This is a genomic window from Streptomyces wuyuanensis, from assembly GCF_900103455.1.
GTDB classification, from domain to species: domain Bacteria; phylum Actinomycetota; class Actinomycetes; order Streptomycetales; family Streptomycetaceae; genus Streptomyces; species Streptomyces wuyuanensis.
The window spans coordinates 56582-153612 of sequence record NZ_FNHI01000023.1 but is presented as its reverse complement, the minus strand read 5'-3'; the positions used below and the strand labels follow the sequence as shown (position 1 = coordinate 153612).

The following is a 97031-nucleotide window of genomic DNA, read 5'->3' as shown; positions in this document are numbered from 1 at the left end:
GAGGGCACGCGGGAGCACCAGTACGTCCGCAACACCCTCATCGAGATGAACCTCTCCCTGGTCAGGTTCGTGGCCAACCGGTTCCGCAACCGCGGCGGCGGGGAGATGGAGGACATCGTCCAGGTCGGGACCGTCGGGCTGATCAAGGCCATCGACCGGTTCGACCTCAGCCGCGAGGTCGCCTTCACCTCCTTCGCCATCCCGTACGTCCAGGGCGAGATCATGAGGCACTTCCGCGACACCTCCTGGGCCGTGCACGTGCCGCGCCGCCTCCAGGAGCTGCGCGTCGAACTCGCCAGGGCACGGGAGCACCTCGTCTCGGTACTCGACCGCGACCCCAGCGTCGAGGACCTCGCCGAACACCTCGGGCGCACGAAGGACGAGGTCGACGAGGGCATGGTCGCCGCCGCCGGATACCGGGCAGGCTCGCTGGACACCCCGAACGCCGACAGCGACACCGACCACGCCGCCCTCTCCAGCGGACGCACTCACCCCGCGCAGATCGGTACCGACGACCACGACATGCAGCTCATGGAGGACATCCGAGCCCTGGTGCCCCACATGGCCGAGCTCGACGACCGCGAACGCACCATCCTGGAACTGCGTTTCGGCCAGGAGCTGACCCAGGCACGCATCGGCGCCGAACTCGGCATCTCCCAGATGCACGTCTCCCGCATCCTGACCCGCACGCTGACCAAGCTGCGCACGCACCTGCTCGCGGAGGACTGACCCCGACCGGGCCCGGCCGTGCTCCCGAGCCGTCCGCACCGCGAAGAGCGCGGCGGCGAATCGGGCGGTGTTCCGTCCGTTGCGCCGGGTAGGCGTAGCGTCGTACGACGAAGGCCCTCCGGGGTCGGTGGGCACGGGACGGCGGCCGGGAGCGCTGATGGACACGCTGTGCTTCGACAGCACGGACCTGGAGGAGACGGAGGCGTTCCTGTCATCGGCGTACACACCGATGACGATCGGCGGGCTGCCGCAGACCTCGCGCGCCAGCATCGTGCGCCACTCCGCCGGCGGTCTGACGGTGGACCGGCTGGCCTTCGACTACACCATGGCGTACGACGCCGGCTGCCTGAACCGGGTGTGCCTGGTCACCGTGCACCAGGGGCACTTCGCGGACACCACCGGCGGGGACGAAGAACTGTTCGGTCCCCAGGAGACGTTCCTGCTCGCCCCGCACGACCGTCCGTACAGGGGCGAGGTCCGCTCGGCCCGCTACACCCTCACCCTCTTCGATCCCTCGCTGCTGGGCGAAGTGGCCGGAACCGGAGACCGCTCCGGCGGAGCGGTGGAGCTGACCGGGCAGCGGGCGATCAGTCCGGCCGCGAACCGGCAGCTCGGCGCCACCGTCGCCTACCTGCGCGACCACGTCCTGGGCAGACCCGGGGCCGGTGCCGGCCCGCTGGCCGCGGCCACCGCGGCCCGCCACATGGCCGCGGTCGCCCTCGCAACCCTGCCCAACACCACCCTGGGTGACGAACCCGCCCCGGTGGACGGCCGCGACGCCACCAGCGACACCCTGCGCCGCGCTGTCTCCTTCATCGAGGCAAACGCCCACCGCGACATCGGCCTCGCCGACATCGCCGCGTCCGTGCCCGTCACACCGCGCGCCGTGCAGTACGCCTTCGCGCGACACGCCGAGACCACCCCGCTCTCCTTCCTCAAACGCGTCCGTCTCGTCCGCGCCCACGAGGACCTGCGCCGCGCCGATCCGCGCACCACCACCGTCACCGACATCGCCCTACGCTGGGGGTTCGCCCACCAGGGGCGCTTCGCCGCCGCCTACCGGGAGCTCTACGGCACCGCACCGTCGAAGACCCTGCGCAGGTGACACCCGCCCCTCCTTCGGAGCCGGTGCTCCGTGCACCGGATTCGTACCGCTCCGACCCGCCCGGACGCCGGGGGGAGAGCTGTCTCCCCCCGGCGGGCCGGTGTGCGTTGCCGTCGCCGCGTTTCAGTTCGCCGGGGCGCCGTACACACCGAACTCGTGGATCGAATAGCCCCAGGTCGTTCGGCGCTCGACCCCTTGCATCCGCACGAACCGCACCGGCTCACCCGGCGACGTGCGCACGACGTCGTTGCCGCACGACTCCGGGCGCTCGGTGGCGACGGTGGTCCAGGCCGTCCCGTCGGACGAGGTCTGGATCCGGTACTCGTTCGCGCAGGCGGCCTCCCAGGCGAGGGTCACCGCGGCCACCCGGGCCGGGGCCGCGAGTTCGATCTGCACCCACGCGTCGTCGCTGTACCCGGACGCCCAACGGGTCGCGGGATCACCGTCGTTGACCTTGCCGGCCGTGAACCGGTCGAGGTCCTGCTCGACGCTCGAGGCCGTGGCGGTGCCGGCCGGGGCGAGGTTGCGCGCGCCGTCGGCCACGTCCCACAGGTCGAGCCGCACGCCGGCTTCCACGAGGAAGGTGTCGAGGACGCCGTCGCCCACCTTCGGCCGCACCTCACCCCAGGTGTTGCGGGCAGGGGCGGTCCGCAGGGCCCCGGCCCTGTCCTGGAGGGCCCGTGACGCCGCGGCCAGGGTCTCGGCGCGGTCCTCGTCGCCCCGGTCCCGCGCGGCGAGTGCGTCGAGCATCGACACCGTCGCCCGTCCCCAGAGTCCGGTGGCGTCGACCCAGTCGTCGGCGTCCGTGACGAATCCCCGCTGCACCGCGCCGCCGCGGATGGCGGCCGGTGCGCGCTCGATGTCCCGTGCGTAGGCGCGCAGCGCCTTGACGGCCCGCCTGCGGTCGCCGTCGTCCCAGGCGTCCCAGAATGCGGCGACCCGGGCGGCGAGCCGAGGAGCCTGGCTCTGCCACGGGGTGGAACCGAACGTCGGGGCGAGGTGCTCCAGGTCGCCGAAGACGAGCAGGGCCTCGGTCGCCCGGCGGTCGCCGCCGGCGAGATACGACATGGCGCCGGTCCAGTTGGCGTCCGCCTGGTAGGCGCGGTCGTTCCAGGCGAACGAGGCGGCGCCGAAGACGGCGACCTTGCTCGCGTAGGGCTGGTTCATCGGGTTGGCGACGATCCCGCTGAGGTGGTCCGACAGCCCGGCCTCACGCTTGTCGTACGGGGCGAGCAGCAGCCGGCCGCTGGTGTTGCCGAAGTCGTTGACCGGATAGTTGTCCCACACGAAGACCTTGCGGCCGAAGAGCGCGGACGCGGCGTCCGCCTGTGCGTTGGTGATGCTGGGCGGTACGACGTCGGTGCCGGTCCACATCACCACGACCGCGGGATCGAGCGACGCGCGCATTTTCCGCTTGTACGCGGTGTCGGTGAGGTCGCCGTACTCGGTGGGCACCATCTGCAGGGGCCGCACGCCCTCGTGCGTGGCGACGAAGGTCCGCTGGACGTCGTTGAGCAGGTCGACCTGCGCCGCGGCGGCGGCCTCCCGTCCGGGTGCGCCGTAGGCGGCGTTGTCGCCCCCGCAGTTCCACCGGGTGTAGCTGATGTCGTCCAGCGGTATCGAGAAGGCGCGTGTGCCCAGGTCGTACATCGCCCGGAGCTTGGCCTTGAGCGCCGCCCGGTCGGCGGGGTCGGAGTAGCAGATGGACTCGCCGGGGGAGACGGCGAAGGTGAACCGGACGTGGTTGGCGGCGGCACGGCGGACGAGCTCGCCGAGTTCGTCCAGCTTGTCCGCGGGATAGGGCTCGCGCCACTTGCCCCGGTGGTACGGGTCGTCCTTGGGTGCGTAGATGTAGGTGTTGGCCTTGACGTCGCCGTGGAAGTCCATCTGGTCCAGGCGCTCCTGATGGGTCCACGGCTGTCCGTAGAAGCCCTCGATCGTGCCGCGCAGCGCCATCGACGGGTGGTCGTCGACCCGGACGCCGGAGATCCGCCAGCCGTCGTCGCCCGATTGGCGCAGCAGCCCGCGCAGGGTCTGGACGGCGTAGAACTGGCCGGCGGCGTCGTGGCCCGCCAGGGTCACCGCACCCGCTCCGTGCTCGCCGCGGGTGACGCGAATCGCATAGCCCTCGGCGTGTCCGGGCTCGGTGGTTCCGCGCAGCGCCGCGGCGATGTCCGGCCGGGACGCGTCGCCCAGCAGCACCGTCAGATCGCGTCCGGAGGACGCGTCCCGGTGCCCGGGGGCGGCGGTGTCGACACGCGTCGCGCCGTGCGCCGAGAGGACCTGTGCGATCCGGGTGGCCGCCGCGGGGTCCGTGTCCCGGTCCGTGACGAGGACGACCCGGCGGGTGACCGGTACGTCGTCACCGGCGCGGGTGAGGGACTGAGACGCGGGATGGACGACCGGCAGCGCCGCCGCGGCTCCCGGCGGAGACGGCACGCCGGCCGCGGACGGCGCCGGGATGCCCAGCACGAGAGCCGCCGCGGCGACTGCTGCGGCCATCGGGGCGTTCCGGTTGATCCAGCTTGATCTCACGGTGTCTCCAATGCACACGCTGAAGGTGGTCGCACGGTGAAACCGCACGAGTGGTCTAAACCACTTGTGGCTCCGTGAGTGTTACAGGCACTTGGGGGTGGTCAACGCCCCGGGCGGCCAATTCTGTGAAGAACCTTTCGTTACTGGGTGGTTGGGAGTGCGGCCGTGTGCGGTCGTGTGGGACGGCAAGGCGAGGTCAGGGTGGGCGCCGAGGCGCGGGACGGGGTGGGGCGGGGCGGTGCGGAACGGGGACTCGGGCACGGCGCGGAAAAGGACTGGCCCCGCGGACGGGCGGCACCTACCGTCCCGTTCGATGGACATCGTCTTCCGCAAGCTGCCGGACAACCGGCACGACATCCTCGTACGGGACCGGCGCGGCCCCGACGTCCGGCTGCCCGCCCAGCCGACCGGCCCCACCATGCCGCACGATCTGGTCCACGCCGCAGTCGAAGGCGCGCTCGGCATCACCGACGGCTTCTGGGGCGCGATGGCCGAAGGAGCCACGTTCCAGGGCTTCGAACCGCTCACCCCCGGCAGGCACCGCCGCTCGGGGCTGAAGGTGCTGCGTCGCAGGGGGGACCGGGTCATGGCGGCCGAACTGGCCGTCAACTGGGCCTACCGCGTCTGGACCGGCCTTCCCACCGAGGGCCGGGGCACCGGCCGTGCCCCTCTCGACGCCGACGCCCTCGCCCGCACCGGACCGGCCCTCGACGAGGCTTCCGCCCGCTGGCAGGCCGTCGCGGAGGGCGACAGCCTCGTCTGGCACTGGTGACCGGTTCGTCCCGCCGAGCCGCGTGGACGATCCTGGAAGGCGAGAGGCGAGAGGCGAGAGGCGAGAGGCGAGAGGCCAGATGCGGGTGCCGAAGGTACGGGGTGAGCCGGGTGGCGGACTCCGGCGGCCGTCCCCGGTCGGCGGACGGGCCGCGCGGCTGTGGCGCGCCCCGCACCTACTGGGAGCACCGCGGCCCGAGGACCTGGACCGAGGTCACCGTGCGCGTCCGCTACGGCGATGTGACGGGGGAACCGGCGCCCGCCTTCCCGCTCGTCCGCACCGCCCGGCGCGCCCCGCGGAACGTCCTGGTGGAACGTGCGGACGGCACCAGGGAGGTGAAGCCGGTCCGGCTGCTGCGACGGGAACACCCTCGCCCCGCGCGGTGACCGAGACCCTCGGCGGGGGTGCCCGGGCGGTCCGGCCGGGAGCGGACGTCCCGCGCCCTGCCGCTGAGCGCCGGGCGCGGCGATTCCCCCGGCCCACGCGGCTCCGAGGGCTTCCCCGTTCAGCCCAGGGCGATCAGCACGACCGCGACGCCCGTGCACAGCAGCCCGGCGATCTGGACGGCGGTGGGGCGTTCGTGGAGGAAGACGATGGCCAGGACCACCGGGACCGCGGGGTACAGCGAGGCCAGGACCGTCGCCAGCGCCAGCAACTGGTGGAGGGTGGCGGCCTGGTAGAGCACGAGGGCGACCGCACCCATCGAGCCGACCGCCAGCGACGGGAGGACGAGCCCGCGGGGCAGGCGGAGGGTCGCACCGGCCGCCCGGGCCATGACGGCGATCGTGAGCGTCGCCACGACCCGGGCGACGAGGATCGGCCATAGCCCCGCTGCGGGGTCGATACGGGAGATCGCCAGGAACTGCACCGCGAAGCCGACTCCGGCGAGCAGCCCGTACCGTGCCCCGGCCGCGGTCCCCGAGTCCTCGGGCCGGTCGCTGCGGGAGACCAGCCAGAGTGCGGGGAGCGCCGCCGCGACGCCGAGCCAGGCGAGCGGGCTCGGCCGCTCACCGAGGACCACGACTCCGGCGAGTACCGGCAACGCGACTCCGGCGACGTTGCTGAGCGGGGCGACCACGCTCATCTGACCGGCCGCCAGACCCCGGTACAGACAGGCCACACCGATGCCGGTGCCCACCCCCGAGACCGCACCCCACCCCAGGGCGCCGGCGGTGATGTGCGGGGCCGACAGGAGCGGCGCGTCCACACCAGCCGCCCACGTCACGACCACCACGGCGAGCATCAGCACGATCCCGCCGAGTTGCCCGAACGCCGCGACGGCGTAGCTGTCCGCCCGTCTGGCCAGCAGTCCGCTGAGGAAGTGCACGAGCCCGAACAAGAGGGCGGCGACCAGCGCGAACAGTTCCGGCATCCACGTCCTCCCGGCACCTGTCCGGCCCGCGCACCGGTTGCCGGCCGGGGAACGGCCGTTCCTGCCGCCCGCTCGCTCTGCCGCACCGTCGGGACCGGCTCCCGGCCCGGGCGGACACCGCACACCCTAGCGCCGGGCAGGCGTTCTCCCCCGGCGCCGGACCGCCGCCCGGCCCGGGGTGTCCGGGCGTCAGGGCGCCCGCCGCGTTCGTACTGCCGCCGTGTCCGCGTGCTCGTGGTGCTCGTGTGTCCGTGCACGCGCGCTCGCGCTCGTGCTCGCCTGCGTGCTCGGGAGCCCGGCGTGTCCGTGTGCCCATGACGCCCGAACCGTACGGGGGTTCGCGGGCCGCGGGGCCGGCCGCAGGCCGCGAACCTTCGCCGACCCGGCGGCCGCAGTCCCGGCGCGCCCCTGCTACCCCCGCCCGCTGGAGCGGCAGCCCCGCCGCTTCGGCGAGCACCTCCCTCATCTCCCTCATCGGCACGTCGCGCCGGCCCGGTTGGGGATGCCGTGCGACCACTTCGCCGGAGGGTCCACCCGGTGACCGGTGACCGGTGACCGGTGACCGGTGGCGGCGCCGAGCGCGAGGGCCGCGCTGCCGGCCCCATGGGCGTCCCGAAGTCCGGGCAACCGGCGCGCGAGGCCCGTCAGTACGGTCGCCGGGTCCGTCGCCCCGTGCGGCCGGCGGTCCTCGGCGACGACACGTCCGCGGTCCATCAACGACAACATCGAGTGCGCGACGGCCACATGGGCGCCCGCGACGAGATACCGGCCCGTGTCGATGTCCACGGGCACATGGGGCCGCCCGAGACCTCGCGGGCCCGCGGTCGCCCGTTCCTCCCGGATGAGTCCCCGGCCCAGCGGCGTGGCGGAGTGGCCGCTCACGGCGGCCGGCGGCAGACCGGTCAGCCGGGCGACGGTGCTGCGCGCACCGGTCCGTGGTCCAGGACGGCGCCCAGCAGGGTGCCCGGGCCGAGCGCATGATGCCGGCCACCGGCCGGCGACGAACTCTTCACACGGGCCTTCCCGATCCGGATCTGTGCGGCGGGTCGGCGCCCGGTCCCTCCAGCGCGGGTCGGAGGCCCGCCGTCCGAATCGCTCCGGGAAAACGCGCCCGTCCAGCTCTCGGGCAGTACGCGTGCTGGACAGTCTGTCCGGACTGGACGTACAGTCCAGACATCGGGATCGTGGAGACGGAGGCACCGGCAGTGGAGCGAACGGAACACCCGGATCGGCGCGTCCGGACGTGGTCGCCCGTGTGCCTGGCCGTCGCGAAGCTCCTCGGGCCCTATGCCGAGGTGGTCCTGCACGACCCGCGCACGGACAGCGTCCTGGCCGTCTGGAACCCCGTGAACGGCCGCAAGGCGGGGGACCCCTCGATGCTCGGGGAGCTGGAAGCCCTGGAGCCCGCCGGGCAGGACGTCTTCGGCCCGTACGAGAAGCTCCTCGCCGACGGCCGCCGGCTTTCCTCGGTCAGTGCCCTCCTGCGCGGCGACGACGGCGACGTCTCGGCCGTGCTGTGCGTCAATCTCGACCGCACGCCGCTGGAGCGTGCGGCCGCCCTGCTGGGCTCGTTCGGCGCTCCTCTCGTGGAGCGGCCCGAGCCGCTCTTCGAACGGGACTGGGCCGAACGCGTCCGGCACATCGTCGGCGCCTACGTACGGGAGTGCGGCCGGCCGGTCGAGCGCCTGACCCGGCAGGACCGCCTCGCGGTACTGGGACGTCTGGACGAGGCGAAGGTGTTCGGCGTCCGCCGCGCCGTCCCCGTCGTCGCCGAGGCGCTCCGCGTGTCGCGCTCCACCGTCTACGACCTCCTGGCCCAGCACCGGGCCCCCGGCACCAAGGACCCCGCATGACCCGGCTGCCCGACTTCCGACTCGAAACCTTCTTCTCCCGCTGGGAGTTCGCCGCCCGCCACCACCTCACCGCGTCCGACGCCCAGAGCATGGCGCTCGGCGAACTCCTCGCCCTCGCCGACGACGAGGACCGCGCCGCCTTCGAGAACCTGCATCTCGGCTACACCGAGACGTACGGCGACCCGGCGCTGCGCGAGGCCGTCGCCGGCACCTACGAACGTGCGGACGCGGCGGACGTGCTGTGCTTCGCCGGCGCCGAGGAGGCCCTGTACCTGGCCATGAACGTTCTGCTCGGGCCGGACGACCACGCCGTGGTGATCACCCCCGGCTACCAGGCCGCCGAGACGGTGCCGCTCGCGCTCTGCGAGGTCACCGGCGTGGCGCTGGACGCCGGCCGCGACTGGGCCCTGGACCTGGACGCCGTGGCGGCCGCCCTGCGCCCCGAGACCCGCGTCGTCTCGGTCAACTTCCCCAACAACCCCACCGGCAAGGTCGTCGACGCCGAGACCTTCACCGCCCTTGCGCGGCTGTGCGACGACCGCGGGATCCACCTGTTCAGCGACGAGGTCTACCGCGGTCTCGAACGCGACCCCGCCCGCACGCTTCCGCAAGCCGCGGACCTGTCCGAGCGCGCCCTGTCGCTCAACGTGACATCCAAGGCGCTCGGCCTGCCCGGCCTGCGGATCGGCTGGATCGCCTGCCGCGACCGCGCGCTGCTGTCCAGGCTGGAGCGGGCCAAGCACTACACCACGATCTGCAACTCCGCCCCCAGCGAGATCCTGGCCAGGATCGCCCTCAAGGCCAGGGAGACCGTCCTCGCCCGCAACCGGGCCCTGATCGAGCGGAACCTCCCCGCGTTCGACACCTTCTTCGCCGAGTTCCCCGACGACTTCGACTGGAAGGCACCCGACGGCGGCTGCGTCGCCTACCCCCGCTACCTCGGCCCCGAGGGTGTCGAGGAGTTCTGCGGCCGCCTTCTCGACGAGGCCGGCGTCCTCCTGCTGCCCGCGAGCATCTACCGCTCGGAGCTCACCGCCACACCCACCGACCGCTTCCGCATCGGAGTCGGCCGGCGTGGCGCGGAGGAAGCCCTGGACGCGTTCGCCGGCTGGATGAAGGCCCGTCGGCGACCGGTGCAGGGCTCCACGGCCCGCAGGTGACCCAATCCGCGGCCGGCTCCGCCGCGGGCCCCGGAGGCCGTCCGCGCGCCCACCCGGTGTGATCCCGCTCGCCGCCCTCACCGGCGCCGGTGCCGTCGAGCCGCGCCGGCCGCCGCGGCGGGGCACGCGGCGACCCCTCCGCCGACGGCCACCCTCCGCCGAAGCGGCGCGGCCCGGTGGCGAAGGGTGTTTCGAGGGTTGAAACTCGCACGAGGGGAACCCGCACCCGAGAGAGCCGGTACATCCCGACGCCGTGAGCGACCGTCGCCGAAGGAGCACGTCATGCCTGCCGGATCCAGCGCGAAGCGGGAGCGCCAGTACGAGCACATCAAGGAGAGCGCCGAGAAGCGCGGCGCCTCGCCCTCGCGTGCCGAGGAGATCGCGGCGCGTACCGTCAACAAGGAGCGAGCCCGCGCGGGGGAGTCCAAGACCGCGAGCAGGACCTCCACCCAGGACCCCAAGTCCGCGTCCCAGCGGGGTGGCGAGAGGTCCCACCGGGGAGCACAGGGGCCGACCAGGGACCAGCTCTACGCAGAGGCCAGGAAGAAGAACATCGAGGGCCGCTCGTCGATGAACAAGGACGAACTGCGTCGGGCGCTGGGCCGCTGACCTGCCCGGACTCCACCGGCCCGCAGATCACCACCCGCCCGCAGGCCGGGGTGGCGGCGACCGTCCGCACCCTCCGGATCCGCCCGCCCGCCGTACGCTCGGAAGTGTCCGGGCGAGGAGTGTGACGGCCCTCGTCCGGACCCGAACGGCGCAAGGTGCCGCGCGGCACGCCGCCCCCGCCCCGGGCGGTCGCCCAGGCCGGGCCGGATCACGCACCTCGGCGACGAAGACTTCCCCGCGGGGCACCGCGATCGCCCAGAACGCGGGAATTTCCCGAGTACGGAGGCGGAGAGCGGGCACCCGCACCGCCGGACGCCTCCGTGCCGGGGCGGACACATGTGCGGAGAAGTCGGGGACAACGAAGGGCTGGGGCGGAGTGCCGAAGGAGAGGCAACTGTCGGCGCGCGAGATCGCGATGCTGGACCAGATCGAAGCCGGGTTGCGCCCGAGAGGGCCCGCACGGGCCAGGGGGGCCACCGGCGTGCGGGAAGCGCTCCTCGTGGCGGCGGTGGCCACGGCGACGCTGGCAGGTGTGCTGTTCCTCTGGGCGGCCGCCACCCGGTCGTCGGAGATCGGCCTGGCCGCCGTGGCCGTGTGGGTGACCGCCGTGCTGCTGGTCTCCCGGCGCCTGGGCCACGGTCCCGACGCGGTCCGGCGCAGCGGCCTCTTCCTCTACCGGCCCTGGTGAGGGCGGGGTACGGGGCGCCCGTCCCGTACCCCGTCAGCCGTCGAGCGGCAGGACGTCCGGCACCTGGGTGCGCAGGAGCTGCCCGTCCGCGCGGACGTTGCACTCGTTTATCGTGCGGGAGACCTCCCGCACGATGCCGCTTCTGCCGTGCAGCCGCAGCGTCACCGTCACCTCGCCGAGTCCGCGGCGCGGCCCGTCGGCCTCCGTGAAGGAGCGGTACAGGGTGTTGGGCCAGCGGTCCGAGTCGTCGTCCTGCCAGATCCGTACGGCGGGGTCGCTGAACCGGCAGGGCTGGCCGCCGTGCGGTTCCTGCAGCAGGGAATGGCTCAGGGGCAGGGTGCCGAGGAGCGGAACGAGCCGGGCACGCAGATCGTGGTTCTCGATGAAGCGGTACTGCTGCCACTGCCGGCCGCTGGGGACGGTCATGCGCAGAGTGACGAGCAGGAAGGGGTGCCCGCCGGAGGACAACTCCGGGGAGTCCCGGCGCCATTGCGGCCACGAAGTCGACAAGGCCACCGTTGCCTTTCCCCCGCCTTCTCGGCCGTAGCGCCGCCCGTGCTCCGTCTCCACCGATCGGATTATGTCATCCCGTCATGTCGCCGAAGCCGGCCGATCCCCGTTCGCGGTCCGCCATTCCGGGGCGAGCACCGACCAGACCTCCATGTCGTGCCGCTTCCCCCGGTACGGGTAACTCTCGCGCAGGACGCCGTCCTTGGTCATTCCCAGCCGCCGGGCCACCGCGATACTGGGCGCGTTGTCCGAGGAGACCCACCATTCCACGCGGTGGATGCCCCGCTCCCCGACGGCCCAGTCGATGAGCACACGGACGGCCCGCGTGACGAGTCCCCGGCCCACGGCCGACGGCTCCAGCCAGCAGCCGGCCTCGGCGGTGCCCTCGGGGACGTCCATGGTCCGGAGGATGACCGCGCCGACCAGTTCGCCGTCCCGGCGGATGCCGCAGATCCGGCCCGCGTCCGCCGCGGTCTTCTCCGCGTACGCCCGCAGGAACGCCCGGCTCGACTCCAGGTCCGTGACGACGTCCGGCAGCCCGTTGAACCGGCCGATGTAGTCCCGCCCCCGGTCGATGTGGGCCAGGAACTCCTCGGCCTGCCAGGGCTCCAGCGGTCCCAGCTCCGCGCCGTCGTCACCCAGGGATATCGCGAACATCGTCACTTTCCACCGCCGGAACCGGCCACCGTGCCAGTGGATCTTCGCACGTGCGCAGGCGCGAGGGGAGTCTTCCGGGACGGGACGGCGAAGCGCGGCCCGCTGCGGGCGGTCGGGCAGTGTTTCGACGACCTGTGGATCGCGGGCACATCGTCCTCTTCTTCGGCGACGTGCTGAGTGAGCATTCTGACCCGGGTGCTGATGCCCCTGGTGAACCGGGCCTTCGCCTTCCGGCTGCTGCCGAGCCGGGCACGCACCCTGCGAACCCCTGTGGCCGGGGCCGTCATCGTCGCGGTGTGCTGTGTCGTGATGGTCCTGCTCTCCGGTCCGGCGACCTGCTCTCCGGTCCGGCGACCTGCTCTCCGGTCCGGCGACGCCGCGTTGACCCCCGCGACTCATGGCGACCCGGTCGGCCGAAGAGGGTCGGCCGAGGCGCATCGAGTCCGTCGCCGCGGCCGCCGGATCCCATGGGGCCGGAGTAAAGTGGAAGGGGATTCGCCGCTCGGGCGGATTTCCCTCCGGGCTCTCGGCCCACGCCGTTTCGGCGGTCCTCGCCTCGATCTCAGCTTCATCCGCAGCCGCACCCGGCGCAAGCCCTGGAGCCCGCGATGCGTGAACACAGGCAGGCCGGATCGGTCGAGGGGACGATCGTCCGGCGGGGCGACGACGGTTACGAGGAACTCCGGGCCGCCATGGTGTGGAACGGTCTGAAACCCGACCGCTTCCCCGAGGTCATCGTCCGCGCCGCGTCGGCGCGCGACGTCCCCGCCGCCGTCCGGCTCGCCCGGTCCCTCGGTCTGCGGATCGCCGTACGCTCCGCCGGCCACAGCTGGTGCGGATCGCCCGTGCGCTCCGACGGCATGCTGCTCGACCTCTCCGGGCTCCGCCGGTACGCGATCGATCCCGCGTCAGCGACCGCGTTCGTCGAGCCGGCCGTCACCGGCCGCGAACTGGCCCCGGCACTGGCCGAGGCGGGCCTCGCCTTTCCCACCGGCCACTGCGGGACGGTCGCCCTCGGCGGGTACCTCCTCGGCGGAGGACTCGGCTGGAACTCCGGCGCGCTCGGCCCGGCCTGCCACAGTGTCGAGGAGATCGAGGCCGTCACGGCGGACGGCGGGACCGTGCGGTGCAACGAGCGCGAGAACGCCGACCTGTTCTGGGCCGCCCGGGGTGCCGGCCCCGGGTTCTTCGCCGTGGTCACCGGCTTCCGCCTGCGGCTCCACCCGGCGCCCGGAGCCCTCGCGGCGACCATGTACGCGTTCCCCCTCGCGGACGTCGAGGCCGCCTGCCAGTGGGCCGGCGACGTCTCGCACGAACTCGAACCGACCGTGGAACTGGCCCTCACCCTCGCGACGGCCGCCCCGTTCGCCACCGATGCGACACCCCGACCGAAGGTCGTCACCGTCTCGGCGACCGCCTTCGCCGCCGACGAAGAGCACGCCGCCGAGGCCCTGCGCCCGCTCGGGAACTGCCCGTTCGCCGACGGCGCCCTCCAGCACCGGGCTCCGGGGCCGACGTCGGTCGCCGCCCTCGACGAGACGGCCGACGGCCTCTGGCCGCCCCGGCTGCGCTATGCCGCCGACACCCTGTGGTCCGATGCCGAGTTCACCGCCCTGCTCTCCCGGCTCGGCGACGCGATGCGGGAGGCACCCTCCGACCGGTCCCGCGTCCTCGCGCCGTTCGCCCCGGCGTCGCACGACGGGGACCTGCTGCGCGACATGGCCTTCTCGGTGCTCGGCGAGACGTACGCCGTCCCCTACGCCATCTGGGACGATCCTTCCGGGGACGAGGCCAACCTCCGATGGCTGCGCGAGGCGATGGCATCCGTGGAACCCCTGGGCACCGGGCACTACATCGCCGAGGCCGACCTCACCGCCGATCCGGCCAGGGCCGAGCGCTCGTTCAGGGCGAACGACTGGGACCGGCTGCAGGGCCTCAGGGCGCGGTACGACCCGGAGGGTGTGTTCCACACCTTTCTCGCGGCGTGAGCGGCCGGGCCGGCCCCGAGGGACGCCGGGGCACCGGCTCCCATGGCGCGGGGGACGGCCGGCCGGGCTACTCCCCGGCCGCCGGCCGGTAGACGCACACGTGCACACCGGCGCCACTGGTGACCGTGGAGACCAGCTCCAGGGTGTGCTTGCCGCCGCCGTCGGGGAAGATCGTCTTTCCGCCGCCGAGGAGCACCGGCATGATCATCAGCCGGAGTTCGTCGACCAGCCCCTCGGCGATGAGGGTGCGCGCCAGAGTCGGGCTGCCCATGACGACCAGGTCGCCGCCCGCGGTGTCGCGCAGTTCGCGGATCCGGTCGACGGCCTCGTCGCCGGGGATGCGCCTGGTGTTGTGCCACGTCAGCCTGTCCTCGCCCAGCGTCTGCGACACGACGTACTTCGGGAGCGCGTTCATCCTGTCGGCGAACGGGTCCCCGGCCCGCTCCGGCCACGCCCCCGCCATCGTCTGCCAGGTACGGCGCCCGAACAGCAGACCTTCCGCGTTCTTCAGCGCCTCGTCGAAGGCCCCGCCCACCGTCTCCGGGTCGAAGAACGGATGCGACCAGCCGCCGTGGGCGAAGCCGCCCTCGGTGTCCTCCTCCGGACCGCCCGGGGCCTGTACGACGCCGTCCAGGCTGATGAACTCGGTGATCACGATGCGCATGGCGGTGGCTCCTCTTTTTCGCTCCGACGGCTACGGCAAGGGAGACGGTGCGCAGCGCGAGAAGTCATCGCGCGCCCTCGGCCCCACAGGCGTGACGTGGAGCACACTAGACGCGGGGAGCGCGGCGGACCGGTGCTTTACGCCACCGGCGGAACGGCCCGGCCGAGCCGCACCGGGCAGGTCAGGCGTGGTCGGCGAGCTCCGCGACGCCCTTCTGGCGGGCGCAGTGCGCACAGCAGTAGAACTGCCCGTCGGCCTGCAGCCCGTGGCCGAGGATCCGGCACTGGCAGTTCTCGCAGATCGGTGCCATCCGCTGGGCGGCACACTCGATGCTGTCGAACGTGTGCACCGCTCCAGCGGCGTGCACCTCGAACGACATCTCGTAGTCGTTGCCGCAGACTTCGCACTTGGCCATGGCTGTGCCCTTCGAGCTCAGGGGTGTAGGTGCCTGGAACGTAGCGAGCGGGCCCCGCCGGACCCCGCCGACACGGACGAACGCACGGCCGACGGGCCTACACGCACCACCCGCCCGGCCCCACCGCGGCGAGGGCGCGTGTGCCCGGGAGCCGCGGGGCGAACGGCGGCCCCACCCTGCCGGGGCGTGGCACCGGGAGGCGGATCCCGCACGTGTCGTACCGGACCACGCGGGGGTGACTGGTATGCCTGTGACTGATTTCTGCAGATTTCGTACCGCCGGGAGGCGGTGGGGCGGGACCGTACGAGAGGGAAAGTGTCATGGGTGAAGCGAATCCGCCGGCCCGCGGCGCCGCAGGACGTACCGGTACGGTGCTCGCCGCCGCGCTGGCGGCGACGCTGGCCTGGACGCCCGGAGCCCACGCGGCCGATCCGTCCGGCGGCGGCCGCGGGACCGTGCCGTTCGCGCAGGCGTGGGGCGACAACGAGGACGGCCAGCTCGGCACCGGCGACAACGCCGACAGCGCCGTGCCCGTCCCCGTTCCGGAGCCGAACGGGATCAGCAGCCTCGCCGCCGGTTTCGAGCACAGCCTGGCGCTGCTGCGGGACGGCACCGTCTGGGCCTGGGGCGACAACGACAACGGCCAGTTGGGCAACGGCACGGAGACCGACAGCAGCGTCCCCGTCCGCGTCCTGGGCCTCACCGGTGTGAAGGCCGTCGCCGCGGGCGACGACTTCAGCCTCGCCCTGCTGCGGGACGGCACGGTCCGGGCGTGGGGCGACAACGACAACGGCCAGTTGGGCAACGGCACCCTCGCCGACAGCACCATCCCCGTCCAGGTGCAGATGCTCTCCGGGGTGAAGGCCCTCGCCGCCGGCGACAACCACGCCGTCGTGCTGCTGCGGGACGGCGCTGTCCGGGCGTGGGGCGACAACGACAACGGCCAGTTGGGCAACGGCACCCTCGCCGACAGCACCATCCCCGTCGAGGTGCAGGGCATCACCCGGGCCAGGGCGGTGGCCGCCGGCGGGGACCACAGCCTGGCGGTGGTGAGGGACGGCCGGGTCCGGTCCTGGGGCGACAACTTCTCCGGCCAGTTGGGCAACGGCACCAACATCGACAGCACGACCCCTGTGGAGGTGCAGGCACTCACCGGGGTCAGGGCCGTCGCCGCAGGTCTCGGCCACAGCCTCGCGCTGGGGGGCGACGGCACCGTGTGGTCCTGGGGCGACAACGCCTCGGGCCAACTCGGCAACGGCACCCTCGCCGACAGCACCATCCCCGTACAGGTTCAGGGCCTGCGCGCAGTGACGGCCATCTCCACCGCCGAGGAGCACAACCTCGCCCTGACGTCCTCCTGCGACTGCGGCGACGCCGGTCTGCCGAGCCGGCTGTCCTGCCACTGCGGTGGGCCCGTCGGTCCGGTCGGAACCGGTGAGGACGACCCCGGCGACGAGCCCGACGGAACCGGGAGCGTCGTCCACGCCTGGGGCGAGAACGGCGAGGGTCAACTCGGCAACGGTGCCACCGCCGACAGCAGCGTCCCCGTGGCGGTGACCACGGTGATCGGGAGGGCCGGCCTCATCGCGGCCGGCGGTGAGCACAGCCTGGCGGGCTGAGCACCCACCGGCCCGGGCGGGCGCTCCCCGAGAGCGCCCGCCGTGACCGTGCCGGTCTTCCACGGAAGGCCGGCACGGTCACGTTCTCCGCCGATGCCCGGGCCCAGGTCGGCGGCGACCGGTTCCGGAGGTAGCCTCCCTGACATGAGCAGCCGTCCCCGTCGTCGTGACCGGCCCCCGCAGGTCGAGGCACTCCCGCCTCCCGCCGATCCGGCGCACGACGGAGCGCTGCAGATCACCGAGACCGACTGCGAACGCTGCGGCACCCGTCTGTCCGGCCTCAACGGCCGCTACGCCTGCGGGGTGTGCGGATGGACCAACCCGTGGAACGACGGGCACCACGATCTGCCCAGCGCCGAGGAAGACCCCGACTACCCGCGCCGTCGGTAGACCGCGGGCGAGCGGCGGCCGACCCCTTCGCCGGCCCGCGCCGTTCCGCACCGCCCATGAGGATTCGGCCCACCCCGACCGGCCCGCCGCCCGGAGCCGCCCGTGCGCACACTCACGCCGCGGCCGGCGGCATGAGGGCCGGCCGCTCTCTTACCGGAACGCTCGGGCCGGCCCGCACGACGTGGCGTGCGGGTCAGCCCGTCGCGCCGGGCCGGGGAGCCGGGTCGAGCAGGACGCCCGGGTTGAGGATCCCCGCCGGGTCCAGCGCCTGCTTCGCGGCGCGCAGGGCGAGCGCGAACGGCTCGGGACGCTGGCGGTCGTAGCCGGGACGGTGGTCACGGCCCACGGCGTGGTGGTGCGTGACGGTCGCGCCGAGATCGCCGAGCACCTGTGTCGCGGCCGCCTTGACGTCGTCCCACATCGCGACCTCGCTGCCGCGCCGTGCCGCGGCGACGACGGTGAAGTACGGCGCGGCGCCGTCCGGGTAGACGTGCGTCAGACGGCAGTTGACCATGGCCTCGGATCCGGTCGTCTTCCTTACGGTGGCGGCCAGTTCGCGGCGTACCGTGTCGACGAGCAGCGGGAGGCGGTCCCAGGTGCAGGCGGTCTCGAAGGTCTCGCTGATCACGCTCATCCGCGCGAGCGCGTCGCGCAGATAGGGCATGCGCAGGAACGCGGACCGCCAGGTGCCCGCCGCCGTGTCCGAATCCTCCCTGCCGGCGGGAGCGGGTGCGCCTCCGTGGTCCCGGGCGAGCCCGACGAGTTCCGCGAGGCGTCCGTCCACGGGCCGGCCGGCCGACTCGACACCGAGGACGAGGGCGCTCCGGCCACCGACTGCCACCTGGGCGAGCGCCGCCTCCCCGGGGTCGAGCAGCCGGCAGTTGGCGGGATGCAGCCCGGACTGGGAGATGGCGCGCACCGCACGGAGCGCCGTGTCGAAGCCGTCGAAGAACACCGTGGCCGACGCCTTGTGACCCGGGCGGTCCTGCAGGCGCATCCACGCCTCGGTGATCACCCCCAGCGTGCCCTCGGACCCCAGGAAGAGCCGGTCCGGCGAGGGTCCGGCGCCCGAACCGGGCACCCTCAGCGACTCGTTCACGCCCGCGGGCGTCACCACCCGCATCGACTCGACCAGATCGTCGATGTGCGTGTGGAGCGTGGCGTAGTGCCCGCCCGCGCGGGTGGCCAGCCAGCCGCCGAGCGTGGAGAACTCGAAGCTCTGCGGGAAGTGGCGCAACGTCAGCCCGTGCGGGCGGAGTTGGTCCTCCAGGGCGGGGCCGAGGACACCGGCCTGGATCCGTGCCGCACGGCTCACCCGGTCGACCTCCAGCACCCGGTCCAGCCCGGTCAGGTCCATCGACACGACGCCCCGGTGCAGACCGGCGCGGTACTCGACACCGCCGACGACCGAACTCCCCGCCCCGTAGGGCACGACGGCCACGTCGGCCCCCGACGCCCAGTCCAGGACGTCGGTCACCTCCCGCTCGGTCCGGGGGCGGGCGACCAGATCGGGCGCCGGCCGCAGATCGCCGTACAGGGCACGGACGACATCGCGGTACGCCTTGCCGTACGTGTGGCCGGCCCGGTCCTCCGGCGCGTCCGACACGAGGTGTCCGAGGGAGGGCGGAGCCGTGACCCGGGACAGGGGCATGTCGAGGTCGGCGATGCCGGGTACCGGCAGCGGGGTGCCGGCCGCTCCGGGCACCAGCGCGCCGAGGTCCGCGCACTCGCCGTCCGGCAGGGCCCTGTCCTCGGTGCCCCAGCCCCACCAGGAGCGGCGGGGGAGGGGGCCGGCGGCCGAGGCGGAGGGGCTGCGACGATCCATCGATCTTGCCTCTCAGTAATTTACCGCAGGGTAATTTACCGCAACGTATAGTCCTCGCTATGGGTACTGCAAGAGGTCCGGCGGCCTCCCCTTCCGGTGCGGGACGCGACGAGCGCACTGCGGGTACGAAGGGCGTTCCGCGCGCCCGCCGGGAGCAACAGATCGTCGCGGCGGCGACGGAGGAGTTCGGCCGCCACGGTCACACGAGGGCGTCCATGGCCGCCATCGCCCGGCGCGTGGGCGTCACGAAGCCGATGCTCTACACCTACTTCGGCTCCAAGGACGGCCTCTACCTGGCGTGCCTGGAACGCGTCGCCGCGCGTCTGCTCACCGCGATCGGGGAAGCGATGACCGCCGGCGGCCCGCAGCCGGAGGCTGCGCTCGCCCACAGGGTCCTCACGGCGCTCTTCGCCGCGCTGGAGGACGAACGGCACGCATGGTTCGTGCTCTACGACCGGACGCTCCCGCCCGGCTCGGAACTCCGCTCGGCCGCGCAGCGGCACCGGGCGGCCGTGGACGAACTCGCCGCCGCGGGCACGGCGGCGCTGCTGAGGCACGGCGGCAACGCCGACCCGCTCGACGCGGACGCCCTCAAGCACGTCTGGACGGGCACGGTGAGCGCCCTGGTCGGCTGGTGGATCTCCCACCCGGAACAGTCCGCCGGGGAGATGAGCGACCGGTGCGCGCGCCTGCTCGCGGCGATCCGCGAGGGCGCCTCCTGAGTCCCGGAGTACCGGCGGGGCCCGAACGCGCCCGCCGGTGCGGTGCGTGCCCCCTCTCAGAACGCCTGCGGGTGACGAAACATCCGCCCCGGGTCGTACGCCTTCTTCACCCGGGTCAGGCGCTCGGCGTTGGCACCGAAGTAGGCCCGGCGCCAGTCGCGCAGTTTCGGGTCGGTGTAGTTCTGGTACGCCCGGCCGCTCGCCCACGGCCGCATCGTGGCGTGCGTGCCGTCGAGCCACGCCTGGTGGCGGGCCACCGCGGCCGCGGCCGCGGCGTCCGGCCAGGAAACGATGTACTGCGCAAGGAAGAGCGCGTCGCGGTGGACGAAGGCGGTGGCGGCGGGCTTGACACGGCCCACCGCCCCGCCCAGCGCGTCCAGGGCGATGCTGCCCGCGCCGCCCCCGGTGAGAGAGGCCAGCCGCTGCACCCGGTCGAGCAGCGCCCTGATGCCGTCCGCCGGGATGGGCTTCGTGTAGAAGTCCGAGCGTGCCGCGTACGATTCGCGCGCCACCCGGCCCTGCGGGTTGCTGCCGGGCAGCGTGCCCTTCTGGTGGGACTGGGCGATGGTGAAGCCGGAGACGCCGCCCATCACCTTCATGGCGTCCATGAAGGGCCGGGTGCGCACGGAGACCGACCGCGCGGGCGCCCCGACGGCGTCGGCGAGCCGGTCGAGACGGTTCTCCAGGTCCCCGCGGGTCGTGAGGGCCAGACCGCCGACCCGCACCGACCCGGGCCTGCCGCCCGCCGGGGCGGAGAGGTGCAGATTGGCCCAGATGCCGTCCGGTGCGGTAGGCGCCCACTTCTGCCACTCACGCACCACGGCGGCGGCCCGCGACCAGGGCCAGCTCAGGAAGAAGGTGGTGCACGGCGGTGCCGCGTGGGTGCGCATCCGCAGTTCGGTGACCACGCCGAACTGCGCGTTGCCGCCTCCGCGCAGGGCCCAGAACAGGTCCGGGTCGTGCGTGGCGTCCACGGTGCGTATCCGCCCGTCGGCGGTGACGATCCGGGCTCCGACGACACTGTCGCTGGTCAGGCCGTACGCACGGCTGACCACACCGATACCGCCGCCCAGGGCCAGCCCCGACACCCCTACGGTGGGACACGACCCCGCGGGGACGGTCCGCCCGCGCGCAGTCAACCGGTCGTACACGTCGATGAGTTTGGCCCCCGCGCCGATCGTCGCGGTCGCGCCCGACAGCGTGACGCCCGCCATCCGCTGGACGTCGACGACGATGCCCGGACCCGAGGACCAGCCCGCGTACGAGTGACCGCCGCTGCGCACCGCGACCGGCACCTGGTGCCGCTTCGCGAACTCGAGGCAGGTGCGGACGTCCTCCGGCCGGGCGCAGTACGCGACCGCTGACGGCCGCAGCCCGTCGAAGCGGGGGTTGAACAGCTTGCGCGCCGCGTCGTAGTCGCGGCTGCCGGGCCGTACGAGCGTCCCGTCGAGCCCACGGGCCAGGGCCGTCCAGTCCCCGGCGCGGGGCGCCCCGGCCGCCCGGGGAGCAGGGACCGCCGGCGGCGGCACGGCGGAGGCCCCGGCCGCCCAACTGCCCCCCGCCACACCCACTCCGGCGGCGAGCCCCGCCCCAAGGACACCGCGCCGGCTGAGCGACCGACCCTCGCCGCCGTCCGAGCCCGTCCGCTTCCCGCCGCTCCACCGCACCACGCCGCGCCCCTCGCCCTTGCCGTCGTTCGACATCCGGTGGGGAGGATGACGAGCGGGCCGCGGAGGTTCCGTCCGGCGGGATGTGTTCCGCACTCCGGACGGGGGACGCGGGACGGTCCCGGCGCGGCCGCCGCCCTGCCGGGTCCGTGCGGCCGCCGCGGGCTCGTGGTGCACCGGGCCGGCCGCGGGCAGGGGTGCCGCCGGCGGCCGGCCGTGGCGACAGCGGACGGAGGGGGCTCAGGCCGGGACCGGGACGGTCAACTCCCAGGTGTCCACCGCGAAGTCGAGGGTCATGCCGTGGCCCTCGTACAGGGCGAGGGCTCCACTGCTGTTGTCGGTGTCGACGCCGAGGCCGATCCGGTCCCGTCCCAGCCCCGCGTAGTGCCCGAAGGCATGGCGCAGCAGATGGCCCCCGAGGCCCCGGCCCCGGGCCTCCCGGAGGACGCCGAGGTTGCCGATCCAGCCCGAGGAGGCGCGGTTGTCGTGCGTGCGCATCGCTGCCGCGTCGCCGAGCCCGTCCACGTGCGCGATCCACACGAGCGACCAGTCGGCCCCGTCCCCGTCGATGTCGTCCAGCCACTGCTCGTACGTGCGCGGCTGGAAGTCGAAGTGGTCGGCGAACGACGACTGGAGCAGGGAGTGAGCGCGCCGGCGGTCCTCCTCGGCCGTGCAGGCGCGCAGTGTCACACCGGGCGGAGGCGCCGGCACCGGGTCGGCGGTGGTCGACAGCGGGCGGGTCAGCACGTTGTATCGGCGGACCGGGCGCCAGCCCCGTCCGCGCAGCGCGGCGACGTCCGTCGTGGGCTCGATGTTGAGGTGCATGTGCACCACCGCCCGCGAGGCCCCGTTGAGCGCGGCGCGCTCAACGGCCCGGGCCTCCATCAGGTCGAACAGATGCCGTGCGGACTGCTGTTGGTCGGGCAGCGTGTACTGGTCCATGTCGATCCGCTCGTGGCCCGAGTCGTCCCAGAGCAGCCCGTACCCGACCATCCGGTCGCCGTCGAACAGCAGCCACGAGTCGCGTTCCAGGTCCACCTCGGGATGCTTCAGATCGGCTTCGACCTCCGTCAACGAGGTGTCGGCACGGCCGATTTCCAGCAGGTCGATCTCGTTCAGGAGGGCGCACACCGCGTCCGCGTCGTCGAGCGTCGCCGGACGCACGGTGATACCGGGCGGCGGGGTGAGGAGCGTGGTCATGCGCCAACTGTCGGCCGCACGGGGCCGGCGTCGCAACGGAGTTTCCGGCGGCTCCGCGCCCCGGCGAAGTCACATCAGGGTCTGCTCGGTCCAGATGGTCTTGCTGGTCGGGGTGTGCCGGGTGCCCCAGCGCTGGGTGAGCTGGGCGATGAGATAGAGGCCGCGGCCGTTCTCGTCGTAGGTGTGGGCGTGCCGCAGGTGCGGACTCGTACTGCTGTAGTCCGTGACTTCGGTGGTGAGCGTGGTGTCGGTGTGGATCAGGCGCAGCTGGATCGGGGGCTTTCCGTAGCGGATGGCATTGGTGACCAATTCGCTGACGATCAGCTCCGTGATGAAGACGGCTTCGACGAGGCCCCAGCCGGTGAGCTGTTCCGTCGTGCGGTGTCGGGCCTCGGTGACCACGGCGGGGTCGTGCGGGAGCGTCCAGGTGGCGACGTGCTGGGGCTGGAGCGCCTTGGTACGGGCGATGAGGAGGGCGATGTCGTCGGTGGGCGGGTGGGTGAGCAGGGTCGTGAGAATGCGGTCGCACGTGGTCTCGAGGTCGGGCGTGGGGCGGGCGAGCGCCGTGAAGAGCGTGTCCAGGGTCTGGTCGATGTCCGTCTCCCGCGGGTTGAGCAGGCCGTTGGTGTAGAAGGCGAGCAGAGTGCCCTCGTCGAGCGTGGTGGTGGTCGTCTCGAACGGGAGGCCGCCCAGGCCGAGGGGCGGGCCCGCGGGGGTGTCGAGGAAGTAGACGTTGCCGTCCGGCGTGGCGGCGGCCGGTGGCGGGTGGCCGGCGCGGGCGTGCGTCAGCTCGCGGGAGATCGGGTCGTAGATCGCGTACAGGCAGGTGGTGCCGATCCCGGTCGTGACGTCGGTCGAGGTCGAGGACTCGTCGGTGGACAGATGGAGGACGAGGTCGTCGAGCCGGGTGAGCAGTTCGTCTGGCGGCAGGTCGACGTCGGCGAGGGTGCGGACCGCGGTGCGCAGCCGGCCCATGGTGGCGGAGGCACGGATGCCGTGACCGACGACGTCGCCGACGACGAGGGCGACCCGCGCGCCGGACAGGGGGATGACGTCGAACCAGTCGCCTCCGACGCCGGCTTCCGTACCGGCGGGCAGGTAGCGCGTGGCGATGTCGAGCGCGGGCTGGTCGGGCAGCGTGTGCGGGAGCAGACTGCGCTGCAGGGCCATCGTGGTGGTGCGCTCCCGGGTGTAGCGGCGCGCGTTGTGGATGCCGGTGGCGGCGCGGTGGGTCAGCTGTTCGGCCAGCTGCAGATCGTCGGGTGTGAACGGCTGCGGGTTGCGGTGGCGGGTGAACAGCGCGACTCCCAGCGTGGATCCCGCCGTGAGCATGGGCACGGCCATGAGCGTGTGCGTGCCGGCCTGGTCCAGCCGTGCGGCCTCGGGATCGGTAGCCCTCCACTGGCCGAGGGACGGGTCGTCCATCCGGTACACGGCGCTGCGCCCCGTCGTCAGGCACCGGGTCAGCGGGGAGTGGGCGGGGTGGGTTACGGGCTCCTCCCCGCCCGACGGCGGAGTGCCCGGGGGATGCGAGCGGTAGGCGGTACGGCGCAGGGGGAGGGGGCCGGTCGGACGGCTGTGGCGGGGGGTTTCGCACAGGTCCACAGCCGCCGCGTCCGCGAGCCGCGGCACGGCGGCGTCGGTGAGCTCCTGCGCGGTGCGCTCCAGGTCGAGGGTGGTGCCGATCCCGGCGCCCGGGTCCTCCCTCAGCATCCGCTGCCGGGTGAGATTGTGGTCGGGCTCCTCGTCAGGAGCGTGGACGGCCAGGCACACGGCCCGGATACCGCCGTCGTCGTCCGTGAGCGCGGTGACGGTGGCCGGGCGGCCCGCCTCGGAACTGTTGCCCGTCGGGCGCAGCGCGGTGGGCGTGTGCTGCGGCCTGCCGGACCGGAGCACCAGGCCCATGGTGCGCTCGGTCTCCTCGCTCACCGGGTCGGGACTGATGTCCGTGAGGCGCAGTCCGCGCATCCGGGCCTGCGGCAGGGACAGCGCGCGTTCCATGGCGGAGTTGGCCCGCAGCAGCCGCAGCTCGGTGTCGAAGACCGCGAGCAGGCACGGGGACTGGGCGAACGCCCATGCCCCGAGCGTCACGTCGGTGACGAGGCCGGGGAGCGGTGTCCCGCCGGCCGGGGTGCCGGGGCCCGGGGCCTCGACGACCGGCGTCCCGCCCTCCGCTGTCCGGGTGCCGGGCGCCCGGTCCTGCGGGGCCACGCCGGTGCCCGCGTCATCATCCGCCCCCGCCGTGCTGGTCACGAGCCATTCGGTGACGCCGCTGGTGGTGGTCCGGCGGGTGGCGTGCAACGGGAGGGTGAGGTCGTGGCCGTCGCGGTGCCGCAGGGCCAGGGTGCCGGCGAGGTCCGCGGGCCACGGAGCGGCGGGCGGTGCGACCGGATCCGCGTCGTGGGCCAGGAGACGGGCGGCGGGCCGTCCCATGATCTCGGCGGGCGCGTACCCGAGCAGCCGGCGGGCCCCTTCGCTCCAACCCGTCACGACGCCCTGTTCGCTGATGACCGCCGTGGCGGGGGACGGGAGCGGACGCGCGGGGGCGGACCCGGCCGCGTCAGGCCGGTCGCCGGGGATGGTGGGGGGCGGCTGGGTGAGGCCGGGCCGGTCGCCGGCCGGGGCGGGAGGTGGCTGCGCGGTGCCGGGATGCTCGCCCGGTGAGGTGGGAAGTCGTTCCATCGCCGCTCATCTCGCCCCTTTGCTAGTTGCCCGGCTCCCGCTGCTGCCAGGGGACCTCACGGCCAGGGCTCTCGTCACCAGCATGATCCTGGGCGGCGCGGAACACCAACGCGGACGCCCTGGGTCACCGCGTCCCCGCGCGGCCCCTCGGCGGAGTTCCCGTGGCTCTCGGCCCGGCCGCCGCCCCGGCGTGCGCGGAGCACGTCCCCGGGCCTCCGGCGCGGGCACGCCCCCGGGCCGCGGGCGCGGCCACCGCACCCGGCTCCCGCACCGCCTATGCCGCGGGAGTCGGCCCGCGGCTGTTGGGGCACCTCACGGCGAGGGCGGCGATGTCGTCGTCGAGCCGCCCGCCGCTGTAGCTGAGCAGGTCGTGGTGGAGGCGGTCGAGCAGGTCCCGCGGCGCCGCCGGGCCGTTCCGCCGCATCCATTCCGGGAGCGGGAAGAACTCGCCGGCCCGGTCCCGGGTCTCCGTCACGCCGTCGGTGTAGAGGAGCAGGTGGTCGCCCGGGTCGAAGGGGACGGTGTCCACGTAGTAGTGGTCCCCGATGAGGGCGGCGAGGTTCAGCGGCGGAGAGGGGGTGGACGGCTCCAGGACGCGGATCTCACCGCGGTGCACGAGCAGTGGCGGGGGATGGCCGCAGTTGAGGATCCGGATGGCGCCGCCGTCGTGCGGGATCTCGACGAGTATGGCGGTGGCGAAGCGTTCGGGCAGGTCCTGGGTGGGGAACGCGGCGCTGTAGCGGGTGATGCTGGTCTCCAGCCGTCGGGTGATGCCCCTCAGGTCGGGCTGGTCGTACGCGTTCTCCCGGAAGCAGCTGATCACCGCCGAGGCGGCGCCCACCGCCGACAGGCCCTTGCCCCGTACATCGCCGATGAGCAGTCGCACGCCGTACGGGGTGTCGGCCACCTCGTAGAAGTCGCCGCCGATGCGGGCCTGCTCCTGGGCCGCCAGGTACAGCGACTCGATCTCGACGTCGTTGATACGGCTCGGCAGCGGGCGCAGCAGGACCTTCTGGGCGGCGTCGGCGACGAGCCGTACCTGGAACAGGGCTTCCTCCCGCTGGATCCTGACATGGCTCGCGTACGCGGCCGCCAGGGTCACCAGGACGATCGCGGCGGCCGTGTAGGGCGTCCCCAGATCGGTGTAGAAGAAGCTGAGGCTGATCATGACCAGCAGGCAGAAGGCTCCCAGCAGGACCGTGGGCAGCACGGGCCACATGGCCGCGGCGAGGGCGGGTGCGGCGGGCAGGAGGCGGCTGAAGGCGATCTCCCTCGGCGTGGAGAACGCCAGGGCGGAGATCAGGACAGTGAGGATCGCCGGTGACAGCAGGACAGCCTTCCACCGGGCTCCGTAGAAACGACGAGGGCGCCGCAGCCGACCGGACATGATCACAAAATGCATCATATCCGGGCGAAAGTCTCACCGAGATTCGGTCGGTACGAGCCGATGGACCGACGAAGGCGACCGCACCCGGTCGCCCCGCGTCCGACCGGCGCGCCGGGTGCCGTCCCGGCAGTGGCATGCTCATGAATCCGTGCAGGTGCGGGTCAGCGAACGGCGCGCCGGCCCGCATGACATCCTGTGCTCACCTGCCGGCCGGGAGAGGGCGAGGAACCCACCGTGATGTCGAACCCGGGTCTCGACGTACGCCCCCTCACTCCCGGCGACCGGCAGGCCTGGGAGCCGCTGTGGCAGGCCTACCTGGACTTCTACGAGCACACCCTCGCGCCGGACGTCACCGATCTGACGTGGGCGCGGTTCGTCGACCCGGCCGAGCCGGTGCGGGGACTCGGGGCGTGGGCCGACGGCGGGTTGGTCGGAATCTGCCATTACGTGCTGCACCGCTCCACATGGGCCGCGGGCACGTACTGCTACCTGGAGGACCTGTTCACCGCACCCGCCGCGCGCGGCCGGGGCGTGGGCCGGGCGCTGATCGAGGCCGCGGCGGCCGCTGCGCGCGAAGCCGGTGCGGAGAAGCTCTACTGGCAGACCCACCGGGACAACGCCACCGCGCGCGCCCTCTACGACCGTGTGGCGCACCACGAGGGCTTCCTCGTCTACGAGCGCCCGCTCTACCGGCGGGACGAATCCGTCTGACCGGACGGCGACCGAGGACAGGGGCGGTCACACCGGCAGGGCGGTGCCGCTGACGGGCGGTGCGCCCCGGCTGGCCGCTGGATGCGGACCCGCGTCGGGCGGGCCGGGTCCGACTCGCCCGGCCGAGAGGTGAAAGCGTCTCCGGCTCTGCCGCGTCAGCCCCGCCGGGCCACGAGGCGGTACGCGTTGCACAGCCCGAGCCGTCCCGCGAAGGGTGCGACCGCCTGGTCCAGGAGCGCCGCCGCCACCAGCGCCGGGACGCCCGCGAGCAGCGCGGCGCCGCGCAGCGCGCGGTGCAGCGGACCGACGGGCGGAAGCCACGGAAGGTCGTCCCGCGGCGCGGCTCCCTCCAGGGCCAGCCACACCGCGGCCACCAGATCCACCGGCTCGTGCGCCGAACGGTGCTGCTCCGCGACCACCGTGAACCCCAGGTCCGACAGGGCGCCGCGGAGATTGCCCACCGGCATGAGATGGAGGTGCTGGGGCTGCAGCCAGGGCAGCCACCAGCGGCCCAGCAACCGGGCGTACCGGCTCCCCGGGTCCGGCACCTCGACCACGATATGGCCGCCCGGCCGCAGGCACGTGCGGGCCGCCTCCAGTTCCCGGAGCGGTTCCGTGCTGTGCTCCAGGTAGTGGAACAGGCTCACCGCGTCGTACTCGCCCGCGAGGTCCGGCGCCAGTTCGGTGAAGGGGCCGCGGAAGCCCCGCGCCACCCGCCCCCGCCGCTCGGCGAGCTCCACCCCCTCGGATCGGTCGAGCCCGTCGAACTCGACCTCCGGCAGGACCGCCCGGGCCACTTCGCAGAAGTGCCCGTGCCCGGTTCCGACGTCGAGCCACCGCTTGACCCCGCCGAGATGGGGCCGCACCGACTCCGCGCGGCGCCGGTAGGAGGTGGTGCGGCCGCCGAACATCCCGTCCAGCTGCTGCTCGCCGAGTCCGTCGTAGAAGTCGCGGTAGTAGAAGTCGAGCCCGCGGCCGTTCAGACGGGGGTTCTGGAACAGATGGCCGCAGGAGTGGCAGCGGTCGACCCGGAACCGGCCGGGCTTGTGCTGGAGCAGATCCGCCGTCAGCAGGTGCCCGCCGATCCGGCCCGAACCGCACCACGGGCAGTTGTGGCGCAGCGGTTCGAAGAACGCCTGGGGCCCGTCGGCGAGCTCGGCCGCGTACTCCGGGCGGAGTCCGCTCACCGTCTCCCGCCGGGCCCGGCGTCTGCGGGAGCGTTCCTCGCGGGACGTCATCCTTGCTCCTTGTCCTCAAGCAGGTGTTCGAGGTGGTCCGCCGCGGCCGCGGCTCCGCCGGCAGCGCGCAGCGCCGACCCGACGGCACGGGCGGCGGCCCGGTGACCGGGGTCGTACAGCACGGCGTCGACGGCGGGCCCGATCCGGTCCGCGGTGGCCCGGCCGAACCGGACGCGGACCCCGGCCCCCGCGTCGCACACCTGCGCGGCGACGACCGGCTGGTCGTCCCGGATCGGCGCGACGACGAGGGGGACGCCGTGCCACAGGGCCTCGACCACCGTGTTGTGACCGGCATGGCAGACGACGGCGTCCATGTGGCTCAGCAGCGGGAGCTGCGGTACGGCGGGGACGGCGAGCAGATCCCCGGCCGACATGTCGGCTCCCGTCCCCGTTCCCGTCCCGGGGAAGGTGCTGCCGGCTCCGGCGGCGCCGGAGCCGCCGCCGAGGACGCCCTCCGGGTCGACGACGACGGCCTGCAGCCGGTCCGCCCGCGCCCGCAGGGCCTGCGCACACGCGGAGAGGAAGCGTCCCCCGGCGTCGGCGTTCGCCGTGCCGAGCGTGACCAGGACCGTCGCCCGCCCGGGGTCCAGCCACTCCCAGGGGAAGTCGGCAGCGGCGGGACGGGCGGCCAGCGAAGGGCCCACCCAGCGGATCCGGTCTCCGCCCCGGGCGGGGCGCCCGGCCAGTTCCGGAACGGTGAAGGCCAGCACCAGATGCGGGGAGAACCGCGGATCCGCCGTGCCCTCCGGGTCTCCCACCCGCAGCCGCAGCTCCCGCAGCAACGCGTCGTTCCACGCGGCGACCTTCGGCATGGCGGCCAGTGCGTCCGTGAACTCGGCCGGCGTCGTCGCCGAGGTCGCCCACGGCACGCCGAGCCGTTCCGCCACCAGCGCCCCCGCCGGCGCCTGCTGGTCCGCCACGACCACATCCGGCCGGAACGCCAGCACCGCGTCCCGTACACCGTCGGCCATCGCGTCCGCCAGCGGCACCAGGAACCGCTCCCACAGGAACCGCAGGGCCTCGGGGCCCCGGATGTCCGGCGGTCTGACGGGGCGGTCCGCGTCGGCCCAGGCAGCGGGCGACGCGAAGACGTACGCGTCCGGCCCGGCCAGGCGGCGGACGATCTCGGGCACTCCCGCCCAGGCCACCCGATGGCCCCGGGACTCCAGTTCGGCGGCCACCCCCACCAGGGGATTGATGTGCCCCACCAGTGGCGGCACGACGAACAGGCAGCGGCTCACGGCACGTTCACCTCCACGGGCACGGCCGCCGCCCGGCGGCCGTCGCGGCCCGTGTCGCGGCCGTCTTCGTCGCCGCCGCCGGGGGAGGCGTTCTCAGCGATCCACCCCAGGACGAGGTCGCGCACCCGGCCGGGGGCCTCCACCAGCACCGAGTGCTCGTGGCCCGGCACCACGACCGTTCTGCACCGCGGCAGCAACGACCCCAGCCAGGGGGCCTGTTCGCACAGGTCGGAGTCGGCCCCGTACACGGCGAGCACCGGGCGGTCCAGGGAGCGGAGCGCGTCCTCGGTGACGAGATCGCAGTCGGTCACCTCCGCGGCGATCGCGGTGTCGCGCACCAGCCGGCCCGCCGCCCTGGCCAGCCGGGCCGTGTGGCCGCCGCGGTGGGTGGCGATCCAGTCGAGCGCCTCGGTCTCGTTGACGGTCATCTCGTGCCGCACCCGGTCCAGCAGCCCGGCGATCTTGCGCGCCCAGGAGGCCGTGGCCGGTTCGGACTCGACGACCGAGATGCTGGCGACCCGGTCCGGGCGGCGCAGGGCGTAGCCGAAGGACACGGTGCCGCCGAACGAGTTGCCGACCAGATGGACCGGACCGGGGATCTCCAGCCGGTCCAGCAGGGCGCCGAGATCGTCCACGAACCGCTCGAGACCGTAGCCGGTGGCCGGTCGGCCACTGCGGCCGTGACCCCTGTGGTCGTACATCACCACGTCGAGCCCGGCCGCCGCGAACGCGGGGGCGACGGTGAAGTAGTAGCTGGCCAGGCTGTCCGTGAGCAGCCCGTGCAGCAGCACCACGGTGTCCCCGCCGGGACGTCCGCCGCCGGGGCCGAGGCGCTGCACGTGCATGTGGACGCCGGCCACATCGATGATCGCCATCGGTCAGGCCGCTCCCGCGCTCTTCAGACACCGCGACACGTGCTCGACGAGCCGGCCGACGGTGAGCTCGATGATGTCGTCGAGCTCCATCGAGGCGACGAACTCGGCGAAGTTGACCTCGCGTCCGTACCGGACCTCCAGATGACCGGCCAGGGTGACCAGGTCGATGCTCTCGAACTCCAGGTCCCTGCTGAACCGGGTCTCCATCCCGACCTCGGTGTCGCCGAGGCCGTCGTCCTCGAGGACCAGCGCGATCATGGCCGTGATGTCGGCGAGTATCGCTTCCTCGTCCGCCCCCGACGGACCCGTCGGCTGAGTCGTGGTCACGTACCGTCCTCCTCCTCGTGCCTGTCCCCGTCCTGTTCCGGCCCTTCCGTCCACGCCACGACGTACGAACGCGCGGGAAGGCCCGGGGGATTGGCCACCTGTTCGCACCGGATCCGGTACGCACGGACCGGCCCGCCCGGCGTGCCGCGCACCTCGACCGTCAGCCGGTCCCCGGACGCCGCCACGACGGCGAAGTCCCTGGGGCGGCCGCCGAAGCCGGTTCCCTCCGCCTTGGCCGCCGCCTCCTTCGCCGCCCAGAACCGGGTGAACCAGAGTGCTTCGGAAGCGGCGGCACCAGTGCCGGCACCGGTCCGGCAGACCGTCAGCAGTTCGCGTTCACCGGGGGTCAGGGCAGCGTCCAGAGTGGCCCCGGACGGCTCGGCGACCTCCTCGATGTCGATGCCGGGGCCGGTGACCGGGCCACCGTCCGGCGCCTGCCCGCACGGCCGTACGATCGCCACCGCCGCCTCTGCCCGGTGGGCGAGGGAGACGGCCAGCGGCGGCAGGGCCCGGCCGTGCGACCCGGTCACCCGGGGGCGTCCCCGCTCGTCGTTGCCGACGCTCAGCTCGGCCGGGAAGACCGGGCCCTCGCCCTGCTGCCACAGCCACTGCCGTACGGCGTCCTTGACGGCGATCCGGCCCAGCAGCCACTGCCGGCGGCCGCGCGGCGAGTGCCGTTCGTAGGCGGTGCGTTCGGCGCTCCCCAGCATGTTGCGCATGATCAGATCGCGTGACGCCAGGTCCGGCCAGCGTTCGTGGAGCAGCGCCCAGCCGCCGGGGCGGTGCGCGGACAGTGTGTGGCGCTCAGGGAAGCGCTCGACCGGGCGGGTGTGCGGATCGTTGTCGAACCTGCGGTCCTGCCAGCCGGTGAGCTCCGCCCAGACCCGGCCGCCGGATGTCAGCAGGGCGTCCGCTTCGAGGAGTTCGCGGGTGAGCGAGGTGACGCGGATCAGGCATTCGACCTCGGTGCCGGGACGCGGGGCGGGACCGAAGAACCGCATGTGCCGCATCCGCACGGGGAACACGACCGTCCGTTCGGCGGCGGTGGCCATGATCCAGTAGCCGAGCACCTGTCCCACGTTGTCGAGCAGGGCTCCCGGCGCCGGGGGCGTGGCCAGCACCGCGCGGACGTGCCGCTCGCCGATGCCCCGCAGCGCGGTGACCCCCTGGTACGCGGGGCCGTGGAACATCCAGCGCTCGTCGTACAACTGGGCCGCCGAGTGGCCGGGCACGCGTTCGGCCCGGAAGGGCGCCGGATCCCAGGGAGGCGGGGGCGCCGGGTGGCAGGCGGCTACCTCGACCACCGCGCGCGCGTGCGGCCCGAACGACACGGCCACCCGCCCGGGCCCCGCGGGGGCGGCGGTGACCGTCACGTCCGCCGGCTCGGCGGCGGTGATCCAGCGGTCGAACCTGGCCTCGTGCACGGCGATCGCGCGCATACCGGGTGCGCTGCGCTCGGCCGCCTCCATCAGGTGGTGGACGATCGTCGTCGCCGGGACGACGGGCCATCGGTCGGCGACCTCGGGCCAGCCCGCCCGCTGCCGGAAGAAGCAGTGGTCCAGCAGGTGGGGCATCGCCTCGGTGCCCACCCGGACCGTGTACTCCGAGCGCGCGGGAGGCGTCGCGGCCGGCGCCGGACCCGTGCGGGGCACGCCTGTACTCGGCGTGCTTGTACGGGGCACCGCGGCACGGGATGCCGAAGGCGGCCGTTGGACGGTGCGCGCCGCGTGAACGGGGCGCGGTGAGGCGGGGACGTCCCGTGCCGCGCCGGCGGGCCGGCCCGGCGGCGACGCCCGGCGGCCGGCCGCCTCGACGAGCTCGGCGGCGGTGGCTGCCGTCTCCCGCATCAGCGCGTCGAGTTCGGCCAGCGCCGGGAAGCGGTCCGCCGGGCCTCCGCCTCCGGGCACGGCGTCCGGGCGCCATGGGCCACCGAGGCCGACGGGACGACCGGCGACGCCGCCGGCCACGGCCTGCTCCGCCGGCCGCACCGCACCGGCAGCCGCCGGGGCCTGCACGGCGGGCACCGCCGCCGCGGCCGTCACCGGGCCACCGTGCTCGGCCGGCAGCGGCGACAGCCGCAGCCCGGACAGTACGCCCGGATCCAGCGAGACCAGACCCCCGCTCAGGTCGAGACGCACCGGAGGCAGCGACCGGGCGGCGCCACCGCCCCCGGCCACGGTGGCAGCGGTCCGGGGCCTCGCGCCGGCATCGGCGCACGCCGGGGGAGTCCGGTGCTCCGGCGCGCCGGCCGGTGAGGTGCCGGGACGGTCGACCACGTCCGGTTCGACCGCCGCGCCCACGGCCCACAGCGCCACCGCCACGCGCCGCAGCTGAGCCAGGCCCGTGCGGTGCGGGGTGTTGGCGGCGACGACGAGATGGTCGCGCCCCGACAGAGTGTCGCCGATGAGCGACCCGAGCGCTCCCGTACCGACCTGGACGAAGGCCCGGAACCCCGCCGCGTACAGCGACTCGGTCAACTGACGGAACCGCACGGGCTCCAGCAGATGGCGGACGAACAGTTCCCGGATCGCGGCCTCGTCACGGGGGAAGGGGGCTGCGGTCGTCCCCGACCAGACCGGCACGGTCGGCGTGTGCAGCGCGAAACGCTCGGCCGCGGTGCGGAACGGCCCCAGGGCGGGCTCCAGCATGGGCGTGTGGAATCCCGAGCGGAACGGCAGCACCCGGCACAGCACTCCCTCCGCGCGGAAGGAGCGCGCGAACTCCTCGACCGCGTCCGGCGGTCCGCACACCATCGACTGGCTCGGCGCGTTGTCATGGGACAGGGTCACCGGCAGACCGAGGCCCTCGAGCCCCACCCGTACGCGATCCGCGGACGCCCCCACCGCGGCGAAGGCGAGGTCCGGAACGGTGACCGAGTCGGGGTCGAGCGAGGCCATGAAGTCGTCCACGGCGTGCTCGGCGTACAGGCCGGCGACCGCCATCGCCGTCCACTCGCCGACGCTGTGCCCGGCCACCGCCTCCGGCACGACGCCCATCCGCCGCAGCGCCGCGTCCAGCAGCCTGCCCACCGCGACCACGCCGAGCCCGTGCCGGCCGACGTCCCCGACCTCGGCCCCCGCGTCGCCGGACGGCCCCGGCAGGGACAGCCCGAAGCGGTCGGCGACATCGTCGACGCGCGGCTCGAACTCGCCTTCCAGCCCGGGAAAGACGAAGGCGATGCGGCCCGGTCGCTCGCCGCCGAGCAGCGGGTGAGGCGCGAACCACACATCGCCGCGGCCGTGCCACGCCCGGCCCTTGGCGGCGACTCGGCGGGCGAGCGCCAGCCGCTTCGGTGTCGGATCGACGATGCCGAGACGGGTCGGCCCCGCTCCCGGTCCCGCCGGGGCGGCGGGCCCCGAGGACAGCAGCGTCGAGTCGTCCGTGTCCAGTCGCGCCGCGAGGTCTTCCGGCGTACCGGCGGTGAGCAGCAGCGCACGCTCCCGCTCGACCACGGTGGTGACGGCGGCCGCCCGCCCGGAGCCGCCCGGACCCTCCCCGGCGGCAGCGGGGAGGGCGGCGGCCCGCCGGCGCGTTCCGGTCGTCGACGCCACCGTGTCCGGGGCCTGTTCGAGGACGACGTGGGCGTTGACCCCGCCGAACCCGAAGGCGTTCACGGCCGCCCGGCGCGGGGTGCCCGCGGGGCCGGATTCCCAGGGCGCCGCCTCCGCCAGCGGACGGAAACGCGTGCCGGCGAGCGCGGGATGGGGATCGTCGCAGTGGAGGGTCGGCAGCAGCGTCGCGTGGTGCACGGCGAGAGCCGCCTTGACCAGGCCTGCGACCCCCGCCGCCGGCATCGCGTGGCCGATCATGGACTTCACCGACCCGATCACCGCCGAACCGCCGTCCCCTCCGACGGCGTCACGACCGGTCGGAGGCCCGAACACCTCCGCCAGTGTGCGGAGTTCGGCCGCGTCGCCGGCGGGAGTGGCGGTGCCGTGCGCCTCCAGCAGACCGATCGACCCGGTCTCGGCCGGGTCGAGGCCGGCCGCTTCCCACGCCCGCCGCACGGCGCGGATCTGGCCGCCCGGATCGGGGCTGACCAGTCCGGCCGTACGCCCGTCGCTGCCGACAGCCGTGCCCCGGACGACCGCGTAGACCCGGTCCCCGTCCCGCTGGGCGTCCGCCAGCCGCTTCAGCACCACCACGCCGGTGCCCTCGCCGATGAGGATGCCGTCCGCGTCCCGGTGGAACGGGCGGATGCGCTGGCTGGGGGACAGGGCGCGAAGCTGGGAGAAGACGCTCCACAACGTGATGTCGTGGCAGTGGTGCACCCCGCCGGCGAGCATCAGGTCGCTGCGGCCGGACGCCAGTTCGCCCACCGCCTGGTCCACGGCGACGAGCGAGGAGGCACAGGCGGCGTCCACGGTGTAGGCGGGGCCGCGCAGATCGAGCCGGTTGGCCAGCCGGGAGGCGGCCAGATTGGGAACGAGCCCGATGGCGTTCTCCGGCCGGTCGGGACCCAGGCGTTCCGTGAACGCCTCCCGTACCCGGGCGAGCTGCTCGGTCCCGAGCCCCGGCAGCAACTCGCCGAGCGTGCGCACCAGCTGGGCGGCGGTGCGCACCCGCTGGTCCAGGCGGACCAGCCCCGGTGTCAGATAGCCGCCTCGGCCCAGCACGACGCCGATCCGGTCCCGGGCCGGCAACCGGTCCTCGCCGCCGGCGTCCGCGAGGGCGGACGCCGCCACGTGGAGCGCGATCAGCTGGTCGGGCTCGGTACCGGACACCGAACTCGGCATGATGCCGAAGCGGGTCACGTCCACCTGCGCAGGCGAGTCCACGAAGCCGCCGCGCCGGCAGTACACCTGGTCCGCCGCGGCCGGTCCGTCCGCGGAGCCGGGGCGGTAGTACGAGGCGTCCCAACGGTCCTCGGGCACCTCGCCGACCGCGTCGAACCCGCTGACGAGATTGCGCCAGTACGCCGCCAGATCCCGGGCGCCCGGCAGCAGCACGGCCATGCCCGTGACGGCGATGGGCACGGCACTGCGGCCGCGGGTGCCGCCCGCCCGCCGGGCGGCGGCAGCCCGGTCCGCGCCTGCCCCCGCCCCTTCAGCGGTCAAGTCACCACTCCGACGCGGTGTGGACGACCGCCCCGGTCGCCGGGTCGCCCCAGGCGAGTTCCCTCAGCAGCGCGAGCGGCCCCTCCTCGGGGTCGATCAGGGCGATCCCCCGCCGGGCGTACTCGCGGGCGAGCTCCGGGCCGACCATTCCGGTGTGGAGCCCGCCGGGGGCCCAGGGGCCCCAGTGGACCGTCAGCGCCCTTCGCCCGGTGCGGGCCCTCCACTGCGCGCCGAGCGTCTCCAGGGCGTCGTTGGCGGCCGCGTAGTCCGCCTGGCCCCGGTTGCCGAACACCGCGGAGACACTGCCGAACAGCACCACGAACTGCGGTCCGCCGTCGGGGAGTTCCCCGAGCGCCGAGAGCAGCGAGGCGGCACCGGCGACCTTGGTGCCGTACACCCGCTCGAACGACTCGGCGGACTTGTCCGCGATCAGCCTGTCGTCGATCACGCCGGCGGCGTGGACGACTCCGTCGAGACGCCCGTGGTCGGCGTGGATCTCCTTCACCGCCTGGAGCACGGCCGCGGAGTCGCGGCAGTCGACGCTGCGGTAGCGGACCCGGCTCCCGGCGGCTTCGAGGGCGGCCAGGGTGGCGGATATCTCCCGCTGGGCCAGGAGCAGTTCGGCCGTCCGGCCGATCTCGGCGGGGGAGCCGTACCCGCCCTGTGCGGCGAGCACGCGGCGCAGCGCCGCCCTGTCCCCGGCCGCCGCCGTCGCCGGTTCCTCCGGCCCGGCAGGGGCGGGCGTCCTGCCGAGCAGTTCGACACGGCAGCGGGAGGCGCGGGCGAGTGCGACGGCGAACGTGGCCGTGATGCCGCGCGCCCCACCGGTGAGCAGGACGACCGAGTCCCGGTCGAGCCCGAGTGCCGCCGCTTCGGCCGACCCGTCCCCGGCGGGGCCCGCCCCGGTCACCGCCGTCAGCCCGAGGGGCGCCTCGACCGCCTCCCACCCGTGACGGCCGTCGGCGTCGCGCACCACGACCGGGGTCCCGCCCGCCCCGGACAGCTCCTCGACCACCACCGCGGCGACACCCTCCGGCGTGCGCAGCGGGTGCGCCCCGCCGCCCGGGTCGAGGTCGACCACGATGGGTTCGGTGTCCGGGCACTCCCGGGCGATCGTACGGAAGAGTCCGCGCAGCCCCGCCGAACGCTCCGTCGCCCGGCCCTCCTCGGCGAGGCGCACGGCGACCAGCCGGGCGGGCCTTCCGGCCAGTGCGGCCCTGACGGCCGGGAAGGCGGCGGGCAGCACCGGCGGCCCTGAGGTGGCCAGCGGGCCGAGGAGGACCACGCCGTCGAGCGGACCGTGGCCGTTCTGCGGCGGAAGCGTCGCCTCGGCGCCGAGGACGACGGGCACGGCACCGTGCCGCTCCAGCTCCGCCGTGAGCGCCCTCGCCACCCCCGCGAGTTCGCCGTCTCCGTCGCCGAGCAGCGCGAACCGCCGCCCCTGGAGAGCAGTGGGCGTCGCGGCACCGGGACCTCCGCTCAAGGGCACCTTCCGCAGTTCGAGGCGTTTCGGCAGGGCCGTACGGGGGCCTTCCGCCGGTGCCGTCGCCGCGGTGTCCCGGTCGTCCGTGGAGTGGAGGCGCAGCGCCGGCTCCGCCGGCCGGACGCTGGTGTCCCCAGCCGCGGCCGTGGCCGTGGTCGCGTACGCGGCCGGGTACGGCTCGTCGCCACCCCCATCGGCGGCGGGGACGGGCGCTGCGGCGGACGGCGGTCCGGGCTCGGCCGCGCGAGCCGGACCACCGTCCCGCGCGTCCGCGGCACCGGGCAGCAGGGCGGTGATCCCGGCGGCCAGCGCCTCGGCGGTTCTCGCCCGGGACAGGCCCTCCATGGCGGTGTCGTCCAGCGAACCCGTGCCGGCCGGGACCGCTCCGGCCGAGACGAGCCGCCCGGCCAGCTCACCGACGATCTCGGTGCGTTTGATCGAGTCGATGCTCAGATCCGCTTCCAGATCGAGGCCGGGCTCGACCATGTCGGCCGGATAGCCGGTGCGTTCGCTGATGATGTCCACGATCAGTCGCAGGACGTCGTCACCGGACGGCGGCCCGGCGGATTCCGCGCCGCCGCCCGGGAGCCCCGTCCGCTCCGGCCACGCGACCGGGCCGGCGGCGGGAGCCGTCCCGGCCGTGGGGGCGCCGGTGAACTCCGGCTCCCGTGCCTGCGGACTCCCCGCCGGCAGTGCGTGGGTGGGCGCAGGACCGGCGGGTGCGGGAAGCGGGTGGTCCGGCGCCCGACCGCCGCCGAAGTACGTCAGCAGCACGTCGCGCTGGGCCGCCAGCATCTCCCTGCTGGTGCGCAGGAACTCGGCGATCAGCGCGTCCTGGCCGGTCGCGGCGCCCTCGGCCGCCCAGCCCCCGTGATGGTTCGTCACAGTCGTCTCCACGACACGTCGGGCCGGTGCCAGCGCACCGGGCAGGAGTTCGCCGGACGCGGTGCGGACGAGATGCCCGTCGACCGTCCAGCCGGGCCGCCGGCCGCCCCCGGCCCGGCGCGGGTCCACCCCGTCACGTCCCCGGAGCATCCAGCCGGTGGTGACCGGCACACCGGCCACCGCCAGCCGGGCCAGCGCGTCGAGGAGGTCCGGGAGTCCGCTCGCAGGCCGGGGAGCGCACGCCACGGTCCGGTGCGGGCGGTCGCCGAGGATGTCGGCCACCAGCCCGGTCAGCACCCGTCCCGGGCCGCACTCGACGAAGACCCGCGCGCCGGCCGCGTACATCGCCTCGATCTGCTCGGCGAAGCGCACCGGCGCACCGATCTGCTCGGCCAGCTCCGCACGGATCCCGTCGGGGCTCGCCCGGTAGGGCTCGGCGGTACGGTTCGACCACACCGGGAACTCCGGCGGACTCACCGGGTGCCGGGCCAGTACGCGCGCGAACCGCTCACCCGCTCCGGCGACCAGCGGGCTGTGGAACGCGCACGCGACCGGCAGTCGCTTCGCACCTAGGCCCGCGTCGCGCAGCAGCCGCAGCGCGGTCTCCACGGCCGCGGTGGGGCCGGAGATCACCGTCTGCCGCGGTGTGTTGTGATTGGCCACGACGAGCCCGCCGCCCAGGAGCCCGCCGCGCGGGAGCCCGCCGGCCACGGCGCTGCCGGCGTCGCCTGCACCGTTGCCGTCGCCCGCACCGTTGCCGCCGCCGCCCGCCCCCGGCGCACCCAGGATCCGCTCGACGTCCGCCGCGGACGCGGCCACCGCCGCCATGGCCCCGGGATCGTCCCCGGCGGCCGCGAGGATCGCGGCGGCGCGCTCGGAACTCAGCGTCAGCAGGGTCTCCGGATCGACGGCCCCGGCGGCGCTCAGCGCGACCAGTTCCCCGTAGCTGTGGCCCGCCGCCATGTCGGGCACCACCCCGGCCCGCGTCAGCAGCGCGTAGGCGGCGAGGCCCGCCATGCCGAGCGCGGGCTGGGCGGCCCGGGTGTCGGTGAGCGCGGCGGTGGCGCGTCCGTGCACGGACTCCGTGAACGCGGCCGGAGGGTGCAGTGCCGCGGCCGTGCCGGGGTCGAGTGCGAGGAGGTGCTGCAGATCGGGGAAGGCGGCGAAGAGGCCGGCGAACATGCCGGTTCGCTGGCTGCCCTGCCCGGGGAAGAGGAAGGCGACCTTGCCTCCGGTACCCCCGCCGCGGGGCCCGTCGTCCGCCGTGCCGTCGACGCCCGGGGCAGCGGCCGCCGCCCCGCCGTCGGCGAGGTGGATCCCCGCACCCGGATCGTGCTCACCGTCCAGGGCACGCCGCAGCTGCCGGCACAGGCCCTCGCGATCCTTCGCCACGACGGCGATCCGCACCGGACCGCCGTCCGCCTCGGCCCGCCGCGCGGCGGCGAGCGCCAGATCCCGCAGCCGCCACGCGCTCGCTCCGTCGCCGTCCGCCGACGCCGTCTCCAGCAGCTCCTGAGCGGCCCGGTGCGCGGCCCCCGGGACCGCCCCGCGGAACAGGAACAGTTCGGCGGGCCACGCGGCACGCCCGTGCGGGGGAGGCACCTCGCCGCCGTGGGCGCCCAGCACCACATGGAAGTTGGTCCCGCCGAAGCCGAACGCGCTCAGGCCCGCGACGCGCCGCTCGGGCGGTGCGGCCCACGGCAGTGCCTCGCGGTGGAAGACGAACGGGCTGCGGTCCTCCCGCCAGGCGGCGTTGGGCCGCTCGAGATGCAGGGTGGGCGGCCGGACGCCGGTGTGCAGGGCCATCACGGTCTTGATCAGCCCGGCCAGGCCCGCGGCGCACTTGGTGTGCCCGATCTGCGACTTGACGGACCCCAGCACACAGCTGCCCGGGGTCACTCCCGCGGCCTCGAACACCTCGGTGAGGACGTTCAGTTCGGTCCTGTCGCCGACGACGGTGCCCGTCCCGTGCGCCTCCACCAGCCCCACGTCCGCCGGCGACGTGCCCGCGTTGCGGTGCGCCCGCTCCAGTGCCCGGCGCTGGCCCTCCGGGCGCGGCGCGGTCAGCCCCAGGGACCGGCCGTCGCTGGAACTGCCGATGCCCTTGACGACACCGTAGATGCGGTCGCCGTCCCGTTCGGCGTCGGCCAGCCGCTTCAGCACCACGCACGCCACGCCCTCGCCCAGGGCGATCCCGTCGGCGGAACCGTCGAAGGCCCGGCAGCGGCCCGTGGGGGAGAGGGCGTGCACCGAGGAGAACAGCACGTAGTCGTTGACGCCGTTGTGCAGGTCGGCGCCTCCGCACAGCATCATGTCGCTGGTGCCGGCGACCAGTTCCTTGCAGGCGACGTCCACCGCGGCGAGGGAGGAGGCGCAGGCCGCGTCGACGGTGAAGTTCGGTCCGCCGAGGTCCAGCCGGCTTGCGATCCGCCCGGAGATCACGTTCGCGAGCATCCCGGGGAACGAGTCCTCGGTCAGCTGCGGCAGCTGGTCCTCCAGCCCCTTCGGCACCGCGCCGAAGTACGAGGGCAGCACCGCGCGCAGCGTGGTCGCGTTCGAGAGGTCGCTGCCCGGCTCGGCACCGAACACCACTCCCGTCCGGGTCCGGTCGAAGGTCCGGCCGCCGTGGTCGCCGAGTCCCGCGTCGTCCAGTGCCCGCCGTGCCGCTTCGAGGGCGAGGAGCTGCACCGGCTCGATGCTCCCCAGCGAGGCGGGAGGGATGCCGTACCGCAGTGCGTCGAAGGGTATCGGGGGCAGGAACCCGCCCCAGCGGGACGTGACCGTACCGCCCGCCTCCACGCCGTGCACACCGGGATCCCAGCGGTCGCGGGGGACTTCGCCCACCGAGTCGACCCCGTCGAGGACGTTGGCCCAGAAGGAGGCCAGATCGGGCGCGCCCGGGAACATGCAGGCCATCCCGACCACCGCCACGTCCAGTGGCCTCGGCGGTTCGGGTTCGGCCGGCGCCGTGCCGCCGGCGCCGAGTCCCGGATGGGAGGCCAGGGCGGCGGCCCGCTCGGTGAGGAAGCGGGCCGCGCCCTCGGAGACGGCGGAGTGCAGCCGCGCGACGGTGGTGGTGGCCGATCGCAGCACCGCCGCCTCGCCGGCCATGAACATGCCCTCGGCCAGCTGGCGTTCCTCGTCCACGGGGCCCAGGACGCCGCCGTCGGCGCGTTCCACGCCCTTGGCCGCGATCCGCAGCCTTCCGACGTTCAGCCGCTCCAGCCGTTCCCAGACCTCCCGGTCGGCGAGGCCGTCTGCGCGCATACCGGCCGCCAGCGTCCCGAAGGCCTCGCTGAACGGACTCGGCACACAGCGCGTGGCATGACCGGGCGCCGTCTCCAGGAGCGCCGTCCGCTCCGCCGCGAGAACCCGGCGCTGGAACAGCGGCAGGACCGCACCGTGCGCGACCGCCTCCTCCGTGAACAGGTACGCCGTGCCCATGAGGGTCCCCACCGCGCAGCCGCGTGCCGTCAGCGGCGCGGCGAGCGTGGCCGCCATCGCCGCGGAGCGCTCGTCGTGGATGCCGCCCGCGAGGAAGACCTCGACGCGTTCGGCGTCGGCCCGCGCCGTCGCCTCGTCCGATCGCCGGCCGACCCCGTCGAGGAAGTCCTCCAGCACCGCCAGCTGGGCCTCCCACAGCGGGAAGCTGTTGCGGGGGCCGACGTGGCCGCCGCACTCGGCGCCCTCGAAGACGAAGCGGCGGGCCCCGGCGTCGAGGAACTGCCGCAGCAGGCCGGGTGAGGGGACGTGGAGGAACGCCTTGATCCCCGCCTCCTCCAGCACCCGCGCCTGGGAGGGCCGGCCGCCCGCCACGATCGCGTGGGTGGGCCCGGCCGCCCGGACCGCGGCCAACTGGGCGGTCCTCGTCTCCTCGGGGGCGAAGCCCAGGATCCCGACGCCCCACGGTCTGCCGTCCAGCGCCCGGCGGGCCTCCTCCAGCATCGTCCGCGACTGCTCCGCCCCGGCGAGCGCGAGGGCGATGAAGGGGAGGGCCCCGTCCTCGGCGACGGCGGAGGCGAACGCGGCCCCGTCGCTCACCCGGGTCATCGGGCCCTGGGCGACCGGCAGCCGGGTCCCCAGGGCCCGGCTCATGGCCGAGTCCGGCCCCAGGGCGCCTGCGGCGGTGCCCTCGCCTTCGGCGTCCCGCACGGCCGCCCGTACGGCGTCCAGAACGGCGCGAACCGCACGACCGGAGTCACCCCATCGTTCGGCGAAGCGGGCCGCGAGAAAGGCGTCCTGACCGACCGGCACGGGGCCTGCGGGAGAAGCGCCGTCGGTGGCGGGGGACCGCCCCGCGGGGCCCCGCCGGCGCAGCGTACGCCGGCCGCCGGACACCGTGGTCTCCGAGCCGTCGGCCGTCCGCAGCAACGCCGCGACCGGCTCGGGCAGTTGGGACTCGGCCAGCAGTGCGAGCTGGGTGTCCAGCACCACTCCGGCGGCGCCGCCCACCACGGCGGCGGCCGCGGTGCGGGGTGCCATTCCTCCGCAGGCCCACACCGGAACCCCCAACTCCGCGGTGGCCAGTAGCTGTTGGAGCAGCACGAAGGTGCTCAGCTCCCCTACGGGGCCGCCGCACTCGCTCCCCCGTGCGATCAGGCCGGCCGCCCCCGAGTCCACGGCACGGCGAGCGGCCTCCAGTCCGGTGACCTCCACGAGTACCCGCAGCCCGGGGTCCTGCGGGATCGCGGTCGTGTCCCAGGCGGAATCCGGTGCGAGGACGACCGCGCTCGGCCCGTCCGAGGATCCGGGTCCGGGCAGGAGGTCGCCCGGCCCAGGTGTGCAGCGCGGGCCGATCCGTAGGCCGTGGCGCCCGGGCGCCCATCGGCGCAGGGCCGCCAGGGCCTCTCTCGCCCTCCGGTCACCCGAACCCAGGTCGAGCACTCCGAGCCCGCCGGCGCGGCACACCGCGGCGGCGAGTCGGGCGTCCGGTTCACCGAAGGGGGTGATTCCGATGACCAGGTCCACGTTGTGCTCTACCGAATTCATCATTCTCCGAAAAGGCTTTGGTGTTGCCCGGAGGTTAATTTCGGTCGTTCGGCGGCGCGGGACGTGCGGGATCTCGCAATGCCCGCGGAAATCAATTCGGGTCATTCGCGTGGCGGCTTGAAAGATAGCGGCAAGTTACTCAAGGGTCAACCATCGGTCAATGGCGGTGATTGACCTGTCGCAACGGTCGCAAGGAGAGGGCGGAAAACACGGGCATGGCGAAATGGGGCGGCTGACCGGAAGGTCGGCGACCCAAGGACGCCACGGAATTTCGGGAGAAGGGTGGAGCGGAAGGCGCAGGGGGAAGAGGTGGGGGATTCCGGCGGCGCGGCCCGTCATCCTGACGTGTCGGTCATGCAGTGTCAACATGATCGACGGGTTTTCCTGGCCGTTCAAGAATCAACAGTGGCTGATTGTTGACGCCTGTCGTCCGGCCGCGTCCCGAACAGGGCGAGCGCTTTCCGTGAGGCCACCTGGCATCGCTTCCGCGCGCAAACGGCCGGGCGGCACTCGCCCGCCATTCCGGAATGAATGCGTCCGGCCGAATCGCGCGGACGCCGACGCCGACGCCGCGCGAAGCGGGGCGGTCCGTCCGGCCGGGGACCGTGACGAACCGCCCTGCGCGCAGTGGGACCTCGGCGGGTTACGGTCCCGGGTCCCTGTCCGGCGACCCCACTCGGCCGGCCCTCACACCGACAGCCAGACGGCGGTGTCGCCGGGCAGCCCGTCCCCGTCGAGCGGACCGCTGGCGAGCAGCACCTCGGTGTGCGCGGGCAGTTCGACGGGGTCGTCCGTCAGATTCACCACGCAGCGGAAACCGGGGGAGCGGCCGAACGAGAGGACGCGGTCCTCGGCGGCGCTCTCCCACGTCATGGTGCCGTCACCGAGCGCCGGATGGTCGCGCCGCAGTCGCAGCGCCGCCCGGTACAGGCTCAGCATCGAGTCCGGATCGCTCTCCTGGGACGCTGCGGTGAGCGTTTTCCACGCGTCCGGCTGCGGGAGCCACGGCGCGGTGCCAGCGCCCTCGGGGCTGTAGCCGAAGGGCGGGGTCGTCCCGCTCCAGGGCAGCGGCACCCGGCAGCCGTCCCGGCCGCGGTCGGTGTGGCCCGACCGCCGCCACGTGGGGTCCTGCAGCACCGCGTCCGGAAGATCCTCGACCTCCCACAGGCCGAGCTCCTCGCCCTGGTAGAGGTAGGCCCCGCCGGGCAGCGCGAGGGTGAGCAGCGCGGCGGCCCTGGCCCTGCGGGTGCCGAGAGCGAGGTCCGCGGGCCGGCCGGCGAGCTGGGCGAGCGAGCGCAGGGGCCCGTCCGGCTGCGGCCTCGCGTAGCGCGAGACGTGCCGGGCGACATCGTGGTTCGACAGCACCCAGGTCGCCGGGGCGCCGACCGCCCCGAGCGCGGCCAGCGATTCGTCGATGACCCGGCGAAGCTGCGGACCACGCCAAGGGGCCATCAGATAGTCGAAGTTGAACGCCGTGTGCAGCTCGTCCGGACGTACGTAGCGGGCGAGGCGTTCCGGGGCCCCGGCCCATGCCTCGGCCACGAACACCCGCCCGTCGTAGCCGTCGGCGACCGTCCGCCAGCCCCGGAATATGTCGTGCACCTCGTCCCGGTCCCAGTGCGGATGGTTCTCGCGGCTCGTACCCTCCATCAACTTGCCGTCGAGCGACCCGAGGTCGGGCAGCCCCGGCGCCTTGACCAGGCCGTGGGCCACATCGATGCGCACCCCGTCGATGCCGCGGTCGAACCAGAAGCGCAGGATCGACTCGAACTCGGCGCGGACCTCGGGGTGGTCCCAGTCGAGGTCGGGCTGCTCCGGATCGAACAGATGCAGGTACCAGGGGCCGGGTGTGCCGTCCGTCTCGGTGATCCGCGTCCAGGCGGGACCGCCGAACACGCTGCGCCAGTCGTTGGGCGGGAGGCTTCCGTCCTCGCCGCGGCCCGGCCGGAAGATGTACCGCTCGCGTGCCGGAGAGGAGGGGCCGCCCGCCCGCGCCTCGCGGAACCACACGTGGTCGGACGAGGTGTGGTTGGGCACGATGTCGATGATGATGCGGATCCCCAGCCGGTGGGCCTCGTCGACGAGGGCCCCGGCGTCGTCCAGCGTGCCGAACGCCGGGTCGATGTCGCGGTAGTCGGCGACGTCGTAGCCGCCGTCGGCCATCGGCGACGGGTACCAGGGATTGAGCCACAGCGCGTCCACGCCGAGACCGCTGAGGTAGGGCAGCCGCCGGCGGAGGCCGGCGATGTCGCCGATGCCGTCGCCGTCGGCGTCGCAGAAACTGCGCAGGTACACCTGGTAGATGACGGCGTCGCGCCACCAGGCCGTGGGGGTCGGTGCGGAGGGCATTCGTGTCTCCCGGGTGTGTCGGTGTGTGTGGTGCGGTGGGATGTGTGGTTGACGATGTGTCACTTCACGGCACCGGCGGTGAGCCCGGCGACGATCCTGCGCTGGAAAACCAGCACCATGATCAGCAGCGGTACGGTGACGACCACTCCGGCCGCCATCTTGGTGCCGTACGGGATGTCGAACCCGGTCGCTCCACCGAAGCGGGCGATGGCGACGTTCGCCGTCTGCATGGACGTCTCGTTCACCATCGACACCGCGATGATGAACTCGTTCCAGGCCGCGATGAACGTCAGGATGGCCGTGGTGAACACACCGGGCGCCGTCAGTGGCAGGATGACCTTGCGGAACGCCTGTCCGGGCGTGCAGCCGTCGACCATCGCGGCGTGCTCCAGCTCGCGCGGCAGCTGTTTGAAGAAGGCGTTGAGGTTCCACACCGCCAGCGGCAGGGCGAACGACATGGAGGGCACGATCATCGCCTGGTAGGTGTTGACCCAGTGCAGGGTGCCGGCGAACAGCTTCAGCAGGGGCACGACCAGCGCGATCCCGGGGAACATCGACGTGGCGATGATCAGGGCGAGCACCGCGTTCTTGAACCGGAAGTCGAGCCGCGCCAGTGCGTAGGCCGTGAAGACGGCGATCACGAGGGTGATGGCCGTGGTGACGCCGGCGACGACCAGACTGTTGAGCAGGGCGCGCCCGAAGCCCGTCCCCGGCTCCAGCACGGCCCGGTAGTTCTCCAGCGACCACGGGGACGGCAGCGGCGACTTGTCGAAGAGGTCCGAGCTGCGCCGGAAGCTGGACACCAGCATCCAGTAGAACGGCGCCAGGCAGTACGCGACCAGCAGGGCAGTGCCGAGCAGAGCCAGGACGGCCCGCGCTCCCGGCCGCCCGGCCCGTCGCGGATGCACACCCGCGCTCCGGGGGAGGGTGCTCATGCCATCGCCCCCTCGGCAGTCGTGGCACGTCGCGGGGAGGTCTTCCTGCCGGTCCCGTCCCCGGAGAGCAGATCGGCGCCGAGCAGCCGGACGAAGACGAACGCCACCACCGCGACGTAGACGAAGAGGACGACCGCATAGGCGGCGCCCGGCCCGTAACGGGTGTTGGCCGCCTCGTCGAAGGCGAGCATGGACAGCGTCTCCACCGACTGCTTGTGCGGCCCCACGAGCACGAACGGCAGATCGAACATGCGCAGGGCGTCCAGCAGCCGGAACAGCACGGCCACCACCAGCACGGGCCTGATCAGCGGCAGGGTGATCCGGATGAGCTGCTGCCGGGCGCCGGCCCCGTCGATGCGCGCCGCCTCGTACACCTCGCCGGGGATCAGCTGCAGGCCCGCGAGCACCAGCAGCCCGACGAAGGGAGCGGTCTTCCAGGTGTCCGCGACGATCACGGCCACCGTGGCCTGGAAGCCGTCGGTCGTCCACAGCACCTCCCGCCCCAGCAGGGCGTTGGCCGCACCGTCCGCCTGGAAGATCCACTGCCACAGCAGGGCGGAGACGACGGTGGGAATCGCCCAGGGGACGAGAACTCCCGCCCGGACCAGGGCCCGGCCCCGTATCGCCCGGTGCATCACCAGTGCCATCGCCACGCCGAGGACCGTCTCCAGGGCCACCGTGGTGACCGTGAGGAACGTGGTGTTGGCGAAGGCGTTCCAGAAGCGTTCACCCGCCTCCCCCTCGAAGACGGCCGCGTAGTGCCGCAGGCCGACGAACTTCTCCCCTTCCTGTACGAAACCGGAACTGTCCAGCCCTTCCCGTTTGCCGAACAGCGACTCCCGGAACGCGGCCAGGACCGGATACCCGGCGACCAGGGCCAGCACCAGCAGCGTGGGCGAGACCAGCAGCGCGGCGAGGCGGCCTCCGGGCCGCCGTCCCGGGCGCCGGTTCGGGGGCGCCGCGCCGGGCGGTGAGGACGTGGGGAACGGTTGCGCCGTCAGGACGGGCATGGCTGATCACCTCTGCGGGAGGGGCGGTACGGGGGTTGGGGGCTCGCGGCGGCCGTAGCGGTGCGAGGACCGGGCGGATCGCGGTGCCGGCACCGGGGCCGCCGAACAGGCCGCATCCGGCGTTTGTTTGACGACACGTCAGGGCTTGGTGATCCGCTCCAGCTTCTTCTGGAGCTGTGCCAGTGACTCCTCCGGAGTGATCTCGCCCTTCATCGCGCGGTACGCCGCGTCCTGGATCGCCGCGGTCGCGTCTCCGTACCGCACCACGCGGGGCCGCGGTACCGCGCTCAGGATCGACTTCCTCAGCGCCGGCAGGTACGGGTACTCGGCGATGAGTTCCTCGTCCTCGTACAGCGCCGCGGCCGTCGGTGCGTTGGAGCCGAGGAGCAGGTTCTCCCGCTGCATCCGCACGTCGGTCATGAAGGTGACGAAGTCGAGCGCCGTCGCCTTGTTCCGGGCGAACGAGCTGACCGCGAGGTTGTGACCGCCCAGGCTGGAGACGCCGGGGCCGTCGAGCCCGGGGAGCGGCGCCACGGAGAACCTCCCCGCGACCTTCGACGAACCGTCCTCGGCGTTGGCCAGGGACCACTGGTACGGCCACTGCCGGTGGAAGACGAGCTCGCCCTTCTGGAACGCCTGCCGGCCCTCCTCCTCCTTGAAGGTGATCGCCTTCTTCGGTATCAGCCCGCTCCTGTAGGCCTCGGTGAAGAACTCCAGGCCCTCGAGGGCCTCGGGGGAGTCCACCGTCGGTGCGCCCTTCCCGTCGACGACGGAGCCGCCGGCGCTCTCGACCATCTCCGCGAAGTTGACCGTCAGCCCCTCGTACTTCTCGAACTGCCCCGAGTAGCAGGACATGCCCTCGGCCTCCGGCAGTGCGAGGACCTTCTTGCACGTGTCGCCCATCTGGGCCCAGGTGGACGGGGGCTCGGCGTTCGCCTTGCGCAGCAGGTCGCTCCGGAAGTAAAGGAGCCCGCCGTCGGACGTCCAGGGCGCGGCGTACAGACGGCCGCGGTACGAGGCGCCCTGCAGAGTCGGCTCGAGATAGGTGGCGTCGTCGAACTTCGCCTTCGGCAGTTCGTCGATCCAGCGGTGTCCCGCGAACTCGGCGGTCCACACGAGGTCGAGATTGAGCACCGAGAACTCGGGCGACTTCAGCTCGGCGTTCTGGATCATGCGCCGGCGCTGTTCGTCGGGCGAGTCCGACAGCTCGATGACGCGGACCTTCTCCTTGGGGTGGGAGCTGTTCCAGCGGCCGGCGATCCGGGTGAGGGTCCCGGAGTTGTCCTTGCCCGTGGCCAGCGTGATCGGGCCGCGGCCCGTGAAGCCGCCCCCGCCGCCCGTGTCCTCCGTGCCGGGGCCCGTGCCGCACGCGGTCAGGGACAGTGCGGTCACCCCCGCGGCGCATGCCCGGAACAGCCAGTGCCTCATGCCGTGTCTCCATCCTCTGGCTCTCGGCGGGTCCGCACCGCCGAAGTGCCAGGAGAGTACGCAGCCGACCGCAAGCAGGTCTACCGTTGCGTGCAAGATTGGCAACAAAAGCTGTGCAAGAATCCGTCATTCATTTGGAGGTCAGGTGATGAAGGCATGCAGAAGGGGCGGCACCCCGAGGGTGCCGCCCCTTCGCGCGGACACGTCCGAGCTCCCGCGGCGCATCGGTTCACGCCGCGGGTCAGCCCTCGCGGACCACCGCGGTGCTGCCGCGCACCACCAGCTCCGGCTCGAAGAGCAGTTCCTCGTCGGTGTCGCTCTGACCGCTCATCCGGCTCGACAGCAGCGACACCGCCGCCCGGCCCATCGCCTCCACCGGCTGACGGAGCGTCGTCAGCGGCGGATTGACCAGCGGCATGAACGCCGAGTCGTCGAAGCCCACCACGGAGATGTCGCCCGGCACGTCCAGACCCATGCGCTGGAAAGCCCGCACGGCACCCAGGGCCATCACGTCGCTGGCGCACACCACGGCAGTGACCCCCCGCTGCGCGAGCCGCTGCGCCGCAGCCGCGCCCCCCTCCAGCGAGTACATCGTGTGGGTGACGAAGGGCTCGGCGTCCTCGATGCCGCAGTGCTCACGGACGGCCCTGAGGAACGCGGCCTTCTTGCGGACCGCCGGCGCGTGGTCGGCGAACTCGCCCAGGGCGAGACCGATGCGGCGGTGCCCCAGCGAGGCCAGATGGCGTACGGCCAGCTCGGCGGCGAGCGCGTCGTCGGTCGACACGCACGGGAACGTGAGGTCCTCGACGATCCCGTTCACGCCGATCACCGGGATGCCGCGCTCCAGCAGCCGCCCGTAGTGCGAGTGGTCGGCCTTGCTGTGCGAGTGCAGCCCGCAGACGAACACCGCTCCGGAGATCTGCTGCTCCAGCAGCATGTCCACGTAGTCGCTCTCGGAGACCCCCGCCATGGTGCGCGTGCACAGCACGGGGGAGAAGCCGCGCTGGGCCAGGGTCGAGCTGATGACCTCCACGAACGCCGGGAAGACGGGGTTGATGAGATCGGGAGCGACCAGGGCGACGAGACGCTGGGTCTTCCCGCGCAGCCCGCGCGGGCGCTCGTACCCGAGGACGTCGCAGGCCGTCAGCACCGCGGTCCGCGTGCCCTCCGCGACCCCCGGCTTTCCGTTGAGGACGCGGCTGACGGTCGCCTCGCTCACCCCGGCGTACTCCGCCACCTCGATCAGTCGTCTCACCATGACGACAAGGCTACGTCACATCTTGCATCCGCTTGCAAGGATCTGCTTGATACCCGGCAGCGCGGGTCCGCGGCGGGGGATGGGCGTCCGTCCGGTGAACCTCCACTTGCGGCGACCGGGGAAGGTCCTGTCACGTCTGCGAGCTCACCCGGCGGGGAAGGTGAGCCGCAGGACGATCTCGCCGTCGTCGATCTCCCCGGTGGGCTCGAACCCGAACTTGCGGTAGAAGGGCCACGGTTCTCCGTCGCCGGGTTCGTAGCTGGTGAGCAGTTCCGTGGCGCCGTCGGCGCGGACCAGGGCGGCGACCTGTGCGAGCGCCTCCCGGCCGATCCCCCGCCGCTGGTACCGCTTGTCGACGAGGAGGCGCCAGAGGAAGTGTCGCCCCGTGAACGGACCGGCCGGCGGTTTCCACGCCAGCATCACGAAGCCGACCGGCTCGTCGCCCCGGTACACGGCGCGGTACCAGGGATTGGCCTCGGGGGTCTTCGCCGCCTCCTTGAGCGACTTGGACACGGAGGCGACGAACTGCTTCTGGTCACGTCGGACGCGGAGGGCACGGACGGCCTCCCGGTTGTCGTCGGTGATCTCCCGGAGATGCACGGCTGGGGACCCCATGCCACACCCCTTCCTGATTCCGGGCGGCTCCGCCGTCCGCGCCGAAGCGGAAGAGGCGCCAGCGGGCGGCTGTTCCCTGGGCGCACGTGGCACCCCAGGAGGCCGGATCGGACGTCTTCGCAGCGTATTCGACACGGGCGGGCCGGAAGGGGACTGGCACGCCGGACCGGGCCGGGTCCGGGGAAGCCCCCGGAGCAACGCGAGGGCCGGACCCCCGGTGCGAGGGTCCGGCCCGTCCGGACACCCGGACGGCTGCCCTGGGGCGGGCCGTCAGGAGCCCTGACCGCACCTGGTTCCCAGGGCGGCGGGGTGCGATCAGCCGTTGAGGCAGGCGTTGCCGACGGCCGGGTTGAGCAGGCTGACGACACCGAGCGAGTTGCCGCAGAGGTTCAGCGGAACGTGGAGGGGGACCTGGATGACGTTGCCCGACAGCACACCCGGGCTGCCGACGGCCGCGGCCTCCGCCCCACTGTCCGCCACAGCGCCGCCGGCGCCGACGAGGACACCGGCCACGGCGAGGGCGGCCACGGTGGACGCGATTCGCATTCGCATGATCTCTCCTAGAGGGTTCTCGACGAAACGAGTCGGCCACGATCACACCGGACCGGCAGGTCCGTCCCCGGGCATTCGGCGGCTCGGGGGCGTGTCGGGGCACTCTTCGCCGACTGTTCGATGGGCTTCGAACCACTGTGTGACCAAGGGCTGCCCCGTGATCCCCAGCAGCCCTTGGGCTCAGTCGTCCCAGTCCCAGGCGTCGAAGTACGCCGTCACGCCCGTACGGCGGGCCTCCAGCACCGCCCGCAGCCGCGCGAAGTCCCGCTCCGGCATGTGCGCCCGCCACTCCTTCGGGGACAGGGCGCGCACCGCGTCGTGCTCGGCCGGGTCCAGGACGATGCCCGCGATCCGGTCGGCGGAGAGCCGGCCGCCGTCGAAGACGAACCCGACCGTGCTGTACGGCCACTCGGCGCCCGGCAGGCCGTAGACCGCCGCCAGAAGGCGCGTGGGTCCCTCGACGACCATGCCGGTCTCCTCCCGGCACTCCCGCACCGCCGTGTCCCACGGCCGCTCGCCCGGATCCATCGTCCCACCGGGCCACTGCCACGGATGCGCCTGCGAGTACACCGCCCTCAGCTGCACCGGCCGGTCGTCCTCGTCGGTGAAGAACAGACACGCGAAGGCGGTCGCCTTCATCAGCGTCTCGGCGTACTGCTCCGGCGGCAGCCACGTCGCACTCACGACGCCCTCCCACCGCACCGTGCGGGGAAGCGGACCGGCGGCACGCGCGCGGGATCACCGCTGGAGCCGGGCGCCGCCCACAGACGCGGGGCGGGAAGGAGCGCCTCGGCCTCCGGTACGGCGATCTCGCCGTCGGCGGCGCAGGGTGGGGTCACGGTGTGGGCCTTTCTCACGGTGTCCAGGACGGGGCGGCGGGTACAGCGCAACTCGGTGCGAGAGAAGGGGCGTTCGAGGTCGCGGGGAAGGGCGGGCGGGACCGGGGAGGGGACCGGGCAGGGGACGAGGAGGGGCAGGGAAGCGAGGCGTGCGAGACCGGCGAAGCGTCCCCGATCGCCCCCTCGGGCCCGGCCTCCGTCGGATCAACGACGGGGCCCGGCCGTTCGAACGGCCGGTTTCGGACGTCGTGGCGGCGGCGAGCCGACCGGGCAGACGGAGAGCCGGAGTTCACCGCCCTTGCCGCGCAGGGGAAACGGCCGCCGAGCCGGATGGCCGAAACGCCGACCCTCGGTCGCGTCGGCGGCGCGGCGGGGCGGGCGGCCGGCGGAAAACCCCGCGCGTACGGACGACTTCGGGCGGTACCGTCCCCGGATGCATGACGAGGACGGCTACTTCGGAGAGAAGATCGCTGCCAGATACGACACGTCGTCGGCCGACATGTTCCGGCCGGACGTCGTGGACCCGGCCGTCGGGCTGATCGCCGGGCTCGCCGGCGACGGAAGGGCGCTCGAACTCGGCATCGGCACCGGCCGGATCGCCCTGCCGCTCGCCCGCCGCGGGATCCAGGTGCACGGCATCGACATGTCCCGGGCGATGGTGGCCCGCCTGCGTGCCAAGCCCGGCGGAGACGACATCGGCGTGACGATCGGCGACTTCGCGTCGACACGAGCACCGGGCGACTTCGCGGTCGTCTATCTGGTCTTCAACACCATCAACAACCTGACCACCCAGGACGCGCAGGTGGCCTGCTTCCGCAACGCGGCCCGGCACCTGCGGCCCGGTGGCAGTTTCGTCATCGAGGTCGGGGTACCGGAGCTGCGGCTGCTGCCGCCGGGACAGAGCGCCGTACCGTTTCACATCACCCCGGAGAAGTGGGCGTTCGACACCTACGACGTCGTCACCCAGGAGATGAGCTCGAACTACGTCACGATCGAGGACGGGCGTGCCGAGTACTGGTCCGTCCCGTTCCGGTACGTGTGGCCCTCGGAACTCGACCTCATGGCGCGGATCGCCGGGCTGCGGCTGCGCGACCGGTGGGAGGACTGGTCCCGGGAACCGTTCACCGGCGCGAGCCCCAAGCACGTCTCGGTCTGGGAGAAGCCCGTCGGCGGGATCGCGGAGGACGCCCTCTCCTGACGGACGGACTGACCGTGGAGGGGCGTCCTCTCCAGGCGGACGGATCGGGGGACGGATTTACGGACGGTTGAGGGACGGGTTTGCCGACGGTTGACGGGGGGATCCGATGCCGCCCGTCACGCGTCCGGCCGCACGGCGACGAAGACGAACTCCCTGCCGGGCCGGTCCGGGGCGTCGCGTACGTCCTTCACCGTGAAACCCGCGCCGGCCAGGTCCGCCTCCACCTCCTCCCGCTGCCGGAACCGCAGCGTCGATTCCGACGTCATCGTCCGCCCCTCCGCGGCGAACGCATAACTCCACCGAAACGTCACCAAGGGCCCGTCGACCTCGATCAGATCGACCCAGGTCTCCACCGCTCCGACACCCGGAACCTCCGTCACACTCCATGAGGCTTCGCGGTTCCAGCTCTCCCATGCGCGCTGCGACGGATCGCGCGTCTCGAACACGAAGTGCCCGCCGGGGCGCAGGGCCCCGTGCGCACCCCGCAGCGTTCCCCGCCATGCGTCGGGTTCCCCGATCTCCTGCGCGGCGTTGGCGGTCATGGTCGCCAGATCGACCCGGAGCGGCGGCAGTGCCGTCGCGTCACCGCAGATCCACCGGACCCGGTCGCTGCCCGGTTTGGCCCTGGCCACATCGATCGAGGCCCGGGCGGGGTCGGCGGCGACGACTTCGATCCCGCGGTCGGCCAGCAGCAGCGCGAACACGCCGGTACCGCAGCCAAGGTCCAGCACCCGGCGGGCGCCCAACTCCTCCGCGATGCCCAGATACGCGGTCAGATCGCTGCGGTCGGGGTCGAGGACGTCGTAGAGGGCGGCGAGCCGGGGATGCCGGAAGCACTCGTCAGCCATTCGCCGAAGGTACCGGGACGGGCGCACTGTGCACTGCGGACCGCTGTGCGGTCGACCCCGCCCGGAGCGCTCCCACAAGGCACCGGATCCCGTGCCCCGGTGCGTCTCTACGAGGTATCGGACCCCGTGGCCCGCCCCGGTGCGCCCCTACGAGGTGCCGGACAGCGTGGCCCCGGTGCGGGGTACCGCCGTCCAGCCGGGCGGATCAACGCAGAGCTCCAGCAGCCAGCGCGCACGCTCCGTGGCTCCCGCGGTGTCCGGCACGCCGTCGGCGCCCGGAAACAGCCGGCCCCACGAACATGCACGTCCGAGAGCGCCCAGCCGCCAGGCGAGGCGCACCGCCCGCCGCAGGGCCGCGCCCGAACGCCCGGCACCGGTCCACGGCTCCAGATAGGCGTCGCGCAGCCGGGGCAGCACCTGCGGACCGTAGCGCCCACCCGCTCGGAGGGCGGGAACGAGCAGGCTGCAGAAGGGGTGGGAGACGGCGGCGTCGCCCCAGTCGAAGAAGGTGAACCGGCCCGGGCCCGCGACGAACAGCTGGGCGTCGTGCAGGTCGGAGTGGTCCAGGGTGTCGGCGATGCCGACCGCCGCGAGTTCGGCGCACCAGTCCAGGAGCATCGGCCGGAGGTCCTCGAGCCGCCGGCGCTCGTCGGACCGCAGCGCGGTGTTCTCCGCGACCAGCCTGTCGAACAGTTCCGGCAGCGCGGCGGTGCGCGCGCTGGGGACACCCAGCTCCTCCATCTCCCGCGCGCGGGGAACCAGCGCGCGCTGCATGCTCGCGTACTGGCGGAGCATTTCCTCCCAGGTACGGGGCTCGACCGCTGCCCGTTCGAGTACGTTCCTGAAGAGCTCGCCCCCGTCGGGCAGCAGCGACCACCCTCGCCCGGCGTCGACGGCCAGCGGCTCCAGCACATGCTCCGGAACCCAACGGGCCAGGCCCGCGCCCAGTGCGCTTTCGAAGGCACTCGCGGGCGGATTGGCCTTGAACCAGACGGCGTCGCGCCCCTCGACCGGCACCCGCAGCAGGACCGACCAGGGCCGAAGACGTACGGTCCACCGGCCCGTGGCCCGCAGACCGTGCGCGGCCAGCGCGTCCTCCACCCAGGCGACGGCGGCGCCGCGCCACGCCTCCTGCTCCCAGGGGGTCACCGCATTCCGGTACTGCCCTCGGTCCACGCGCATCGACGACTCGTGCATCGCGCCATCCCAGCACCGAGCCCGGAGCGGGGCCACCTGATTTCCCCACGGGGCGTTCCCCGTGCGTCGTTCCGGGCGCCGAGGGCGCCCCGCCCGTGCCCACCCCGGTCGGAGCGATCCGCGGGCCCTCGCCGACAGGCAGACCCGCGCGTCTCGGCGAGCCGTGCGAAGTGGCCGTGAACGTGTCGGTGCGAGCCGGTGCCCTTCGGTGCGTCGTAGGTGAGGGGGACACGCAACCTCCCGCGCGCGGGCCGGATGCCGTGCCGATCCCGATGATCCCCATGGCGATCCACGCAACCTCTCGCGCGCGGGCCGGATCCGTCCGGTACGTCACGAAGCGGCTCCCTGCTCCGCGCACCGGAACCGACACGGCGCAGCCCTGCCGGCCGGATGCCGGAACCGCCGGGTCTGGAAGCGGGAAACGGGGGCATACGGGCTCCACACCCCACGGAACGAGGGAGCCACACCATGCTCGGTATAGCCGCGGCCGTACTGTTCTTCATCGCCTTTCTGATCAGCGCGGCGGACATCGCCACCAACCAGGCCTTCGCCTCGGGGAACGTCATGCTGCTCGGCCTCGCACTGCTGGCACTCCATGTGGCGGGGATCGGCGCCGGCTGGCGGTCCGGCCGGACCCGTCGCCGCTGACGGCACGGGCCTTCGAGCCCGTCCCCGTGCCGCGACGGTGCGTTGGTTCGCCCGCACGGGGTACACGCGGGGCGTGGGACCGAACGCGCCCCGCCCGCAAGGGCGGGGCGGCCCACCGACATCCGCGCCGCACACCGCCGTGATCACGGCGGTGGTTCGGCGAAGCATTCCGGGGAGAACACCGTTCCCCGGAGCAACCCCACCACCTGGAGGCCGGGATGACCTCGATCGTGACGGCCGCGGCCGACGCCTCGACCGCACCCGCATGGATGCACGTGACGGTCATGGCCGTGGCGCTGCTCGTCCTCGTCTACAACCTTGCCAGGCGCAGCGGCTGACCCCGGCCCGCCGGACGACGCGGCACCTCAGTCGTCGTGACCCCCGCCTCGGCCCAGGCCCTTACGTCCCGAGCGGCCCACCGCCCCGGCAGCCGCCAGAGTCAGGGCTGCGACGACCCGCGCCCAGCGCGGTCCGCCCCGCTCCGCCCAGAACACGCAGCCGCACCCACCCACGACGAGCACGACGACGCCGGCCAGAATCAGCTCGGCCATGCGCGACCCCCCTTCTGCTTCGATCTGTCTGCGCTATGGCCGCTCAATCCTCTCAGCCGCCGACGGAGGGCCTGGGCCAGGGCGGGCGGCGGACGCTCCGAGGCAACGAGCGGATCCTTTGGCCGGTCGGCTCCACCGGTGGCGCACACGCCCTCACGGAGCGGGCGTCCCCGCAACCACCGCCCGGTGGACGGCGCGGGCCAATCGGGCACCCCACAGGGAGCGAGGGCCGGCGAAGGGGTGGACCTCCTCGCCGCGGCGGGGGACGCGCGCGGCGACGCACACGGCGTCGGTGGGCGTTCCGGAGCAGTCGTACCCGGCCTCGACCAGGGCCTGGACCTTCGCCTCGGTCGCCGTCGCCACCGCGTTGACCAGAGCGGCGTCGGTGAGCGCGACCGGGAGCGCCGCGATGATGTTGATCGTGCCCGGTGCGGCGAGTGCGACGCTGCCCTCGTCCGCGGCGGCGGCCCAGCCGCGCACCGCGATACCCACGGTCGCGAGGGCCTCGACACCGCCGTCGCACGCGTGACCGTTGCGGGAGACATCGGCCGCCGTCATCAGCCCGACGCCCGGACCGTGCATCCCGAACTCACCGGCCAGCTGGGTGAGATGCCGGTCCGGGTCCTTGCGCCGGTAGCCGTGGGCGACCTGCGCGTTCACGACCCAGGCGCGTTCGCCGATGCCTCCGCCGAGCACGGCGTTGCTGATCATGCGCCATCCCGGGCCGGCGGCCCATGTCAGGACGGGCAACCGTTCGCCGTCCTCGGCACGGGTGCGGAGACCGGCGGGCAGCAGGCCCGGGGCGGTCCGGGGCGGCGGTACGAGGGCGGTCAACGAGCGGACTTCCTGTGGGCGGGCGACCGCCTGATCGTACGCGGTGCGGATCCGGCCGGAGCGGCAAGGTCCGTCGAGACGCGCCCCGGCCGCCCGACCGCGGTGCGCGGGGGAGCGGGGCGGTGAACGCCCGCCTTCGGAAGGCTACTCCGGGCCGACCGCACCGAGGGTTAGGGTGTGGGTTGGTCTTGATCTACTTCGACTTCGGTCGGGTTCGGGGGGCGCCGGTGTCGGTGGTGACGGGTTTCGACCAAAGTGAGCGGCTGATCTGGGCAGGACGGGCCGACGCCTACGCGGGCGGCTTCGCGAAATTGTGCGCTCACACCGTGCCGCGACTGCTGGACGTGGCGGGAGTCGGGCCCGGAACGCGGATGCTGGACGTGGGAACGGGGCCGGGCACGGCGGCCGCCGCGGGCTGCGACCGGGGGGCGTCGGTCACGGCCGTGGACGCGGAGCCCGGCATGGTCGAGCTGGCGCGGAAGGCCGCGCCGGCCGCCGAGGTCCGAGTCGCCGTGTTGCCCGAACTCCCCTTCAGCGACGCGACGTTCGACGTGGTGGTGGGAAACTTCGTGCTGAACCACGTCGGCCGGCCCAGCGCCGCCCTGGCCGAACTGCTCCGCGTCGTTCGGCCGGGCGGACGGATCGCACTGACGATCTGGTCGGCCCCGCCTGCCCCGGGACAGGCCCTGATCGGCCGGGCGATCAAGGCCGCCGGTGCCGTACGCCCGCCGCATCTGCCCGCGGGGCTCGCCGCCGAGGACGACTTTCCTCGTGACGAGAGCGGTCTCGGGGCTTTGATGGGGTCGGCGGGGCTGCGTGAAGCGGCCTGCGAGACGCTGCGCTGGGACCACCGGGTCGACGCGGAGGAGTGGTGGAGCCGCGGTCCGGCGGCCGGTGTGGCGTTCGGCGGGGCCTTCGTGCAGAGCCAGACGCCGGAGATCCGCGCCGAGATCAAGCGGTACTTCGACCTCTTCGGCGCCGAATTCGCCGACGGCAGCGGTGTGCTGGCACTCCCGCACGCGGCCCTGCTCGCGCACGCCCGTCGCTGACTGCCGGATCCGGGCGGGCGACCGGCTGCTGAGCCGTGGCGGGGGATGTGCCGGGAGCCCCGGTACAGGCCCGGGGGAGGGCGGCACGGTGACCGTCCGGTACCGGCGGCCTCGCGGCACGTGAAAGGCCCGCCCGTGCGGCGGGCCCCTCCGTCGTGGCCGAGGCAGGATTAGGCCCGCGGCCTCTGGGTTATGAGCCCGACGAGCTACCGAACCGCTCCACTCGGCTGCTTCGAGAGTGGAACGCCAAATCGGCCTGGTGCGAACGGATTTCCGCGTACGGCGAGGCACGCGCACCCGGCCGTGGGGGCGGCCGCGAACGGGAACCGGGACACGTCCTCGGCACGCGCCGGGGCACCTGGCTCGCGCGCCTGTCCGGAACCGCGCAACGGCCGCGTGCACCGTGCACGCGCCGAGGCCGGCGGGCTCGCACGCGCCGCGCGCCCGCGGTCCCGGCGCCTCACGTGACGGTCAGCGTCCGGCGCGCCTCCGTCGTCGAGCTCGTACCGGCGTAGACGTCGATACGGCCCGGTTCGACGGTGAAGGTCCCCGCCGGATCGTTCGTCCAGAAGCCCAGGTCCTCCGCGCCGAGACGGAAGCGCACCGTCCTGCTTCCGCCCGGGTCGAGCGTGACCCGTTCGAAGCCGCGGAGCCGGCGCACCGGCTGGGCGATGCTCGCCGCCACGTCGTGGACGTAGAGCTGGACGACCTCGTCCCCGGCCCGGTCGCCCGTGTTGGTGACCGTCACCGCCACTTCGACCATCTCGCCGCGCTCCAGCGCGTCCGCCGGGATGCCGGCGCGGCTCAGCTCCGGCTCACCGGTGGCGAAGGTCGTGTAGCTCAGCCCGTGGCCGAAGGGGAACTGAGGGCCGTCCGCCAGATCCAGGTACTTCGAGACGTACTTCTCCTCGTGCCGGGCCGGGTCGTACGGCCGGCCCGTGTTCTCGCGGTTGTAGTACACCGGGATCTGCCCCACGGCCCGCGGGAAGGTCACCGGCAGTTTGCCGCCCGGGTTGACCGAGCCGAAGAGCACATCGGCCACGGCGTTGCCGGCCTCGATACCGGGGTGCCAGGCCTCCAGCACTGCGGGCGCGCGGTCCAGCCAGCCGCCGATCGTCAGCGGCCGGCCGTTGAGCAGCACCACGGCGAAGGGCCGGCCCGTCGCTGCGACGGCCTCGATCAACTCCCGCTGGCCCGCGGGCAGATCGATCTCGCTGCGCACGGCCGCCTCGCCGCTCAGCGCCGGCGGCTCGCCGACCACGACGACGGTGACATCGGCGGCCCCGGCCGCGGCGACGGCCTCCGCGAGGTCCTCGCCCGCATGGGTCACCAGGGCCCCGGGCGCCGCCGCGCGCACGGCGTCGAGAACGCTGACCGAGAGGAACCGGTACGCGCCCGGGCCCGCCCACGTGCCGTGGAGGTCGGTGCAGTCGGCGAGAGGTCCCACGACCGCGATCTCCCGGGCGTCCCGGTCCAGGGGCAGGACCGAGTCGTCGTTCTTGAGCAGGACCATCGAACGGGCGGCGGTCTCGCGCGCTGCCGCGCGGGCCTCCGGGGTCGGTTCCGTGACGGCGGCGGACTCGTCGGCGTAGGGGTTGTCGAAGAGTCCCAGCGCGAACTTCAGCCGCAGGACGCGCGCGACGGCGTCGTCCAGCCTGTCCGTGGTGATCCTGCCGTCCGCGAGCAGGGAAGCGCCGTGCTCCGTGACGTTCGTGGAGACCATCTCCATGTCGACTCCGGCGTTCAGCGCCAGCCGCGCGGCGTCGGCGCCGTCCTCGGCGAAGCCGTGCGGGATCAGCTCCTCGACGCCGGTGTAGTCGCTGACCACGAAGCCCTCGAAGCCCCACTCGTCCTTGAGGATGGTGGTGAGGGTGTGGGCGTTGCCGTGCGCGGGAACGCCGCCGACCGTGTTGAACGCGGCCATGACGGTGGCCACCCCGGCGTCGAGGGCGGCCTTGAAGGGCGGCAGGTAGAGGTTGCGCAGGCGCTGCTCGGAGACGTCGACGGTGTTGTAGTCGCGTCCGCCCTCGGCTCCTCCGTAGGCGACGAAGTGCTTGGCGCACGCCGCGACGCGGTCCTCCGAGGCCAGATCGGTGCCGTCGGGCGCGCCCTGGTAGCCGAGCACCTTGGCGACCGCGAACACGCCGTTCAGGTACGGATCCTCGCCGCAGCTCTCCGCGATCCGTCCCCAGCGCGGTTCATGGGTGACGTCCATCATGGGGGAGAAGGTCCAGCGCACGCCGTTGGACCGGGTCTCGCGCGCCGAGACCTCGGCGTCCCGCCTGGCCACGGCCGGGTCGAAGCTCGCCGCCTGCGCCAGCGGGATCGGGAAGGTCGTCCAGAAGCCGTGGACGACGTCCAGGCCGAACAGCAGCGGGATGCCGAGCCGGGACTCCTCGACGGCCATGCGCTGGAGTGCGTTGGTGTGCCGGGCGCCGTGCAGATTGAGGACCGAGCCGAGCAGTCCCGCGCGGGCGGCGGCCTCCGTGTGCGCGGTCTGCCCGCCACCGGGGCCGGTGTCGCCGGTCCAGGTCAGCTGCTGGAGCTGCCCGAGCTTCTCCTCGGTCGTCATCCGGTCGAGGAGTTCCTTGACCTTGTCTTCGTACGGTCGGAGCATCCCAGCCCTCACTGCCTGTTGCCGCATCGCTGTCGGCGAAGTTAACGTTCCGGTCAGCCCATGTAAGCGCATTCAGGAAGCGCATACAAGCAGTCGCGCGCAAGCGATGCGAGAGGGTTGCGGGACGGATACGAGGGGAGTGCGGAGGAATGCGTGCAGGATGCGGCGACGGCCGCCCCGCGGGATCGCGTCAGGAGGCGGGACAGTGACGGAGAGCGGCCACGGGCACGACGACGGCCTGCGTGTCGTGACCTTCAACCTGCAGGTCGACGGTGCCGAACCGCCGCACACCTGGTCCTCGCGGCGTGACGCCGCCGTGGAGCTGCTGCGCCGCGCACGCCCCCACCTCCTCGGTACGCAGGAGGGACTGCTCCACCAGCTGCGGGACGTGGAGACCGGACTGGGACCCGATCACGCCCGGATCGGCCGGGGCCGCGAGGACGGCGGCGGAGGCGAGCACATGGCGGTCCTCTACGACCGCCGCCGCCTCCAAGCCCTCGATCACGGCCACTTCTGGCTGTCCGGCACCCCCGAGGCCGTCGCCTCCAACACCTGGGGCGGCGGCTTCCCGCGCATGGTCACCTGGGTGCGGTTCCGCGACCTGGTCACCGGCGCGGGGCTGTACGCCGTCAACACCCACTTCGACCACGCGAGCGCCCACGCCCGTGAGCGCTCCGCCGAACTGCTCGCACGACGGCTGAACGCCCTCGAACCGGACGTCCCGCGCATCGTCACCGGCGACTTCAACGCCCCGGCCGGCCGCAGCGCCGAGCACGCCACCCTGCTCGCGGGGACCGGCCTCGTGGACGCCTGGGACGCGGCAGAGGTGCGCGGCCCGGCCTACGGCACCTTCCACGGCCACCGGGCGCCGGTGGCCGACGGCGAGCGGATCGACTGGATCCTCGTGTCCCGCGGCACACGCGTCCGCTCGGCCGGCGTCGACCGCTTCACCGCGCACGGCCGGTCCCCGAGCGACCACCTGCCCGTACGGGCGGTCCTGGACCTCCCGCACTGACCGCCCCCGCACCCCGACCGTCCGCCGCGGGCACTCTCGTACGCCGAGCGCCCCGGCCGGGCGGCCCCCGCCCTCACCACCCGGAGGAAGACCACCCCATGACGTCCCCCCTACCCGCCGGCGAGTGGCTCGCCGACGCCGTCCTCTACCAGATCTATCCGCAGAGCTTCGCCGACGCGGACGGCGACGGCATCGGCGACTTCGCCGGCATCGAGGAGAAGCTGGACCACCTGGCCTGGCTCGGTGTGAACACCGTCTGGTTCAACCCGTGCTTCGACTCGCCCTTCGACGACGCGGGATACGACATCAGCGACTACCTCACCGTCGCGCCGCGCTACGGCAGCAACGACGACCTGGCCCGGGTGGTCGAGGCCGCCCGGCGGCGCGGCATCCGCGTACTGCTCGACCTGGTGGCGGGGCACACCTCCGATCGGCACCCCTGGTTCGCGGCATCGGCGGACGACCCGTCCGACCACCGTTACATCTGGGCCGGCACCACCGAGCGGCCCGAAGGGTTCGTGCCCTCGCCGGGCACCCGCCCGGGCTTCTACCGGCCGAACTTCTTCCCCACCCAGCCCGCGCTCAACTTCGGCTACGCCCGCCCCGATCCGGCCGAGCCGTGGCGCCGGCCCGTCGACGCCGAGGGCCCCCGCGCCAACCGGGAGGCGCTGCGCGCCATCATGGACCACTGGCTGGCTCTCGGCCTTTCGGGCTTCCGGGTCGACATGGCCGCCTCGCTCGTCAAGGACGACCCCGGGCACGGCGAAACCGTGAAGCTCTGGCGCGAGGTGCGGGGCTGGCTGGACACCGTGCACCCGCACGCCGCGCTGCTGTCGGAGTGGGGGGACCCGGCGACCGCGGTCCCGGCCGGTTTCCACGCCGACTTCTTCCTGCAGTTCGGCGCTGACGACGACGGGCTGCTCCTGCGCTCGCTGTGGAACAACTTCGCCGGCACGGTCAGCGAGCAGTGGGAGCCGCGGGTGCCGTACTTCGACGCGTCCGGCGAGGGCTCCGCGCGGACGTTCCTCGACGGCTGGCGTGCCGCGCGGGACACCATCGGCGATGCCGGCTTCATCTCCCTGCCCACCGCCAACCACGACTTCTCCCGGCTGGCGTGCGGCCCGCGCACCGCGGACCAGCTTCCCGCGGCCTTCGCCTTCCAGCTCACCTGGCCCACACTGCCGGCGATCTACTACGGGGACGAGATCGGAATGCGGTACGTACCGGACCTCCCCGAGCACGAGGGCAGCCGGCTCGGCCCGCGCTACAACCGCGCCGGCTCCCGCACCCCCATGCAGTGGGACGACTCTCCCAACGCCGGCTTCTCCACCGCGCCCGCCGGAGCCCTGTATCTGCCCCCGGACCCGGACCCGGACCGCCCGACGGTCGCCGCCCAGCGTGCCGACACCGGCTCCCTGCTGCACCTGGTCCGCCGTCTCATCGCCCTGCGCAGGTCGACTCCGGAGCTCGGCCCCGCAGGCGGCACGGAGATCCTGCACGACGGGTACCCGCTCGTGTACGTGCGGGGCGGCCGCTACCTGGTGATCGTCAATCCGCGCCGCGAGACGGCGGAGGTCGCCGCCCCGGCGGACACCGCGGCGCCCCTGGAGGTCTCGGGCGTCACGGTGGGGGAGGGCCGGGTCCGGGCGGCGGGCTTCGGCTACGGCGTCTTCGCGCTCTGAGCACCGGCGGCCCCGCAGGAGACCGAGGCGCCCGCCCCGCCACCCCCGCACACGACCGGGGCCACCACGCCGTCAGGCGCGGTGGCCCCGGTCGCGTCCACGCGGCTCGGCCCCTGCGACGGTGAACTCCCCACGCCGAGGACGATGACGGGCTCGCCGTCCACGAGGGTCTGCTTGTCACGTCAGGTGACCGAGGCGCCGGCATCGCCCCGATCGTCCTGCGGCTGCTCCGCCCCGGCGGCGGGCACCGCGGCGGAGGCCGGGATGCCTCCCGGCCCGCCGGCGGCTGCCGCCCACGCGCCCAGCCCGCCGAGCACCGTTCTGCGGCTCGCGGCGGTGGTGCAGTCGGTCGGCGCTGTCCGATCCGTCACCGCGGCTCCAGGGGGTCGGTGCTGCCCGGTGCGATGTGAGTCCCGGCGAGCGGGCGGGCACAGCGGAAACCCGTGTTGCCGCTCGAACTCTCCGGTGTGTTGCCGATACGGGCCGAGGTGCGGTAGCGGAAGCAGTACGAGGCATGGCACAGGTGGGAGCCGCCCCGCAGCAACCGTGCGCCACCGGGCCCGAACGGGTCCGCGCACCACTCCCACACGTTGCCGGTCATGTTGAACAGGCCGTGCCCGTTGGCCGGGAAGGCGTCCACGGGGCAGGTTCCCCGGTAGCCGTCGGCGGCGGTGTTCCGGTGGGGGAAGTCACCGCGCCAGACGTTCATCCGGTACTCCCCGCCCGGGTCGCGCCGGTCACCCCACGGGTAGGGCATTCCGGCCAGGCCGCCGCGCGCCGCGTACTCCCACTCCGCCTCATCGGGCAGCCGTGCCCCCGCCCAGGCGCAGTACGCGAGCGCGTCGGTGTGCGACACATGAACCACCGGGTGGTCGGCGCGCCCGTCCAGACCGGACCCGGGCCCCTCCGGACGCCTCCAGTCCGCCCCGTGCACCTGCCGCCACCACGGCGCGGCCGACGCGGCACGCGTCGGTGGGAAGTCGTCGGGAAGGAACCCGCCGAACACGAACGACCAGCCGTGCCGCTCGGCGTCCGTCGTGTGGCCGGTGGCCGCCGCGAACGCCGCGAACTCGGCGTTCGTGACGGCCGTCGCGGCGAGCGCGAACGGACCGACGGCCACCTCGCGCGGCGGCCCCTCGCCGTCCTGCGGGTACGGCGGGTCGTCGCAGCCCATGAGGAAGGTTCCGCCCGGCAACTCCCGCCAGCCGCGGACCGGTTGAGGCGGCGCGGCGGACGGCGGGGCCGACCCCGACGGGACACCGGTGTGTCCGGCGGTGCGCCGGGGCGCACAGCAGGCGGTTCCGTCCCCGCTCACCGGACGTGCTCGGGAGTGTCCCGGTACCGCAGCTGGAGCGCGGTGAGCCGCTCGGTGAGGTCCTCGACGACCGACGCGTACTCCGGGTCCGCGTACCTGTTGTGCAGCTCGTCCGGATCCCGCTCCAGATCGAACAGCTCCCACTGCGGCTCTCGGGTCTCCGCGGAGGCCCCCACCTGCCCCGAGCCATGGCCCGGATAGTGGATCAGCTTGTGGGCGCGGGTACGGACGCCGTAGCTCGCCTGCACGTTGTGGCAGACGTCCAGATGCTCGAAGTAGCGGTAGTAGACCGCGTCCCGCCAGTCCGCGGGCGTCCCGCCGCGCAGCAGCGGCAGCAGGCTCGCCCCCTGCATCCGCTCGTGCGCGGGCACCCCGGTGATGTCCAGCAGCGTCTGAGCGAAGTCGACGTTGGCGACCAGCTCACCGCACGACGACCCCGCCGGGACCACCCCCGGCCAGCGGACCACCAACGGGATGCGCAGCGACGGCTCGTACATGAAGCGCTTGTCGAACCAGCCGTGTTCGCCCAGGTGGAAGCCGTGGTCGGAGGTGTACGCGACCGCCGTCCCGGCGGCCAGCCCGGCGGTGTCGAGATAGTGCAGCACCCGCCCGACGTTCTCGTCGAGCCCGGCGACCACCCGCAGGTAGTCCTTGATGTAGCGCTGGTAGCGCCACTCCCGTTCCCCACGTTCCGAAAGCCCTTCCGGCACCGGCGCCTTGAGGTCGTCCGGCCCGAGGTCGGACATCCGCATCGCCGCCTCCGCCGCTGCGCCGGCGCGGCCGGCGAGGTCGTCGTGCAGGGTCGACGGGGCCGGGATCTCCTCGTGCTCGTACAGGTGCCGGTGCCGCTCGGCCGGCTCGAACGGTCGGTGCGGCGCCTTGTGCTGGACCAGCAGCGCGAAGGGCCGGTCCGGGTCGCGCCGGTCCAGCCAGCCCAGGGCCAGCTCGGTGATGACGTCCGTGACATGACCGCTGTGGCGGCGTTCGCCGTCCCGGGTCAGGAAGAGCGGATCGTGGTACTCCCCGTGCTCCGGCAGGATCTCCCAGTGGTCGAAACCCCGCGGGTCGCTCGTCCCGCCGTGCCCCAGATGCCACTTGCCGATGATCGCCGTCTGGTATCCGGCCGCCCGCAGCATCGCCGGGAACGACGGTTGGGTGGCGTCGAATTTCTGGCCCGGCTGCTCCAGCGTCGTCATCCCGTGGACGTGGCTGTAGGTGCCGGTGAGCAGGGTCGCGCGGGCGGGCGAGCAGATCGCGTTGGTGCAGAAGGCGTTGTCGAAGCGCATGCCCTCGGCGGCGAGCCGGTCCACCGCGGGAGTGCGGTTGATGACGCTGCCGTACGCACCGATCGCCGGGACCGCGTGGTCGTCGGTCATGATCAGCACGATGTCGGGGCGAGTGCCGGCCCGCGTCATATCCCGAAGTCCTCCCTGGCCAGCAGGGGGCGGACCCGCGCCGCGAATCCTCCCGTGCGGAAGGGCCGCTGGAGCAGACCCGGGCTGAGCACCTGGGCCAGGGCGGCGGCGACCATGCCCTGGTCGAGGGCGAGCATGAAGTCGCTGACCCGGCCGGTGCGGACGTCCACCGAGTCCCGGAACCCCAGCCCGTCCTCGTACGCCCCGAAGTCCCGCGACATCCGCAGGAGATTGGCGACCGCCTCGTCCCGTGCGAACGGCATCGCGAGGAACGAGGCGTGCGGGGTGACGACGCCCTTGGACGTGTAGCCCTCGACGGACATGCCGATGGCGTCCACGCCGTACTCGCTGTAGCCCCCGTCGGGGATGCTGGCGGGGGAGAAGCCCCAGTAGCCGTAGCCCTCCTCCACCAGACCGTGCTCGATCTGGCTGCGCACGTGCCGGCGGTGGTTGACCCCCCACGCCTTCGGCGACCACGCCGCCTCGGGGACGAACAGCGGCACCATCAGCGCTTCGAACATCGAGCCGCCCCAGGAGGGCACCAGCCTGCGGCCGCGATAGGTGTAGTGGCCGCGCCACATCCGGACGCCGTCGACCGTGACGTACTCGCCCTCCGGCCGCTGCTCCTGCTCCCATTCGGGGAGCATCGTGCGGAACGTGTGCCAGTAGTGCTCGGGAGGGAGGGACCCGTCGGCGATGCCCAGGTAGCTCGCCATGCGCGGCTCGGTGTTGAGCGCTCCGTACCAGTGCCCGGTGTACGTGTCGTCGTCCGTCCAGAATCCGCCGCGCAACTGGCCCGGGTTGGCCGCCGGGTCGTCCGCGTCGTAGGGGGTGTGGAAGAACGACCAGTCCGCGTCCGCGAGGAGCCGCTCGACCCGGGGCCGCAGCACGGGGTCGGCGTCCGCCGTGATGCGCAGGGCGGCGACCAGCCACGCGTTGTCCACGGACGACAGGAACGGCCGGACCGGGTCCCCGGTGCCGGGCCATTCGGTCAGCACGGCCCCGGTGTGCGCGTCGTACCAGTTGAACCAGAAGCCGTGCGCGCGCTCCAGGCGTTCCACGGCGGCGACGGTGCGCGCGAGACTGCGGTGCATCGTCCCGGGGTCGATGACCCCCAGCCCGGCCGCCGCGACGGTGGACCAGAGACCGCAGCCGATGTTGGTCGGCGACGTGTTGACGGACGGTACGGGGTCGGCGGTGGTGACGTCGATCTTGTCGGCGGCGAGGCCGATGCCGGTGGTCATCGCCTCGATGGACCGGTAGGTGTCGCGGAACCAGCGGCGCAGCAGCGCCTCGGTGTCCCGTGCCGCGGCGGCGGCCGGAGAGCCCAGGGCGATCGCCGCGGAGGCACCCGCGCCGGCGGCGAGGAGGGTACGGCGTTTCATGGCATGCACTTCCCTTGCGTGTTGTCGGTTCTTGCCGGTGGCTTCTCGTGGTGCGGTTGGTGCCAGTGGTTTCTCGCGGTGCGTTGGTGCCATGGCCTCTCGCGGGCGCCCGGGGACGGAATCGGGGCGTCAGGGACTCCGGGCGAACGGCGAGCGGCACGCGGATCGCCCGGGCCGGTACCGCGGACGTCACGCCCGCGTCAGCCGGAGGGACCGGACACCCGGCATGGGGAGATCGACGGACAACGACACCGTTCCGTCGGGGCTCGCCGCGACCGCCGGAAGCGGCTCCGCCGGCAGGACGTCGGCGGCGCGCAGCCGCGCCCACTGCCGTGCGTCGGGCCAGTCACCGCCGCCCATCGCCTCCCACACGGTCCTGATGTCGGCGTGGTCTTCGTCCACCCGCCACAGCGTCACGTCGTACACGGCACGCGGCGTCAGGCCCCTGACCTCCACCAGCGCCGCGCGGTCGAGCGCGGCCGCCCCGGCGGCCCTGGTCCGGTCGGGCGTCCCGTTCCACACAAGGACGTCCGCGTGCGTGCCGTCGCCCGCGGCCGTCGCGAGCGCCTCGACCAGCGCCTCGGCGCCGTCGCCCGTCACCCGGGCCGGGACGCGGCCGCCCGCCAGGCCCGACAGCAGCCGCAGGGCCCAGAAGCGCGGCTTGCGCAGATTGCCGGCGGTCAGCAGACCCGAGCCGCCGTGGAAGAGCGCCGGCGGCGAGCCGCTCCGCGCCGAGTGGTCCGTCGCCGCCCAGGAGGCGAGAGCGTCCGCCGAGGCGAGCGCCGACTTCACGGCGCGCAGCACCGAGGGCGCGGCGAAGGCGGAGTCGTCGGCCGGCTGGAAGCGGCCCGCGGTGAAGCCCCGTTCGGTCCACAGGATCTCCGGCTCGGGCCTGCCCGTGGCCCGTGCGAAGGAGCGGGTCAGCGGGCGGAGGTCCAGTGGAGCGTCGCCGCGGGTGCGGGCGGAGACGAAGTCGATCGGCACGTCCTCACGGCGGCAGAACTCCAGCAGCGCGCCCACCCACGGGGCCGCGGCCGAGGAGCGGCCGCCGACCCGGATGCGATCGTCCACGCTCTTGACGGCCCGGGCAGCCGTCTCGTAGCGCCGGTGGCAGGCATCCTGGGAGCCGCTCCGGAGGACCTCCGGACCGGGCTCGTTCCGGACCTCGAACAGCCAGCCCGCGACCTCGTCGGCGCCGTGGCGCTCGCGCACGTGCACGGTCAGCTCGCGGCACAGTTCGCCGTAGCGCCCCCCGTCCGGGGGCGCGGAGGTGCCGCCGCCCCGGGTGAGGACGGTGGCGCAGGGATCCGCGGCGAGTCCGGCGGACGGGAAGGAGAGTTCCACGACCGGCTCGAGACCGGCCGCGAGGAGACGGTCGAGGGCCGCGTCGAGCCCCGTGAAGTCGAACCTGCCGTCGGGGCGGACCGTGACGCGCTCCGGCAGGAAGGTGCCGTGGACGGTGCGGATCCCGATGCCGCCGAGCACGATGCGCAGGGCCTCGGCGTGTTCCACGGCGGCGTCCGCGCCGCCGGGCCCCGGCCCGTCGTCGGGCGACGGGGGGAGGTGCGCGGAGCAGATCGTCCGCCTCCAGACGCCTCGCAGCGGTACGGGCGCGGTACCCGCGTCGACGCAGACCGCCACCGCCGCCGGGCCGATGCCCCTCGCCCTGGCACACCCCCGGACAGGGCCGGGCGTCAGCGGGCCCGGTCCGGCGTCGGTCCAGGAGGCGACCTTGTACCAGTAGCCGCGGCCGGCCTCGACCCGGGTGTCGGCGTACGGGGGACGGGGGACGGCGGGCACGTCGCCGTCCCCGTGGTCCAGCGGTGCGAAGGGTCCGTCGACGGAGTCGGAGCGGTGCACGACGTAGCCCAGCGCGCCGTCCACCGGGTCCCAGTCGAGCAGCACATGGCCGGTTCCGTCCTGCGAGTGCAGCCCCGTGGGAGCGGGGAGCGCCAGGGTGCCGGGCAGGGGGCGGTCTCCGGAGCAACTGACGGGCCTTTTCCCCCCGATGGGGGCGGTAGGCGTGGTGATCATGGTCCGCCTTTCGTATGAATGCGCATACATGACGGTCGTACGGATCCACCGCCTGCGCCGCGGCGAACGGCCCGGCGCAGGCGGTGCGCTTAGTGGCCGCCGCCGGGGCCCGCGGCCGGGGACCGGCGGTGCGAAGACTCCGAGGAGCGCTGATCCGGTGGTGCGCTGATCCGTGGTGCCCCGGTCCGGCGGGTGCCCGGATGCGGCGTGCGGCGTCCGGTGGAGCGCTACTTCAGCCCGGCGGTGGCGATGCCCTGGGTGAAGTGCCGCTGCAGGACGACGAAGACGATCAGCACCGGCAGCACGACCAGGAAGGCGCCCGCCATCAGCACGCCGTTGGAGCCGTCGGCCTTCGTCGGGTCGGTGGCGAACGTGGCCAGTGCCACCGGAAGCGTGTACTTGTCGGGGTCGTTGGTGGCGACGAGCGGCCACAGGAAGTTGTTCCACGAGCCGAGGAACACGAAGATCGTGAGCGTGGCCAGGGCGGGCTTGACCAGCGGAAGCACGATCCGCCAGAAGATGAACCACTCGCGGGCCCCGTCGATCCGGGCCGCCTCCAGCAGCTCGTCCGGAACCGCCGTCATGAACTGCCGCATCAGGAAGACCCCGAACGCCCCGGCCGCGAACGGCAGGACCAGCGCCGCATAGGTGTCGAGCAGCCCCATCTTGCTCATCATCACGAACTTGGGCAGCAGCAGCAGATTGCCCGGCACCATCAGCGCACCCAGTACCACCGCGAACACCGGACGCTTGCCGATGAAGTTCAGCTTGGCCAGGGCGTATCCGAGCATCGAGCAGAACAGCAGGTTGCACGCGGTGACGAACACCGCCACCAGGACCGAGTTGAAGAAGGCCTGCGGCACGTCCATGAGCGACAGCAGCTCACGGAAGTTCGCGAGGGTCCACTCGTTCGGTATCCACACCGTAGGACTCGCGCCCAGGTCCCGCTGGGTCTTGAACGCCGAGAGCCCCATCCACAGGAATGGCGCGGTCATGACCAGCAGTCCGGCGCTCAGCAGCACGTACGTGAGCGGCTTCCTGGCGCGGAAACCGCCGGCCGCACGGGGAGGCGGGGCGGGTCGGGCCCCGGTCGCGCTCGCCGCGTCGGTCCCGGTTCCGGTCTCGGAGGTGCTCATCGTGTCTTGTCCTTCAGCAGGCGGAGCTGGAGCAGGGTGACGGCCAGGACGATCACGAACAGGACGTACGCCATGGCGCTGGCGTAACCCATGTGGAAGAAGTCGAAGCCCTGCCGGTACATGTGGAGCGAGATCGTGAGCGTGCTGTCGGACGGGCCGCCGTCGGTCATCACGAACGGCTCCTCGAAGACGTTGAGGAAGCCGATCGTGGTCATCACCGCGACGTAGAGCATGGTCGGCCGCAGCAGCGGCACCGTGATCCCGCGGAACTCCTGCAGCACGCCCGCGCCGTCGATCCGGGCGGCCTCCCGAACCTCGGTCGGGATGGCCTGCAGCCCGGCGAGGAAGAGCACCATCGCGGTGCCCATGTTCCGCCAGACCGCCATCACGACCAGGGACGGCAGGGCGAGGGTCTCCGAGGCCAGGAAGTCCGGGCTCTTCAGCCCCAACTGTCCGGCGAGACCCGCGATCAGGCCCTCCGCGGGGTCGAGCACGAACCGCCAGATGACGGCGACCGCCACGATGGCGGTGACGACGGGCGCGTAGAAGCCGACCCGGAAGAACGTGCGCATCCGGTCGATACCGGAGTTGAGCAGCACCGCCGCCACCAGTCCGCAGCCGATCGTCAGCGGAACGCCGAGGACCACGAACAGGCCGGTGTTGAGCAGCGCACGGACGAACTTCTCGTCCTCGACCAGCCTCGTGTAGTTGTCGAGGCCGATGAACTCCGCCGAGAACGGGTCCGTGACGTTGCGCAGGCCGAAGTCGGTGAAGCTCATCACCAGCGTGGCGACCACGGGGAACGCCATGAAGGTGAGGAACAGCGACAGGAACGGCGTGGAGTACAGCCAGCCCGCGAGGTTCTGGGTTGAGAGGCGGTCCCGGCGGCGCGGAGGCGCTCCCCGGTCCTTCCCGTCACCCGCGCGAGATGCCGAGCCCGTCGGCCGGGTCCGGTCCCGGTCGTCCGGGGCCTTGGCGGCGGTGGTGCTCATGCGCTCAGCCCACCAGGCTCTCGGTGGACTTCTGGAGCTTCTTCGCCGTCTCGGCGGGGTCGGCGCCCCGCGCGACCTTCTCGAGGGCGTCCTCGATCATCACGGAGAACTCGTTCCACTTCGCCATCGGGGGGATCTCCCTGGCGGTGTCCAGCGACTTCCGGAACACGGCCAGCGACTCGCCGCCGGCCTTGAGGGCGGGCTCGTTCCAGGCGGCCTTGTTGGCGGGGAGGGTCTTGGATATCTCGTACCAGCGGGCCTGGGAGCGCGGGTTCGTCAGGAACTTGGTGAACTCCTGCGCCGCGGCCTTGTGCTCGCTGTCCTTGAAGGTGACCAGCGAGGATCCGCCGACCCAGGACGTGGAGGAGGCGTCGGCCGGCACCGGTGTGACCTTCCACTTGCCGTTCAGCTGCGGCTGCTGCTCGGCGAAGTTCTGCACCATCCAGGGGCCGGACTGGAACATCGGCACGCGGCCGGAGGAGAAGTCCTTGAGGACGTCGTAGCCGACGACGAAGTTCTTCTTGCTGAGTCCGGCGTCGAAGTAGTGGCCGAACTCGGTCAGTGCCTTCACCGCCTCGGGGGAGTCCAGGGCGGGCTTGCCGTCCTTGCCGAGCAGTTCGCCGCCGGCGGAGTACAGGAACGGCACCCAGGCCTGCCAGGCGCCGGTGCTGCCGGGCTGGAGGTCCATGCCCCAGGTGGCCCCGGCCTTGTTCTTGTACGCGCCGGCGAGCGCCCGGAGGTCCTTCCAGGTGGCGGGCGCCCCGTCGACGCCCGCCTTCTCCGCGAGGTCGCTGCGGTAGTAGAGCGCGCGGGCGTCGGCGTACCAGGGGACGCCGTACGCCTCGCCGTCGACGACGTTCCCGTTCCAGGTGGCGGGGAAGAAGTCGTTCTTGTCGAACGCCTTGGTGTCCACCGGCTCCAGGGTGCCGAGTTCGATGAACTCGCCCATCATGGTGGAGCCCATCTGCGCCATGTCGGGGAGCGTGCCCGCCGCGGCGGCCGACACGAGCTTCTGGTGGACGACGTCCCAGCCGACCGGGGTCACCTTGACGGTGATGTCCGGGTTCTCCTTGGTGTATTCGTCGGCGATCGTCCGGAGCCGCGTCGCCTCCTCGCCCATCGCCCAGATCGTGAGCGTCTGCTTCGCGTCAGCCGGCGTCTGGTCGCCGCCGCTGCCCCCGCAGGAGGTCAGGGCGAGTGCCGTCGCCACCGTCACGGCGATGCTGACGGACTTGGCTGTGCGTGTCATGCGGCCCTCCACGGTTCATGTATGCGCTGTCCGTAAGCGCATACATGACCTTGCAGCACGACACTGACGGACCTCAAGAGGCGCGGAGGTAACGCTTCCGTAACCGGCAGGAACACGAGAACCCGCCTCGCTACAGCGTCCGTTCCCCGGCGCAGCCGCAGCTCGCCCGGAGCATCACCTTCACCGGCAGGACGCGGGCGACGGCCGGCCGCGCGCGGTCCTGGATCCGGCCCACGAGCAGCTCCACGGCCTCCTCGCCGAGACGGCCCGTCGGCTGGCGGACGGTCGTCAGCGTCGGCCGCACCAGCCTGCTCAGCGCGATGCCGTCGAAGCCGGTCACAGCCAGTTCCTCCGGCACGCGGACCCCGCGCGACTCCAGTGCGTGCAGAGCCCCCACCGCCATCTGGTCGTTGGCGAGCACCAGACCCTGGAGCGCCGCCCCGTCCCGGTCGAGCAGTTCACCGACCGCCTTGCGGCCCGCGGCCTGGGTGAGGTCGCCCCGCACGTCGGGCGCCTCGGGCAGCGGCAGTCCGGCCTCCAGATGAGCCGCCTGGAAGCCGCGGAACCGCGCTTCGCCGTCGGGGGAGTCCGGAGGGCCGCCGACGAACGCGAGCCGGCGCAGCCCGTGGTCGGCGATCAGATGGCGGGTGAGCCTGAGCTGGCCGTCGAAGTTGGCCACCTCGATGTGGTCGTGCTCTTCCTCCCGCTGCCCGGCGAGCAGCACGACGGGCAGCCGGCGCCCGATGACGTCCAGGTCCTGGCCCGGTACGGTCTGCGCCAGCACCGCCAGGCCGTCCACCCGCCCTGCGACCTCGGCGAGCTGGCCGCCCACCGCGTCGGCGTGCGAGGCGGCGATCAGCAGCGCGTAGCCGTGCCGCCGGGCGGCACGCTCCATCCCGCGGATCACCTCGTCGGAGTAGAGCATGAGTTCGGAGTCCTCGGCGTCCGGGACGTCCTCGGCCTCGGCGTCGTGGATGTCGGGGAAGCACAGCCCGAGTACGCCCGTGGTACGGCTGGCGAGTCCGCGCGCGCTCCCGCTGGGCAGGTAGCCGAGGTCGCGTGCGACGGCCAGGACCCGGTCGCGGGTCGCCGGCCGCACCGAGTCGGGATTGCGGTACACACGCGACACGGTCGCGATGGACACCCCCGCCCGCTCGGCCACGTCGTACACCGTGGGAGTGCTCATCCTGCCGCCTCGCCTCTCCTGCCGACGGCTCTTGGGCGTCCGTCGGCCCGCCGACCTCTGAAAGCGCATTCAGCCTAGAGTCGGGCCATTCGGAGGGCAAGGGCGGCCGGAATGCCGGGCCCGAGCGGCGCCGGCTGCCGTCCCGGGACGGACCGGCCGCGCCTGACCTGCGGGGGGAGGGGAGTCCCGCAGACGGGCACCCGCACGGGCTCCCACAGACGGGCTCCCACACGGGCTCCCACAGACGGGCTCCCACAGACGGGCACCCGCGATGAGTACATGCGGATGAGTACTTGCTGACCTGCGAGCTGAGTATGTCGCCCGATGCCCCCGGTACCGCCCGCGGCTGGAATGACACCATGAACGCCGACGCCTCACGCCGCCCCCGCATGCAGCAGGTCGCCACCACGGGCTCCGCCCTGGCCACCGCCCTGCTCCCGCTGATGGTCGGAATCCTGGTCGCGAAGTCCCTGGGTGCCGACCCGATGACGCCGGTGAACGCGCTCATCGCCGGGGGTGGGCAGCGCCCGCGCGTGTGTCCGGCACAGCTGCGCAGCTGCGGCCGCGGCGCACTCCGTCGCCGGCGGCCCGGGCCCGCACCGGCCGCCGAGAGCGGTCCGCGCTCGGGCCATGTGCGGGTCCTGAGACGGGTCCGCAGCGGGGGAAAGCTCCGCAGCTGGGGCAGGCCGGAGGCTTGGGCCGGGACCGTGGCCCGGGAAGCGGGGATGGGGGACGGAAGCCGTCGAACCGCCACCGCCGTCTCCTGACGTCAGCCGGCTCGCGTGGTCCTTCGCCTCCCGACGTCACCGGCAGACCGGGCTCAGCGGGCACCGGCTCGGCGCCCAACGGCACGGCGGCCATCGGCTCAGTGCCGGTGCCGGTGCCGGTGCCGGTGCCGGGCCTGAGGGCGTCCCGTCCCGGACGTCTTCGCGTCATGGTGCCCGGCCGGACGAGCTTGCGAGGCGTGAGAGCGGTCGGGCGCTCGGACTCGGGCATCGAGAGGAGAGCCACCGACGGCAACGCGCCGCGTAAGGCCGGGAACTCGGGGAAGACGGATGATCAACGAGAGGAGCGCATCGTGCCCGTCACCTTCCGCAAGAGTTTCCGCATATTCCCCGGAGTCCGCCTCAACATCAACCGCAAGTCCGTGTCCATCACCCTCGCCAAGGGTGATGGCGCCAGGCGCACTTACTCCTCGACGGGCCGGCGCACGACCTCGATGGACCTTCCCGGCCCCTTCGGCTACCGGAAGACCACCACGCGCCGCAGCCGCCACTGAGCGCGGGCGGGTGCGCGACGTACTGCCGCGGCGACCGGTCCGGCGGTCGCCGCGGCAGCCGGCGCCGTGAAGGACGGAGCCGGCTGTCGCGGTGCCACCGGGCGCCGAACTCCTCAGACGCCGAACTCCGCCGGTGAGATGCCGAGCGCCGCGCACGCGTCCCGGACCGCCTGCTGCTCCGACGGGTCCACACGGCCGTCGGCACCGGCGACGACCATGCCGGTCTGGACGACCGCACGGGCCTCCTGCGGCTTCTTGGCCGCCTTGGCGATCTCCTTCAGCACTTCCGCCTTGCCCAGCTCGAAGTTGGCCATCAGCCGGTCCACGTTCTGGTTGAACCGCTGGCGGAGCTGGTCCGCCGGGAAGTTCTGCAGCACCTCGTTCGAGACGATCAGCTCCTCGACGCGCTGCCGCTCCGAGGGGTCGACATGCCCGTCGGCCGCGGCCACCAGCGCGCACATGGCCATGCTGGCGTCCCGGTAGGCGCCGCTCTTGAGCTCGGTCTTCACCGATGCGAGCTGGGACTTGAACAGCCCGATCAACTGGGCCTTGGAACCGCCGGAAGACGAGCCCTGTCCGTGACCACCGTGCTGTCCCTGCCCGTAGGGGCTGTGCCCCTGCCCCTGTCCGTGCCCGCCACTTCCCCGAGCGCTCTGGGACTGCTGGAGGTTCTTGGCCTGCTCCTTGAGCCGGTCCCACATCGCCACTGGTGCCACCTCGGCTTCTGCTGTCGGTCTGTTGCCGGTCGTCGGCCCCCGCATCCGCGCGAGCCGTACCCGGTCAACGCCAACCACGGGGTCCAGGTTCCCGGATGGCAAAGTAAACGCAAAATAGGATCGCCTCGGACTTCGCGGACCGACGGGCGAAGTCCTGGGCCGCAGGCTCCAGCACGACTCCCGCGGAGACTCGGGCGGTCATGAGGCACCTCCGCTCGTCCGGAGAACGCAGGCGGGGCCAATCGCCCCGGCCCGTGGGGGAGCGTGCCGCCGGGCAGCGGCCGCACCCGTCCCGCAGACCGGCAGCGGACCGCGGCCGCGTCCCGGACACAGACCGGGACATCGCGGCACACGTCCAGGATCGTCCCCGCCCCGCACCGCCGCATCCGCCGGCAGGCCCGAGCATCGGCCCGCCGCGGGGCTGCGGGAACCCGCCCGCCCGCCCAGGAGCGCCGTCCACCCGCCTCGCCCCGTGAGGAGGCCGGATCGAGCCCGGCAGCCGATGATGGCGTGGTGAGCGCAGGGCCGACACCCCGAGCCTCCCGCGGTCTGACCGGGTGGAGCCGTGACGCACGGTCCCCACTCCGCGACTTCCTGCGCACGGAGACCGGCAGCGCCGCGGTCCTGGTGACGGCCGCCCTGGCCGCCCTGGCCTGGGCCAACGTGACACCGGCCGGGTACGAGGCGCTGTGGCGGACGGAGCTGTCGGTACGGCTCGGATCCTACGGAGTGAGCCTCGAACTGCGGGAGTGGGTCAACAGCGGCCTCATGGCGCTCTTCTTCTTCGTGGTCGGTCTCGAGGCGCGCCGCGAGTTCGACATGGGCGAGCTCCGCGAGCGCCGGCGCACGGCCCTGCCCCTGATCGCCGGACTCAGCGGCCTGCTCGTCCCCGTCTGCGTGTACCTCGCCGTCAACGCGGGAGAGCCGTCCGCGGCCGGCTGGGGGGTCGCGATGTCCACGGACACCGCCTTCGCGCTCGGCATGCTCGCCCTCATGGGCAGACGCATGCCGCCAGGCCTGCGCGTGTTCATCCTGAGCATCTCGGTCGTGGACGACTTCGTCGCCCTGGCCGTCGTCGCCGTCGTCTACAGCGGGCGCCTGTCGGTACCGGCCCTGATGTCCGCACTCACGCTGTTCGCACTGGCCCTGCTGGTCCACGCGGTCGGCGTGCGCAGGGGAGCGGTGTACGCGCTGCTTGCCGCGGCACTGTGGGCCGCACTGCTGGAGTCGGGGATCGACCCGGTCGTCACCGGGCTGGCGATGGGTCTCATCTTCGCCGCCTACCCGGCCGCGCGCGGCGAACTGGAGCGGGCGAGCGACCTGTTCCGCTTCTTCCGCGAGCAGCCCACCCCCGAGCTGGAGATGACCGTACGGCGCGGACTGGCCTCGGCGGTCTCCCCGAACGAGCGACTGCAGCGGCTGTACCACCCCTGGACCAGCTTCGTGATCGCCCCGCTGTTCGCCCTCGCCAACGCCGGGATCGAACTGGGCTCCGAACAGCTCTCCCGGGCCCTGACGTCCACCGTCACCCTGGGAGTCCTGCTCGCCTTCGTCATCGGCAAGCCCCTGGGGATCCTGGGTGCGTCGGCGCTGACCACACTGCTGAGCGGCCGCCGGCTGCGGCCTCCCGCTGGCTGGGGCGCCGTCGCCGTGGGCGGCGCGCTCGCCGGCGCGCCCTTCACCGTGTCCCTGCTGATCGCGACCTTCGCCTTCGAGGGAGACCGGCTCGCCGAGGCGAAGCTCGGCGTCCTCGGCGCGGTCCTGTGCTCCCTCCTCCTGGGCAGGCTGCTGACCGGCGTCCTCGGGCTTCTCCCCAAGCCGCTGCGGCTGAGAGTCCTGCTGGGCCGGGCAGACCCTCTCGTCGACCTCGCCGTCCCCGTCGATCCGGAGCGCGACCACGTGCGGGGCTCCCCGACCGCCCCGGTCACGCTGGTCGAGTACGGCGACTTCGAGTGCCCGTACTGCGGCCAGGCCGAGGCGGTGGTGCGCGAACTCCTGCGGGACGCCGGCGACGTCCGCTACGTGTGGCGGCACCTGCCGCTCGACGACGTCCACCCGCATGCCCGGACGGCGGCGGAGGCGGCGGAGGCGGCCGCCGAGCAGAACCGCTTCTGGGACATGCACGACCTCCTGATGGAGCACCAGGGTGCCCTGCGCGCGACCGACCTCGTCCGCTACGCGGAGGCCCTGGGGCTGGACGTCGAGCGGTTCCGGCGTGACCTGCGCAAGCGCAGAGGTGCCGCACGCGTGGCGGAGGACGTGGATTCGGCAGACCTCAGCGGTGTCTCCGGAACGCCGTCGTTCTTCGTCAACGGCCGCCGGTACCACGGCGCGTACGACGTCGTCGGGCTCAAGGCGGCCGTGAAGGAGGCGCGGGCCCGGGCGTTTCTGGCGCCCTGACCGGGGACGCGCGAGGCGGCGGGAGTCTCCCGCCCCGACGGGGTCGCGCCGACCGCGCAGACGTGCTCGCGCCGACCGCGCCGGCATGATCGCGCCGACCCTCCGGGAAACGGCGCTCGGCCCCGCCGCCCGACGGGCGTGGCCCCTGCCAGTGTCGGGCCCCGACGGGGCGGGGCGGGGCGTGGGCTGCAGGAGGAGCAAGGCGGCTCCCGCCGTGGGCGGGAGCCGCCGGCGTCAGACGCGCGTCCGGCGCCGATTGGTGTGTCCGGCTTCGGGATGGCCGAGACGCATGACGGCGAGGACGGTGTCGAGGTCGTCGCCTTGGTGCGGGTCGTCGGCCATGCGGTTCCGGCGGCGGGTGCCGCAGCCGGTGCATCGGTGGACGACCATGTAGCCCTTGGCGGAGTGGTGCTCGACGGCAACCGGGCGCATCAGCGCGCGGCAGTCGTTGGCACGGTCTCCGGGCGAGACGTCCACGTGCAGCGAGTGCAGGCAGTGCGGGCAGTGGTTGCGGTAGCTTCCGTTGACCAACGCCGCGACGGCCCGGCCGCAGTTTTCGCAGGTGAAGCCGGTGTTTTCGGTTGTTCTGCTGATGGCGCCGCTCCTCGGCGAGTCGAAGGGGTCTTCAACTCGGAGGCGCAGGGTTCCGTTCGTTCTCCCCCTGCCGGAGCAGGGGTCGCAGGCTTGACGGGCGAGTGACGCGGTTCACCGCCGCTGGGGGCGATTACTTCCGGCTCCAGCTTCACCGGAGTGCGCTTGCGACTCCGGATCCGGACCACGACCGGGTTTGTGTCTTTGTCCCAGCCACTGTCACGCGGGTTGTTCCACGTGCCGCCGGTAGGTGTCGGTCCCGTCGCACTGCCGTAGGCGTCGTCCCCCGTCAGGCAGCGCCGGCAGCGGCATGCTTCATCGTGATCACGCCACCTCCTTGGCTCTCGGCTCCTCCGCGGCCCGTCGGACTGGCCGCAAAGACGCTCTCCATCGTAGCCGTGGGCTCGCGGTCGTCTGAAAGGCGCTTGTCATGCGGCTCAGGACGGCGGCTGGAGCACCCGGTCGACGATGTGGACGACGGCGTTGCTCGTGGTCACACCGCCGCAGAGGATGGCCGCCGAATCGTTGACCTTGAAGGAGTCCCCGGACCCGGACGTCGTCAACTCGGCTCCCTCGAGGCTCTTGAACCGCCCGTCGGGCAACTGGTCCTCCGTCACCTCCGTGCCGACGACGTGGTACGTGAGGAGCTTCTTCAGCTGCTCCTGGTCGTTGAGGATCGAGTCGAGCTGAGCCTTGGGAATCTTGGCGAAGGCGTCGTTGGTCGGTGCGAAGAGCGTGATCCCGTCGGCGTTGTTCAACGTGTCGACGAGCCCGGCCTTCTTCACTGCGGCGACCAGGGTGGACAGCTCCGGCTGGTGCGAGGCGGCCGTGGCGACCGGCTCGTCGGCCATGGCGGCCGGGCTGCCCTCACCGCTCGTCGGCAGCGCGGCGCAGCCGGGTCCGAACGGCTCCGTCGGGGGGCCGGCCTGGGCCGTGGGAGCGAGGGCGAGGAGCGGAAGCGGTACGAGGAGAACACCGGCTGCGGCGAGAGCGGCGCCCCTGAGGCGATCGGTGGTCATGATCTTCACCTTTGCTGGGAGGGGGTTGGCGGGACCTCCGGCAGCCCGCCACATCCACTCTTCGCGGGAACCCCGCTTCCCGGATGCCGCCGGGCGGCGCGTACTCGCGGGCCGGGCGGCGCCCGGCCCGCCCCCGCCCGCGGTCTCGTGTCCCTCGCCCCCTTGGCCTCGCCGCTCAAGCGGCGCTCGCGCGGCACGGCGCAGAGGCTCCCCATCCCCGGTAGCGGGCCCCCGGCGCCGGGCGCGCCCCATGGTTTCAGACCAGAGGGTCAGAACGGTTCGAAGTCCGGCTTGCGCGGGCCGATCTCACCGGCCGCCACGAGCTCCTCCAGGTCCTCCGGTTCCAGGAACTCACGTGCCTCGGGATCCAGGCCGTGGTGCCGGTCCACATCCCGCAGACGCTTCGCGAAGGACAGCACGAACTCGGCGAACGGTCCGGCGAACGTCCGGCACCCGACCTCGTGCACCATGGTGACCACCTTCCACCGGTCGGGGTCCGGTCCGCAGGGCAGGAAGAAGTGCTCGTCGCCGCTGTGGTCGTAGCCCCAGGAGACCAGCCCTCCGGGCTCGGGGTGGAAGGGGTGCGGAAAGTGCTCTGCGTCCCCCTCTGCCGAGGCCGTGCGGCGCCGCGCGGCGAACATCCGGTGAGTGGCCTCCATGCGGGGCAGCAACGGGCTGGAGCCCTCGGGGTGGAAGACGACGAGCTCCCCGCACACCACACCGCTGCCGTACGCGTCCAGGAACGCCGTGAAGTCGCGGGGCAGCGCGGAACCGACGTACCGCTCCACCTCGCCCCAGCCTGCCGTCCCGTGGGACGGCCGCACCGGCGCACCGAGCAGCGCCCTCAACTCGGCCAGAGCCGACATGGACCCCCACCCCTCCGCCGTCGCCAACGGCCCGCGAGCCTACCCCGGCCCGAACGGTCGGATCGAGCGCCTCACGGGCCGGACCGGCCGCCGACCCCCACGACCGCGCCGCGCCCGCGCGCCCCCGTACTGGAGGTCCGTGCCTGCGCAGGCTTCGGCCTCTGGCCGGTCGCCGCTGCCGAACCGTACGGATTCCTGCCGCTCAGCGGTGCTCTCGGGCCCCGCGGAGGTCGGCGCCGCGGTACTGAGCATCGCCGAGTGCAACGACATCGGAGCCGTGGACGACGACGCGCCGCCACGGCCCACCGATCCGGCGGGCCGCCTCCTGCACGGGCTGCTCACCCAGGACCACCTCTTCGCCGCCGGCGGCCTGCGGGTCACCGCCACCGCCGTCACCCTGCTGCCGGGCTGCTGCAACGGCCTGGAGGAGAGAGGCGACCGGTTCGAAGTCCTCGACGGCAACGGCTGGGCCTCCTTCGGGCACGGACCCTCGTCGCTCGCCGAACGCGTCGGCGACACCGTCCGGTTGACGCCGGACGCCGAAAAGGACGGCAGCCCGGTGATCGAGCTGCCCGTCACCGAACTGCGCCGTGCTCGCCGGCGTGGAACGCGACCTGACCGACTTCCACCGGCAGGCCGGCGCCTGGGCCGCTCGGTACGTAGCCGACAGCGCCGCACCCGTGGCCGCCGCCCTCGCCCGCGCCCCTGGACCTGCCGGCGCCGCACGAGCGGCGGGACACGCACCCCCTCTTCGTCCACCCGTGACAGGCGGACGAAGAGGGGGCACGGCACCCGTCGCGGCGATGCCCACCGGGCAGGCACCCGGTCGCACCGTGCGCAGGTGGATCACCCGATCTGCAGCAGGAGGTCGCCCCCTTCCACCTGCTGGATCCGGTTGATGGCCAGCCGTGAGACCTGCCCGGCCTTCGGGGCGGTGATCGTGGCCTCCATCTTCATCGCCTCGATGGTCGCCACCGTGGCACCGGCCTCCACCTGGTCCCCCTCGGAGACCGTGAGCGTCACGACGCCGGCGAACGGCGCCGCGACATGGCCCGGGTCGGAGCGGTCGGCCTTCTCGGTGACCGGGACGTCCGAGGCCGCCGCCTCGTCGCGCACCTGGATCGGCCGCAGCTGACCGTTCAGCGTGGCCATCACGGTCCGCATGCCGCGTTCGTCGGCCTCACCGACGGCCTGCAGCTCGATGAGGAGCCGGACGCCCGGTTCGAGGTCGACCCCGTACTCCTTCGACTGGCGCAGTCCGTAGAAGAAGTCCTTGCTGTCCAGCACGCTGGTGTCGCCGTACGCCTGGCGGTGGCTGTCGAAGTCGCGCGTCGGGCCGGGGAACAACAGCCGGTTGAGCGTGGCCCGGCGGCTCTTCCCGAGTCCCGCACGGTCCTCGGCCGTCAGCTCCTGCACGGGCTTCGCCTCGGCACGGCCCTGCAGCGCCTTGCTGCGGAACGGCTCCGGCCATCCGCCCGGCGGGGTGCCGAGCTCGCCGCGCAGGAACCCGATGACGGAGTCGGGGATGTCGAACCGGTCGGGCGTGGCCTCGAACTCCTCCGGCGCCACACCGGCGCCGACCAGGTGCAGCGCGAGGTCGCCCACGACCTTCGACGACGGGGTGACCTTCACCAGCCGGCCGAGGATCCGGTCGGCGGCCGCGTACATCGCCTCGATGTCCTCGAAACGGTCGCCGAGGCCGAGGGCGACCGCCTGGGTGCGCAGGTTGGACAGCTGCCCGCCCGGGATCTCGTGGTGGTACACGCGTCCGGTCGGCGACGCCAGTCCGGCCTCGAACGGCGCGTAGATCCTGCGCACGCCCTCCCAGTAGGGCTCCAGATCGCCGACGGCCTGGAGTTCCAGCCCCGTGGGGCGCGCGGAGTGGTCGGTGGCGGCCACGATGGCCGACAGCGACGGCTGCGAGGTCGTGCCCGCCATGGACGCGACCGCGCCGTCCACCGCGTCAGCCCCCGCCTGGATCGCGGCCAGGTACGTGGCGAGCTGGCCGCCGGCCGTGTCGTGGGTGTGCAGATGCACCGGCAGATCGAACTCGCGGCGCAGCGCCGACACGAGCGTGGCCGCCGCCGGAGCGCGCAGCAGACCCGCCATGTCCTTCACGGCCAGCACATGGGCGCCCGCGGCGACGATCTCCTCGGCGAGGCGGAGGTAGTAGTCCAGCGTGTACAGGCGCTCCGAAGGGTCGGACAGGTCGGAGGTGTAGCACAGGGCGACCTCCGCCACGGCCGTACCGGTCTCCCGCACGGCCTCGATCGCGGGCCGCATCTGGCCCACGTCGTTGAGCGCGTCGAAGATGCGGAAGATGTCGATGCCGGTGGCCGCCGCCTCCTGGACGAAGGCGTCCGTCACCTCGGTCGGGTACGGCGTGTAGCCCACGGTGTTGCGGCCGCGCAGCAGCATCTGGAGGCAGATGTTGGGCACGGCCTCACGCAGTGCCGCCAGGCGTTCCCAGGGGTCCTCGGCGAGGAAGCGCAGGGCCACGTCGTAGGTGGCACCGCCCCAGCACTCCAGCGAGAGCAGTTGCGGCAGTGTCCGCGCGACCGTGGGGGCGACGGCGAGCAGGTCCTTGGTGCGGACCCGGGTGGCGAGCAGCGACTGGTGGGCGTCGCGGAAGGTGGTGTCGGTGACGCCGATGGTCGGCGACTCGCGCAGCCACCGGGCGAAGCCCTCCGGGCCGAGTTCGACGAGCCGCTGCCGGGAGCCCGCGGGCGGCTCCCCGGCGGGCAGCGCCGGCAGTTTGGTGCCGGGGTCGACCAGGTCGGGCCGTTCGCCGTGGGGCTTGTTCACCGTCACGTCCGCCAGGTACGTGAGCAGCTTCGTGCCCCGGTCCGCCGAGTGGCGCGCGGTGAGCAGGTGCGGCCGCTCCTCGATGAACGAGGTGGTGACCCGCCCGGCCTGGAAGTCCGGGTCGTCCAGCACGGCCTGCAGGAACGGGATGTTCGTGGCCACGCCGCGGATGCGGAACTCGGCCACCGCACGCCGGGCCCGGCCGATCGCGGCCTTGAAGTCCCGGCCCCGGCAGGTGAGCTTGACCAGCATCGAGTCGAAGTGGGCGCTGATCTCGGTGCCCGCGTGGGTCGTGCCGCCGTCGAGGCGGATGCCGGAGCCGCCCGGCGACCGGTAGGCGCTGATCCGGCCCGTGTCCGGGCGGAAGCCGTTCGCCGGGTCCTCGGTGGTGATGCGGCACTGCAGGGCGGCGCCGCGCAGCGTGATGGTCTCCTGGGCCAGCCCGAGGTCCGCCAGGGTCTCGCCGGAGGCGATGCGCATCTGCGCCTGGACCAGGTCGACGTCGGTGACCTCCTCGGTCACCGTGTGCTCGACCTGGATGCGCGGGTTCATCTCGATGAAGACGTGGTTGCCGTCGCGGTCGAGCAGGAACTCCACCGTGCCGGCGTTGCGGTAGCCGATCTCGCGCGCGAAGCGCACCGCGTCGGCGCAGATCCGGTCGCGCAGCGCCGGGTCGAGGTTCGGCGCGGGTGCCAGCTCGATCACCTTCTGGTGGCGGCGCTGGACCGAGCAGTCCCGCTCGAACAGGTGGATGACGTTGCCCTCGCCGTCGGCGAGGATCTGCACCTCGATGTGGCGTGGATCGACGACGGCCTTCTCCAGGAAGACCGTGGGATCGCCGAACGCGGACGCAGCCTCGCGGGACGCCGCCTCGATCGACTCACGAAGGGCGGACGGATCCTCCACGCGGCGCATGCCGCGCCCCCCGCCGCCGGCGACCGCCTTCACGAACACCGGGAAACCGACGTCCTCCGCCGCACGGACCAGTTCGTCGACGTCGGTGGAGGGCTCGGACGAGCCGAGCACCGGCACCCCGGCGGCGCGGGCAGCGGCCACGGCGCGGGCCTTGTTGCCGGTCAGTTCGAGGGTGTCCGCGCTCGGCCCGACGAAGGTGATGCCCGCCTCCTCGCAGGCACGGGCCAGCTCCGGGTTCTCGGACAGGAACCCGTAGCCCGGGTAGACGGCGTCCGCCCCGGCACGGCGCGCGGCACCCACGACCTCCTCGACGGAGAGGTAGGCCCGCACCGGGTGCCCCTCCTCACCGATCTCGTAGGCCTCGTCGGCCTTCAGCCGGTGCAGCGAGTTGCGGTCCTCGTACGGGAAGACCGCGACGGTACGCGCCCCCAGTTCATAGCCGGCGCGGAACGCGCGAATCGCAATCTCGCCGCGGTTGGCGACCAGCACCTTGCGGAACATCCTGGATCCCTTCAGCCTGGTGGCGACATACCCCATGGTGTCAGCCACCCCAGTCCCTACCCAGCGGTAACGTCAAGAGTCCCGTGGCGATCAGCACATCTGCGAGGCGTTGCGTTGATCACGTCGCAGGGACCCGCGGTCCTCCGCGGCGCACCGGCCGCCGCGTCGGAACGGCCGGGACCACGGGGCCGGGGACGGCCACGGCGTCGAACGGGCCGGGCGCGGCCACTGCCCCCGGGGCGGCTCGGCCCTGCCGAACGCCTCGCGGGAGAGAAGGACGGCCCGGCTGCTGGAACGGCACCTCGCGGCCCGCGGCGTACGGACGCAACAGCTGCACGGCGGTACGCCGGTGCCGGACGGTCCAGGACATGCGGTGGGCCGACGCCGAGACGGCCGCCGCCATCACCGAGTGGGCCGGCCGGCGGCTCAGCACGCCCCGGAGCGCGACCGGAGCGGCGGTCGGCCGAGAAGCCGCGGCCCGGGACTGGTGTGCCGGGGAGGGAAGGCGAGTCCGCCCGCGAAGCGGAAGGCGCACCCCACATGAATGTGGGGTGCGCCTTCCCGAAGCCGCGAGGACGTCCGGGCCCCCCGGGTGCCGGCCGGCCCGGACGCCGGGATCACACGAGGTCGAACCGGTCCAGGTTCATGACCTTCTCCCACGCCGCGACGAAGTCCCGTACGAACTTCTCCTTCGCGTCGTCGCTCGCGTAGACCTCCGCGAGCGCGCGCAGCTCGGAGTTCGACCCGAAGACCAGGTCGGCCCGGGTCCCGGTCCACTTGACCTCGCCCGTGACGTCGTCACGGCCCTCGAAGGTGTTCGCGTCCCCTGACGCTGCCTGCCACGTCGTCCCCAGGTCGAGCAGATTGACGAAGAAGTCGTTCGTCAGCTTCCCCGGAGTGGCCGTGAAGACGCCGAGCTGCGACTGCTGGTGGTTCGCGCCGAGGACCCGCAGCCCGCCCACGAGGACCGTCAGCTCGGGAGCGCTCAGCGTCAGCAGGTTCGCCCGGTCGATCAGCAGGTACTCGGCGGGCAGCCGGTTGCCCTTGCCGAGATAGTTGCGGAAACCGTCGGCGGTCGGCTCGAGCGCGGCGAACGACTCCGTGTCCGTCTGCTCCTGCGACGCGTCCGCACGGCCCGGTGTGAACGGCACCTCGATGTCGACGCCGGCGTCCTTGGCCGCCTTCTCCACGGCCGCGCCTCCGGCGAGGACGATCAGGTCGGCGAGCGAGATCTGCTTGCCGCCGCTCTGGGCGGAGTTGAAGGACTGCCGGATCCCCTCGAGGGTGCGCAGCGCGCTCGCCAGCTCGTCGGGGTCGTTGACCTCCCAGCCGCTCTGCGGCTGGAGGCGGATGCGGGCTCCGTTGGCGCCGCCGCGCTTGTCGCTGCCGCGGAAGGAGGAGGCCGAGGCCCACGCGGTCGACACGAGCCGGGACACCGACAGGCCCGAGTCCAGGACCTGCGCCTTGAGGGCGGCGACGTCCCCGGCGTCCACGAGCTCGTGGGTCACCTCGGGGAGCGGGTCCTGCCACAGCAGCACCTCGGAGGGGACCTCGGGGCCGAGGTACCGCTGGATCGGGCCCATGTCACGGTGGGTCAGCTTGTACCAGGCCCGGGCGAAGGCGTCCGCGAACGCCTGGGGGTTCTCGAGGAACCTCCGCGAGATCTGCTCGTAGACCGGGTCCACGCGCAGCGACAGGTCGGTCGTGAGCATCGTCGGGGCGTGGCTCTTCGACGAGTCGTGGGCGTCGGGGACGGTACCCGAGCCGGCACCGTCCTTCGGCCGCCACTGGTTCGCTCCGGCGGGGCTCTTGAACAGCTCCCACTCGTAGCCGAACAGGATCTCGAAGAAGCTGTTGTCCCAGGTCGTGGGGGTGTTGGTCCAGATGCCCTCGAGGCCGCTGGTGATCGCGTCGGCTCCCTTGCCGGTGCCGTGGCTGTTCTTCCAGCCGAAGCCCTGCTGCTCGATCGGGGCGGCCTCGGGGTCGGGGCCGACGGCGTCCGCCGGGCCCGCGCCGTGCGTCTTGCCGAAGGTGTGGCCGCCGGCGATGAGGGCGACCGTCTCCTCGTCGTTCATCGCCATGCGGCGGAACGTCTCGCGGATGTCGCGGGCGGCGGCCAGCGGGTCCGGGTTGCCGTTGGGGCCCTCGGGGTTGACGTAGATGAGGCCCATCTGGACCGCGCCGAGCGGGTTCTCCAGCTCCCGGTCGCCGGTGTATCGCTCGTCGCCGAGCCAGGTCGTCTCGGGGCCCCAGTAGACGTCCTCGTCGGGCTCCCAGACGTCCTCACGCCCGCCGGCGAAGCCGAAGGTCTCGAAGCCCATCGACTCCAGGGCGACATTGCCGGCGAGGATCATCAGGTCGGCCCACGAGAGGCTCTGCCCGTACTTCTTCTTGACCGGCCACAGCAGCCGGCGGGCCTTGTCGAGGTTGCCGTTGTCCGGCCAGCTGTTGAGCGGGGCGAAGCGCTGCTGGCCGGCCCCGGCGCCGCCGCGGCCGTCGCTGATGCGGTACGTGCCCGCGCTGTGCCACGCCATGCGGATGATGAACGGGCCGTAGTGACCGAAGTCGGCAGGCCACCAGTCCTGAGAGGTCGTCAGCACCTCGGCGATGTCCCGCTTCACGGCAGGGAGGTCGAGGCTCTTGAACGCCGTGGCGTAGTCGAACTCCTCGCCGAGGGGGTTGGCCACGGCGGGGTTCTTGGCGAGGATCTTCAGATTGAGCCGCTCCGGCCACCACTGGCGGTTGCCGCCGCCCTGCGTCGGGTGCGGTGCGCGCCCGTGCGCGACCGGGCAGCCACCTCCGCCCTCGGCCTTCGCGTCGGCGACGATTGCATCATGGTTCTCGGACATGGGAATCCTTCCGGACTGGGCGGATCATGTGCTCAGGAACTGCGGGCCGGTGGAACGGTCGGGGTGCGTCCTGCCGTGCTGAGTCGGTCCGCACCCTTGGCTGTCGCCGGAACCGATCCTACGATGGACTCAATCCAGGTCAAGAAGCTTGCCGAATCCATATCCGATCAGAATCCGGACATCCGCCGATAGACTGACTTCGGCCATCCGTCGCGTACGAAGTGGGTGAACCGAGATGAGCGACCTGCTGGCGAGGCTGCGGGGGCGCGGCTGGCGCGTGACCGCCCAGCGGCGTGTCGTCGCGGAGGTCCTCGACGGCGACCATGTACACCTCACGGCGGACGAGGTGCACGCCCGCGCGGTGGAGCGGCTCCCGGAGATCTCCCGGGCGACCGTCTACAACACGCTGGGTGAACTGGTCGCCCTCGGCGAGGTCGCGGAGGTGTCCACGGACGGTCGCGCCAAGCGCTACGACCCCAACGCACACCACCCGCACCAGCACCTGGTGTGCTCCGGCTGCGGCGCCATCCGTGACGTCCACCCGATCGGCGATCCGCTGGCCGACCTCCCGGCGGGCGAGAGGTTCGGCTTCACCGTCTCCGAAGTCGAGGTCACCTACCGCGGTCTGTGCCCGTCCTGTCGCTGAATCCCGTCCTCCCGGACACGGCCACCGTCCCCCGGTCCGACCATGGCTTCCCTCGGTTCGCGTGCCCCGGGCGGCGGGAGTGCGGAGCACCCCCTCTTCCGCCTGACGCCGTCGGCGTCCGCGGACCGGCGGCTTGGGGGTTCGGTGTCGCGGCTCGCCGGGCCCCGACGCGCGCGGCCGGATCTTCCCGGTGGTGTGCCGGTCAGTCCGCTGCCGGAGCGGTCCCGGTCTCCGCGGCCCGTGCGCGGCGCTTCCGCTCGAGCTCGGTGTAGCGGGCCCGCATCGCCTCGCTGGCGGCAGGGCCCGCGGCGAAGACGAAGGTCTCGCTGTCGTCGAGGCTCCGGCCGGTGCGGGCGTCCACCACGACCGGTTCGGCCTCCTCGCCGGTGCCCGCGTCGATCAGGATCATGCTGCGTTCCGCGGGCGGGAGGTGCCGGTTGCCCCAGGCGGCGAGGGCGACGACCACGGGCCGCAGCGAGCGGCCCCGTTCGGTGAGCACGTACTCGTGGCGCACGGGGTTGGTCTGGTACGGACGCCGCTCCAGGAGCCCGTCGGCGACCAGTGTCCTCAGGCGGGTGGTGAGCATGCTGGAGGAGATGTTCAGGCTCTCCTGGAACTGGTCGAAGCGGGTGTATCCGTCGAAGGCGTCGTGCAGGATCAGCAACGTCCACCACTCGCCCACGTGCTGCACCGTGGTCGACAGCGGGCACTCTCGGTCCTCCAGCCTGATCCGGCTCGCCATCGCACACCCTCCGAGTGACTGCTAAAGTCGAAGTTACTTGCTTTCATCTTAGCAGCGAGCGGGCTGTGCCCGGCGCGGTAGGGGACCGGACGGTCTCGCACCGCCGGGTGCGTTCTTCCCCGGCGGCACCGGGCCACGCTCCGAGACCCATGCGAGGCGGCCATGACGGACAGCACGACTCCCGGCGACACCACCGCACTGCCCGGCGCGGTGGAGCGGTATCTGAAGGCGCACAACGAACACGACACCGCAGCCGCCTCCGCCGAGTTGACGCCGGATGTGACCGTCGTCGACGACGGCCGCACCTACCGCGGCGTCCCGGCCGTCGAGCAGTGGCTGGACACCGCGGCGTCCGAGTACACCTACACGACCACGTTCCTCGGGTCCGAGCGGCACAGCCCGGACCGCTTCACCGTCACCCAGCGACTCGAAGGCGACTTCCCCGGCGGCATCGTCGACCTGCACTACCGCTTCACCCTCAGCGGGGAACGGATCAGCCGGCTCGTCATCGAACCCTGACCGACGGCGTCGAATGGGGCCCGGGGCGCGCGGGAGCCCCGGGCCGAGTGCCGGCGGACGGGGAGCCTGCCTGGTCACGGCGGTCACTCACTCCGCCGGCGGCGGATGCTTTCGGCGGCGGCCGCTGCCCGGTCCTCGGCGCGGCCGTGCACGACGACGCTCACCCCTTCGTCGGCGAGCATCCGGGCGGTGACCCTCCCAAGTCCGGCGCTGGAGCCGGTCACCAGGGCGCGTTTGCCGTTGAGGCGCACGTCCATGGGGGAGTCCTTTCGCGTGGGGTCGGGACGCGGCCCGAGGAGCGTGTGAAGCGTCGCGAACCGGTTCAGCGTGGTGCGGGGGCAGGAACCGGCCGCGCGGTGGTGGCTGCGGGCGGATGGATGTCATCCGGCGCCGGGAGCGGGCGGTTCGACTCGTCCGTGTTGCGCTTGTGCGGCGATGCATCCGCCGCGACCGTGCCCGGGAGGCGGACCCTGCGTACGCGGGGGCGGGACGGCACCGGGCGGAGCGCGGGGCCGGAGCCGGAGTTCGAGGGCATCGCCGGTGTGTGGTTGTTGGTCAGTCGGTACTCCATGGCGTTCGTCCTTCTGTGTTTCGCGGGTTCCGTCGGTGGGATGGCGCGGCGGCGGTGAGAGCGGAGCGCCGCGCGGGGCAGGCGGGGCGAACCCGGGGCCGGCCGATGAGAAGATGAGCCTCCGCATTATCGGAGGAATGCCTCCACATTACCGGAGGTGGTCCTCCGGTACAAGCGGGATGGGGTTCGGTGAGGGTGTGGCCCGCCTCGCGGGCGATGCGCTCCGTCGTTGACCGCCGTGCGAAGAAGCCGTACGCGGCGGGCGCGGCGGGACGCCATCAGACACGCCTGCCGGGCGGGCGTGGGTCCGTGCTGTATCCGCCCCGGGGCCTCGGCCGCGGCGTCGGCCGGGCCCCGGAAACCGATGACGTAAGTCCGGATGCCCGGACGCCGGGCGCGATGGGTGGGCCGGGCCGGGTCGGGGCGGTGTCAGACCGAGCAGGACAGGGCGACTTCGGCGGTACGCAGGAGGGCGACCCGGTCGGGAGTGATGGCCCCCATGATGCGAAGTCCCTGCAGACTGGTCACCAGGAACGCGGCGAGGTCGGCCGCATTGCGGTCCGCCGGGGTCTGTCCGCGCAGCCGGCCAGGCGAATCATGTCGAACAGCGCGAGTTCCATCGACTGCGTCGTCGAACCCCAGCCGCGCGGCGACCTTGTCGTGGCCCCCGCATCCCATCACGAGCGGCGGCGGCTCCGTCGTCGACAACGCCTCGGGGGTCGGTGTGGCCGACGATTCGTCGTCCGTCGCCTACGCTGCCGCCAAGCACGGTGTGATCGGCCTGACCCGCTTCGCGGCGCTCGACGCGGCCCGCGAAAGCGTCCGGGTGAACGCCCTGGTGACCGGATTGGGGGACACCCCGCTGTGGCGCCGTCAGGTGGAGACCAGACCCGAGAGCGAGAGCGCCATCCTCGCCGAGCTGCACGGCCGGCCGAGCCGCCGACGAGAGGTAGATGCGGCCTTCGCCGCCTTCCTGCTCAGCGACGAGAACCCGTCATCACCGGCGCGGCGCTCGCGATCGCCGGCGCCATGACCGCCGGCTACTGAGCACTCGCCGGTGCGATCGACGGTCCTCGGCCCTCGCCGCGACTCCGCCGACCACTACGACCCTCACGGAGCGCCGATCTGGGAACGCGACCTCGCTGCTGTGCATCGCCACCGACATGCTGTGCAAAGACACGGGCCGCGCCGTACCCAGGGCGCGCCCGCAGCCCTGCCGCTATGCCGCCCGGCCGTGCGCTCAGCCGAGACGGGCGGCGACGGCCTCCGCGCACACCAGGGACTCGGTGTACGTCGTGTCCACCTCGACGTCGTACACCACCCCCTCGTGGACCACCACAGCCTGCGACGCGGCCATCCCCCGGGCGCGGTCGCCACGCGCGACCTCACGGCCCGCGGCGACCGCGCTCTCACATCTGACGCCGACCCACAGCACATCCAGTCCGCCCAGTGCTTTCTGCCAGCGCTGCTGGGACGCCGCTCCGCCGAGGAAGACATCATCGACGATGACCCTGGCGCCTGCCCGGGCCATGGCCACGATGCCCTCCGTCCACGCCTTCTCGAGCACGCGGAATTCCGCCCCGACGCTCACCGTGCCGTCCGCGGCGAACGTGATTCCCTCGTCCGCCGCTTGAAGTCGCGCCGGCATGGCGTCGACGAACGAGTCGCACCCGAACGCCAGCCACGGATCCGGCAGAAGGTCCTGCAGGCACCGAACGATCCCGGACTTCCCCGAACTGGAGCCGCCGTTGAGAATGATCATCTGAGTCGTCACCGCGCCACAGTAGGGCGGCGTCCACACGGCGCGAAGCGAATTTCGGCAGACGCCGCGCTGCTGCGGCCGCGACGGACGCGAGGCGACCGGGCGGTTGGCGCTGGGCACCAAGAGCGCAGGCCCGCCCGTCGTTCGCCTTGCGGATGCGGCAGGGCCCGGTCTGGAAAACGCGTACCCACCACGACGGCACCGGGCGGGTGGACCCGGCGCACCGTTGGGCCCACGGGTGTCAGGTCACGCCCGGGCCCTGCCGGCGGCCTCCGTCGAGCTCCGCGTCACCGGCGACGAGCGGGTACCGGAGTCGGAGCGACGCGGTCGCAGCCGCAGTGGGGACGGCGACCTCGCAGGGCCTGGTCACCGACCAGGCGGTCAGTTCCGCCAGCGGGCGCCGAGGATCAGCGTCATGGGGCTCCCGGCGGTGTACTCGTTGAATGCTCCGCTGCGGTGCAGGTACAGCCGCCCATCCCTGAACAGGGCCGGGTCGGAGACCTCGGCGTCGATCAAGCCGTCCTCGGAGGCGCCCGCCATCAGCCGGTCCGGCATTCTCAGCAGGGTCGTCTGCTTTCCGTCCTCCGGCGCGAAGTGCACAACGCGGCTGCCCCGCTTGGTGGTGGGCTGCAAGTAGGCGATGAGGCCGTCACCTTCGGCCCGGATGGGGATGAAGGTGCCGCCTGTGTGAGTGCTCGGTGCGGTGGATGTCCACTTCCGTTGCCCGGTACGGATGTCGAAGGCGGCGATGTGGTTGGCCGTGGAAAAGCCGACGGCGTCTTCGGCGATGTAGACGGTGTCCTTCGTCGTCACGGTCGCGTCGCAGGTGCCGTCGTTGTCCGCGCACCCGGCCGTGTAGTTCTCACCGAGGTCGATCGTGCCCTGTACGTCCCCGTTCGCGGCGACCGTCAGCAGTCGGTCCGCGTCGATCAGGTCGCTCTTGGTCATCACGGCCACGACGAGCGGGTCCCCGGAGACGATCCATGCGCCGCGGTAACCCTTCGGAACGGAGTACTGCCAGGCGGCCCGGCCGGTCTGCGGGTCCCGCTTCGCCACCCGGAACTCTCCCGGACAGCTCAGCATGGTGAAGAGTTCCCGGCCGCCGTTGTGCTCCTCGGCGAGACAGCCCTCGAGGGGTTCGTCCCAGAGCTGCTTGCCGCTGCCGACCGCGTATCCGAGCGTCCCGTCCGGTCCGCCGACGGCGGCGATCTCCTCGCTGATGTCGACATTGAGGTCGAGGCCCAGCCCGGCCTTGCCCGCCGGAATGGATGCGCGCCAGAGCAACGTGCCCTTGTTCACGTCGATGACCCCGAACTCGGTGCACCTGGACCGCACCTTCTTCGCGGCCGCCCAGACGACGGCGACCTTGCCGGTGCTCGTGATGTCGCGTGAGGCCTCGCAGATGCTGCCGTCGAGGGGCACGGTCCATGCCGGCTTCCCCGTTGAGGTCAGGTAGCCCTGCACCGCGTCTGCGGCACCCGAGGCGTAGTGCGTGTCGGTGACCCAGCTGCCCGGTGCCGAGACTGCCCGGGACGTGGAACCCGCTCGCCCCTCGGGAGCCGCAACACGGAGCGGTTCTCTGCCCACGATGCTCCGCGGACTGGATGACGCCGCAGGGGGCTTCCCTGGCTGGGGCCGGCTTCGCCGTCCGGGAGCAGCGTCACCGCACCGGCGGCGAGCAGCGCGAGAACCGCCACCGCCGACCCGACGACGGCCGCGAGTCTGCCCCGACCGGCCCGAGGCCCACCGGGAGGCTTCGGTGGCATCTGCGGGTACGGCGGCCGATGCCCATGACCGTTGCCCGGGAACTCCCCTCCGTAGGTTCCGGGAAGGGGCCCGGGATGCTGTGGCGGGCCTAAGGCGCCACCGGGCGGAGGACCTTGGGGCCGGGGCGGGCGGATGGGACATGGGGAAGCGGGTCTCCTTCCTGGAAGATCGACCCGCAAGGCTACGTGACGAGCGGGAGAGGGCCGCACGGCAATCTCCCATCCCGCGCCCGGGGACGGCCCGAAAGCGTTCGCGAGGCAACCGGACCGCGTACCCAGGAACTCGACCGGTGCCCGTGGATTCCCGTCAAGTTGCCGGGCATCCATCCGCTCGCCGCTCGGCGGCTTCCCCGGAGAATTCGCGGAAGCAGACAGCGGGACGGCCGGGACTTCCGTCCGAACTCGGTGTCCGCGGTGGTGCGGTGAGAAGATCTCCGCCGTTGAACGGTGTACCTCCCATCAATTGTTGTCTCGTTCGTGACGATCAGCCTTCCGACACCCGTCGCGCCGCTGCCAGCATGTGGCGCACGGGACACTCCCCGTCCCGTCGTACGGGGAAGGGTTTCCGCCCCGGGCTCCCCGGGCCTGGGGCGGATCGACGAGAGGAGCAGATCGTGCAGCGTCCCACCCGCCGTGAAGTGGTCCGCGCATCCACGCTCGCGCTGACCTGTGCCGCGCTCGCCGGACCTGCCGGCGTCGCGGGAGCGAACGCCTTACGGACCGGATCGCACTCGACCACCCGTGCCGGTGCTCGAGGGAACGGCGCAACACAACCGCATGCGGCTCATGAGCCCGAGGCTTTCGACGAGATGTACCTCGGACGGCACATAGAGGGCAGGCCGGCGGACAGCGGGCACGGGGGTCACGCCGGCCACGGCGCCGGCGGGCGGCCCGCCGACGAGCCCGGAGGCCCGGTCGAATTCCTCGTTCGCGTGGACGACGACGATCTGCACGTCATGCAGAACGCCGACGGGACATGGATCAGCGTCGTCAACCACTACGAGAAGTACCGCACACCGCGGGCCGCGGCCCGCGCCGCGGTCCGCGAACTGCACGGCGCCTCCCTGGTGCCCGTCACCGTCTGACATCGCGCTCGAGCCCCCCACAGCAAAGGATCGTCGCCATGGCAGACCGAAAGAACCAGGCAGACCTCTCCGCCACCGAGAGGCGGGACTTCGTCGACGCCGTCCTCGAACTCAAGCGCCAGGGCCGCTACGACGAGTTCATCACCACCCACAACGCCTTCATCCTCAGCGACACCGACACGGGCGAGCGGACGGGCCACCGTTCGCCGTCGTTCCTCCCCTGGCACCGCAGGTTCCTCCTCCAGTTCGAGCAGGCGCTGCAGAGCGTCAACCCCGCCGTCACGCTCCCGTACTGGGACTGGACCGTCGACCGCACACCGCGCAGCTCCCTGTGGTCGGACAACTTTCTGGGCGGTGACGGCCGCAGCGGTGACGGCCGGGTCACCACGGGCGCCTTCGCCTTCTCCGGTGGCAACTGGCCCATGAACATACGCGTCGACGGCAGGACCTTCCTCCGCCGCGCTCTCGGGGTGGGAGTCCGTGAACTGCCCACCCGGGCCGACGTGGACGCCGTACTCGCCATTCCCACGTACGACGCGTCTCCGTGGAACAGCAGGTCCGGCGGCTTCCGCAACAACGTCGAAGGCTGGCTGGGGCCGAACCTCCACAACCGGGTGCACGTCTGGGTCGGTGGCCAGATGACGACCGGAGCGTCGCCGAACGATCCGGTGTTCTGGCTCCACCACTGCTTCATCGACAAGTTGTGGGCCGACTGGCAGCGCCTCCACCCCGGGTCCGCGTACGCCCCCGCCTCGGCCACCCGCAATGTCATCGCCCTGGGCGACACGATGAAGCCGTGGAACGACGTCACACCGCAGGACATGCTCGACCACACGCAGTTCTACACGTACCGCTGACGCCGCCGGCAGGAGGGGACGAGCCGTGTTCCCGCGCAGGAGCGTGGCTCGCCGTCCGGCGCACTCGGCCGCCGGCCACGGTCCATGCCCCGGAGGGCGGGCGCATTCGAGCGTGGCCGTGTGTTCCACGGAACCAGTTCCGCGCAGGGGGGGATTTCGGCCCGTTCGGTGGCCGATATCCACGAGCGGCGCAACCCGCAGGCCGCTCGTCGGTCTCACTGCGCGGGCGCTCACACACCACGAACGATTCAGAGGAGTGAAACATGCAACGCTTATGGACCCTCGGTGTAGCCGTCCTGCTCGCGGGAGCGGGGCTTGCGGCCTCGGCGGGAGAGGCGGCAGCGGTCCCGCAACGCGCCGCAGCCCCCGCCGACGCCTGCTCGACCGCCTGGGGCAGCGGCGTCAAGACGGCCACACACGGGAACGCCGAACCCCTGAAGGACATCAGGG

Annotated in this window: 79 protein-coding genes and 1 tRNA gene (1 of these 80 cut by a window edge); 27 read left to right on the top strand and 53 right to left on the bottom strand. The window is 73.0% G+C overall.

Annotation, left to right across the window (positions count from 1 at the left end):
- On the top strand, positions 1-729 hold a 729-nt coding region (locus BLT82_RS28875), incomplete at its 5' end, for a SigB/SigF/SigG family RNA polymerase sigma factor (RefSeq protein WP_093660074.1).
- 157 nt (positions 730-886) lie between these two features.
- Positions 887-1834: a helix-turn-helix transcriptional regulator gene (locus BLT82_RS28870; protein ID WP_093660072.1), complete on the top strand. Its 948-nt coding sequence runs from the start codon at positions 887-889 to the stop codon at positions 1832-1834.
- A 123-nt stretch (positions 1835-1957) separates the two neighbouring features.
- On the opposite strand, the gene BLT82_RS28865 is transcribed toward BLT82_RS28870, so the two are convergent.
- Positions 1958-4336: a glycoside hydrolase family 84 protein gene (locus tag BLT82_RS28865; RefSeq protein ID WP_093660070.1), complete on the bottom strand. Its 2379-nt coding sequence runs from the start codon at positions 4334-4336 to the stop codon at positions 1958-1960.
- Positions 4337-4682: 346 nt separating this feature from the next.
- On the opposite strand from BLT82_RS28865, the gene BLT82_RS28860 reads away from it, so the two are divergent.
- Both BLT82_RS28860 and BLT82_RS28855 read left to right on the top strand, forming a co-directional pair.
- Positions 4683-5141, top strand: coding sequence for a hypothetical protein (locus tag BLT82_RS28860; protein WP_093660068.1), 459 nt, complete (start codon positions 4683-4685; stop codon positions 5139-5141).
- Positions 5142-5242: 101 nt separating this feature from the next.
- Positions 5243-5527 (top strand): hypothetical protein, encoded by a 285-nt coding sequence (locus BLT82_RS28855; protein ID WP_143041560.1) that lies wholly within the window; start codon positions 5243-5245, stop codon positions 5525-5527.
- 119 nt (positions 5528-5646) lie between these two features.
- Here the strand turns inward: BLT82_RS28855 and BLT82_RS28850 are convergent, their stop codons facing one another.
- Positions 5647-6513 carry an EamA family transporter gene (locus BLT82_RS28850; RefSeq protein WP_093660064.1) on the bottom strand — a complete coding sequence of 289 codons (867 nt, stop codon included), beginning with the start codon at positions 6511-6513 and terminating at the stop codon, positions 5647-5649.
- 471 nt (positions 6514-6984) lie between these two features.
- Positions 6985-7299, bottom strand: coding sequence for a hypothetical protein (locus BLT82_RS28845; RefSeq protein ID WP_143041559.1), 315 nt, complete (start codon positions 7297-7299; stop codon positions 6985-6987).
- Positions 7300-7718: 419 nt separating this feature from the next.
- Here BLT82_RS28845 and BLT82_RS28840 point away from each other — a divergent pair, with 419 nt between their 5' ends.
- From BLT82_RS28840 to BLT82_RS28825, 4 genes are all read left to right on the top strand, one after another.
- Complete coding sequence (locus BLT82_RS28840; protein ID WP_244529703.1) at positions 7719-8366, top strand: helix-turn-helix transcriptional regulator; 648 nt, start codon at positions 7719-7721, stop codon at positions 8364-8366.
- A complete protein-coding gene (locus BLT82_RS28835; RefSeq protein ID WP_093660060.1) occupies positions 8363-9526 on the top strand; it encodes an aminotransferase class I/II-fold pyridoxal phosphate-dependent enzyme in 1164 nt (387 codons plus the stop codon). The genes BLT82_RS28840 and BLT82_RS28835 overlap by 4 nt, the downstream gene beginning before the upstream one ends.
- A 282-nt stretch (positions 9527-9808) precedes the next feature.
- Positions 9809-10135: a plasmid stabilization protein gene (locus BLT82_RS28830; RefSeq protein ID WP_093660058.1), complete on the top strand. Its 327-nt coding sequence runs from the start codon at positions 9809-9811 to the stop codon at positions 10133-10135.
- Positions 10136-10511: 376 nt separating this feature from the next.
- Positions 10512-10823: a hypothetical protein gene (locus BLT82_RS28825; RefSeq protein WP_093660056.1), complete on the top strand. Its 312-nt coding sequence runs from the start codon at positions 10512-10514 to the stop codon at positions 10821-10823.
- 33 nt (positions 10824-10856) lie between these two features.
- On the opposite strand, the gene BLT82_RS28820 is transcribed toward BLT82_RS28825, so the two are convergent.
- Both BLT82_RS28820 and BLT82_RS28815 read right to left on the bottom strand, forming a co-directional pair.
- Entirely contained in the window at positions 10857-11249 is a 393-nt protein-coding gene (locus tag BLT82_RS28820) for a hypothetical protein (RefSeq protein ID WP_244529701.1), read from the bottom strand.
- Between the two features lie 165 nt (positions 11250-11414).
- Complete coding sequence (locus BLT82_RS28815) at positions 11415-11990, bottom strand: GNAT family N-acetyltransferase (RefSeq protein ID WP_093660052.1); 576 nt, start codon at positions 11988-11990, stop codon at positions 11415-11417.
- A 608-nt stretch (positions 11991-12598) separates the two neighbouring features.
- On the opposite strand from BLT82_RS28815, the gene BLT82_RS28810 reads away from it, so the two are divergent.
- The gene (locus BLT82_RS28810) at positions 12599-13978 is read left to right on the top strand and encodes an FAD-binding oxidoreductase (RefSeq protein ID WP_093660050.1); all 1380 of its coding nucleotides are present in this window, start codon (positions 12599-12601) and stop codon (positions 13976-13978) included.
- 67 nt (positions 13979-14045) lie between these two features.
- Here BLT82_RS28810 and BLT82_RS28805 read toward each other — a convergent pair whose 3' ends face one another.
- Positions 14046-14642 carry a dihydrofolate reductase family protein gene (locus tag BLT82_RS28805; RefSeq protein WP_093660048.1) on the bottom strand — a complete coding sequence of 199 codons (597 nt, stop codon included), beginning with the start codon at positions 14640-14642 and terminating at the stop codon, positions 14046-14048.
- 181 nt (positions 14643-14823) lie between these two features.
- Positions 14824-15057: a hypothetical protein gene (locus BLT82_RS28800; protein WP_093660046.1), complete on the bottom strand. Its 234-nt coding sequence runs from the start codon at positions 15055-15057 to the stop codon at positions 14824-14826.
- Positions 15058-15377: 320 nt separating this feature from the next.
- On the opposite strand from BLT82_RS28800, the gene BLT82_RS28795 reads away from it, so the two are divergent.
- Entirely contained in the window at positions 15378-16676 is a 1299-nt protein-coding gene (locus tag BLT82_RS28795) for an RCC1 domain-containing protein (RefSeq protein WP_093660044.1), read from the top strand.
- A 144-nt stretch (positions 16677-16820) separates the two neighbouring features.
- Complete coding sequence (locus BLT82_RS28790; protein ID WP_093660042.1) at positions 16821-17066, top strand: hypothetical protein; 246 nt, start codon at positions 16821-16823, stop codon at positions 17064-17066.
- A 193-nt stretch (positions 17067-17259) separates the two neighbouring features.
- On the opposite strand, the gene BLT82_RS28785 is transcribed toward BLT82_RS28790, so the two are convergent.
- Positions 17260-18891, bottom strand: a complete 1632-nt coding sequence (locus BLT82_RS28785) for an FAD-binding oxidoreductase (RefSeq protein WP_093660040.1) — start codon at positions 18889-18891, stop codon at positions 17260-17262.
- A 59-nt stretch (positions 18892-18950) separates the two neighbouring features.
- On the opposite strand from BLT82_RS28785, the gene BLT82_RS28780 reads away from it, so the two are divergent.
- Positions 18951-19613, top strand: coding sequence for a TetR/AcrR family transcriptional regulator (locus tag BLT82_RS28780; RefSeq protein ID WP_093660038.1), 663 nt, complete (start codon positions 18951-18953; stop codon positions 19611-19613).
- Between the two features lie 56 nt (positions 19614-19669).
- On the opposite strand, the gene BLT82_RS28775 is transcribed toward BLT82_RS28780, so the two are convergent.
- The 4 genes from BLT82_RS28775 to BLT82_RS28760 form a co-directional block, all read right to left on the bottom strand.
- Positions 19670-21316, bottom strand: coding sequence for an FAD-binding oxidoreductase (locus BLT82_RS28775; RefSeq protein ID WP_093660036.1), 1647 nt, complete (start codon positions 21314-21316; stop codon positions 19670-19672).
- Positions 21317-21520: 204 nt separating this feature from the next.
- Positions 21521-22480, bottom strand: coding sequence for a GNAT family N-acetyltransferase (locus tag BLT82_RS28770; protein ID WP_093660034.1), 960 nt, complete (start codon positions 22478-22480; stop codon positions 21521-21523).
- A gap of 69 nt (positions 22481-22549) precedes the next feature.
- Positions 22550-25162, bottom strand: coding sequence for a SpoIIE family protein phosphatase (locus tag BLT82_RS28765; protein WP_093660032.1), 2613 nt, complete (start codon positions 25160-25162; stop codon positions 22550-22552).
- A 274-nt stretch (positions 25163-25436) separates the two neighbouring features.
- Entirely contained in the window at positions 25437-26555 is a 1119-nt protein-coding gene (locus tag BLT82_RS28760; protein ID WP_093660030.1) for a PP2C family protein-serine/threonine phosphatase, read from the bottom strand.
- 231 nt (positions 26556-26786) lie between these two features.
- Between BLT82_RS28760 and BLT82_RS28755 the strand changes: the two genes are divergently transcribed.
- Positions 26787-27260: a GNAT family N-acetyltransferase gene (locus tag BLT82_RS28755; RefSeq protein WP_093660098.1), complete on the top strand. Its 474-nt coding sequence runs from the start codon at positions 26787-26789 to the stop codon at positions 27258-27260.
- Between the two features lie 155 nt (positions 27261-27415).
- Here the strand turns inward: BLT82_RS28755 and BLT82_RS28750 are convergent, their stop codons facing one another.
- The 14 genes from BLT82_RS28750 to BLT82_RS28685 form a co-directional block, all read right to left on the bottom strand.
- Entirely contained in the window at positions 27416-28498 is a 1083-nt protein-coding gene (locus BLT82_RS28750; RefSeq protein ID WP_244529699.1) for a class I SAM-dependent methyltransferase, read from the bottom strand.
- A complete protein-coding gene (locus tag BLT82_RS28745; RefSeq protein ID WP_093660028.1) occupies positions 28495-29739 on the bottom strand; it encodes a glycosyltransferase in 1245 nt (414 codons plus the stop codon). Before BLT82_RS28745 ends, BLT82_RS28750 begins: the two co-directional genes overlap by 4 nt.
- Positions 29736-30614, bottom strand: a complete 879-nt coding sequence (locus BLT82_RS28740) for an alpha/beta fold hydrolase (RefSeq protein WP_093660026.1) — start codon at positions 30612-30614, stop codon at positions 29736-29738. Before BLT82_RS28740 ends, BLT82_RS28745 begins: the two co-directional genes overlap by 4 nt.
- A 3-nt stretch (positions 30615-30617) precedes the next feature.
- Positions 30618-30941 carry an acyl carrier protein gene (locus BLT82_RS28735; protein ID WP_093660024.1) on the bottom strand — a complete coding sequence of 108 codons (324 nt, stop codon included), beginning with the start codon at positions 30939-30941 and terminating at the stop codon, positions 30618-30620.
- On the bottom strand, positions 30938-35998 hold the full coding sequence (locus tag BLT82_RS28730; RefSeq protein ID WP_093660022.1) for a type I polyketide synthase: 5061 nt from the start codon (positions 35996-35998) through the stop codon (positions 30938-30940). Before BLT82_RS28730 ends, BLT82_RS28735 begins: the two co-directional genes overlap by 4 nt.
- A gap of 1 nt (position 35999) precedes the next feature.
- On the bottom strand, positions 36000-43355 hold the full coding sequence (locus tag BLT82_RS28725; protein WP_093660020.1) for a type I polyketide synthase: 7356 nt from the start codon (positions 43353-43355) through the stop codon (positions 36000-36002).
- Between the two features lie 687 nt (positions 43356-44042).
- Positions 44043-45704: a glycoside hydrolase family 13 protein gene (locus BLT82_RS28720; RefSeq protein WP_093660018.1), complete on the bottom strand. Its 1662-nt coding sequence runs from the start codon at positions 45702-45704 to the stop codon at positions 44043-44045.
- A gap of 59 nt (positions 45705-45763) precedes the next feature.
- Positions 45764-46639: a carbohydrate ABC transporter permease gene (locus BLT82_RS28715; protein ID WP_093660016.1), complete on the bottom strand. Its 876-nt coding sequence runs from the start codon at positions 46637-46639 to the stop codon at positions 45764-45766.
- Positions 46636-47649, bottom strand: coding sequence for a carbohydrate ABC transporter permease (locus BLT82_RS28710; protein ID WP_093660014.1), 1014 nt, complete (start codon positions 47647-47649; stop codon positions 46636-46638). The genes BLT82_RS28715 and BLT82_RS28710 overlap by 4 nt, the downstream gene beginning before the upstream one ends.
- Positions 47650-47787: 138 nt before the next feature.
- Positions 47788-49077: an ABC transporter substrate-binding protein gene (locus tag BLT82_RS28705; RefSeq protein WP_093660012.1), complete on the bottom strand. Its 1290-nt coding sequence runs from the start codon at positions 49075-49077 to the stop codon at positions 47788-47790.
- Positions 49078-49318: 241 nt separating this feature from the next.
- A complete protein-coding gene (locus BLT82_RS28700) occupies positions 49319-50335 on the bottom strand; it encodes a LacI family DNA-binding transcriptional regulator (protein WP_093660010.1) in 1017 nt (338 codons plus the stop codon).
- Positions 50336-50479: 144 nt separating this feature from the next.
- Positions 50480-50950, bottom strand: a complete 471-nt coding sequence (locus tag BLT82_RS28695; RefSeq protein WP_244529692.1) for a GNAT family N-acetyltransferase — start codon at positions 50948-50950, stop codon at positions 50480-50482.
- Positions 50951-51265: 315 nt separating this feature from the next.
- Complete coding sequence (locus BLT82_RS28690) at positions 51266-51502, bottom strand: chaplin (protein ID WP_208868069.1); 237 nt, start codon at positions 51500-51502, stop codon at positions 51266-51268.
- A gap of 180 nt (positions 51503-51682) precedes the next feature.
- On the bottom strand, positions 51683-52186 hold the full coding sequence (locus BLT82_RS28685) for an NUDIX domain-containing protein (RefSeq protein ID WP_093660004.1): 504 nt from the start codon (positions 52184-52186) through the stop codon (positions 51683-51685).
- Between the two features lie 588 nt (positions 52187-52774).
- Here BLT82_RS28685 and BLT82_RS28680 point away from each other — a divergent pair.
- Positions 52775-53539: a class I SAM-dependent DNA methyltransferase gene (locus BLT82_RS28680; RefSeq protein WP_093660002.1), complete on the top strand. Its 765-nt coding sequence runs from the start codon at positions 52775-52777 to the stop codon at positions 53537-53539.
- A gap of 116 nt (positions 53540-53655) precedes the next feature.
- Here BLT82_RS28680 and BLT82_RS28675 read toward each other — a convergent pair whose 3' ends face one another.
- Together BLT82_RS28675 and BLT82_RS28670 are read right to left on the bottom strand one after the other, a co-directional pair.
- Positions 53656-54387 carry a class I SAM-dependent methyltransferase gene (locus BLT82_RS28675; protein WP_093660000.1) on the bottom strand — a complete coding sequence of 244 codons (732 nt, stop codon included), beginning with the start codon at positions 54385-54387 and terminating at the stop codon, positions 53656-53658.
- Positions 54388-54534: 147 nt separating this feature from the next.
- Entirely contained in the window at positions 54535-55584 is a 1050-nt protein-coding gene (locus BLT82_RS28670) for an aminoglycoside phosphotransferase family protein (RefSeq protein WP_093659998.1), read from the bottom strand.
- A gap of 468 nt (positions 55585-56052) precedes the next feature.
- Here BLT82_RS28670 and BLT82_RS28665 point away from each other — a divergent pair, with 468 nt between their 5' ends.
- Positions 56053-56232 carry a hypothetical protein gene (locus BLT82_RS28665; protein WP_093659996.1) on the top strand — a complete coding sequence of 60 codons (180 nt, stop codon included), beginning with the start codon at positions 56053-56055 and terminating at the stop codon, positions 56230-56232.
- Between the two features lie 365 nt (positions 56233-56597).
- On the opposite strand, the gene BLT82_RS28660 is transcribed toward BLT82_RS28665, so the two are convergent.
- Together BLT82_RS28660 and BLT82_RS28655 are read right to left on the bottom strand one after the other, a co-directional pair.
- Positions 56598-56783, bottom strand: a complete 186-nt coding sequence (locus BLT82_RS28660) for a hypothetical protein (RefSeq protein WP_093659994.1) — start codon at positions 56781-56783, stop codon at positions 56598-56600.
- 153 nt (positions 56784-56936) lie between these two features.
- On the bottom strand, positions 56937-57617 hold the full coding sequence (locus BLT82_RS28655; RefSeq protein WP_093659992.1) for an adenosylcobinamide amidohydrolase: 681 nt from the start codon (positions 57615-57617) through the stop codon (positions 56937-56939).
- A 236-nt stretch (positions 57618-57853) separates the two neighbouring features.
- Here BLT82_RS28655 and BLT82_RS28650 point away from each other — a divergent pair, with 236 nt between their 5' ends.
- A complete protein-coding gene (locus BLT82_RS28650; protein WP_093660094.1) occupies positions 57854-58666 on the top strand; it encodes a class I SAM-dependent methyltransferase in 813 nt (270 codons plus the stop codon).
- Between the two features lie 156 nt (positions 58667-58822).
- Here the strand turns inward: BLT82_RS28650 and BLT82_RS28645 are convergent.
- A tRNA-Met gene (locus BLT82_RS28645) sits at positions 58823-58894 on the bottom strand.
- Between the two features lie 232 nt (positions 58895-59126).
- Positions 59127-61283 carry a glycoside hydrolase family 3 N-terminal domain-containing protein gene (locus BLT82_RS28640; RefSeq protein WP_093659990.1) on the bottom strand — a complete coding sequence of 719 codons (2157 nt, stop codon included), beginning with the start codon at positions 61281-61283 and terminating at the stop codon, positions 59127-59129.
- Positions 61284-61488: 205 nt separating this feature from the next.
- Between BLT82_RS28640 and BLT82_RS28635 the strand changes: the two genes are divergently transcribed.
- Together BLT82_RS28635 and BLT82_RS28630 are read left to right on the top strand one after the other, a co-directional pair.
- Entirely contained in the window at positions 61489-62298 is an 810-nt protein-coding gene (locus tag BLT82_RS28635) for an endonuclease/exonuclease/phosphatase family protein (RefSeq protein WP_244529691.1), read from the top strand.
- Between the two features lie 98 nt (positions 62299-62396).
- The gene (locus tag BLT82_RS28630; protein WP_093659986.1) at positions 62397-63980 is read left to right on the top strand and encodes an alpha-amylase family glycosyl hydrolase; all 1584 of its coding nucleotides are present in this window, start codon (positions 62397-62399) and stop codon (positions 63978-63980) included.
- 182 nt (positions 63981-64162) lie between these two features.
- Here the strand turns inward: BLT82_RS28630 and BLT82_RS28625 are convergent, their stop codons facing one another.
- From BLT82_RS28625 to BLT82_RS28585, 9 genes are all read right to left on the bottom strand, one after another.
- Entirely contained in the window at positions 64163-64351 is a 189-nt protein-coding gene (locus tag BLT82_RS28625; protein WP_093659984.1) for a hypothetical protein, read from the bottom strand.
- Positions 64348-65295 carry a formylglycine-generating enzyme family protein gene (locus BLT82_RS28620; protein WP_404205453.1) on the bottom strand — a complete coding sequence of 316 codons (948 nt, stop codon included), beginning with the start codon at positions 65293-65295 and terminating at the stop codon, positions 64348-64350. The genes BLT82_RS28625 and BLT82_RS28620 overlap by 4 nt, the downstream gene beginning before the upstream one ends.
- Entirely contained in the window at positions 65292-66710 is a 1419-nt protein-coding gene (locus tag BLT82_RS28615) for a sulfatase family protein (protein ID WP_093659980.1), read from the bottom strand. The genes BLT82_RS28620 and BLT82_RS28615 overlap by 4 nt, the downstream gene beginning before the upstream one ends.
- Positions 66707-68095 carry a glucoamylase family protein gene (locus BLT82_RS28610; RefSeq protein WP_093659978.1) on the bottom strand — a complete coding sequence of 463 codons (1389 nt, stop codon included), beginning with the start codon at positions 68093-68095 and terminating at the stop codon, positions 66707-66709. Before BLT82_RS28610 ends, BLT82_RS28615 begins: the two co-directional genes overlap by 4 nt.
- Before the next feature lie 189 nt (positions 68096-68284).
- Complete coding sequence (locus BLT82_RS28605; protein ID WP_244529689.1) at positions 68285-70129, bottom strand: GH39 family glycosyl hydrolase; 1845 nt, start codon at positions 70127-70129, stop codon at positions 68285-68287.
- 227 nt (positions 70130-70356) lie between these two features.
- Positions 70357-71265, bottom strand: coding sequence for a carbohydrate ABC transporter permease (locus BLT82_RS28600; protein WP_093659974.1), 909 nt, complete (start codon positions 71263-71265; stop codon positions 70357-70359).
- Positions 71262-72257, bottom strand: coding sequence for a carbohydrate ABC transporter permease (locus BLT82_RS28595; protein ID WP_093659972.1), 996 nt, complete (start codon positions 72255-72257; stop codon positions 71262-71264). The genes BLT82_RS28600 and BLT82_RS28595 overlap by 4 nt, the downstream gene beginning before the upstream one ends.
- A 4-nt stretch (positions 72258-72261) precedes the next feature.
- On the bottom strand, positions 72262-73506 hold the full coding sequence (locus tag BLT82_RS28590; protein ID WP_093659971.1) for an extracellular solute-binding protein: 1245 nt from the start codon (positions 73504-73506) through the stop codon (positions 72262-72264).
- A gap of 130 nt (positions 73507-73636) precedes the next feature.
- A complete protein-coding gene (locus tag BLT82_RS28585; protein WP_093659969.1) occupies positions 73637-74692 on the bottom strand; it encodes a LacI family DNA-binding transcriptional regulator in 1056 nt (351 codons plus the stop codon).
- 359 nt (positions 74693-75051) lie between these two features.
- Here BLT82_RS28585 and BLT82_RS38250 point away from each other — a divergent pair, with 359 nt between their 5' ends.
- Both BLT82_RS38250 and BLT82_RS28575 read left to right on the top strand, forming a co-directional pair.
- Positions 75052-75459 (top strand): hypothetical protein, encoded by a 408-nt coding sequence (locus tag BLT82_RS38250; RefSeq protein ID WP_244529688.1) that lies wholly within the window; start codon positions 75052-75054, stop codon positions 75457-75459.
- Between the two features lie 311 nt (positions 75460-75770).
- Entirely contained in the window at positions 75771-75971 is a 201-nt protein-coding gene (locus tag BLT82_RS28575) for a DUF4236 domain-containing protein (protein ID WP_093659967.1), read from the top strand.
- A 113-nt stretch (positions 75972-76084) separates the two neighbouring features.
- Here the strand turns inward: BLT82_RS28575 and BLT82_RS28570 are convergent, their stop codons facing one another.
- Positions 76085-76678 carry a tellurite resistance TerB family protein gene (locus BLT82_RS28570; protein WP_093659965.1) on the bottom strand — a complete coding sequence of 198 codons (594 nt, stop codon included), beginning with the start codon at positions 76676-76678 and terminating at the stop codon, positions 76085-76087.
- Positions 76679-77200: 522 nt separating this feature from the next.
- On the opposite strand from BLT82_RS28570, the gene nhaA reads away from it, so the two are divergent.
- Positions 77201-79087 (top strand): Na+/H+ antiporter NhaA, encoded by a 1887-nt coding sequence (gene nhaA, locus BLT82_RS28565; RefSeq protein ID WP_244529687.1) that lies wholly within the window; start codon positions 77201-77203, stop codon positions 79085-79087.
- A 234-nt stretch (positions 79088-79321) separates the two neighbouring features.
- Here the strand turns inward: nhaA and BLT82_RS28560 are convergent, their stop codons facing one another.
- From BLT82_RS28560 to katG, 6 genes are all read right to left on the bottom strand, one after another.
- Positions 79322-79681 carry an RNHCP domain-containing protein gene (locus BLT82_RS28560; RefSeq protein ID WP_093659963.1) on the bottom strand — a complete coding sequence of 120 codons (360 nt, stop codon included), beginning with the start codon at positions 79679-79681 and terminating at the stop codon, positions 79322-79324.
- A 434-nt stretch (positions 79682-80115) separates the two neighbouring features.
- Entirely contained in the window at positions 80116-80697 is a 582-nt protein-coding gene (locus tag BLT82_RS28555) for a fasciclin domain-containing protein (protein ID WP_093660090.1), read from the bottom strand.
- 269 nt (positions 80698-80966) lie between these two features.
- Positions 80967-81563: a hypothetical protein gene (locus tag BLT82_RS28550; protein ID WP_093659961.1), complete on the bottom strand. Its 597-nt coding sequence runs from the start codon at positions 81561-81563 to the stop codon at positions 80967-80969.
- A gap of 202 nt (positions 81564-81765) precedes the next feature.
- On the bottom strand, positions 81766-82047 hold the full coding sequence (locus BLT82_RS37335) for a hypothetical protein (RefSeq protein WP_167746115.1): 282 nt from the start codon (positions 82045-82047) through the stop codon (positions 81766-81768).
- A 362-nt stretch (positions 82048-82409) separates the two neighbouring features.
- Positions 82410-85784 (bottom strand): pyruvate carboxylase, encoded by a 3375-nt coding sequence (locus BLT82_RS28540; protein WP_093659959.1) that lies wholly within the window; start codon positions 85782-85784, stop codon positions 82410-82412.
- A 617-nt stretch (positions 85785-86401) separates the two neighbouring features.
- Positions 86402-88633 carry a catalase/peroxidase HPI gene (gene katG, locus BLT82_RS28535; protein WP_093659957.1) on the bottom strand — a complete coding sequence of 744 codons (2232 nt, stop codon included), beginning with the start codon at positions 88631-88633 and terminating at the stop codon, positions 86402-86404.
- Between the two features lie 235 nt (positions 88634-88868).
- Here katG and BLT82_RS28530 point away from each other — a divergent pair, with 235 nt between their 5' ends.
- The gene (locus BLT82_RS28530; protein WP_093659955.1) at positions 88869-89279 is read left to right on the top strand and encodes a Fur family transcriptional regulator; all 411 of its coding nucleotides are present in this window, start codon (positions 88869-88871) and stop codon (positions 89277-89279) included.
- 202 nt (positions 89280-89481) lie between these two features.
- Here BLT82_RS28530 and BLT82_RS28525 read toward each other — a convergent pair whose 3' ends face one another.
- Entirely contained in the window at positions 89482-90021 is a 540-nt protein-coding gene (locus BLT82_RS28525) for a winged helix-turn-helix transcriptional regulator (protein WP_208868068.1), read from the bottom strand.
- Between the two features lie 162 nt (positions 90022-90183).
- Between BLT82_RS28525 and BLT82_RS28520 the strand changes: the two genes are divergently transcribed.
- Positions 90184-90540: a nuclear transport factor 2-like protein gene (locus BLT82_RS28520; RefSeq protein ID WP_093659953.1), complete on the top strand. Its 357-nt coding sequence runs from the start codon at positions 90184-90186 to the stop codon at positions 90538-90540.
- Positions 90541-90623: 83 nt separating this feature from the next.
- Here BLT82_RS28520 and BLT82_RS28515 read toward each other — a convergent pair whose 3' ends face one another.
- On the bottom strand, positions 90624-90797 hold the full coding sequence (locus tag BLT82_RS28515) for an SDR family NAD(P)-dependent oxidoreductase (RefSeq protein WP_093659951.1): 174 nt from the start codon (positions 90795-90797) through the stop codon (positions 90624-90626).
- A 743-nt stretch (positions 90798-91540) separates the two neighbouring features.
- Positions 91541-91819 carry a hypothetical protein gene (locus tag BLT82_RS36550; RefSeq protein ID WP_244529684.1) on the bottom strand — a complete coding sequence of 93 codons (279 nt, stop codon included), beginning with the start codon at positions 91817-91819 and terminating at the stop codon, positions 91541-91543.
- A 16-nt stretch (positions 91820-91835) separates the two neighbouring features.
- On the opposite strand from BLT82_RS36550, the gene BLT82_RS36545 reads away from it, so the two are divergent.
- Positions 91836-92144 carry an SDR family oxidoreductase gene (locus BLT82_RS36545; protein WP_244529682.1) on the top strand — a complete coding sequence of 103 codons (309 nt, stop codon included), beginning with the start codon at positions 91836-91838 and terminating at the stop codon, positions 92142-92144.
- 207 nt (positions 92145-92351) lie between these two features.
- Here the strand turns inward: BLT82_RS36545 and cpt are convergent, their stop codons facing one another.
- Positions 92352-92885, bottom strand: coding sequence for a chloramphenicol phosphotransferase CPT (gene cpt / locus BLT82_RS28500; protein WP_244529681.1), 534 nt, complete (start codon positions 92883-92885; stop codon positions 92352-92354).
- Positions 92886-93254: 369 nt separating this feature from the next.
- Positions 93255-94460, bottom strand: coding sequence for an outer membrane protein assembly factor BamB family protein (locus tag BLT82_RS28495; protein ID WP_167746114.1), 1206 nt, complete (start codon positions 94458-94460; stop codon positions 93255-93257).
- A gap of 1 nt (position 94461) precedes the next feature.
- Here BLT82_RS28495 and melC1 point away from each other — a divergent pair, with 1 nt between their 5' ends.
- From melC1 to BLT82_RS28480, 3 genes are all read left to right on the top strand, one after another.
- Positions 94462-95724 (top strand): apotyrosinase chaperone MelC1, encoded by a 1263-nt coding sequence (melC1, locus tag BLT82_RS38885; protein ID WP_404205444.1) that lies wholly within the window; start codon positions 94462-94464, stop codon positions 95722-95724.
- A gap of 38 nt (positions 95725-95762) precedes the next feature.
- Complete coding sequence (gene melC2 / locus BLT82_RS28485; RefSeq protein ID WP_093659939.1) at positions 95763-96581, top strand: tyrosinase MelC2; 819 nt, start codon at positions 95763-95765, stop codon at positions 96579-96581.
- Between the two features lie 263 nt (positions 96582-96844).
- Positions 96845-97031, top strand: the 5' portion of a protein-coding gene (locus tag BLT82_RS28480; RefSeq protein ID WP_093659937.1) for an AMIN-like domain-containing (lipo)protein. Its footprint extends 383 nt past the window's final position; 187 of the gene's 570 nt are visible here — the first part of the coding sequence; its start codon is at positions 96845-96847; the stop codon falls past the right edge of the window.

Bases quoted from the DNA above. Each gene is read 5' to 3' on its own strand.
- BLT82_RS28835 (WP_093660060.1), top strand. From the start codon at position 8,363: ATGACCCGGCTGCCCGACTTCCGACTCGAAACCTTCTTCTCCCGCTGG.
- BLT82_RS28530 (WP_093659955.1), top strand. From the start codon at position 88,869: ATGAGCGACCTGCTGGCGAGGCTGCGGGGGCGCGGCTGGCGCGTGACC.
- BLT82_RS28595 (WP_093659972.1), bottom strand. From the start codon at position 72,257: ATGAGCACCACCGCCGCCAAGGCCCCGGACGACCGGGACCGGACCCGG.
- BLT82_RS28720 (WP_093660018.1), bottom strand. From the start codon at position 45,704: ATGCCCTCCGCACCGACCCCCACGGCCTGGTGGCGCGACGCCGTCATC.
- BLT82_RS28520 (WP_093659953.1), top strand. From the start codon at position 90,184: ATGACGGACAGCACGACTCCCGGCGACACCACCGCACTGCCCGGCGCG.
- BLT82_RS28750 (WP_244529699.1), bottom strand. From the start codon at position 28,498: ATGACGTCCCGCGAGGAACGCTCCCGCAGACGCCGGGCCCGGCGGGAG.
- BLT82_RS28670 (WP_093659998.1), bottom strand. From the start codon at position 55,584: ATGCACGAGTCGTCGATGCGCGTGGACCGAGGGCAGTACCGGAATGCG.
- BLT82_RS28705 (WP_093660012.1), bottom strand. From the start codon at position 49,077: ATGAGGCACTGGCTGTTCCGGGCATGCGCCGCGGGGGTGACCGCACTG.
- BLT82_RS28610 (WP_093659978.1), bottom strand. From the start codon at position 68,095: ATGAAACGCCGTACCCTCCTCGCCGCCGGCGCGGGTGCCTCCGCGGCG.
- BLT82_RS28860 (WP_093660068.1), top strand. From the start codon at position 4,683: ATGGACATCGTCTTCCGCAAGCTGCCGGACAACCGGCACGACATCCTC.
- BLT82_RS28540 (WP_093659959.1), bottom strand. From the start codon at position 85,784: ATGTTCCGCAAGGTGCTGGTCGCCAACCGCGGCGAGATTGCGATTCGC.
- BLT82_RS28795 (WP_093660044.1), top strand. From the start codon at position 15,378: ATGGGTGAAGCGAATCCGCCGGCCCGCGGCGCCGCAGGACGTACCGGT.
- BLT82_RS28740 (WP_093660026.1), bottom strand. From the start codon at position 30,614: ATGGCGATCATCGATGTGGCCGGCGTCCACATGCACGTGCAGCGCCTC.
- BLT82_RS28790 (WP_093660042.1), top strand. From the start codon at position 16,821: ATGAGCAGCCGTCCCCGTCGTCGTGACCGGCCCCCGCAGGTCGAGGCA.
- BLT82_RS28725 (WP_093660020.1), bottom strand. From the start codon at position 43,355: ATGAATTCGGTAGAGCACAACGTGGACCTGGTCATCGGAATCACCCCC.
- BLT82_RS28615 (WP_093659980.1), bottom strand. From the start codon at position 66,710: ATGACGCGGGCCGGCACTCGCCCCGACATCGTGCTGATCATGACCGAC.
- BLT82_RS28555 (WP_093660090.1), bottom strand. From the start codon at position 80,697: ATGACCACCGATCGCCTCAGGGGCGCCGCTCTCGCCGCAGCCGGTGTT.
- BLT82_RS28700 (WP_093660010.1), bottom strand. From the start codon at position 50,335: ATGGTGAGACGACTGATCGAGGTGGCGGAGTACGCCGGGGTGAGCGAG.
- BLT82_RS28805 (WP_093660048.1), bottom strand. From the start codon at position 14,642: ATGCGCATCGTGATCACCGAGTTCATCAGCCTGGACGGCGTCGTACAG.
- BLT82_RS28695 (WP_244529692.1), bottom strand. From the start codon at position 50,950: ATGGGGTCCCCAGCCGTGCATCTCCGGGAGATCACCGACGACAACCGG.
- BLT82_RS28515 (WP_093659951.1), bottom strand. From the start codon at position 90,797: ATGGACGTGCGCCTCAACGGCAAACGCGCCCTGGTGACCGGCTCCAGC.
- BLT82_RS28590 (WP_093659971.1), bottom strand. From the start codon at position 73,506: ATGACACGCACAGCCAAGTCCGTCAGCATCGCCGTGACGGTGGCGACG.
- BLT82_RS28850 (WP_093660064.1), bottom strand. From the start codon at position 6,513: ATGCCGGAACTGTTCGCGCTGGTCGCCGCCCTCTTGTTCGGGCTCGTG.
- BLT82_RS28585 (WP_093659969.1), bottom strand. From the start codon at position 74,692: ATGAGCACTCCCACGGTGTACGACGTGGCCGAGCGGGCGGGGGTGTCC.
- BLT82_RS28665 (WP_093659996.1), top strand. From the start codon at position 56,053: ATGCTCGGTATAGCCGCGGCCGTACTGTTCTTCATCGCCTTTCTGATC.
- BLT82_RS28630 (WP_093659986.1), top strand. From the start codon at position 62,397: ATGACGTCCCCCCTACCCGCCGGCGAGTGGCTCGCCGACGCCGTCCTC.
- BLT82_RS28815 (WP_093660052.1), bottom strand. From the start codon at position 11,990: ATGTTCGCGATATCCCTGGGTGACGACGGCGCGGAGCTGGGACCGCTG.
- melC1 (WP_404205444.1), top strand. From the start codon at position 94,462: ATGCTCCGCGGACTGGATGACGCCGCAGGGGGCTTCCCTGGCTGGGGC.
- BLT82_RS38250 (WP_244529688.1), top strand. From the start codon at position 75,052: ATGAACGCCGACGCCTCACGCCGCCCCCGCATGCAGCAGGTCGCCACC.
- BLT82_RS28690 (WP_208868069.1), bottom strand. From the start codon at position 51,502: ATGCGAATGCGAATCGCGTCCACCGTGGCCGCCCTCGCCGTGGCCGGT.
- BLT82_RS28820 (WP_244529701.1), bottom strand. From the start codon at position 11,249: ATGACCGTCCCCAGCGGCCGGCAGTGGCAGCAGTACCGCTTCATCGAG.
- BLT82_RS28780 (WP_093660038.1), top strand. From the start codon at position 18,951: ATGGGTACTGCAAGAGGTCCGGCGGCCTCCCCTTCCGGTGCGGGACGC.
- BLT82_RS28675 (WP_093660000.1), bottom strand. From the start codon at position 54,387: ATGGCTGACGAGTGCTTCCGGCATCCCCGGCTCGCCGCCCTCTACGAC.
- BLT82_RS28810 (WP_093660050.1), top strand. From the start codon at position 12,599: ATGCGTGAACACAGGCAGGCCGGATCGGTCGAGGGGACGATCGTCCGG.
- BLT82_RS28600 (WP_093659974.1), bottom strand. From the start codon at position 71,265: ATGAGCACCTCCGAGACCGGAACCGGGACCGACGCGGCGAGCGCGACC.
- BLT82_RS28640 (WP_093659990.1), bottom strand. From the start codon at position 61,283: ATGCTCCGACCGTACGAAGACAAGGTCAAGGAACTCCTCGACCGGATG.
- BLT82_RS28800 (WP_093660046.1), bottom strand. From the start codon at position 15,057: ATGGCCAAGTGCGAAGTCTGCGGCAACGACTACGAGATGTCGTTCGAG.
- BLT82_RS28775 (WP_093660036.1), bottom strand. From the start codon at position 21,316: ATGTCGAACGACGGCAAGGGCGAGGGGCGCGGCGTGGTGCGGTGGAGC.
- BLT82_RS28765 (WP_093660032.1), bottom strand. From the start codon at position 25,162: ATGGAACGACTTCCCACCTCACCGGGCGAGCATCCCGGCACCGCGCAG.
- BLT82_RS28785 (WP_093660040.1), bottom strand. From the start codon at position 18,891: ATGGATCGTCGCAGCCCCTCCGCCTCGGCCGCCGGCCCCCTCCCCCGC.
- BLT82_RS28525 (WP_208868068.1), bottom strand. From the start codon at position 90,021: ATGGCGAGCCGGATCAGGCTGGAGGACCGAGAGTGCCCGCTGTCGACC.
- BLT82_RS28550 (WP_093659961.1), bottom strand. From the start codon at position 81,563: ATGTCGGCTCTGGCCGAGTTGAGGGCGCTGCTCGGTGCGCCGGTGCGG.
- BLT82_RS28830 (WP_093660058.1), top strand. From the start codon at position 9,809: ATGCCTGCCGGATCCAGCGCGAAGCGGGAGCGCCAGTACGAGCACATC.
- melC2 (WP_093659939.1), top strand. From the start codon at position 95,763: ATGGCAGACCGAAAGAACCAGGCAGACCTCTCCGCCACCGAGAGGCGG.
- BLT82_RS28755 (WP_093660098.1), top strand. From the start codon at position 26,787: ATGTCGAACCCGGGTCTCGACGTACGCCCCCTCACTCCCGGCGACCGG.
- BLT82_RS28680 (WP_093660002.1), top strand. From the start codon at position 52,775: ATGCATGACGAGGACGGCTACTTCGGAGAGAAGATCGCTGCCAGATAC.
- BLT82_RS28770 (WP_093660034.1), bottom strand. From the start codon at position 22,480: ATGACCACGCTCCTCACCCCGCCGCCCGGTATCACCGTGCGTCCGGCG.
- BLT82_RS28605 (WP_244529689.1), bottom strand. From the start codon at position 70,129: ATGATCACCACGCCTACCGCCCCCATCGGGGGGAAAAGGCCCGTCAGT.
- BLT82_RS28660 (WP_093659994.1), bottom strand. From the start codon at position 56,783: ATGGCCGAGCTGATTCTGGCCGGCGTCGTCGTGCTCGTCGTGGGTGGG.
- BLT82_RS28710 (WP_093660014.1), bottom strand. From the start codon at position 47,649: ATGCCCGTCCTGACGGCGCAACCGTTCCCCACGTCCTCACCGCCCGGC.
- katG (WP_093659957.1), bottom strand. From the start codon at position 88,633: ATGTCCGAGAACCATGATGCAATCGTCGCCGACGCGAAGGCCGAGGGC.
- BLT82_RS28870 (WP_093660072.1), top strand. From the start codon at position 887: ATGGACACGCTGTGCTTCGACAGCACGGACCTGGAGGAGACGGAGGCG.
- BLT82_RS28865 (WP_093660070.1), bottom strand. From the start codon at position 4,336: ATGGCCGCAGCAGTCGCCGCGGCGGCTCTCGTGCTGGGCATCCCGGCG.
- BLT82_RS28715 (WP_093660016.1), bottom strand. From the start codon at position 46,639: ATGAGCACCCTCCCCCGGAGCGCGGGTGTGCATCCGCGACGGGCCGGG.